The 115,343-nt window shown below is 71.9% G+C and carries 99 protein-coding genes and 1 riboswitch (3 of these 100 only partly in view); of the genes, 45 read left to right on the top strand and 54 right to left on the bottom strand.

The genetic code is table 11. From position 1 onward, the window contains the following. Nucleotide 1, bottom strand: a 1-nt sliver of a protein-coding gene (locus tag ACZ6WH_RS32670) for a hypothetical protein (RefSeq protein ID WP_469732998.1). 242 nt of this gene lie to the left of the window's left edge; a 1-nt sliver of its 243-nt coding sequence is all that appears in the window; the start codon is cut by the window's left edge — 1 of its three bases falls inside, at nt 1; the stop codon falls past the left edge of the window. After that, on the bottom strand, nt 1–1,506 hold the 5' portion of the coding sequence (gene gatA, locus ACZ6WH_RS32665) for an Asp-tRNA(Asn)/Glu-tRNA(Gln) amidotransferase subunit GatA (RefSeq protein WP_432859018.1). The gene continues 3 nt to the left of window position 1, outside the view; 1,506 of the gene's 1,509 nt are visible here — the first part of the coding sequence; the start codon lies at nt 1,504–1,506; its stop codon lies beyond the left edge, outside the window. Before gatA ends, ACZ6WH_RS32670 begins: the two co-directional genes overlap by 4 nt. Nucleotides 1,507–1,511: 5 nt before the next feature. Continuing rightward, nucleotides 1,512–1,808: an Asp-tRNA(Asn)/Glu-tRNA(Gln) amidotransferase subunit GatC gene (gatC, locus tag ACZ6WH_RS32660; RefSeq protein ID WP_016642027.1), complete on the bottom strand. Its 297-nt coding sequence runs from the start codon at nt 1,806–1,808 to the stop codon at nt 1,512–1,514. 108 nt (nt 1,809–1,916) lie between these two features. Then, nucleotides 1,917–4,022 (bottom strand): putative bifunctional diguanylate cyclase/phosphodiesterase, encoded by a 2,106-nt coding sequence (locus ACZ6WH_RS32655; protein WP_469732996.1) that lies wholly within the window; start codon nt 4,020–4,022, stop codon nt 1,917–1,919. Nucleotides 4,023–4,179: 157 nt separating this feature from the next. Further along, nucleotides 4,180–6,408, bottom strand: a complete 2,229-nt coding sequence (gene ligA, locus ACZ6WH_RS32650; protein ID WP_432864736.1) for an NAD-dependent DNA ligase LigA — start codon at nt 6,406–6,408, stop codon at nt 4,180–4,182. A 29-nt stretch (nt 6,409–6,437) separates the two neighbouring features. Further along, on the bottom strand, nt 6,438–7,466 hold the full coding sequence (locus tag ACZ6WH_RS32645) for a methionine synthase (RefSeq protein ID WP_469732994.1): 1,029 nt from the start codon (nt 7,464–7,466) through the stop codon (nt 6,438–6,440). A gap of 79 nt (nt 7,467–7,545) precedes the next feature. Then, on the bottom strand, nt 7,546–8,235 hold the full coding sequence (locus ACZ6WH_RS32640) for an SDR family oxidoreductase (RefSeq protein ID WP_432859013.1): 690 nt from the start codon (nt 8,233–8,235) through the stop codon (nt 7,546–7,548). A gap of 279 nt (nt 8,236–8,514) precedes the next feature. Further along, nucleotides 8,515–9,057 carry an LOG family protein gene (locus ACZ6WH_RS32635; RefSeq protein WP_432859011.1) on the bottom strand — a complete coding sequence of 181 codons (543 nt, stop codon included), beginning with the start codon at nt 9,055–9,057 and terminating at the stop codon, nt 8,515–8,517. Between the two features lie 99 nt (nt 9,058–9,156). Continuing rightward, on the bottom strand, nt 9,157–10,464 hold the full coding sequence (gdhA, locus tag ACZ6WH_RS32630; protein WP_432864733.1) for an NADP-specific glutamate dehydrogenase: 1,308 nt from the start codon (nt 10,462–10,464) through the stop codon (nt 9,157–9,159). A 307-nt stretch (nt 10,465–10,771) separates the two neighbouring features. On the opposite strand from gdhA, the gene ACZ6WH_RS32625 reads away from it, so the two are divergent. Next, entirely contained in the window at nt 10,772–11,065 is a 294-nt protein-coding gene (locus ACZ6WH_RS32625) for a hypothetical protein (RefSeq protein ID WP_469733220.1), read from the top strand. 7 nt (nt 11,066–11,072) lie between these two features. On the opposite strand, the gene ACZ6WH_RS32620 is transcribed toward ACZ6WH_RS32625, so the two are convergent. Next, on the bottom strand, nt 11,073–11,375 hold the full coding sequence (locus ACZ6WH_RS32620; protein ID WP_469732992.1) for a hypothetical protein: 303 nt from the start codon (nt 11,373–11,375) through the stop codon (nt 11,073–11,075). 120 nt (nt 11,376–11,495) lie between these two features. On the opposite strand from ACZ6WH_RS32620, the gene ACZ6WH_RS32615 reads away from it, so the two are divergent. Continuing rightward, nucleotides 11,496–12,311 (top strand): helix-turn-helix domain-containing protein, encoded by an 816-nt coding sequence (locus ACZ6WH_RS32615; protein ID WP_469732990.1) that lies wholly within the window; start codon nt 11,496–11,498, stop codon nt 12,309–12,311. Continuing rightward, nucleotides 12,308–12,508: a DUF397 domain-containing protein gene (locus ACZ6WH_RS32610; RefSeq protein WP_469732988.1), complete on the top strand. Its 201-nt coding sequence runs from the start codon at nt 12,308–12,310 to the stop codon at nt 12,506–12,508. The genes ACZ6WH_RS32615 and ACZ6WH_RS32610 overlap by 4 nt, the downstream gene beginning before the upstream one ends. Before the next feature lie 59 nt (nt 12,509–12,567). On the opposite strand, the gene ACZ6WH_RS32605 is transcribed toward ACZ6WH_RS32610, so the two are convergent. Beyond that, entirely contained in the window at nt 12,568–12,918 is a 351-nt protein-coding gene (locus tag ACZ6WH_RS32605) for a DUF4333 domain-containing protein (RefSeq protein ID WP_469732986.1), read from the bottom strand. A 254-nt stretch (nt 12,919–13,172) separates the two neighbouring features. Here ACZ6WH_RS32605 and ACZ6WH_RS32600 point away from each other — a divergent pair, with 254 nt between their 5' ends. Then, a complete protein-coding gene (locus tag ACZ6WH_RS32600; RefSeq protein WP_432859003.1) occupies nt 13,173–13,415 on the top strand; it encodes a hypothetical protein in 243 nt (80 codons plus the stop codon). 83 nt (nt 13,416–13,498) lie between these two features. Beyond that, nucleotides 13,499–13,738 carry a hypothetical protein gene (locus tag ACZ6WH_RS32595; RefSeq protein WP_432859001.1) on the top strand — a complete coding sequence of 80 codons (240 nt, stop codon included), beginning with the start codon at nt 13,499–13,501 and terminating at the stop codon, nt 13,736–13,738. 169 nt (nt 13,739–13,907) lie between these two features. Here the strand turns inward: ACZ6WH_RS32595 and mnmA are convergent, their stop codons facing one another. Continuing rightward, a complete protein-coding gene (gene mnmA, locus ACZ6WH_RS32590) occupies nt 13,908–15,032 on the bottom strand; it encodes a tRNA 2-thiouridine(34) synthase MnmA (RefSeq protein ID WP_361555937.1) in 1,125 nt (374 codons plus the stop codon). A 100-nt stretch (nt 15,033–15,132) separates the two neighbouring features. On the opposite strand from mnmA, the gene ACZ6WH_RS32585 reads away from it, so the two are divergent. Further along, entirely contained in the window at nt 15,133–15,825 is a 693-nt protein-coding gene (locus ACZ6WH_RS32585) for an N-acetylmuramoyl-L-alanine amidase (RefSeq protein ID WP_432858999.1), read from the top strand. A gap of 105 nt (nt 15,826–15,930) precedes the next feature. On the opposite strand, the gene ACZ6WH_RS32580 is transcribed toward ACZ6WH_RS32585, so the two are convergent. After that, nucleotides 15,931–16,548: a TetR/AcrR family transcriptional regulator gene (locus ACZ6WH_RS32580; protein WP_469732982.1), complete on the bottom strand. Its 618-nt coding sequence runs from the start codon at nt 16,546–16,548 to the stop codon at nt 15,931–15,933. A gap of 109 nt (nt 16,549–16,657) precedes the next feature. Here ACZ6WH_RS32580 and ACZ6WH_RS32575 point away from each other — a divergent pair, with 109 nt between their 5' ends. Continuing rightward, entirely contained in the window at nt 16,658–17,383 is a 726-nt protein-coding gene (locus ACZ6WH_RS32575; RefSeq protein ID WP_469732980.1) for a nitroreductase, read from the top strand. A 39-nt stretch (nt 17,384–17,422) separates the two neighbouring features. Here the strand turns inward: ACZ6WH_RS32575 and ACZ6WH_RS32570 are convergent, their stop codons facing one another. From ACZ6WH_RS32570 to ACZ6WH_RS32520, 11 genes are all read right to left on the bottom strand, one after another. After that, nucleotides 17,423–18,598 (bottom strand): cysteine desulfurase family protein, encoded by a 1,176-nt coding sequence (locus ACZ6WH_RS32570; protein WP_469733218.1) that lies wholly within the window; start codon nt 18,596–18,598, stop codon nt 17,423–17,425. Between the two features lie 103 nt (nt 18,599–18,701). Further along, nucleotides 18,702–19,547, bottom strand: a complete 846-nt coding sequence (locus ACZ6WH_RS32565; RefSeq protein ID WP_432858993.1) for a thioesterase family protein — start codon at nt 19,545–19,547, stop codon at nt 18,702–18,704. Nucleotides 19,548–19,653: 106 nt separating this feature from the next. Beyond that, the gene (locus tag ACZ6WH_RS32560; protein WP_469732978.1) at nt 19,654–21,075 is read right to left on the bottom strand and encodes a M1 family metallopeptidase; all 1,422 of its coding nucleotides are present in this window, start codon (nt 21,073–21,075) and stop codon (nt 19,654–19,656) included. 104 nt (nt 21,076–21,179) lie between these two features. Beyond that, on the bottom strand, nt 21,180–22,289 hold the full coding sequence (locus ACZ6WH_RS32555; RefSeq protein ID WP_469732976.1) for an ABC transporter ATP-binding protein: 1,110 nt from the start codon (nt 22,287–22,289) through the stop codon (nt 21,180–21,182). Then, nucleotides 22,286–23,449 (bottom strand): ABC transporter ATP-binding protein, encoded by a 1,164-nt coding sequence (locus tag ACZ6WH_RS32550; RefSeq protein ID WP_469732974.1) that lies wholly within the window; start codon nt 23,447–23,449, stop codon nt 22,286–22,288. Before ACZ6WH_RS32550 ends, ACZ6WH_RS32555 begins: the two co-directional genes overlap by 4 nt. After that, nucleotides 23,446–24,456, bottom strand: a complete 1,011-nt coding sequence (locus ACZ6WH_RS32545) for an ABC transporter permease (protein WP_432858987.1) — start codon at nt 24,454–24,456, stop codon at nt 23,446–23,448. Before ACZ6WH_RS32545 ends, ACZ6WH_RS32550 begins: the two co-directional genes overlap by 4 nt. Nucleotides 24,457–24,527: 71 nt before the next feature. After that, nucleotides 24,528–26,279: an ABC transporter substrate-binding protein gene (locus ACZ6WH_RS32540; protein WP_469732972.1), complete on the bottom strand. Its 1,752-nt coding sequence runs from the start codon at nt 26,277–26,279 to the stop codon at nt 24,528–24,530. A gap of 77 nt (nt 26,280–26,356) precedes the next feature. Beyond that, entirely contained in the window at nt 26,357–27,355 is a 999-nt protein-coding gene (locus ACZ6WH_RS32535; RefSeq protein ID WP_469732970.1) for an ABC transporter permease, read from the bottom strand. A gap of 407 nt (nt 27,356–27,762) precedes the next feature. Next, a complete protein-coding gene (locus ACZ6WH_RS32530; protein ID WP_469732968.1) occupies nt 27,763–28,551 on the bottom strand; it encodes an enhanced serine sensitivity protein SseB C-terminal domain-containing protein in 789 nt (262 codons plus the stop codon). Between the two features lie 138 nt (nt 28,552–28,689). Further along, on the bottom strand, nt 28,690–29,514 hold the full coding sequence (locus tag ACZ6WH_RS32525) for an enhanced serine sensitivity protein SseB (protein WP_432864721.1): 825 nt from the start codon (nt 29,512–29,514) through the stop codon (nt 28,690–28,692). A 118-nt stretch (nt 29,515–29,632) separates the two neighbouring features. Further along, the gene (locus ACZ6WH_RS32520) at nt 29,633–30,331 is read right to left on the bottom strand and encodes a P-loop nucleotide/nucleoside kinase family protein (RefSeq protein ID WP_469732966.1); all 699 of its coding nucleotides are present in this window, start codon (nt 30,329–30,331) and stop codon (nt 29,633–29,635) included. A gap of 215 nt (nt 30,332–30,546) precedes the next feature. Next, nucleotides 30,547–30,643: riboswitch (glycine riboswitch) on the top strand. Between the two features lie 153 nt (nt 30,644–30,796). On the opposite strand from ACZ6WH_RS32520, the gene gcvT reads away from it, so the two are divergent. From gcvT to ACZ6WH_RS32485, 7 genes are all read left to right on the top strand, one after another. Then, nucleotides 30,797–31,921 (top strand): glycine cleavage system aminomethyltransferase GcvT, encoded by a 1,125-nt coding sequence (gene gcvT, locus ACZ6WH_RS32515; RefSeq protein WP_469732964.1) that lies wholly within the window; start codon nt 30,797–30,799, stop codon nt 31,919–31,921. A gap of 130 nt (nt 31,922–32,051) precedes the next feature. Next, nucleotides 32,052–32,429, top strand: a complete 378-nt coding sequence (gene gcvH, locus ACZ6WH_RS32510) for a glycine cleavage system protein GcvH (protein WP_469732962.1) — start codon at nt 32,052–32,054, stop codon at nt 32,427–32,429. Nucleotides 32,430–32,489: 60 nt separating this feature from the next. Continuing rightward, the gene (gene glyA, locus ACZ6WH_RS32505; RefSeq protein WP_469732960.1) at nt 32,490–33,755 is read left to right on the top strand and encodes a serine hydroxymethyltransferase; all 1,266 of its coding nucleotides are present in this window, start codon (nt 32,490–32,492) and stop codon (nt 33,753–33,755) included. A 309-nt stretch (nt 33,756–34,064) separates the two neighbouring features. Beyond that, nucleotides 34,065–35,462, top strand: a complete 1,398-nt coding sequence (locus ACZ6WH_RS32500) for an L-serine ammonia-lyase (RefSeq protein WP_432858973.1) — start codon at nt 34,065–34,067, stop codon at nt 35,460–35,462. 485 nt (nt 35,463–35,947) lie between these two features. Next, nucleotides 35,948–36,505: a GH25 family lysozyme gene (locus ACZ6WH_RS32495; RefSeq protein ID WP_469732957.1), complete on the top strand. Its 558-nt coding sequence runs from the start codon at nt 35,948–35,950 to the stop codon at nt 36,503–36,505. 87 nt (nt 36,506–36,592) lie between these two features. Further along, the gene (gene nadE, locus ACZ6WH_RS32490) at nt 36,593–37,423 is read left to right on the top strand and encodes an ammonia-dependent NAD(+) synthetase (protein WP_469732955.1); all 831 of its coding nucleotides are present in this window, start codon (nt 36,593–36,595) and stop codon (nt 37,421–37,423) included. 264 nt (nt 37,424–37,687) lie between these two features. Next, a complete protein-coding gene (locus tag ACZ6WH_RS32485) occupies nt 37,688–38,020 on the top strand; it encodes a hypothetical protein (RefSeq protein ID WP_469732953.1) in 333 nt (110 codons plus the stop codon). 19 nt (nt 38,021–38,039) lie between these two features. Here ACZ6WH_RS32485 and ACZ6WH_RS32480 read toward each other — a convergent pair whose 3' ends face one another. From ACZ6WH_RS32480 to ACZ6WH_RS32440, 9 genes are all read right to left on the bottom strand, one after another. Continuing rightward, nucleotides 38,040–38,744 (bottom strand): disulfide bond formation protein B, encoded by a 705-nt coding sequence (locus tag ACZ6WH_RS32480; protein WP_469732951.1) that lies wholly within the window; start codon nt 38,742–38,744, stop codon nt 38,040–38,042. A 70-nt stretch (nt 38,745–38,814) separates the two neighbouring features. Further along, nucleotides 38,815–38,979 carry a DUF5993 family protein gene (locus tag ACZ6WH_RS32475; protein ID WP_432858963.1) on the bottom strand — a complete coding sequence of 55 codons (165 nt, stop codon included), beginning with the start codon at nt 38,977–38,979 and terminating at the stop codon, nt 38,815–38,817. A 111-nt stretch (nt 38,980–39,090) separates the two neighbouring features. Further along, nucleotides 39,091–39,921: a cytochrome c biogenesis CcdA family protein gene (locus tag ACZ6WH_RS32470; protein WP_469732949.1), complete on the bottom strand. Its 831-nt coding sequence runs from the start codon at nt 39,919–39,921 to the stop codon at nt 39,091–39,093. Further along, entirely contained in the window at nt 39,918–40,685 is a 768-nt protein-coding gene (locus ACZ6WH_RS32465; protein ID WP_469732948.1) for a DsbA family protein, read from the bottom strand. The genes ACZ6WH_RS32470 and ACZ6WH_RS32465 overlap by 4 nt, the downstream gene beginning before the upstream one ends. Nucleotides 40,686–40,790: 105 nt before the next feature. Further along, the gene (locus tag ACZ6WH_RS32460) at nt 40,791–41,264 is read right to left on the bottom strand and encodes a hypothetical protein (RefSeq protein ID WP_469732946.1); all 474 of its coding nucleotides are present in this window, start codon (nt 41,262–41,264) and stop codon (nt 40,791–40,793) included. 458 nt (nt 41,265–41,722) lie between these two features. Continuing rightward, a complete protein-coding gene (locus tag ACZ6WH_RS32455) occupies nt 41,723–42,271 on the bottom strand; it encodes an ATP-binding protein (RefSeq protein ID WP_432858955.1) in 549 nt (182 codons plus the stop codon). A gap of 275 nt (nt 42,272–42,546) precedes the next feature. Next, nucleotides 42,547–43,314, bottom strand: a complete 768-nt coding sequence (locus ACZ6WH_RS32450; RefSeq protein WP_361555874.1) for an enoyl-CoA hydratase/isomerase family protein — start codon at nt 43,312–43,314, stop codon at nt 42,547–42,549. 127 nt (nt 43,315–43,441) lie between these two features. Further along, nucleotides 43,442–44,683 (bottom strand): L,D-transpeptidase, encoded by a 1,242-nt coding sequence (locus ACZ6WH_RS32445; RefSeq protein ID WP_469732944.1) that lies wholly within the window; start codon nt 44,681–44,683, stop codon nt 43,442–43,444. A 224-nt stretch (nt 44,684–44,907) separates the two neighbouring features. Then, nucleotides 44,908–46,125, bottom strand: coding sequence for a L,D-transpeptidase (locus tag ACZ6WH_RS32440; RefSeq protein WP_469732943.1), 1,218 nt, complete (start codon nt 46,123–46,125; stop codon nt 44,908–44,910). A 165-nt stretch (nt 46,126–46,290) separates the two neighbouring features. On the opposite strand from ACZ6WH_RS32440, the gene glgX reads away from it, so the two are divergent. The 5 genes from glgX (at nt 46,291) to ACZ6WH_RS32415 (ending at nt 56,601) form a co-directional block, all read left to right on the top strand. Next, the gene (glgX, locus tag ACZ6WH_RS32435) at nt 46,291–48,510 is read left to right on the top strand and encodes a glycogen debranching protein GlgX (protein ID WP_469732941.1); all 2,220 of its coding nucleotides are present in this window, start codon (nt 46,291–46,293) and stop codon (nt 48,508–48,510) included. Nucleotides 48,511–48,617: 107 nt separating this feature from the next. Further along, the gene (locus ACZ6WH_RS32430) at nt 48,618–50,489 is read left to right on the top strand and encodes an ABC transporter ATP-binding protein (protein ID WP_469732939.1); all 1,872 of its coding nucleotides are present in this window, start codon (nt 48,618–48,620) and stop codon (nt 50,487–50,489) included. After that, entirely contained in the window at nt 50,489–52,405 is a 1,917-nt protein-coding gene (locus ACZ6WH_RS32425) for an ABC transporter ATP-binding protein (protein ID WP_469732937.1), read from the top strand. Before ACZ6WH_RS32430 ends, ACZ6WH_RS32425 begins: the two co-directional genes overlap by 1 nt. A 353-nt stretch (nt 52,406–52,758) precedes the next feature. Beyond that, nucleotides 52,759–54,750, top strand: a complete 1,992-nt coding sequence (locus tag ACZ6WH_RS32420) for a M4 family metallopeptidase (protein ID WP_469733216.1) — start codon at nt 52,759–52,761, stop codon at nt 54,748–54,750. 222 nt (nt 54,751–54,972) lie between these two features. Next, nucleotides 54,973–56,601: a M4 family metallopeptidase gene (locus tag ACZ6WH_RS32415; RefSeq protein ID WP_469732935.1), complete on the top strand. Its 1,629-nt coding sequence runs from the start codon at nt 54,973–54,975 to the stop codon at nt 56,599–56,601. A 218-nt stretch (nt 56,602–56,819) separates the two neighbouring features. Here ACZ6WH_RS32415 and ACZ6WH_RS32410 read toward each other — a convergent pair whose 3' ends face one another. Next, on the bottom strand, nt 56,820–57,248 hold the full coding sequence (locus ACZ6WH_RS32410; RefSeq protein ID WP_469732933.1) for an NUDIX hydrolase: 429 nt from the start codon (nt 57,246–57,248) through the stop codon (nt 56,820–56,822). A gap of 152 nt (nt 57,249–57,400) precedes the next feature. Next, nucleotides 57,401–60,040 (bottom strand): alpha-glucan family phosphorylase, encoded by a 2,640-nt coding sequence (gene glgP, locus ACZ6WH_RS32405; protein WP_469732931.1) that lies wholly within the window; start codon nt 60,038–60,040, stop codon nt 57,401–57,403. A 417-nt stretch (nt 60,041–60,457) separates the two neighbouring features. On the opposite strand from glgP, the gene ACZ6WH_RS32400 reads away from it, so the two are divergent. From ACZ6WH_RS32400 to glgB, 5 genes are all read left to right on the top strand, one after another. Next, nucleotides 60,458–61,747, top strand: coding sequence for a S8 family peptidase (locus tag ACZ6WH_RS32400; RefSeq protein ID WP_469732929.1), 1,290 nt, complete (start codon nt 60,458–60,460; stop codon nt 61,745–61,747). 330 nt (nt 61,748–62,077) lie between these two features. Continuing rightward, nucleotides 62,078–64,069, top strand: coding sequence for an alpha-1,4-glucan--maltose-1-phosphate maltosyltransferase (locus tag ACZ6WH_RS32395; protein WP_469732927.1), 1,992 nt, complete (start codon nt 62,078–62,080; stop codon nt 64,067–64,069). After that, complete coding sequence (treS, locus tag ACZ6WH_RS32390) at nt 64,066–65,769, top strand: maltose alpha-D-glucosyltransferase (RefSeq protein WP_469732925.1); 1,704 nt, start codon at nt 64,066–64,068, stop codon at nt 65,767–65,769. The genes ACZ6WH_RS32395 and treS overlap by 4 nt, the downstream gene beginning before the upstream one ends. A 377-nt stretch (nt 65,770–66,146) precedes the next feature. Next, entirely contained in the window at nt 66,147–67,751 is a 1,605-nt protein-coding gene (locus ACZ6WH_RS32385; RefSeq protein WP_469732923.1) for a maltokinase N-terminal cap-like domain-containing protein, read from the top strand. A gap of 61 nt (nt 67,752–67,812) precedes the next feature. Further along, nucleotides 67,813–70,674 (top strand): 1,4-alpha-glucan branching enzyme, encoded by a 2,862-nt coding sequence (gene glgB, locus ACZ6WH_RS32380; protein WP_469732921.1) that lies wholly within the window; start codon nt 67,813–67,815, stop codon nt 70,672–70,674. A 310-nt stretch (nt 70,675–70,984) separates the two neighbouring features. Here glgB and ACZ6WH_RS32375 read toward each other — a convergent pair whose 3' ends face one another. Then, entirely contained in the window at nt 70,985–72,397 is a 1,413-nt protein-coding gene (locus ACZ6WH_RS32375; RefSeq protein ID WP_469732919.1) for a cation:dicarboxylate symporter family transporter, read from the bottom strand. 152 nt (nt 72,398–72,549) lie between these two features. Here ACZ6WH_RS32375 and ACZ6WH_RS32370 point away from each other — a divergent pair, with 152 nt between their 5' ends. The 7 genes from ACZ6WH_RS32370 (at nt 72,550) to ACZ6WH_RS32340 (ending at nt 79,613) form a co-directional block, all read left to right on the top strand. Further along, on the top strand, nt 72,550–74,166 hold the full coding sequence (locus ACZ6WH_RS32370) for a sensor histidine kinase (protein ID WP_469732917.1): 1,617 nt from the start codon (nt 72,550–72,552) through the stop codon (nt 74,164–74,166). Further along, nucleotides 74,163–74,903 (top strand): response regulator, encoded by a 741-nt coding sequence (locus ACZ6WH_RS32365; RefSeq protein ID WP_469732915.1) that lies wholly within the window; start codon nt 74,163–74,165, stop codon nt 74,901–74,903. The genes ACZ6WH_RS32370 and ACZ6WH_RS32365 overlap by 4 nt, the downstream gene beginning before the upstream one ends. Before the next feature lie 174 nt (nt 74,904–75,077). Next, nucleotides 75,078–76,439: an ABC transporter substrate-binding protein gene (locus ACZ6WH_RS32360; protein ID WP_469732913.1), complete on the top strand. Its 1,362-nt coding sequence runs from the start codon at nt 75,078–75,080 to the stop codon at nt 76,437–76,439. Beyond that, complete coding sequence (locus ACZ6WH_RS32355) at nt 76,436–77,314, top strand: carbohydrate ABC transporter permease (RefSeq protein WP_469732911.1); 879 nt, start codon at nt 76,436–76,438, stop codon at nt 77,312–77,314. Before ACZ6WH_RS32360 ends, ACZ6WH_RS32355 begins: the two co-directional genes overlap by 4 nt. Nucleotides 77,315–77,326: 12 nt before the next feature. Further along, entirely contained in the window at nt 77,327–78,166 is an 840-nt protein-coding gene (locus ACZ6WH_RS32350; RefSeq protein ID WP_432864715.1) for a carbohydrate ABC transporter permease, read from the top strand. Between the two features lie 75 nt (nt 78,167–78,241). After that, a complete protein-coding gene (locus ACZ6WH_RS32345) occupies nt 78,242–78,715 on the top strand; it encodes an RICIN domain-containing protein (RefSeq protein ID WP_469732909.1) in 474 nt (157 codons plus the stop codon). Between the two features lie 199 nt (nt 78,716–78,914). Continuing rightward, a complete protein-coding gene (locus ACZ6WH_RS32340; RefSeq protein WP_469732907.1) occupies nt 78,915–79,613 on the top strand; it encodes a helix-turn-helix domain-containing protein in 699 nt (232 codons plus the stop codon). A gap of 44 nt (nt 79,614–79,657) precedes the next feature. On the opposite strand, the gene ACZ6WH_RS32335 is transcribed toward ACZ6WH_RS32340, so the two are convergent. After that, a complete protein-coding gene (locus tag ACZ6WH_RS32335; protein WP_361555814.1) occupies nt 79,658–80,683 on the bottom strand; it encodes an ATP-dependent 6-phosphofructokinase in 1,026 nt (341 codons plus the stop codon). A 278-nt stretch (nt 80,684–80,961) separates the two neighbouring features. Between ACZ6WH_RS32335 and pta the strand changes: the two genes are divergently transcribed. The 3 genes from pta (at nt 80,962) to pyk (ending at nt 85,838) form a co-directional block, all read left to right on the top strand. Beyond that, the gene (gene pta, locus ACZ6WH_RS32330; protein WP_469732904.1) at nt 80,962–83,052 is read left to right on the top strand and encodes a phosphate acetyltransferase; all 2,091 of its coding nucleotides are present in this window, start codon (nt 80,962–80,964) and stop codon (nt 83,050–83,052) included. A 55-nt stretch (nt 83,053–83,107) separates the two neighbouring features. After that, the gene (locus ACZ6WH_RS32325; RefSeq protein ID WP_469732902.1) at nt 83,108–84,349 is read left to right on the top strand and encodes an acetate kinase; all 1,242 of its coding nucleotides are present in this window, start codon (nt 83,108–83,110) and stop codon (nt 84,347–84,349) included. Nucleotides 84,350–84,410: 61 nt separating this feature from the next. After that, nucleotides 84,411–85,838, top strand: coding sequence for a pyruvate kinase (gene pyk, locus ACZ6WH_RS32320; protein ID WP_469732900.1), 1,428 nt, complete (start codon nt 84,411–84,413; stop codon nt 85,836–85,838). A gap of 114 nt (nt 85,839–85,952) precedes the next feature. Here pyk and ACZ6WH_RS32315 read toward each other — a convergent pair whose 3' ends face one another. From ACZ6WH_RS32315 to ACZ6WH_RS32300, 4 genes are all read right to left on the bottom strand, one after another. Then, complete coding sequence (locus ACZ6WH_RS32315) at nt 85,953–87,230, bottom strand: hypothetical protein (RefSeq protein ID WP_469732898.1); 1,278 nt, start codon at nt 87,228–87,230, stop codon at nt 85,953–85,955. Further along, nucleotides 87,220–87,810, bottom strand: a complete 591-nt coding sequence (locus ACZ6WH_RS32310) for a DUF6114 domain-containing protein (protein WP_469732896.1) — start codon at nt 87,808–87,810, stop codon at nt 87,220–87,222. The genes ACZ6WH_RS32315 and ACZ6WH_RS32310 overlap by 11 nt, the downstream gene beginning before the upstream one ends. 141 nt (nt 87,811–87,951) lie before the next feature. Next, complete coding sequence (locus ACZ6WH_RS32305) at nt 87,952–88,569, bottom strand: DUF6230 family protein (RefSeq protein ID WP_361555796.1); 618 nt, start codon at nt 88,567–88,569, stop codon at nt 87,952–87,954. Nucleotides 88,570–89,150: 581 nt separating this feature from the next. After that, nucleotides 89,151–90,119: a tetratricopeptide repeat protein gene (locus tag ACZ6WH_RS32300; protein WP_469732894.1), complete on the bottom strand. Its 969-nt coding sequence runs from the start codon at nt 90,117–90,119 to the stop codon at nt 89,151–89,153. A gap of 408 nt (nt 90,120–90,527) precedes the next feature. Here ACZ6WH_RS32300 and ACZ6WH_RS32295 point away from each other — a divergent pair, with 408 nt between their 5' ends. Further along, nucleotides 90,528–91,205, top strand: a complete 678-nt coding sequence (locus ACZ6WH_RS32295) for a TetR/AcrR family transcriptional regulator (protein ID WP_432858905.1) — start codon at nt 90,528–90,530, stop codon at nt 91,203–91,205. 55 nt (nt 91,206–91,260) lie between these two features. Here ACZ6WH_RS32295 and ACZ6WH_RS32290 read toward each other — a convergent pair whose 3' ends face one another. Both ACZ6WH_RS32290 and ACZ6WH_RS32285 read right to left on the bottom strand, forming a co-directional pair. Then, nucleotides 91,261–92,265, bottom strand: coding sequence for a GDP-mannose 4,6-dehydratase (locus ACZ6WH_RS32290; RefSeq protein WP_469732892.1), 1,005 nt, complete (start codon nt 92,263–92,265; stop codon nt 91,261–91,263). After that, entirely contained in the window at nt 92,262–93,428 is a 1,167-nt protein-coding gene (locus ACZ6WH_RS32285) for a UDP-N-acetylglucosamine--N-acetylmuramyl-(pentapeptide) pyrophosphoryl-undecaprenol N-acetylglucosamine transferase (RefSeq protein WP_469732890.1), read from the bottom strand. Before ACZ6WH_RS32285 ends, ACZ6WH_RS32290 begins: the two co-directional genes overlap by 4 nt. 63 nt (nt 93,429–93,491) lie before the next feature. Here ACZ6WH_RS32285 and ACZ6WH_RS32280 point away from each other — a divergent pair, with 63 nt between their 5' ends. Together ACZ6WH_RS32280 and ACZ6WH_RS32275 are read left to right on the top strand one after the other, a co-directional pair. After that, nucleotides 93,492–94,217, top strand: a complete 726-nt coding sequence (locus ACZ6WH_RS32280) for a response regulator transcription factor (protein WP_469732888.1) — start codon at nt 93,492–93,494, stop codon at nt 94,215–94,217. Continuing rightward, the gene (locus ACZ6WH_RS32275; protein WP_469732886.1) at nt 94,214–95,641 is read left to right on the top strand and encodes a sensor histidine kinase; all 1,428 of its coding nucleotides are present in this window, start codon (nt 94,214–94,216) and stop codon (nt 95,639–95,641) included. Before ACZ6WH_RS32280 ends, ACZ6WH_RS32275 begins: the two co-directional genes overlap by 4 nt. A 7-nt stretch (nt 95,642–95,648) precedes the next feature. On the opposite strand, the gene ACZ6WH_RS32270 is transcribed toward ACZ6WH_RS32275, so the two are convergent. The 7 genes from ACZ6WH_RS32270 to ACZ6WH_RS32240 all read right to left on the bottom strand — a co-directional run bounded on the left by ACZ6WH_RS32270 (nt 95,649) and on the right by ACZ6WH_RS32240 (nt 101,463). Further along, entirely contained in the window at nt 95,649–96,755 is a 1,107-nt protein-coding gene (locus tag ACZ6WH_RS32270) for an alpha/beta fold hydrolase (RefSeq protein ID WP_469732885.1), read from the bottom strand. A 112-nt stretch (nt 96,756–96,867) separates the two neighbouring features. After that, entirely contained in the window at nt 96,868–98,568 is a 1,701-nt protein-coding gene (locus ACZ6WH_RS32265; protein WP_432858893.1) for an acyl-CoA mutase large subunit family protein, read from the bottom strand. A gap of 75 nt (nt 98,569–98,643) precedes the next feature. Continuing rightward, nucleotides 98,644–99,708: an acyl-CoA dehydrogenase family protein gene (locus ACZ6WH_RS32260; protein WP_469732882.1), complete on the bottom strand. Its 1,065-nt coding sequence runs from the start codon at nt 99,706–99,708 to the stop codon at nt 98,644–98,646. A 10-nt stretch (nt 99,709–99,718) separates the two neighbouring features. After that, a complete protein-coding gene (locus ACZ6WH_RS32255; RefSeq protein WP_469732880.1) occupies nt 99,719–100,060 on the bottom strand; it encodes a DUF3817 domain-containing protein in 342 nt (113 codons plus the stop codon). A gap of 147 nt (nt 100,061–100,207) precedes the next feature. Next, entirely contained in the window at nt 100,208–100,717 is a 510-nt protein-coding gene (locus tag ACZ6WH_RS32250) for a MarR family winged helix-turn-helix transcriptional regulator (RefSeq protein WP_469732878.1), read from the bottom strand. Nucleotides 100,718–100,804: 87 nt separating this feature from the next. Beyond that, entirely contained in the window at nt 100,805–101,107 is a 303-nt protein-coding gene (locus ACZ6WH_RS32245) for an MTH1187 family thiamine-binding protein (protein WP_469732876.1), read from the bottom strand. Continuing rightward, nucleotides 101,104–101,463 carry a DUF3817 domain-containing protein gene (locus ACZ6WH_RS32240; protein ID WP_432858885.1) on the bottom strand — a complete coding sequence of 120 codons (360 nt, stop codon included), beginning with the start codon at nt 101,461–101,463 and terminating at the stop codon, nt 101,104–101,106. Before ACZ6WH_RS32240 ends, ACZ6WH_RS32245 begins: the two co-directional genes overlap by 4 nt. Nucleotides 101,464–101,633: 170 nt before the next feature. Here ACZ6WH_RS32240 and ACZ6WH_RS32235 point away from each other — a divergent pair, with 170 nt between their 5' ends. From ACZ6WH_RS32235 to ACZ6WH_RS32220, 4 genes are all read left to right on the top strand, one after another. Further along, nucleotides 101,634–102,272 (top strand): AIM24 family protein, encoded by a 639-nt coding sequence (locus tag ACZ6WH_RS32235; protein ID WP_469732874.1) that lies wholly within the window; start codon nt 101,634–101,636, stop codon nt 102,270–102,272. Then, nucleotides 102,272–102,955 carry an AIM24 family protein gene (locus ACZ6WH_RS32230; protein WP_469732872.1) on the top strand — a complete coding sequence of 228 codons (684 nt, stop codon included), beginning with the start codon at nt 102,272–102,274 and terminating at the stop codon, nt 102,953–102,955. Before ACZ6WH_RS32235 ends, ACZ6WH_RS32230 begins: the two co-directional genes overlap by 1 nt. Next, nucleotides 102,952–103,722: an AIM24 family protein gene (locus tag ACZ6WH_RS32225; protein ID WP_469732871.1), complete on the top strand. Its 771-nt coding sequence runs from the start codon at nt 102,952–102,954 to the stop codon at nt 103,720–103,722. Before ACZ6WH_RS32230 ends, ACZ6WH_RS32225 begins: the two co-directional genes overlap by 4 nt. Before the next feature lie 135 nt (nt 103,723–103,857). After that, nucleotides 103,858–104,334, top strand: a complete 477-nt coding sequence (locus ACZ6WH_RS32220) for a MarR family winged helix-turn-helix transcriptional regulator (protein WP_361555745.1) — start codon at nt 103,858–103,860, stop codon at nt 104,332–104,334. Nucleotides 104,335–104,421: 87 nt separating this feature from the next. On the opposite strand, the gene ACZ6WH_RS32215 is transcribed toward ACZ6WH_RS32220, so the two are convergent. Beyond that, the gene (locus ACZ6WH_RS32215) at nt 104,422–105,825 is read right to left on the bottom strand and encodes a sensor histidine kinase (protein WP_469733214.1); all 1,404 of its coding nucleotides are present in this window, start codon (nt 105,823–105,825) and stop codon (nt 104,422–104,424) included. A gap of 4 nt (nt 105,826–105,829) precedes the next feature. Continuing rightward, nucleotides 105,830–106,492, bottom strand: a complete 663-nt coding sequence (locus ACZ6WH_RS32210) for a response regulator transcription factor (protein WP_432858877.1) — start codon at nt 106,490–106,492, stop codon at nt 105,830–105,832. A gap of 200 nt (nt 106,493–106,692) precedes the next feature. Here ACZ6WH_RS32210 and ACZ6WH_RS32205 point away from each other — a divergent pair, with 200 nt between their 5' ends. Then, a complete protein-coding gene (locus ACZ6WH_RS32205) occupies nt 106,693–107,373 on the top strand; it encodes a PepSY domain-containing protein (protein WP_469732869.1) in 681 nt (226 codons plus the stop codon). Nucleotides 107,374–107,473: 100 nt separating this feature from the next. On the opposite strand, the gene meaB is transcribed toward ACZ6WH_RS32205, so the two are convergent. Then, nucleotides 107,474–108,433 (bottom strand): methylmalonyl Co-A mutase-associated GTPase MeaB, encoded by a 960-nt coding sequence (meaB, locus tag ACZ6WH_RS32200; protein WP_432858873.1) that lies wholly within the window; start codon nt 108,431–108,433, stop codon nt 107,474–107,476. 97 nt (nt 108,434–108,530) lie between these two features. Next, the gene (locus ACZ6WH_RS32195) at nt 108,531–109,736 is read right to left on the bottom strand and encodes an acetyl-CoA C-acetyltransferase (RefSeq protein ID WP_432858871.1); all 1,206 of its coding nucleotides are present in this window, start codon (nt 109,734–109,736) and stop codon (nt 108,531–108,533) included. A 138-nt stretch (nt 109,737–109,874) separates the two neighbouring features. Between ACZ6WH_RS32195 and mce the strand changes: the two genes are divergently transcribed. The 3 genes from mce to ACZ6WH_RS32180 all read left to right on the top strand — a co-directional run. Beyond that, nucleotides 109,875–110,303, top strand: a complete 429-nt coding sequence (gene mce, locus ACZ6WH_RS32190; protein ID WP_432858869.1) for a methylmalonyl-CoA epimerase — start codon at nt 109,875–109,877, stop codon at nt 110,301–110,303. 162 nt (nt 110,304–110,465) lie between these two features. Next, complete coding sequence (gene scy / locus ACZ6WH_RS32185; protein ID WP_469732865.1) at nt 110,466–114,896, top strand: polarized growth protein Scy; 4,431 nt, start codon at nt 110,466–110,468, stop codon at nt 114,894–114,896. Nucleotides 114,897–115,010: 114 nt separating this feature from the next. Further along, on the top strand, nt 115,011–115,343 hold the 5' end (the start) of the coding sequence (locus ACZ6WH_RS32180) for a coiled-coil domain-containing protein (RefSeq protein WP_361555727.1). The gene runs 603 nt beyond the window's last position; 333 of the gene's 936 nt are visible here — the first part of the coding sequence; it begins with the start codon at nt 115,011–115,013; its stop codon lies beyond the right edge, outside the window.

Here is a 115,343-nt window from a genome sequence, read left to right as displayed (position 1 = left end):
CAGTGACGGTGCCTCCTCCAGCAGCGGGTGGCCCCACTTTTCCACGAAGGCGGCCTCGACGGCGGCACCGACCTTGTACAGCCGGTCGTCCTTCATGGTGGGGGCGATGATCTGCAGGCCCACGGGCAGCCCGTCCTCGGGCGCGAGGCCGCAGGGCAGCGACATGGCCGCGTTGCCCGCGAGGTTCACGGGGAGCGTGCACACGTCGGCGAGGTACATCGCCATCGGGTCGTCGGCACGCTCGCCGATCGGGAAGGCGGTGGTGGGCGTGGTCGGCGAAACGATCACGTCGACCTGCTCGAAGGCCTGCTCGAACTCGCGGGTGATCAGCGTCCGCACCTTCTGCGCGGAGCCGTAGTACGCGTCGTAGTAGCCGGAGCTGAGCGCGTACGTGCCGAGGATGATCCGGCGCTTGACCTCGTCGCCGAAGCCGGCCTCGCGGGTCAGGGCCGTGACGTCCTCGGCCGACTTCGTGCCGTCGTCACCGACCCGGAGGCCGTAGCGCATGGCGTCGAAGCGGGCCAGGTTGGAGGAGCACTCCGAGGGCGCGATGAGGTAGTACGCCGCCAGCGCGAGGTCGAAGGACGGGCAGTCCAGCTCGACGATCTCCGCGCCCAGCTCACGCATGAGCGCGACGGACTCGTCGAACCGCTGGATGACACCGGCCTGGTAGCCCTCGCCGCGGAACTGCTTCACCACGCCGACGCGCATGCCCTGCACCGAGCCGTTGCGGGCGGCCTCGACGACCGGCGGGACCGGCGCGTCGATGGAGGTGGAGTCCATCGGGTCGTGGCCCGCGATCGCCTCGTGCAGCAGCGCCGCGTCCAGGACCGTACGGGCGCACGGCCCGCCCTGGTCCAGGGAGGAGGAGAACGCCACCATGCCGTACCGCGAGACGCCGCCGTAGGTGGGCTTCACGCCGACCGTGCCGGTCACGGAGGCGGGCTGGCGGATCGAACCGCCGGTGTCCGTGCCGATCGCCAGCGGGGCCTCGTACGAGGCGAGGGCCGCGGACGAGCCGCCGCCGGAGCCGCCGGGGATACGGGTGAGGTCCCACGGGTTGCCCGTCGGGCCGTACGCGCTGTTCTCGGTGGAGGACCCCATGGCGAACTCGTCCATGTTGGTCTTGCCGAGGATGACGACGTCGGCGGCCTTGAGCTTCGTGGTCAGCGTCGCGTCGTACGGCGGGATCCAGCCCTCCAGGATCTTCGAGCCGACGGTGGTGGGAATGCCCTCCGTCGTGAAGATGTCCTTCAGGGCCAGCGGCACGCCGGCCAGCGGGCCGAGCTTCTCGCCGCGCTCGCGCTTGGCGTCCACGGCGCGGGCCTGGGCGAGCGCGCCCTCCCGGTCGACGTGCAGGAAGGCGTGCACCTTCTCGTCCACGGCCTCGATCCGGGCCAGGTGGGCCTCGGTGACCTGGACGGCGGTGACGTCACCGGCCGCGATCCTCGCCGCGGTCTCGGCGGCGGTGAGCTTGATCAGTTCGTGTGCTGCGGTGTCGGCCATCTCGGTCAGTCCTCCCCCAGAATCTGCGGCACCTTGAATCGCTGCTGCTCCTGGGCGGGCGCGCCGGAGAGCGCCTGCTCGGGGGTGAGCGACGGGCGCACCTCGTCCGCCCGCATGACGTTCGTCAGGGGCAGCGGGTGGGAGGTCGGCGGAACGTCTTGGTCGGCGACCTCGGACACGCGGGCTACCGCGCCGATGATGTCGTCGAGCTGTCCGGCGAAGTGGTCGAGCTCTTCGTCCTTCAGCTCCAGACGTGCCAGCCGTGCGAGGTGGGCGACCTCCTCGCGCGTGATGCCAGGCATGCAGCGATCCTCTGCTGGTTTCCGGTGGAGTTTTCGCCCCAATCCTATGGCGCGCGGAGTCGTGACCGCGAAACGCTTTCCGCCGGGGCCCGCCGGAGACCGGGTGAGCTACTTCACGACCTGGCCGGAGGGCCGGTCGGCCTCCTCGGAGTCGGACGGCGAACCGTCCGACTCGCGGCGCCAGCCGTGGTGCTCGCGCGCCCGCAGCCACGCCGTCGTCTCGTCCGGCGGCATCGCGGCCGCCACCAGCCAGCCCTGTACCGCGTCGCAGCCCAGGTCCCGCAGCCGCTCCCAGGTCTCGTCGTCCTCGACGCCCTCGGCGACGACGAGCAGGCCGAGGGAGTGCGCGAGGTCGAGGGTGCAGCGGACGATCTCGGCGTCCTCGGTGTCCACCGCGAGCCGGGCCACGAACGAGCGGTCGATCTTCAGCTCGCTGACGGGCAGCCGCCGCAGGTGCACCAGCGAGCTGTACCCGGTGCCGAAGTCGTCCAGCGACATCTTCACGCCGTGCCCGGTCAGGCCGTTCAGGGTGTCGGCGGCCCGCTGCGGGTCCTCCAGCAGGACGTGCTCGGTGATCTCCAGTTGGAGGGAGCCGGGCGGTACGCCGTGCCGGGCCAGCCGCGCGGCGACCGCGCCGGCGAACCCGGGGGTGTGCACATCGCGCGGCGAGACGTTCACCGCGACCGGGACCTCCAGCCCGTCCGCGCGCCAGCGCGCCACCTGGCCGAGCGCGGTCTCCAGGACGTACTCGGTCAGCCGCGGCATCAGCCCGGAGGACTCGGCGATGGCGATGAACTCGTCGGGAGGGACTCTCCCGCGGTCCGGGTGCACCCAGCGCACCAGCGCTTCGAGACCGGCCACCTGGCCGTCGAAGCGCACCTTGGGCTGGTAGTGCAGCTCGACCTCGCCCGCGTCCAGCGCCCGGCGCAGATCGCCGAGGAGACCGAGCCGGTCGGGGGTGTTGCCGTCGCGCTTGGCCTCGTAGACCTCGACCCCGCTGCGGTCCCGCTTGGCCTGGTACATCGCGACGTCCGCGCGGCGCAGCAGGCCCTCGGCGTCCAGCGCGTGGTCCGGATAGACGGCGACGCCGGCGCTCGCCTCCAGCACCAGCGTCAGGCCGTCCAGGTCGAGGGGCGAGCCCAGCGCGGCCACAAGCGAACGGGCCACCCGCTGCGCGCTGGTGAGCGAGTCGGCGGTCGGCAGCAGCACCGCGAACTCGTCACCGCCCAGCCGCGCGGCCTCCGCTCCGCGGGGCAGGGCGTGCCGCAGCCGCTCGGCGATCTGCAGCAGCAGGCGGTCGCCCGCGAGGTGCCCGAGGGTGTCGTTGACCGACCGGAAACGGTCCAGGTCGATCAGGACCAGGGCGGCGCGGGAGCCGACCCGTTCGGCGTCGTCCAGCGCGCTCCAGGTCCGTTCCAGCAGCCACTGCCGGTTCGGCAGGCCCGTCAGCGGGTCGCGCAGCTGCTCCTCGGCGCGCGCCCTGGCTATCCACAGCGTGGAGTCCAGCGCGATGAGCGGTACGGCGAAGAGCGGCAGCAACAGCGGGGCATGCTCGGCGACCACCACGATCAGCGGGGCTATGCCCACCAGCGCGATGCCGACCAGGGCCTGCCGGGTCACCGCGCGGCGCGCGATGGACGGCAGCCGGCCGTTGCGCGAGCCCATCAGGAACCACATCAGGGCGCGGGTGACCGCGAGATACGCCAGCGCCGCGCCGAGGGCGGGCGGCAGGACCGAGAGGTCCCACTCGCCCGAGCCGCGGGGCTCCGGGACGCCGGCGGTGATGCCGAAGGCGGCGAGGCCCAGCGCCGCGGCGCCCAGGCCCAGTACGTCGATGGCGCCCTGCACCACCGCCTGCCGCCAGCGCTGCCGGCGCGCGGCGCCGACCAGGACGACGACGGACAGGCTGATGAGCGCGGCGGGCACCCAGCCGTACAGCAGCAGGACCGCGAGGGCCAGTGCGGCACCGGAGCCGGTGCCGCCGGACCAGCGGTCCCTGCCGATGGCGACGAGATGCCCGACGATGACTCCGGTCAGGACGGCCAGCGACCAGCCGATGGCGCCGCGCGGGAAGAGCGCGGCGCCGCCGCCGATCGTCATGATCACGCCCGTCGCGAGCACCAGGGCGGCCGTCAGGACCACGGCGGCGGGCAACGCGGGCATGACGAGCCGCCGGAGCCGCGACGCCGTAGCGGCGCTGTCGGTCGGTTCCATTCCGATCCCTCTCACAGCCGGCTGTGCCCGCGCCACGGCAGGCGCACCCCTCAACAGTAGGCCGCAGAAGGCCGCCACGGGCAGCGATCGGCAGCGGTTGCCCGAATGCGACCCGACCACCCGTAAGCGTCTGGTATGCACCGAAGGAGTGTCTTGCTCACTCCTCCTCCGGAGGTGTGACAGCTACCGCTCGCGCGGCATCGGGGCCCTGTTCGAGCAGCACCGCGAATCCGTCATCATCCAGCACGGGGACCTTCAACTGCATGGCCTTGTCATATTTCGACCCAGGATTGTCGCCTACGACGACGAAACCGGTCTTCTTCGAGACAGATCCGGTCACCTTCGCCCCAAGACGTTGCAGCGCTTCCTTCGCGCCGTCTCTGGTGTGTGATTGAAGTGTTCCCGTTACGACGACGGTGACGCCCTCCAGCGGCCTCGGGCCTTCATCGCCGGTGCTTTCCTCCGCCATCCGCACCCCGGCGGCCCGCCACTTCTCCACGATGTCGCGGTGCCACTCCTCCTCGAACCACTGCTTCAGCGAGGCGGCGATGGTGCCTCCGACGCCCTCCACCGCGGCCAGTTCCTCCTCGCTCGCCTCCCGGATGCGGTCCAGCGAACGGAACTCCATGGCCAGCGCCTGCGCCGCGACCGGGCCCACGTGCCGGATCGAAAGACCCGTCAGGATGCGGGCCAGCGGGCGCTCCTTGGCGGCCTGGATGTTCTCCAGCATCGCCAGGGCGTTCTTCTTCGGCTCGCCCTTCTGGTTGGCGAAGAAGGTGACGACCTTCTCCTCGCCGGTCTTCGGGTCCCGCTTGGGCAGCCCGCTGTCCGGGTCCAGGACGTAGGACTTGATGGGCAGCAACTGCTCGATGGAGAGCCCGAAGAGGTCGCCCTCGTCCCGCAGCGGCGGCTCGGACGGCTCCAGCGGCTGGGTCAGCGCGGTCGCCGCGACGTACCCGAAGTTCTCGATGTCCAGGCTCTTGCGGCCCGCGAGGTAGAACAGCCGCTCCCGCAGCTGCGCCGGGCAGGCCCGGGCGTTCGGGCAACGCAGGTCGATGTCGCCCTCCTTGGCCGGCTGCAGCTTCGTGCCGCACTCCGGGCACTCGGCGGGCATCACGAACTCCCGCTCGCTGCCGTCCCGCAGGTCCGCCACCGGCCCCAGGATCTCCGGGATCACGTCGCCCGCCTTGCGCAGCACGACCGTGTCCCCGATGAAGACGCCCTTGGCCTTGACCACGTCCTGGTTGTGCAGCGTGGCGAACTCGACCTCGGAGCCGGCCACCATGATGGGCTCCACGACGGCGTACGGCGTCACCCGGCCCGTCCGCCCGACACCGACCCGGATGTCCAGCAGCTTGGTGTTGACCTCCTCCGGGGGGTACTTCCACGCGATGGCCCAGCGCGGCGCGCGCGAGGTGGCGCCGAGGCGGCCCTGCAGCCGGATCTCGTCGAGCTTGACGACGACGCCGTCGATCTCGTGCTCGACGTCGTGCCGGTGGTCGCCGTAGTACGTGATGAACTTCCGCACCGCGGCGAGCGAGTCGACGACCTTGTTGTGCTTGGCCGTCGGCAGGCCCCACCCGCGCAGCAGGTCGTACGCCTGGGACTGGCTGTCGATGTCGAAGCCCTCGCGGGCGCCGATGCCGTGCACCACCATGTGCAGCGGGCGGGTCGCCGTGACCTTGGGGTCCTTCTGGCGCAGCGAACCGGCCGCGGCGTTGCGCGGGTTGGCGAAGGGGGGCTTGCCGTCCTCCACCAGACGGGCGTTCAGCTGCTCGAACTCCTCCATCGGGAAGAAGACCTCGCCGCGGATCTCCACCAGCTCCGGGATCCGGTCGCCCGCCAGCCGGTCCGGGATCTCCGCGATGGTCCGTACGTTCGGCGTGATGTCCTCGCCGGTGCGGCCGTCGCCGCGGGTGGCGGCGCGGGTCAGCCGGCCGTGCTCGTACGTCAGGTTGACCGCCAGGCCGTCGACCTTCAGCTCGCACAGGAAGTGGTACCCGGCGGACTTCGGGTCGCCGCCCAGCTCACCGGCCAGCCGCTCCGCCCAGGCCGCCAGTTCCTCGTCGTCGAAGGCGTTGTCCAGCGAGAGCATCCGCTCGCGGTGGGCGACCTCCGTGAACTCCGTCTCGTAGGCCCCCGCGACCTTCTGGGTGGGCGAGTCGGGCGTCCGCAGCGGCGGGTGCTCCTCCTCCAGCGCCTCCAGGGAACGCAGCAGCTTGTCGAACTCCGCGTCACTGACGATCGGCGCGTCCTTGACGTAATACCGGAAGCGGTGCTCCTCGATCTGCTCCGCGAGCCGCTGATGCCGCTCGCGCGCCTCCGAGGGCACGTCGGCTCCCGCCGCGCCGTCCCCCGCCTGTCCGGTCTGCTCTTCGCCGGCCACCGTCTGTCCTCCCGTGTCCTTGAGTGCGCTCACTCAGGGTTGTCCGCGAGCGATCCCGCCGCCCGGACGCAATGAGCGAGCACCTTACGGGCATAGTCGGGCGAAGCGCCCTCGAGCCCGCACGCGGGAGTGATCACCACGGACTCGCTGAGAGTCCCCGGATTCAGCCCCAGCCTGCGCCACAGCGTCCTGACACCCATGACGCTACCGGCAGGGTCTGACAATGGGCCGTCAGTGCCCGGCACGACCCCGGCGAAGAGTGTCGTGCCGCTCTCGACCGCCTCCCCGATCACCTCGTCGTCACGCTCGGTGAGCAACGAGAAGTCGCACGCGATGCCGGCGGCGCCGGCGCGGCGCAGCAGCACGAAGGGCACGTCCGGCGCGCAGGAGTGCACGACGACGGGGGTGCCGTCCTCCTGCGCGCTGCCCGCCGCGCCGATGATGTCGCGGAGCGCGCCCTCGACGACGGCGCGGTCCACGGCGCGGTGGGTCCGGTAGCCGCTCGCGGTCTTCACGCTGCCGCGCAGCACGGCGGTCAGCGACGGCTCGTCGAGCTGGAGCACGATCCGCGCGCCCGGCACCCGCCGCCGTACGTCCGCGAGGTGCCCGCGCAGCCCCTCCGCCAGCGAGGCGGTCAGGTCCCGGCAGGCGCCCGGGTCGCTCAGCGCGGCCTCGCCGTTGCGCAGCTCCAGTGCGGCGGCCAGCGTCCACGGCCCGACGGCCGAGACCTTCAGCGCGCCCTCGTACCCCTGCGTGAACTCCTCCAGGGCGTCGAGGTCCTCGCCGAGCCAGGAGCGGGCGCGGCGGGTGTCGCGGCCGGGCCGGTCGCTGATCCGCCAGCCGCTGGGCTCCACGTGCGCGTACACCTCGACGAGCAGTCCGGCGGTCCGGCCGATCATGTCGGCGCCGGGCCCGCGGGCGGGCAGCTCGGGCAGGTACGGCAGCCGTTCGAGGGAGCCGGTGACGGTTTTCGCGGCCTCCCGCGCGTCACCGCCGGGCATCGACCCGATACCGGTGGCCGCGCCGGCGCTCCAGGGGGTGGTGGTCTTGTCGCTCACGCGTCCGACCCTATGTGCCCGAAGGGCGTTGCCGTGTCCGTGCCCCGGGGCACGCGGTCGCGCGCCCCGGTGGCGGGGCTCAGCGGCCGGGGCGCACCGAGAGGTCGGTGATCTCCGCGTCCCGGGGGAGGTCGAGGGCGGTGAGGACCGTCGTCGCGATCGACTCCGGGTCGATCCAGCGGGACGGGTCGTACTCCTTGCCCTCCTGCTGGTGCACGCTGGCCTGCATGGCGGTCGCGGTGCGCCCGGGGTACACGGAGGTGACGCGGACGCCGTTCTCGTGCTCCTCGGCGCGCAGCGCGTCCGCGAGCGCCTTCAGACCGTGCTTGCTGGCCGCGTACGCGCCCCACTGCGGGTTCGCGCGCAGCCCGGCGCCGGAGTTGAGGAAGACCACGTGGCCCTCCGCGAGCCGCAGCTGCGGCAGGAAGAGGCGGGTCAGCTCGGCCGGCGCGACCAGGTTGGCGGTCAGCTGGCGCTGCCAGCTCTTGGCGGGCAGGTCGGCGACCGTGCCCAGCTCGACGACGCCGGCGATGTGCAGGACGGAGTCCAGCCGGTCCGGCAGCGTCTGGTGGCCGAGCGCCCAGCCGAGCTTCTCGGGGACGCCGAGGTCACCGACGACCGTGCGGGCCCCCGGGAACTGCGCGGCCAGCTCCTTGGCGCGGCCCGCGTCCCGGGCCAGCAGCCACAAGTCCTCGCCGCGGTCGGCCAGCCGCCGCGCGACCGCCGTCCCGATGCCCGATCCTGCGCCGGTGATCAAGTGCGTACCCATACCAGCGATCCTAAGCGCCGGACACCCCCGCGATGATCGGGGCACCCCCGGTTCCGGTTCCCCGGTTGTCCCCGCGCCCGCTTGGGTAACCCCCTGGTGGGGGCCTCCGGGGCTGCGCAATCGGGGCCAGCGGTGGTGGGGGTCTCCGGGGCTGCGCAATCGGGGCCAGCGGTGGTGGGGGCCTCCGGGTCTGCACAATCGGGGCCTGCGCGAAAGTCGTACGAACTTCGCCGCAGTCATGCGAACTCGCGGCAGTCATACGGGCTCGCGGCGCAGGAGTCAGCCCTGGATGCCCGCCTGCTCCTCCAGGTAGGCCAGCGCGCCCACGCCGTCCTCCGCGAAGAACGCCAGCTCGGTCAGCGGAACGGGGAGGAACTTCTCCGCCTCCATGCGCCGGAACTGCTCGCGGAGGCCGTCGTAGAAGCCGTTGGTGTTGAGCACGACGACGGGCTTGGCGTTCAGGCCGTGCTTCTTCAGCTCCAGGATCTCGGTGGCCTCGTCCAGGGTGCCGGTGCCGCCGACCATCACGACGATGGCGTCGGCGCGGGCCAGGAGCGCGGCCTTGCGCTCGGCGAGGTCCGCGGTGATCACCATCTCGTCCGCGCCCGCGCGCGCCTTGTGGGCCAGGAACTCCACGGAGATGCCGATGAGCCGGCCGCCGTTCTCCTGCACGCCGTCGGCCATGACCTTCATCAGGCCGGTGTCCGAGCCGCCCCAGACGAGGGCGTGGCCGCCCTTGCCGATCAGCTCGGCGAACTCACGGGCGGGGGTGGTGTAGCGCTCGTCGAGGTCGGCGGCGGAGCAGAAGACACAAATGTTCATACTGCAACCATAAGCGCGCGAGGGGCGTCGCAGGCGGGCGGGGACGGCGCGTACCGTCCCCGCCCCCAGCGGCATCGGGGGGCCGGGTACGGCCGCGTACTAGATCAGGCCCTGGGCCAGCATCGCGTCGGCGACCCGCTCGAAGCCGGCGATGTTCGCGCCCGCCACGTAGTCGCCCGGGTGCCCGAACCGCTCCGCCGTCTCGAAGCACGTGGCGTGGATGTCGCGCATGATGGCCGCGAGCTCGCCCTCGGCGCGCTCGAACGTCCACGTCTCGCGCGCGGCGTTCTGCCGCATCTCCAGCGCGCTCGTCGCGACGCCGCCCGCGTTGGCCGCCTTGCCGGGCCCGAAGGCCACTCCGGCCTCCCGGAACACGGCGATCGCGCCCGGCGTGGTGGGCATGTTCGCGCCCTCCGAGACCGCCTTGACGCCGTTGCGCACCAGCACCCGCGCGGCGTCCTCGCCCAGCTCGTTCTGGGTGGCCGAGGGCAGCGCCACGTCCACGGGGACGTCCCACACGGACCCACCGGGCACGTAGGTCGCCGAGGTGCCGCGCCGCTCCGCGTACTCGCTGATGCGCCCGCGCTCCACCTCCTTGATCTGCTTCAGCAGATCAAGGTCGATCCCCTTCTCGTCCACGACATATCCGCCGGAGTCCGAGCAGGTCAGCACGTTCGCACCGAGGGCCTGCGCCTTCTCGATGCTGTAGATCGCGACGTTGCCGGAACCGGAGACCGCGACCTGCAGGCCATCCAGGTCCTCGCCCCGCTGCTTCAGCATCTCCACGGTGAACAGCACGTTCCCGTAGCCGGTGGCCTCCGTACGGGCCCGCGAGCCGCCCCAGTCCAGGCCCTTGCCGGTGAGCACACCGGACTCCCAGCGGTTGGTGATCCGCCGGTACTGGCCGAAGAGGTAGCCGATCTCACGGCCGCCGACGCCGATGTCACCGGCCGGTACGTCGGTGTGCTCGCCGAGGTGGCGGTGCAGCTCGGTCATGAAGGACTGGCAGAAGCGCATGACCTCGGCGTCGGAACGGCCGTGCGGGTCGAAGTCGCTGCCGCCCTTGCCGCCGCCGATGTTCAGGCCGGTCAGCGCGTTCTTGAAGATCTGCTCGAAGCCGAGGAACTTCACGATGCCGAGGTTGACCGAGGAGTGGAAGCGCAGGCCGCCCTTGTACGGGCCGAGCGCGCTGTTGAATTCCACCCGGAAACCCCGGTTGACCTGCACCCGGCCCCGGTCGTCCAGCCACGGCACCCGGAACATGATCTGCCGCTCCGGCTCCACGAGCCGCTCCAGTACGCGGGCGTCGGCGAACTCGGGACGCGCCGTGAGCACCGGCTCCAGCGTCTCCAGGACCTCCAGGGCCGCCTGGTGGAACTCCGGTTCCCCGGGATTGCGCCGGACCAGCTCGGCATGGAGCGCGGCCGGCCCGGCCCCATGGACCCCGGCCTTGTCCTCCGTATGCACGGTCACGTTGACTCCCTTTCGATCAGCAGCCGTTGTCGTCCCGTCGCCCCCGCGACTCTACGTCCCCGTCCGCCACGGGCGGTATCCGGTCTCCGCAAACCCGGACGGAATTCCGGGTGGCGTGCCGGGGGCCCGCCACCGCGTTGCCGCCGTCCCAGGGCAGCGGGACGCTGGAGACAAGCGCGACCGGGCCCGTCCGGTACCCCTGAAGGAGCACCCGCCCGGCCGGAAAGGGGTTCCCGTGCGAATGATGCTGAAGGTCCAGTTGGACACACCGACGGCGAACGACGCCATCAGGAACGGCACGCTTCCGAAGACCATGGAGAACGCGCTGACGGCCCTCCGCCCCGAAGCGGCCTATTTCACCACCGAGAACGGCTGCCGGACGGCGTACATCTTCTTCGACATGCAGGACGCGTCGCAGATGCCGAAGACCGGGGAGCCGTTCTTCCTGGAACTCGGCGCCAAGGTCCAGTACTCGCCGGTCATGAACGCGGAGGATCTCCGCACCGGCCTCGCGGCCCTCGGGGCCGACAGCTAGCCCTCACTCACCGGCGGGCTGCCGCCGCCCGGCAGCCCGCGACGCGCAGGGCGTCCCCCAGCGCCTCCACCAGGCAGCGCGACAGGTACCGGAACTCGACGTCCGTCGCCTTCGGGTCGGCGAACGTCGCGCGGGCGTGGCACAGCAGCTCCTCCCCCATCCCGAGCTGGATCTCCTCGACGCTGTCGGCGAGCGCCGACACCGGCCCCGAACCGTCGGTGGAGAGATAGCAGGGACGGCCGTCGCCGGTCGTCCAAGGCAGCAATCGAAGGCCGGCCGCACGCACCTCACCAGGCATTTCTTCACTCATGGACCGATTGTCGGTGGCGGCGATTACTCTCTGTACTGGATCGGATCCGTTGTGCGGAGGCGTACGGCGAGTGTGCGATCCGTGCGGTGCGGTACGACCAGCGTCAGCGGAGGGTGCCCGATGACCCGGACCAACGAACCCCCGATCAGCCTGCTGATCTTCGGGAAGCAGTCCCGCTTCCTGCGCGAGAAACACGAGATGACGCGGCGCGAGCTGTCCGCGCTCATCCCGTACTCCGATTCCTTCATCGCGATGGTCGAACGCGGCGAGAGACCCCCGAAGGTGGGGTACGTGGACGCGGTGGACGCCGCCCTGGGCGCGAACGGCCTCCTGAGCGTGCTGGCGCCCGAGGTGGCCGGGAAACACCACCCGGCGTGGGCGGAGGAATACGTCAAACTCCAGGCGGAGGCGCTGGCGTTGCACGTGTACTCCACGCATTTCCTGCACGGACTGCTGCAGACGGAGGAGTACGCGCGGGCGGTGTTCCGATCGATGCGACCCAGCGTGGACGATGACGAAATCGAAAGGTCCGTCCAGGCCCGCCTATCGACTCAGCAGCTGCTCACTCGCAAGCCACCCTGCCGACTGACGTTCGTACTGGAAGAGCCCGCGCTGCTGCGCAAGCTGGGCGGACAGGCCGTCTGGGAGGGTGAGCTGCGTAACCTGCTCAAGATTTCCGACCTGCACAACGTCCAGCTCCAGGTCATGCCGCTCGCGCGAGAGACACATGCGGGGGTGGACGGCCCGATGACCCTGCTGGAGACTCCGGACCACCACACCGTCGTCTATGTGGAAGGGCAAAGGGGCAGTTACTTCGTCACCGAGCCCGACGACGTGAGCGTGCTGAGCCACCGGTACGGCACGATCCGTGCGCAGGCGCTCGACACCGAGGCGTCGCGGTCCTTCATTCAGCGTTTGCCGGCAGGAGAGGCATGAACATGAACGCCGAACTGGCATGGTTCAAGAGCAGCTACAGCGGCGGCGAAGGCGAAGCCTGCATCGAGATCGCCTCGTCCGCCGACGCGATACACGTCCGGGACTCCAAAGACACCGCGCTCCCCCACTTCAGCGTCTCCCCCGGCGCCTGGGCGGAGTTCGTCGCGTACGCGCGGGTCGCGAGGGAGGCCGGCTGACCGTACGGCGGTGGGGCGGTGGCAGGTTCCGCCCCACCGTGCAGCCGGGTCGTGTTCGGCTAAGCGCTCCGGTTCAGTACGGCGAAGTCGACCGTCACCTCGTCGCCCTCTACTCCGGTCACGGAGATCGTCATCGGCTTGCGCTGTCCGTCGAAGACGGCGGTGCACTCCACGCTCTCCGACTTCCGCGCGCGCAGCCCGCCCTCGCAGCTCACTGATTCCGGCCCCTCGTCGCGCAGCGGGCGGCCGTAGTCCTCCACCGCGCGCTTCTCCACCTCCGCGCGCGGCACCACGTGTGTGTCCCCGCTCGCGGTGAGGACTGCCCCGTCGGGGGCGGTGTTCAAGACCATCACCGTCGCGCCCAGCGCCACTGCGGCGATCGCGGCCAGGCCCATGACAATGCGCTTCATGCGTGGTTCCCCGCATCCCGTTCCGGCCGGTCCCTCCGGCCGTGATCAGCACGGACGACGCGGTGACGGATGCCGCGGGTTCCGTGCTCGACGGCCTTTCTCACACGTTAGTGAGGGGTTAGCCGAACGAAAGTGGATCATCAGCGATGACCGGAAGTGTTGCTTCCACGCCCGGGAGGTTCCGGGTACGCATCGTCTCCGGACGGCCGCGCGCCCTACCGGCGTGCGGGCCCCCCAACGAATGGGAGCGAAGTATGCGCAAGTCCCTCAGGAAAGCCGCCGTTGTCGGCGTCAGCGTTCTGGCGCTCTCCGGTGTCGCTGCCGGCGTGGCCCAGGCCGGGGAGCGGCAGGGAGCGGACATCGCGGGCAAGGGCAACCTGCAGGACTGCATCAACTGGGGCAAGGCGCTGAAGGCCCAGGGGAAGATCACGAACTACGCCTGCATGGTGGGCTCCAAGCCCGGCACGTTCGAGCTGACGCCCTACTACGCGACCTGATCCCCGCCGCAAGGGCCCTGGTGTCTCCGGGACACCAGGGTTCCTGCGTGTGTGGAACAGACGACTTATGTGAGGAGAGAAGTATGAAGTCGTGGCACAAGCGCATGACCTACGGACTCGCCGTGGCTGCTGCCGCGGTCGCCATTCCGCTGTCGGCCGCCGGCTCCGCCTCCGCCGCAAGCTGGCACGATGTCGCCGGCGGCCCCGAGATGTACCCCACCATGGCCGCGTGCCAGGCGGACATCCCTGAGGCGAAGAAGCACTACCAGGACGCCACCTGCGTCGACAACAAGGGCCGCATCTCCCTCTGGGCGCTGTACTGATCCGCAGCCGCCCGCACCGCGCGACATACGGATGACCTCCGGCAACAGGGCTCCGCACGGCGGCCCCGCCGCCCCCTCACCGGGGGCGGCGGGGCCGCTTTCGTGAGCCTGCACGGTCCGGCGGTCGGCGCGTCCCGAGCTGCGGGGACAGCCCTGCGGGGCAATACGGCTAGCGCGCGCTCGCGGCCGTCGCGCGGCGGGTCGTCGCGATCGTCGCCGAGCCGACCACCCGCGTCCCGTCGTACAGGACGATCGCCTGGCCGGGGGCCACGCCTCGGGCGGGGGTGGTGAAGGCGACGGTGAAGCCGTCCTCGGTGGGCTCGGCGCGGACCTCGGTCTCGTCGCCGTGGGCGCGGAGCTGGGCGGTGTACGTGCCGGGGCCGGACGGGGGCGTGCCGCACCAGCGGGGGCGGATGGCCGTGAGGGCCGTCACGTCCAGGGCCTCGGCGGGGCCGACGGTGACGGTGTTGTCCACCGGGGAGATGTCCAGGACGTACCGCGGCTTGCCGTCCGCCGCCGGGGTGCCGATGCGCAGGCCCTTGCGCTGGCCGATCGTGTAGCCGTACGCGCCCTCGTGCGTGCCCAGCTTCGTACCGGACTCGTCCACGATGTCGCCCTCGGCGCGGCCCAGCCGCTTGGCGAGGAAGCCCTGGGTGTCGCCGTCGGCGATGAAGCAGATGTCGTGGCTGTCGGGCTTCTTGGCGACGAACAGACCACGTCGCGCGGCCTCTTCGCGGATCTCGGCCTTGGTGGTGACCGTGTCGCCGAGCGGGAACATGGCGTGCGCGAGCTGGCGCTCGTCCAGGACGCCGAGGACGTAGGACTGGTCCTTGGCCATGTCGGAGGCGCGGTGCAGTTCGCGGCTGCCGTCCTCGCGGGTCACGACCGTGGCGTAGTGGCCGGTGCAGACGGCGTCGAAGCCGAGGGCCAGCGCCTTGTCGAGGAGCGCGGCGAACTTGATCTTCTCGTTGCAGCGGAGGCAGGGGTTGGGCGTACGGCCCGCCTCGTACTCCGCGACGAAGTCGTCGACGACGTCCTCGCGGAACCGCTCGGCGAGGTCCCAGACGTAGAAGGGGATGCCGATGACGTCGGCGGCCCGGCGGGCGTCGTGCGAGTCCTCGATCGTGCAGCAGCCGCGCGCGCCCGTACGGAAGGATTTGGGGTTCTCGGAAAGGGCGAGGTGCACACCGGTCACGTCGTGGCCCGCCTCGGCGGCGCGGGCGGCGGCGACGGCGGAGTCGACACCGCCGGACATGGCGGCGAGCACGCGGAGGCGGCGGGGAGCGTCAGTCATAGCCCTTCCAGAGTAGACGGAACCGCTGACACGAGTGGAAGGGGAAGGCGTCCGGCCGCCGGGCGGAACCGGGAACCGGGGGGTGAGCGTTGTTCAGCGCATGGGAGACGGTGATCACACGGGCCGCAGAGTCGTCGGCCGCCGAGCGGTGCTGATCGGCGGGACGGTCGCGGTGGCGGCCGCGGGGCTGGCCGCGCACGAGCGGCTGGAGCGCTGGTGGTGGCGGCTGCCCGGCCAGGAGAAACCGCGCAAGCCGGGCGAGGTCGACTACCGCGACGCGCAGTGGTCCGCCGCGTCCGGGGCGAACTGGCGGCGGGCCGACCGGCCGGACGACTACGTCATCGACCGGGTGGTGATCCACGTCGTGCAGGGGAGCTACGCGACGGCCCTGCGGGTCTTCCGCAATCCGGATCACGGCGCGGCCGCGCACTACGTCGTGCGGAAGGACGGACACGTCGCGCAGACCGTGCGGGAGCTGGACGTCGCCTTCCACGCGGGCAACCGGGAGTACAACGAGCGCAGCATCGGCATCGAGCACGAGGGCTTCGTCGACCGGCCGCAGGACTTCACGGCAACGATGTACGCGAGCTCGGCGCAGCTGACCGCGGACATCTGCGCGCGGTACGGCATCCCGGCCGACCGCACGCACATCATCGGCCACATCGAGGTGCCGGGCGCCGACCACACCGACCCGGGCCCGCACTGGGACTGGGACCGCTACATGGACCTGGTGAAGGAAGCGCTGTCGCGCAATCCGGGCAAGGGCAAGGACCCGGGGAAGTCCCCGGACTGAGCGCGCACCGGCCGGACGGGAGCAGGGGTCCTTTCTGTACGGACGGCCGGCTCCCCGTACGGAAGGGCCGACCGCGAGGCGGGGAACCCACCGGGCGCCGCTCGGTCAGCCCGCCTTCGCGCCGGTGGCGGTGGAGTTCCCGGTCAGGGCCCGATCGAGGAGGATCTCGGCGGCGGCGCGGGCGAACCGGCCGTAGTCCGGGTCGTTCAGGACCATGGCCCGGCCGGCCGCGCCGTCGGCGAGCGTCACCAGCTGCTCGGCGAGCGCGCCGGGCCCGGCGCAGCCCAGCTCCGTGACCAGCGCGGTGACCAGCCGTACCATCAGCAGCTTCTGTTCGCGCGCACAGACGTGGATCGGGTCTTCCGGGTCGGGGAACTCGGCCGCGGCGTCGAGGAACGGGCAGCCCCGCACCGCGCCCGCGTCCGCGACGGGCAGGTCGAACAGCCGCAGGATGCGCTCCCGGGGCGGCAGGTCCTCGCGGGTCAGCACGCCCTCCAGCGTGTTCCCCGATGAGGCGAGCGCCCGCAGGTGGGCGAGCACCAGCTCGCTCTTGGTCCGGAAGTGCGCGTAGAGCGTGCGCTTGGAGACCGGCGCCTCCTCCGCGACCTGCTCCATGCCGGTCGCGGTGATCCCCTGCCGCGCGAACAGCCGGTCGGCCGCGGCCAGGATCCGGTCCCGCGCGCCCTGCCCCCGTCGCTGCCCCGCCTTCGCCGCCGTAGCCATGCGGCAAGTATACGCCTGCGTTTACTTACGGGCCGGTGGGTGGCTAGAGTGCGGGGAAGTTGGTAAACGCCAGCGTTTACTTCGTTCATGTCTCACCGGGGAGCGCTCCATGCGTCCTGTCCATCACGCCGAGCCGAGCAGCCACAGCGCACCGAATGGCCGCGCCGGGCTGAGCGCCTGTGCCGAGAAGCTGATCCGCGGCCGGCGTGCCGTGCGCGCGTTCCGGCCCGACGCGGTGCCCGAGGGGACGATGCGGGCGGTCTTCTCGCTGGCCGGCGCGGCACCGTCCAACTCCAACACCCAGCCGTGGCGGGTGGAGGTGGTCAGCGGCGCGGTGCGCGACCGGCTCGCGGGCTCGCTCCGGGCCGCCCACGCGGCGCGGCGCACCTCCGTCGACTTCCCGTACGACGCGGACATGTACGCACCGGTGCATCGGCAACGGCAGGCCGCCTTCGGCAGGCAGCTCTACGGCGCACTGGGCATCGGCCGGGACGACCACGCCGCACGCGCGGCCTACGACGCCGAGAGCCTGGGCTTCTACGGCGCGCCGCACGTCGCGTTCCTCTTCGCCCCCGAGGGAGCCGGCGCACGGGCGGCCGCGGATGTCGGGGCGTACTTGCAGACGCTGCTCCTGGCGATGACCGCGTACGGCATCGCCAGCTGCCCGCAGGGGCTGCTGAGCTTCTACGCCGGCACCGTGCGCGACGAACTCGGCGTCACCGGGGGAAAGCTGCTGGTGGGGGTCTCCTTCGGGTACGCCGACGCGGCGGCACCGGTGAACCGGGTCACCGCCGGGCGCGCCGCGCTGGAGGCGACCACGACCTTCCACGGCTGACGGGCCGAACCGCCGACCTCACCCCGGCCCGCGGCCGCCTCAGCTCAGCCCCGCGCTCCGCGCTCGTTGCACCGCCGGGCCGATCGCGTCCGCCAGGGCCGCCACGTCCTCCTTCGTGGAGGTGTGGCCGAGGGAGAAGCGGAGCGTGCCGCGGGCCAGGTCCGGGGCCATGCCGGCGGCGAGCAGGACGTGGCTGGGCTGGGCGACGCCGGCGGTGCAGGCCGAGCCGGTGGAGCACTCGATGCCCTGCGCGTCCAGGAGGAGCAGCAGGGAGTCGCCCTCGCAGCCGGGGAAGGAAAAGTGCGCGTTGGCGGGCAGCCGGCCCGCCGGGTCGGGGTCGCCGCCGAGGACGGCGTCGGGCGCGGCCGCGCGGACGGCCGTGATCAGCTCGTCCCGCAGGGCGCCGATCTCGCGCGCGAACTCCTCGCGGTGCGCGACGGCGTACCGCGCGGCCGCGGCGAAGGCGGCGATCGCGGGCGTGTCGAGGGTGCCGGAGCGGACGTGGCGCTCCTGCCCGCCGCCGTGCAGCACGGGCACGGGGGCGTACTCGCGGCCCAGCAGCAGCGCCCCGATGCCGTACGGGCCACCGATCTTGTGGCCGGAGACGGTCATCGCGGCCAGGCCACTGGCGGCGAAGTCCACCTCCAGCTGGCCGACCGCCTGTACCGCGTCGGCGTGCAGCGGGATGCCGAACTCGTTCGCCACCGCGGCCAGTTCGGCGACCGGCTGGACCGTTCCGATCTCGTTGTTGGCCCACATGACGGTGGCGAGCGCGATGTCGTCGGGGCCGGCCCCGGACTCGACGGCGGCGCGGAACGCGTCGGGGTGCACCCGCCCGTACGAGTCCACCGGCAGCCATTCCACGTGGGCGCCCTCGTGCTCGGCGAGCCATTCGACCGCGTCCAGCACGGCGTGGTGCTCGACGGGGCTGGCCAGTACGCGGGTGCGGGACGGCTCGGCGTCCCGGCGGGCCCAGTACAGGCCCTTGACGGCGAGGTTGTCGGCCTCCGTGCCGCCCGCGGTGAAGACGACCTCACTGGGGCGTGCGCCGAGCGAGGCGGCGAGGGATTCCCGGGCCTCCTCGACGGTACGGCGAGCACGCCGGCCGGCGGCGTGCAGCGAAGAGGCGTTGCCGGTCACGGTCAGCTGGGCGGTCATCGCCTGCACCGCCTCCGGCAGCATCGGGGTGGTGGCGGCGTGGTCGAGGTAAACCATGGTGCGCACGATTCTACGAGCTTCCGAGGGGCGCACCGGGAGCGCACACCCCGCGCTCGGAGGCACCCTCCACAACCCCGGCCGGGCGCACCCCGGCTCCCGGTCAGTCCAGCAGCGCCCGCGCGAGCTGCCGGGACTGCGCGACCAGGCGGTCGTCGGCGTCCCAGACCTCGGCGTCCTCCTCCAGGAAGCCGCCGGCGAGGTTGCGCGTGGTGATGGAGACGCGGAGCGGGCCGGGCGCCGGGCGGCAGCGGATGTGGGTGGTCAGCTCCACGGTGGGGACCCAGCCCTTGAGGCCCATCTCGAAGGCGGTGGGCGGCAGCGCGTCGACCGTGAGGAGGAGGGAGAGCGGATCGGCGTCGCGGCCGTCGGCGAGGCCGAACCAGCCGCGCATCTCGCCGTTGCCGCTGGGCGCGCCGACGGCCCAGCCGCAGGTCGCGGGGTCCAGCCGGACGTCGAGCCGGGCGGTGATCGCCGAGCTGCCGGGAAGCGCGGGGCGGCCCCCGGGGGCGGCGTCGGCGCCGAAGCACTCCGCGTGCGCCGGCATGGCGGGCGGCTTGGCGGTGGTGCGCACGTCGTCCGGCAGCGCGTCGAGGTCGCCGTACGCGGCCAGCACGCGCAGCCGCTCGACCTCGGAACCGTCGTCCTCGAACTGGACGAGGGTCGCCGTGCCGGTGGACATGGTGCGGCCGGTGCGCACGACCTCGGTACGGATGACGGCCGGGCCCGGCCTGGACGCGGTGAGGTAGTGGGCGGTGACCGTCATCGGGTCCGGGTGCGGCAGCGCGTCACCCAGGGCGCGGCCCATCAGCGCGAGGAGGTAGCCCCCGTTGACCGCGTGGATGATCGTCCAGCCGGCCGAGAGCTCGGCGTCGTAGACGCCGGGAGAGCGGCGGACGATCGCCGTGTCGCGGTCGAACTCGCTGTTACCTATGGTCACCTGTGCCATGCGGTGCACGGTACATGGAATTATTACTGGCCGGTAGAGGCATCGGGATCCGTCCCGCCGCCCCCACCGGCCTCCGCCGCCGCCTCGCCCGCGGCTACGGCCCCCGCTACGGCAGCGCCGGCCTGCTGTCCGTGCGGAGCCAGGTGTCGAAGAGGTCGTCCAGCCGCTGCCCCGATATCCGTTCCGCCAGCGCGATGAACTGCGCGGTGGAGGCGTTGCCGTAGCGGTGCGCCCGCGTCCAGGCGGGCAGCAGCGCGAAGAACGCCTTGTCGCCGATGCGCTCGCGCAGCGCCTGCAGGGTCATGGCGCCGCGCTGGTACACCGCCGAGGCGAACATGGTGTCGCGCTGCGGGTCGCCGACCCGCACCTTCCAGAAGTCGGAGTCCGCGGGCCGCGCCGCGTACGCCTTCGCGAAGGACTCATGGGCGGTGGCCCCGCCCTTGTGCTCGTTCCACAGCCACTGCGCATACGTGGCGAAGCCCTCGTTGAACCAGATGTCCCGCCAGGAGGCCACCGACACCGAGTCGCCGAACCACTGGTGGGCCAGCTCGTGCACGATGGTGGACTCGTCGCGCACCGCGGAGTAGACGGGCTTGGACTGGGTCTCCAGGGAGAACTCCGCGTCCGGCATGTCGTCGACGATCGCGCCGGTCGTCTCGAAGGGGTACGGACCGAAGACCGTCGACCAGTAGTCGGTCGCCTCCGAGGTGACCTGGAAGAAGTCGACGCCGCCGGCGGGCAGCGTGGGGTCGCTGGCCACGTAGACGGGGATGCCGCCGGGCGTGGTGCCGGTCCGGACGTCGAACTTCCCGATGGTGGCGGTGGCGAGATAGGTGGCCATCGGCTTCGACTCGCGCCAGTGGGCGTAGGAGCGGCCGCGCTTCTCGTACGAGGCGACGAGCCTGCCGTTGGAGACACCGGTCAGGCCCTTCGGCGCGTCGATGCGGATGTCGTACGTCGCCTTGTCCCCCGGGTGGTCGCTGGAGGGGAACCAGGTGGACGCGCCGTTCGGCTCGCACGCGACGAACACGCCGTCCGGGGTCTTCATCCAGCCGTACGCCGAGCCGAAGACGATCGGGCCGCCGAGCGGTTCGGGGACACCGCCGTAGACGACGCGCACGGTGAAGCGCTCGCCCTTGTGGAGCGGGGACCGCGGGGTGACGGTCAGCTCGTCGCCGGAGCGCGTGAACCGGGCCCGTGCGCCGTCCACCCGGACCGACGTGACGTCGAGCTTCTGGAGGTCCAGGTCGAAGGAGCTGAGGGATTGCGTGGCCCGGGCGGTGAGCGTCGTCCGGCCGTCGAGCCGGTCGCTGTCCGGGGCGTAGCTGACGCCGAGGTCGTAGTGGAGGGCGTCGAAGCCGCCGTTGCCCAGGTGGGGGAAGTAGGGGTCACCCGCGCCGGGGGCGCCGGGCGAGGCGCCGGGCGCCGCGGCGACCGTGCACGCCGCCGCGACGGCGGTGGCCAGCGCGAGCAGGCGGGTTCTGTGGCGGCTGCGGCGGGTGCCACGTGCTGAACGGGAGAGTGCCATGGGTGAGCCGGTCCCTTCGAACGCACGGATGCTTCATGAACAACCGCGCCGACTCTGCACTCTTCCGTTCCGTCACACCCGTCACTTTGCCAACTCATCAGCCATTACTGGCTTGTTGACTCCTTACCGGTCGGCTTCGCCGGCTGCCCGGCGGCACCGTTGCCGGACACCCCGTCCGGGGCGTTCTCCGGGTGGTGGCACGCCACCCGGTGGCCCGTGCGCAGCGCCACCAGCGGCGGCTCCGTCGTGGTGCACACCTCCGTCGCCTTCCAGCAGCGCGTGCGGAAGCGACAGCCGGAGGGCGGGTTGATCGGCGAGGGCACGTCGCCCTTGAGCAGGATGCGGTCCCGCTCGGTGCGCCGCTTGGGGTCCGGTACGGGCACGGCGGAGAGCAGCGCCTTGGTGTACGGGTGCATCGGCGCGTCGTACAGGGAGTCGCGGTCCGCCAGCTCCACGATCTTGCCGAGGTACATCACCGCGATCCGGTCCGAGACGTGCCGGATGACCGAGAGGTCGTGCGCGATGATCACGTACGTCAGGCCCAGCTCGTCCTGGAGGTCGTCCATCAGGTTCACGACCTGGGCCTGGATGGAGACGTCCAGCGCGGAGACCGGCTCGTCGGCGACGACCAGCCTGGGCTTGAGGGCGAGCGCGCGGGCGATGCCGATGCGCTGGCGCTGGCCGCCGGAGAACTCGTGCGGGTACCGGTTGTAGTGCTCCGGGCTCAGGCCCACCAGCTCCAGCAGCCGCTGCACCTCCTTCTTCACCCCGCCCTCGGGCTCGACGTCCTGGAGCCGGAAGGGGGTGCCGATGATCCCGCCGATGGTGTGCCGCGGGTTCAGCGAGCCGTACGGGTCCTGGAAGATCATCTGGACGTCGCGGCGCATCGGGCGCATCCCGCCGGTCGACAGGTGCGTGATGTCCCGGCCCTCGAACTCGATGGTGCCGCCGGTCGGCTCGTCCAGCCGCGTGATCAGCCGGCCCATCGTCGACTTGCCGCAGCCGGACTCGCCGACCACGCCCAGCGTCTCGCCCGGGTACACGTCGAAGTCGATGCCGTCGACCGCCTGCACCGCGCCCACCTGGCGCTTCAGCAGCCCCTTGGTGATCGGGAAGTGGCGGACCAGGCCGCGCACCTTCAGCAGCGGTGCGGCCGCGGCCCCCTCGGAGGGTGCCGCCGCCGTCGTGTTCTTCGCGTCAGTCGTCTCGGTCACAGCTTCGGCGCAATCTCTTCGGTCCAGATCCGCTCCCGCTCCTCCGGCGCCATGTGGCAGGCGGAGAAGTGGCCTCCCCCGCCGGCTACGCCCTCATTGGCGGGGGTGCCCCCATTGCCGGCCTCGCGCAGCTCGGGGCGGACGGTACGGGTGAGGTTGTCCTTGGGCACGTCCGCGTACGGGCAGCGCGGGTTGAAGGCGCAGCCGGCCGGGACGTTGATCAGGCTGGGCGGGGATCCCTTGACCGGGATCAGGCGCTCGGTCTGCGCGCGGTCGATGCGCGGCATCGAGCCGAGCAGGCCCCAGGTGTAGGGGTGCTGCGGCTGGTAGAAGACCTTCTCGGCCGGGCCGCGCTCCACGCACCGCCCGCCGTACATCACCAGCAGGTCGTCCGCCAGCTCGGCGACCACGCCGAGGTCGTGGGTGATGATGACGACCGCCGAGCCGAACTCCTTCTGCAGGTCCCGGATCAGGTCCAGGATCTGCGCCTGGACGGTCACGTCCAGCGCGGTGGTGGGCTCGTCGGCGATCAGCAGCTCGGGGTTGTTGACCAGCGCCATCGCGATCATCGCGCGCTGCCGCATGCCGCCGGAGAACTGGTGCGGGTGGTCGTCCACCCGCTTGTCCGGCTGCGGGATGCCCACCCGGTCCAGCATCTCGACCGCCCGCTTGCGCGCGGTCTTCTTGTCCACGTCGTGGTGGACGCGGTACGCCTCCACGATCTGGTTGCCGACCGAGTAGTAGGGGTGCAGCGCGGACAGCGGATCCTGGAAGATCATCGCCATCTCCCTGCCGCGCAGCCGCCGTACGTCGTCGGGGTCGGCGCCGATCAGCTCCTTGCCGTCCAGCCAGATCTCGCCGGACATCCGGACCTTGCTGCGCTGCCGGCGCGAGGCCCGGTGCAGGCCCATCACGGCGAGCGAGGTGACGGACTTGCCGGAGCCGGACTCGCCGACGATGCCGAGGGTCTTGCCCTTCTCCAGCTTGAAGGAGAGGCCGTCGACGGACTTCACGACACCGTCGTCGGTCGGGAAGTGGACCTTCAGGTCGCGTACTTCGAGGAAGGCGGTGGGTTCCGCGCCGCCCTCCGCGACGGGCTCGGCGATCGCCGACGAGCCCGCGTCCGGGCCGGTCCTCGTCAGTTCTTCGGAGTCGGTCACGAGAGCCTCACCCGCGGGTCGACGGCGGCGTACAGGACGTCCACCACCAGGTTGCACAGGACGATGAAGAAGGCGGCGAGCAGGGTGACGCCGAGGATGTTGGGCAGGTCGTTGGCGGTGATCGCCTGGACGGCGAAGGCGCCGACGCCCTGGAGGGAGAAGACCTGCTCGGTGATGAGCGCGCCGCCCAGCAGCAGGCCGAGGTCCATGCCGAAGACGGTGATGATCGGCGTGAGCGCGGCGCGCAGGCCGTGCCGGACGACGACCTTGCGCTCGCGCAGGCCCTTGGCGCGCGCGGTGCGGATGAAGTCCTCGTTCAGCGTCTCCAGCATGCCCGCCCTGGTGAGCCGGGCGTACAGCGCCGAATAGAGGAACGCCAGGGTCACCCAGGGCAGGACCAGGGTGCGCGCCCACCCGAACGGATCCTCCAGCAGCGGTACGTAGTCACTGCGCTCGAAGATCGGCCACTGGTAGGTGAAGAGGGCCAGCGCCAGTGCGCCGGTGAAGAACATGGGGAGCGAGACACCGGCCAGTGCCACGCCCATCGCGGCGCGGTCGAAGAGCGAGCCGGGGCGCAGCGCGGAGAGCACGCCGGTGGCCACGCCGGAGACGACCCAGACCACCGCGGCACCGGCGGCCAGCGAGAGGGTCACCGGAAGCCGGGACTGGATCTCGGGCCAGACCTCGATGTGGGTCTTGAAGGAGTACCCGAAGCACGGCCGGTGGCAGTGCACCGCCTCGGGACCGAATTTGTAGTCGACGCCGACGAAGATGCCCTTGAGGAAGTCCCAGTACTGCTCGTACACCGGCTTGTCGAAGCCGAGGTTCTTCTTCACCGCGGCGATGTCCGCGGGCGTGGGTGCCTTGCCGATGTACTGCTGGGCGAGCTGGTCGCTGGTCTGCCCGGCCAGCTTCGGCAGCAGGAAGAAGATGCCGAAGGTGACCGCACTGACGATCAGCAGCAGGATCACTGCGCTGATCAGCCTGCGGATGATGTACGAGAACACGGGACTGCGGCGTCGGTGCCCGCCGGCCGCCGCCGGCGGGCACCAATGCCTTCACCTGCCTTCCGGGGCTGCTACTTCTTGACGCCGACGTTGAGGTAGTCGTACTGACCGCTGAAGGCCGAGGTGGACACCAGGTTCGTGGCCTCCGGCGAGCGGTACATCAGCACCTTGAAGTAGGTCAGCGGCACGATCACCGCCTGCTCCATCGTCTTCTTGTCGATCTCGGCGTACGCCTTCTCGCGCGCGGCCTGGTCGGTGTCGGCGATGGCGCTGTCGAGCAGCTTGTTGATCTCCGGGTCGTCCAGCTCGGAGAGGTTGGTGTTGCCGGACTGGCTGATCGCCTTGCCGTTCAGGATCTGCTGCAGATAGCCGTAGCCGGTCGGGAAGTCCGAGCCCCACTGCATCATGATCAGACCGACGTTGTTCTTCTTGTTGAACTTCGGCACACCGGCGTAGTCCGAGAAGTACTTGCTCGTCGGGTACTGCTGGATCTTGGCGTTGATGCCGATCTTCTTCAGCGAGTCGATGACCGTGGTGGCCGCGTCGACCTCGTCCTGGCGGTCGGAGCGGGCGAGGATGGTGGTGTCGGTCTTGCCGGCACCGCACTCCTTCCACTTCTTCTTCGCCTCGGTCAGGTCCAGCTTGTCCTTGGCGTCGTACTTCTGCGGGTACAGGTCGTACTTCTGGTACCCGGCGATGTCGGTCGGCAGGACGGTGGAGGCGATGTCACCGCGGATCGGGCCGCCGAGCGAGGTCTGCACGGCCTTCTTGTCGATCGCGTACTGGACGGCCTGGCGGCACTCCAGCTTGTCGAACGGCTTCACCTTGGAGTTGATCGCCGTGTAGACCAGCCGCTGGCCGAGCGCGTTGTCGGTGTTGGCCTTCTCCGAGCTGTTGGTCAGCAGCTGGGCCTGGGTCTGGCCGTCCACACCGCGGCCGGCGAGGTCGATGTGGGTGTTGCCGGACTTCAGGTCCTTGTCGATGGTCGACTGGGCGACCTTCATCTTCAGGACGATCTTGTCCGGGAGCTGCTTGCGCAGCGGGTCGGTCTTGGCGGACCACTGCGGGTTGCGCTCCAGGACGAGCTGCTTGCCCTCCTGGTAGCTCTTGAACTTGTAGCTGCCGGTGGAGACCACGGAGCGGGTGTACTCCGCGCCCTTGTCCTCGGCCTGCGGGACCGGGGCGGTCTGCGGCGCCGAGACCAGGTAGTCGAACTCCGCGAACGGCTTCTTCAGGTGGAAGACGACAGTGTGGTCGTCCGGCGTCTCGATGGACTTCAGCCCGGCCTTGGACTTGTCCTTGTACGGACCCTTGTACTTGTCGTCGTCCACCAGGAACTGCTGGAAGTAGTTCGGGCCGAGGGAGAGGGTGTCCCGCGCGAAGTTGGAGCGCTCGACCGCGTACTTGACGTCCTGCGAGGTGACTTCCTTGCCGTCCTCGTACTTCACGCCCTTGCGGATCTTGTACGTCCAGGTCTTGCCGCCGTCGGAGGGCTTGCCCATCGACTCGGCGAGGTCCGGCACCAGCTCGTTGCCCTTCTCGCCGGGGGCCGGCTTGAAGGTCGTCAGCGGACGCGCGTAGAGACGGCTGAAGTTGTAGATGAAGGCGTAGTACGTGTTGCCGGGGTCGAAGGACTCGGGGGCGTCACTGATCGCGTAGTTGAGCGTTCCGCCCTTCTCGTTCGAGGTGTTGACGATCCCCTTGGTGGCGGCGTTCGCCTCGGACGATCCGTTGGCGGAGTCCTTGCCGCCACTGCAGCCGGCCAGCAAAAGGCCCGCACTGGATATGGCCGCGATCGCCGCGACCGGGACTGACCTTCGCATGATGGTCGGTTTCCCCTTCGTTCGTCGGAAACTTCGGGTGGAACTGCCGGGACCGCCCGGGCGCCGCGGGAGCGGCGTCAGCGGCTGCGTGGGTCCAGCGCGTCCCGCAGACCGTCACCGAGGAGGTTGAACGCGAGTACGGTGACGAAGATCGCGAGGCCGGGGACGAGCATGTACTGCGGGTCGACCTCGTAGTACTTGACCGCCTGGTTGAGCATGCCGCCCCAGGAGGCCTGAGGGGGCTGGATACCGACACCGAGGAAGCTGAGGGCCGCCTCGAAGAGGATGTTGGAGGGGATCAGCAGCGTGGAGTAGACCACGATGGGCCCCACCAGGTTCGGCAGCAGCTCACGGAAGAGGATGAACGGTCCGCGCGCACCCATCCCCCGGGCCGCGTCGACGAATTCGCGCTCGCGCAGCGACAGGGTCTGCGCCCGCACGATGCGGCCCATGTAGGGCCAGTTGAAGAAGCCGATCACGAAGATCAGGACCGAGATGTGCAGCGGCAGGCCCTCCAGGCCGAAGGCGCCGCCCTGCAGCGAGGCGGAGATGGCGATGGCGAAGAGCAGCAGCGGGAACGCCAGGAAGACGTCCATCATCCGGCTGATCACGGCGTCCACCCGGCCGCGGTAGTAGCCCGCGACCACGCCGAGGACCGTGCCGATCGCCACCGACAGCAGGGTCGCGCCGAACGCGACGATCAGCGAGACCCAGGAGCCCTCCAGGACCCGGGCGAGCAGGTCGCGGCCGAACTTGGGGTCGACGCCGAGCGGGTGGTCCGCGCTCATGCCGCCGAAGTCGCCGAGCGGCAGGGTGGTGTTGGGGTCGATCAGCGACTGATTCGGCTCGTTCGGGTCCAGGCCGAGCAGCGACTGGAGGGGACGGGAGAGCGCGGCGATGACGATGAGGAGGATGACAACGATGGCACCCGCCACCGCGACCTTGTCGCGCTTGAAGCGCAGCCAGGCGATCTGGCCGAGCGAACGGCCTTCGATCCGCTTGCTCCCGACGCCTTCCAGCACCGCTTCCGGCTGCGCCTCAGCAGCCGCCCCGGTGGTCTCGATCGGTGCGGTCACAGTGCCTTTGACCCCTCTCGGCCCGCCCTGCGGCCGGCCACGCCCGCCGCGTCGGCGGCTCGGTTCACTCACTGGTGTGCACGCCGGCGGACGCCCGGAGGTCTTGCAGCTCATCGGTCTTCGGATGTCCGCGCGACAGCGGTCCAACTGCTCGTCGCACACGGGGTCTAGACCCCTGCTGCGGGAGTCTTCATCCGAGTCGCGATCAGTCACCAGTCCTGCCGAGGAAAGGATGCGCAACTGTGATGTGCTCCACGGCATACCGTTATACGGACATCACGGACGGCTGAGCGGTCCTGACAGCCGGTTCACGCCAGCCTCAACCGGGGTGCACACAGGGGCAATTCGGCACACTACGGCACACGGGAGGGCGGCTGGGGCCGCCGCGCTCCCGCCCGCGGGGGACGTCAGTGGGGGCCGGGGTAGCCGTAGCCGTACGAGGCGGCCGGAGCCGGAGCCGGGCCGTGCGCCCCACGGTCGAAGAAGGGGCGGGAGTAGGCCCGCATCCACATGGCCACGGGGTCGTACTCGTCCTCCATCGCCACCGTGGAGACCGGCAGTCCCTCCGGAACCGCGCCGATGGACTGCTGCATCATCAGCCGTACCGATTCCACCGCGGCCCGCCCCGTGTCGTACAGATCCAGGCCGACCGCGAGGTAGGGAACGCCGAGGGCGGGCTGCACCCAGGCCCGGCGCAGCGAGCGGACGGCGGGCGTGCGGTGCGCGTTCTGCCCGAGCAGGGCGTAGAACTGCGGGATCTCCACGACCGGCTCGGTGATCCGCAGGGGCCCCGCGGGCAGCCGGTCCAGGCCGCCGGCGATCCGGCGCAGGTCCAGCCAGGGGATGCCGACGCCGCCGCCGGGCGCGTGCGGGTTCAGCCAGAGGCCCCAGCGGTCGGGGTAGAGCGCGGCGGCGATCTCGGCGCCGGGCACGACCTCGTGGGCGCGGGTCCAGCCGCTGGCCGCCAGCTCGGCGGGGGAGGTCACGCACGGCGCGTAGCCGAGCCCGTCGACCTCCATGTTCCCGTACTGCGCATCGGGGGCCCCGGCCTGGCCCTGCCACAGCAGCATCCACACCTGGCCGCCGGACAGCGCCTGCAGCAGCGCCTCGTAGGCGTCGTACCGGCCGGGCGAGACCTGCTGCAGCACCTGCTCGACCTGGCCGGTCGCCGCTCCCTGATGCGCACCCGCGCTCACGTGTCCCCGTCCCTTCTCCCGTCGGGCACGTGGGGGTGCCCGCCCGTCATCCACCCAGCTTACGGGCCGGGTCCCGGCGTGGTCCGGGCGCGCACCGGCCGGTCCGGCACGGGCCGCGGCCGGCCCCGCCCGTCGGGGCTACCCGAGGTCCTGTGTGTAGAAGGGCCGCACGCGCTCCAGCATCCAGTCGACGACCGGGTCCTGTGCGATGTCCAGCATGACCAGCTGGACCGGCCAGGGCACCGCCACGGCGCCGAGCGCCCGGCCCAGCGCCCCGAGCGCGATGTCGCGCTGGGCCTGGTCCTGGAGGGCCGCCGCCGGGTCGGCGACCTGTACACCGACGAAGAGGGTGGGCGCGTCGCCCTCGATGTTGGCCAGGCAGCGGCGGGCGGTGGTGACGTGCGGTACGCCGGAGAACTCCAGGCCCGCCGCGGCCAGGAAGTCCACCGGCTCGTCCTGCCAGTCCGGCTCGTACAGCCGCACCCGGCCGCCGGACGGCAGCCCCTCGCGGGGCACGTCACCGCGGCACAGCTCGGCCACGGCGGGCGGCGGGAGCGGGACGCCGACCGTGCCGTCCGGGTTCACCGCGATACCGATCTTCGGCGGCAGGCCGCGGGCGAACTCGCGGGCCGGTGCCACCGTGAAGGACATGTGCGCGCCGACGACCCGCAGGAACTCCTGCTCGGAGCTGAAGACGGGCACGTACGCCAGGCCGTCGGGCAGCTCCACGGTGGGCAGGTCCAGGCCGGGCGCGCCGAAGCCGGCGCTCTCGGGGCCGCCGCCCTTGGGCAGCGGCACCCATATCCGGCTGCGGCCGAGCACCTCGACGATCCGGGCGCCGGCCCCGGGATGACCCACCGACGCCGCGAGCACTTCCTCCAGCTCGTTGGCCGGCCAGGCCAACTGCGGAATGCTCTGCTCGAAAACGCCCTGACCGGGGATGCTCTGCTCCGGAATGTCCATGGTCACCCACCCGCTTCGTACCGCACTGCCTGATCGAAAACCCTAGCGGCCCGCCGCGGGCGCTTCGCCCCCCGTCCCGAAGCCCGGACAGGAGACGCGGCAGTGTCTGCCCAGGCTCTCAGCCGAACGTCGTGCGTTCCAGTGCCTCGGCCGCCCGCCGGTCCAGCAGCACCGTGGCCGTGAACCCCTTCGGCAGCCGGGCCGCCCGGGCCCTGGCGAGCAGCCGGCGCACCGCGCGCCGGTGCCGCGCGAAGGCGTAGCCGGACACCCCGCGGCCCCTGGCCCGCTGTCCGGACAGCGCGACGCCGGCGGGCACGTCGAGCAGCAGCAGGTGCAGCTCGCGGCCGTCCCGCCGGGCGGTGCGCGCGATCCAGCGGCGCACCCAGGCGACCGTGCCGCAGTCGTGCACCACGACGCTGCCGCCGGAGCGCAGCGCCTGCCACAGGCCGTGGTAGTGCGCGATCCGCACCAGCGGTCGGAGCAGGCCGTACGGCAGCGCGCCGAGCCGGCCGGCCTCCCAGCGCTCCCGTACGTCCTGGGAGTCGATGCGGTGGACGGGCACCCCGGCCCGGTCCAGCGCCGGGACCACGCGCTGCATCAGCGTGCTCTTGCCGCCGCCGGGCAGGCCCGAGACGACCACCAGGCAGCGCGCGGGAAAGTCCAGCTCGCGGACGCGCGCTTCTCCCTCCGCGCCGCGCAGGTCCGTCACGCGGGCGCCGCGGCCCGGACGCACCACCGCCTTGGGTGTGCGGGCGCGGCGGGGCACCGCGCCGCGCGCGACCCCTGCCGACGTCGCATATACGGCTTGCCTCTGCACCGTGATCGCCCTCCCCGTTCCGTTCACTGCCGCCCCCCTACCCGCAGAGTGTCAAGAAAAGGTAATGAGCTTCAAGCGGAGGGCAGGTCGTGGCGGGTTGGCCCCCGGCCGTCGGGGCGGCGCGGGCCGGGGCTCCTGCATCCGGCGATCCCGTGCAATGATGTGCGCGCCGGACGCCGCACCCGACGCCGGCCGCCAACTGCATACCGGCCGCTTGAATCCGCGCGGGAGAGTTCCCGCCAGGCCACGGCGGGGCGCCGAAGGAGCAAGTCCTCCCTTGAATCTCTCAGGCCCCTGTACTGCGCGGACGAGGCAGATCTGAAAAGCGGGCCGCACGCCGGTGCGGCCCCACCCAAGGTGCAAGCCGAGGCCCCGATGGGGGCTGTCGGTGAACCTCTCAGGTTCCGATGACAGATGGGGAGACGTCCGATACGTCCCTGTCGTCTGTCCATCCCGGGAGCCCGCATGACCGACCCCCGCCACACCGCGCTCGATGCCACGCATCGCGCGCTCGGCGCGACCATGACCGACTTCGCCGGCTGGGACATGCCGCTGCGCTACGGCAGCGAGCGCGACGAGCACGTCGCCGTCCGCACCCGCGCCGGCCTCTTCGACCTCTCGCACATGGGCGAGATCACCGTCACCGGGCCGCAGGCCGCCGACCTCCTGGACCACGCGCTGGTCGGCAACATCGGCTCGGTCAAGCCCGGCCGCGCCCGGTACACGATGATCTGCCAGGAGGACGGCGGGATCCTGGACGACCTGATCGTCTACCGGCTGGGCGACCGGGAGTACATGGTCGTCGCCAATGCCTCCAACGCGCAGACCGTGCTGGACGCGCTGATCGCCCGGCAGGCCGGCTTCGACGCCGCCGTACGGGACGACCGCGACGCGTACGCGCTGCTCGCCGTCCAGGGCCCGGAGTCCGCCGGGATCCTGAAGAGCCTTACGGACGCCGACCTGGACGGGCTGAAGTACTACGCGGGCCTGCCCGGCACCGTCGCGGGCGTCTCCGCGCTGATCGCCCGGACCGGCTACACCGGCGAGGACGGCTTCGAGCTGTTCGTCCGGCCCGCCGACGCGGTCGCCCTCTGGGAGGCGCTGACCGAGGCCGGCAAGGACGCGGGCCTGGTCCCCTGCGGCCTGTCCTGCCGCGACACGCTGCGCCTGGAGGCGGGCATGCCGCTGTACGGGAACGAGCTGAGCACCTCCCTGACGCCGTTCGACGCGGGCCTCGGCCGAGTTGTGAAGTTCGAGAAGCCCGGGAACGACGGCCGCTTCGTGGGCCGGGACGCGCTGGCGGCCGCCGCCGAGCGGGCCGAGCAGAACCCGCCGCGCAAGCTCGTCGGGCTGATCGCCGAGGGCCGCCGGGTGCCGCGCGCCGGCTACCCCGTCGTGGACGCGGAGGGCACCGCCATCGGCACCGTCACCTCCGGTGCCCCCTCCCCCACGCTCGGTAAGCCGATCGCGATGGCGTACGTGGACGCGGCGCACGCCGAGCCCGGTACGAAGGGGGTGGCGGTCGACATCCGCGGCAAGCACGAGCCGTACGACGTCGTCGCGCTGCCCTTCTACAAGCGGGAGAAGTGACCGCACGGCACGCTCCGGCCAGGAGAAATGACCGCGGGACGGCCGTCCTGCCGGTAGAAGTGACGCAGTCGCGTCTCACCTGTCAAGACCCTCTGCACGATCATTCCCCCGCATCCAGGAGAATCGAACCATGAGCAACCCCCAGCAGCTCCGCTACAGCAAGGAGCACGAGTGGCTGTCGGCCGCCGCGGACGGCGTCTCGACGGTCGGCATCACCGAGCACGCGGCCAACGCGCTCGGCGATGTGGTCTTTGCCCAGCTCCCCGACGTCGGCGAGACCGTCACCGCGGGCGAGTCCTGCGGCGAGCTGGAGTCGACCAAGTCCGTCAGCGATCTCTACTCCCCGGTCGACGGTGAGGTCACGGAGATCAACGAGGACGTGGTGGCCGACCCGTCGCTGGTGAATTCCGCCCCGTTCGAGGGCGGCTGGCTGTTCAAGGTGAAGCTGAGCGGCGAGCCGGAGGACCTGCTCTCCGCCGACGAGTACACCGCTTTCACCGCCGGCTGACCTGCCCGCCGTACCGAGAGGGCCCGCCGCCCGCTCGGCAGCTCCCACCCAGGAAGACTCATGTCGCTTCTGAACAGCTCCCTCCATGAGCTCGACCCCGACGTCGCCGCCGCTGTCGACGCCGAACTCCACCGTCAGCAGTCCACCCTCGAAATGATCGCGTCGGAGAACTTCGCTCCCGCCGCCGTCATGGAGGCCCAGGGCTCGGTCCTCACCAACAAGTACGCCGAGGGCTACCCGGGCCGCCGCTACTACGGCGGCTGCGAGCACGTCGACGTCACCGAGCAGATCGCGATCGACCGGGTCAAGGAGCTGTTCGGCGCCGAGTACGCCAACGTGCAGCCGCACTCCGGTGCCTCCGCCAACCAGGCGGCCCTCTTCGCGATCGCCCAGCCCGGCGACACCATCCTCGGCCTGGACCTGGCGCACGGCGGGCACCTCACGCACGGCATGCGCCTGAACTTCTCCGGCAAGCAGTTCAACGTGGTCGCCTACCACGTGGACGAGGCCGGCCTGGTCGACATGGCCGAGGTCGAGCGCCTGGCCAAGGAGAACAGCCCCAAGGTGATCATCGCGGGCTGGTCCGCCTACCCGCGACAGCTGGACTTCGCCGAGTTCCGCCGGATCGCCGACGAGGTCGGCGCGAAGCTGTGGGTCGACATGGCGCACTTCGCCGGTCTCGTCGCCGCCGGGCTGCACCCGAACCCGGTGCCCTACGCGGACGTGGTCACCTCCACCACGCACAAGACGCTCGGCGGCCCGCGCGGCGGCATCATCCTGGCCCGCAACAAGGACTTCGCGAAGAAGCTGAACTCCGCGGTCTTCCCCGGTTTCCAGGGCGGCCCCCTGGAGCACGTGATCGCGGCCAAGGCGGTCTCCTTCAAGGTCGCCGCCTCGGAGGACTTCAAGGAGCGCCAGCAGCGCACCGTCGAGGGCGCCCGGCTCCTCGCCGAGCGCCTGACGTCCCCGGACGCGCGTGAGGCCGGCGTCAACGTGCTGTCAGGCGGCACCGACGTGCACCTGGTCCTGGTCGACCTGCGCGACAGCGAGCTGGACGGCCAGCAGGCCGAGGACCGCCTCCACGAGGTCGGCATCACGGTCAACCGCAACGCCGTCCCGAACGACCCGCGGCCCCCGATGGTCACCTCGGGTCTGCGGATCGGCACCCCGGCGCTGGCCACTCGCGGCTTCCGGGCCGAGGACTTCCGCGAGGTCGCCGACATCATCGCGCTGGCGCTGAAGCCGGAGTACGACGCGGCGGCGCTGAAGACCCGCGTCACCGCGCTGGCGGACAAGCACCCGCTGTACCCCGGCCTGGCCAAGTAAGGCAACCGGGCGGTCGCACGGGCTTCACGGGCCCGGGGCAGGATGTGTCCCGGGCCCGTGGTGTGCGCGCCCGCTCACGGGGAACCCGTGTCACGAGCCTCACGGGTGGCTTCGCCCGCACATGCACCGTCCGTCCCCCGGGCGCGTTACGCTCGACAACCGGTACCGATCCGACAACCGGCACATGCCGTCCGCCGGCGCAGAAACGTCACATCTCTTCGGCCGCCCGGCCCCCCTCGCCCACCGGCGCGTGCTGTCGCACGGCCGCGCACGACCGCCCACCACGAGCCGACAAAGGAGTCCGCCACCGTGGCCATCTCCGTCTTCGACCTTTTCTCCATCGGCATCGGCCCGTCCTCCTCCCATACGGTCGGCCCGATGCGCGCGGCGCGGATGTTCGTCGGCCGCCTCAAGAAGGACGGCCTCCTCGCGCAGACCACCTCCGTACGGGCCGAGCTGTTCGGCTCGCTCGGCGCCACCGGGCACGGCCACGGCACCCCCAAGGCCGTCCTGCTCGGCCTGGAGGGCCACTCCCCGCGCAGCGTGGACGTCGAGCGGGCCGACGACATGGTCGAGCGCATCCGCACCACCAAGCGGCTGCGGCTGCTGGACGCCGAGATAGGCGATGCGCATGAGATCGACTTCGACGAGTCGACCGAGCTGATCCTGCACCGCCGCCGCTCGCTGCCGTACCACGCCAACGGCATGACGCTCTTCGCGTACGACGAGCACGGCGCCCCGCTGCTGGAGAAGACGTACTACTCGGTCGGCGGCGGCTTCGTCGTCGACGAGGACGCGGTCGGCGCCGACCGGATCGTCCTCGACGACACCGTTCTGAAGTACCCCTTCCGCACCGGCGACGAGTTGCTGCGGCTCGCCCGGGAGACCGGCCTGTCGATCTCCGCGCTGATGCTGGAGAACGAGAAGGCCTGGCGGACCGAGGAGGAGATCCGCGCCGGGCTGCTGGAGATCTGGCACGTCATGCAGGCGTGCGTCGCCCGCGGCACCAGCCGCGAGGGCATCCTGCCCGGCGGCCTGAAGGTGCGCCGGCGCGCCGCGAACGCCGCCCGCGCGCTGCGCGCCGAGGGGGACCCGCAGGCGCACGCCATGGAGTGGATCACGCTCTACGCGATGGCCGTCAACGAGGAGAACGCGGCGGGCGGCCGGGTCGTGACCGCACCCACCAACGGCGCGGCCGGCATCATCCCCGCCGTTCTGCACTACTACATGAACTTCGTGCCCGGCGGATCCTCACAGGAGGAGAAGGACGAGGGCGTGGTCCGCTTCCTGCTGGCCGCGGGCGCCATCGGCATGCTCTTCAAGGAGAACGCCTCGATCTCCGGCGCCGAGGTCGGCTGCCAGGGCGAGGTCGGCTCGGCCTGCTCGATGGCGGCGGGCGGCCTCGCCGAGGTGCTGGGCGGCTCCCCGGAGCAGGTGGAGAACGCCGCGGAGATCGGCATGGAGCACAACCTCGGCCTGACCTGCGACCCGGTCGGCGGCCTGGTCCAGATCCCGTGCATCGAACGCAACGGCATGGCCTCGGTGAAGGCGGTCACGGCGGCCCGTATGGCGCTGCGCGGCGACGGCCGGCACCATGTCTCCCTCGACAAGGTCATCAAGACCATGAAGGACACCGGCGCCGACATGAGCGTCAAGTACAAGGAGACCGCGCGCGGCGGGCTCGCGGTCAACATCATCGAGTGCTGAACGGGCCGCCCGGCCACCGGCGTACGCGCCGCCACTCCCGCCCATTCCCCATGTGATCCAGATCACGGAATGGCCCCGGGAGTTCGGGGCAGGCGACGCTGGTGATTCTCGTAATGCTGATCATGATTGCCGCCCTGACCGCGCTGGTGGCGCGCTACGCGCCCCGCCCTCCGGCCTGACTGCTCATCCCCGACAGCGGGTCCGATCCCTTTCCGGGTCGGACCCGTTGCCGTTTTTTGCTTGCGCGCCCGGCCCGCACCCCGTATCCGTATTACCCACGGGAACTCCCGTACGCCGGGAGGCGTTTGGCCACCGACGGCACTTGTCGCACAGCGTGCACAGCCGTCGTGCACGGGGGACGTCGAGGGGAGCGACGAAGCACGACCAGAGGGCAAGAGCACCTTTGAGGCCCGGCGTCAGCGGGCATGCCCATGAAGGCGGACCGTAGTGACGCTTGGTAATCGCACGGTTGCGGGAGGAGTGCAATGCTGCACGGCGTCGATGTCAGCTCGTATCAGCCCACCTACTCCACGAAGGGCCTGGACTTCGTCTTCATCAAGGCGACGGAGGGCCGTTCCTACATCAATCCGCATCAGAGTTCGCAGGCTTCGCGGGCCCGCGAGGCCGGCTGCGTGGTCGGCTTCTACCACTTCCTGTGGCCGGGGAACATCGCGGCGCAGGCCCGGTACTTCGTCGAGAAGTGCGCGTCCAGACTGGGCGACGTCCTGATCGTCGACTGGGAGCGCACCAGCGCCGGGACCTACGCGAGCAACGCGCAGAAGGACCAGTTCATCCGCGAGGTGAAGGCCCTGCGCCCGGACCGCCATCAGGTGCTCCTGTACTGCAACCGCGACTTCTGGCTCAACCACGACACCACGTCCTACGCGGGCGACGGCCTGTGGATCGCCGACTACGTCAAGGCCGGACATCCGCGGATCAAGGCGAAGTGGCGCTTCCACCAGTACACCGACACCCCGCTCGACAAGAACGTCGGCCAGTTCTCCAGCAGGGCCGCGCTGAAGAAGTGGGCGAACGAAGAATAGAGTTTCCTCGTACGTATGCGCCTGTGCGCCGGTGCCGCCCGCCCCTCCGCACGCCCTGGCGCCACAGCGAGACCACGAGGAGCCACTGTGACCGACCCGGCGTCCATGAGCCTGCAGCAGGAGATCGCCCGGGATCTCCAGGTGTCCGCGTCCTTCGACGCCCAGGAGGAGATCGAGCGCCGGGTGGCCTTCCTCGCCGAGCGGCTGACGAGCACGGGGCTGCGCTCCCTGGTGCTCGGCATCAGCGGCGGCGTGGACTCCACCACCGCGGGCCGGCTCTGCCAGCTCGCGGTGGAGCGGGCCCGTGAGGCGGGCCACGACGCCACGTTCTACGCCATGCGGCTGCCCTACGGCGTGCAGGCCGACGAGCACGACGCGCAGCTCGCGCTCTCCTTCATCAAGGCGGACGAGGTGCTCACCGTCGACGTGAAGGCGGCCAGCGACGCGGCCCTGCAGGCCGTGCTGGACTCCGGCGTCCCCTTCCGCGACGAGCACCACCAGGACTTCGTCCAGGGCAACATCAAGGCCCGGCAGCGCATGATCGCGCAGTACGCGGTGGCCGGTGCCCGGGACGGCCTGGTCGTCGGCACCGACCACGCCGCCGAGGCGGTGACGGGCTTCTTCACCAAGTTCGGCGACGGCGCGGCGGACGTGGTGCCGCTGACCGGCCTGACCAAGCGGCGGGTGCGCGCGGTGGCCGACGCGCTGGGTGCCCCCGCCGAGCTGGTCTGGAAGGTCCCGACCGCCGACCTGGAGACGCTGTCCCCGGGCAAGGCCGACGAGGACGCGCTCGGCGTCACGTACGACGCGCTCGACGACTTCCTGGAGGGCAAGCCGGTCAGCGAGCAGACGTTCGACACGATCGTGCGCCGCTACCGCCTCACCGCCCACAAGCGCGAGCTGCCGATCGCGCCCTGAGCCGACGCGGACGCCGACGCGGGCGCCGGGGCCGGGACCGGGCGCGGGCACGGGCGTGCCCGGGCCGGCCCGGCGGCCGGGGGCGGGACGTCCGGCGCCCGTCGCCGGCGTCCCGCCCGTCACTCGGACGTCATGCCTCCGCAAGGGGGGCTTCGGCTCCGCGGTGGTGAATCGTGGCCGAGGGCGGGCATGCATCGGCGCATGGGATGCCACGAAGTGCGATCGGAAGATCAACTGTCAGTGGGTGCGCCTACGCTCCGGGGCATGAGTTACGCAGACCTGCGCGAACTCCAGACCGCGCTCACTCTCGCCGCCGACCTCGCCTCGGGCCTGCAGCAGGCCCCCAGCCGGCAGGACGCCGACCGGCTCGTCGACGTCCTGCGGCAGGCCCTGACCACCGCCGGATCGCTCGGCACCGAGACCGGACCCGCCGCCGGCCCGACCGGCTGCGCCGCCCATCCGCACGGCGCCGTCGACCCGCTGTACGGCGACCCCGAGGATCCACTGCCGCCCGGCTACGGCAAGTGCCTGCTGTGCAACGACCGCCGGCGCCGGGCGGACGCGCACCCGCATCCGCCGCTGCGCCGCAGCGCCTGACCCGGCCCGCCGCCCCGGCTCAGCGCACCAGCCCCAGGTCGTGGAAGAGCTGGTAGCGGCCGGGGGCGACCGGCAGGAAGGCGTGCAGCCCCGCCTCCAGGAAGACGGCCACCGCGCTCACCGCGACGACCGCCCCGGCGAGGAACAGCACGCCCACCCCGGCCGCGTGGTGCGCGCCCCGCACGGGGATCCGCCGGGCCGTGGTGAGGTGCGAGGTGACCAGCACGGCCCCGATCGCGAGCACCGACGCCTGGAAGAAGAACCACGCCCAGACATCGGACGGCACGCCCCGCACGATGCTGCCGTACGCCCCCGCCGGTGCGTCGGCGGCCGCCCCGGCGCCGTCACCGGCGAGCAGGTACAGCAGCGCCTGCCGCCCCACCACCAGCGCACCGGCCGTACAGCCGACGAGCGCGAGCCCCCACCCCATGAGGTAGTCCCGGCGTGGCACCGTGCCGCTCAGCCCCTGCCGGACGATGTGGGCGGCGCCCAGCAGCGCCAGCACCATGAACATCCGCTGGACGACGCAGAGCGGGCACGGGTGTTCGCCCCGGGCGAGCTGGAGGTAGAGCCCGCCGCCGAGGACGGCGGTCCAGCCGGCCGTGAAGAGGCAGGCGAACCAGTACTGCGCGCGGGCGATGACGCCCGGCGGACCGGTCTCCAGCGCGGGGATCGCCGGCGTGCTCAGCGGCGTGGTCATCCGCCCGGTCAGTAGTGCGCTCATGAGCGAGAAGATCTCCGGTCCAGTCGGTTCCGGCCCGCCGGTCGGCGCGGGCCGGCGGGCGCGGCACGCTTCACTGCGGCAGACCGGGCACGACTGCGCCCGTGAGGTGATGTGCCGCCAGCCAGACGGCGGCGGCGAACATCACCGACCACGCCGCGACCGCCGCCACTCGGCTCCGCCGGCCCACGACGCACAGGAAGGTGGCGAAGAGACCGGCGAAGAGGAGGGCTTCCATGCCACGGCAAGCTAGTGGCCGGCCGGCGACATCCCGCGCACGCCACGGAAGGTCACCGGCCGCCGCACCGGATATGAGCCGAATGGCCGCACGGCCGGCCCATGAGTGGGATCAGTCCTTCGTCTTCTTGTCCGGGCGGAGCGCGATGCGGCCGAGCACCGCGGCGACGGCCAGCGCGGCCACCGCGATCAGCACGGTGTCCGGCACGGCGTCCCCGGCCGCCGCCGCCCATTCCTCCAGCCGGAATTCCGCGTCCGTGCCGAGGATTCCGGGCAGCGCGCTCGTGCCGTTGAACGCCAGGAAGAGCACGCCGATGCCGATGAAGAACAGCCCGGAGACGAGCGAGGTGGTGTGCAGCCGCAGCGGCCCGAGGCCGAACTCCCGGCCGCGCAGCCAGCCGCGCCGGCCCAGCTGGAACCGGTCCCACAGCAGGGCCAGTACGAACAGCGGCAGCGCCATCCCCAGCGCGTACACGGCCAGCATCGAAGCGCCGTACACCGGCGAGCCGCTGACCGCCGTGACCGTCAGTACCGCGCCCAGGATCGGCCCGGCGCAGAAGCCCGCGAGGCCGTAGACGCAGCCCAGCAGGAAGGTGGAGACGGCCGAGCGCGGGGTGATCCGCGCGGCGGCGGACTGCGCCCGCCGGGACGCGAAGCCCAGGCCCAGGATCTGCAGCACGCCCATCGCGATCACGACCCAGCCGCCGACGGCGATGAGCAGGTCGCGGTGGCCGTTGAAGAGCCGGCTGGCGGCGGTGCTGGCCGCGCCGAGCGGCGTCAGCGTGACCGCCAGCCCCAGGTAGAAGACGCCGGTACGGGCCAGCAGCCGGCCGGGCGTGGCGAGCGAGTACGCGAAGAACGCCGGCAGCAGCAGCGCGCTGCACGGGCTGAGCAGGGCGAGGGCGCCGCCCAGGAAGGCGGCGAGGTAGCCGATGTCGCTCACTTGCCGCCCCCGTTCTCCTCCGCGCGGGCCGCGGCCTCGTCGATGGCCTGGGTGAAGGTGGCGGTCGGCTGGGCACCGGCGATCGGCTCACCGTTGACCAGGAACGACGGGGTGGACTGCACGCCGAGGTCGTAGCCCTCGCGCTGGTCGCGGCCGAGCGCGTCCGCCGCCGCCTCGCTCTTCATGTCGCGCCGGAAGCGGTCGATGTCCTCGATGCCGCTGTCGCGCGCCAGGCCGGTCAGCTTGTCCTCGGCGAGCGCCGGGCCCTTGCGGCTCTTGGCGTACAGCGCGTCGTGCAGCTCCCAGAACTTGCCCTGCCGCCCGGCGGCCCAGGACGCGCGCGCGGCCCGCTCGGAGTCCTCGCCGTAGATGGTGAAGTTGCGGAACTCGATCCGCAGAACGCCCTTGTCCACGTACTTCTTGATCAGTTCGGGCTGGGTCTCCCGCGCGAAGCGGCCGCAGAAGCCGCACTGGTAGTCGGCGTACTCGACCAGGACGACCGGCGCGTCGGTCCGGCCGACGGCCAGCGCGTCGCCCTTCTCCCGGCGCGAGGTCTTCTTCTCGATGTCGTCGTACATCTGCCGGCGGCCGCCGGGGTCCGACTCCGAGACGGAGGCGGCGGGGCCGGGCTCGGCGGAGGTGTGGTCGCCGCCGCCCTCGATGGCCGTGCCGACGGCTACGCCGATCGCGACGAGGCCGACGATGAGGGCGAGGATCGCGCCGACGGCCGCGAGACGGCGGCCCGGCGAAGCGGATGCGGACATGGGTGTGCTCCTGACGTGCGGATGCGGATACGGAGGGGCTGCGCCGGTACGCGCGTACGGCTGCCGGGGCACCGAGGTGTCCGGGCGCCGGCGCGCGGGGTGGCGCTATATCCGCAGTACGGTCAGGAGTCTGCCGGTGTCGGCGGCGGGCGCGGGGCCGGTCGGTGGCCGGGCGAGGGCGCAGCGCGCGGGGTCGTGGGAGAGGTACGGGGCGGGCACGGCCGCCGGGGCGGCGAAGGGCTCCCCGCGGTGCGTGGCGGGCGCGGGCGCGCTGTCGCCGGAGGCGGGCGCGTCGTGCGGCGCACACCTCTTGGGCGCGGACGCGGCCACGGGGACCGGATCCGCCGACTGCGGGGTGGCGACCGCGTGGGCCGGAACCGCGGTCCGGGCCATGTCGGACGGGGCCACGGTCCGCTGTGCGACGGAGGCCGCGTGGGCCGGGGTCACGGCCGCCGTCCGTGGCGCCGTCGCGGCCGGTGTGCCGCCGCCCGTCCGGCAGAGCAGCGGCGCGAAGACCACCGCGAGGAGGACCAGCAGCGTCCAGGCGGCCGAGCGGTGCGCACGCCCCGTCGCTCCCATGCGGCCGCTCCCTCCCCGGTGTCCGGCGCCGCCCGGCACCGGGCGGCTTCGGCGCCCCATCCTACGGACCGCCGCGGCCGGCTCCCAGGGGGGAACGCCGGTCTCGGCCGAGGCCCACCGCGCGGCCCGCATAACCATCGGGCGAATTCGGCAATTACTCAGCGATCGCCCAGGCGGGAGCGGTAATTGGAAGGTCGGTGGCGCAACTCACCTTGGATCGACCGAGGATTTCCACCGATACTTCCGCACATGACCGATATGCCCTTTTGGCAGCCGCCTGCCCTGCCTGCGATAGTCGGGGCAACGACCCCCCATTGACCCGGGCCAGGTCGTACCCGCGCCGTGGACACACCCCTTCCGTCCGCCGGCGCGCGACAACTGGGGCCCGTTCCGCCGACAGCGCGGAAGGGCCCCAGTCACGTTTCCGGGCACGAGCGGCACGGCTCACCGCGCCGCGCTCACGCGCGGTCCGTCACCCGCATCTCGAACCACGTCGTCTTGCCGCGCGGCAGCAGGTCGACGCCCCAGCGGTCGGAGAGCTTGTCCACGAGGAAGAGCCCGCGCCCGCTCACGTCCAGCTCATGCACCGGCATCAGACAGGGCAGGCCGCGCGACGGATCGCGCACCTCGATGCGGATCCAGCCACGGCGCCGCAGCATCCGCAGGCCGAACGTCCGGGCGCCGGTGTGCCGTACGGCGTTGCCGACCAGCTCCGACACGAGCAGTACGGCGTGCTCGGCGAGCGTGGGCGTCAGCGACCACTGTTTCAGCAGTACGGACTGCGTCAACCGGCGTGCGGTCGCCGCCGATTCGGGTCGAGAGGGGAGCCGCACCTCGTCAAGGGCGGGGTCACCGATGAGATCGAGCGCCCTCGACGCTCCGTCCCCCCGAGCGGCAGCCGTCACCCTGACACTCTCCCCCTCCACATCCTGGGCGGGCAGAACCCAGCGCGCGGCAGCCGTACCGGTTCGCGGCTGCGGCTGCTCCCTACCTTCGAGGCCCGCCATGCCACCATCATGGACGCAACCGACACGGCACGGGGGCGGAACCGCGGGAATCGGTCTCCCGGAATCCGCGGCTCCCGCACCCCCTCCGGTCATATGCCATGGGCAGTCAACCGGCCGGTACACCCCATCTGACCTGCACGGTAATCCGGCTCGCGGCGGAGCGTCGAGACCGCGCGCGGGGCACTCCATAAGGCTCCCTTGAGCCTCACATCATTCCCCCACAAGGGGCACGCGTGCGCGCCCGCTTCCCGCATGCCCCGCCAACACCTGCCCGGTCAGCGGAACTTGGCCTTGCCCGGGCCCTCCTCGACGAAGCTGCGCATACCCGTCTCGCGGTCCTCGGTAGCGAACAGACCTGCGAACCAGTTGCGTTCGATCGTCAGTCCGGTGTCGATGTCGGTCTCCAGACCGGCGTCCACCGACTCCTTCGCGGCCCGCAGCGCGATCGCCGGGCCCGCGGCCAGCCGGGCGGCCCAGGCGTGCGCCTGCGCGTACACCTCTTCGGCGGGAACCACACGGTCCACCAGCCCGAGCGTGAGCGCCTCGTCGGCCTTCACCTGACGACCGGTGAAGATGAGGTCCTTGGCCTTGGAAGGGCCGATGAGGCGGGCGAGGCGCTGGGTGCCGCCCGCACCGGGGATCAGGCCGAGCAGGATCTCGGGCTGGCCCAGCTTGGCGTTCTCCGCGGCGATGCGGAAGTCGGCGCAGAGGGCGAGCTCGCAGCCGCCACCGAGCGCGTACCCGGTCACCGCGGCGACCACGGGCTTGGGAATGCGGGCGACGGCGGTGAAGGAGTCCTGCAGGGCCCTGGACCGGGCGACCATCGCCGCGTGGTCCATCACCTGCATCTCCTTGATGTCCGCGCCGGCCGCGAACACCTTCTCACCGCCCCAGATGACCACGGCGCGGACGTCGTCGCGGCGGGTCGCCTCCGCGGCCAGCTCGCGGAGCCGGTCCTGGGTGGCGGTGTCCAGCGCGTTCATGGGCGGGCGGTCCAGGCGGATGGTGCCGACCCCGTCGGCGACCTCGAAGTTCACAGTCATGCAGGCAGGTTAATGGCCGTTCACGGGAACGTCGCCGGTGCCTCTCGTCACAGTGCGGCCGCGCCGTACGACCGCGGTCCCGTCGGCGCTCCCCCGCCGACGGGACCCCGCGTCACCGTCCCGGCCGCTACTTTGCGGCCTGAGCCGGCTGCGGCTTCTTCCAGTCCTCCCACGGCATGTTCCACACGTTCAGCCCGTTCTCGGGCTGGATGGTGCGGTCGTGCGAGTTCTTGACGACGACCAGGTCACCGATCAGGGAGTTCTCGTAGAACCAGCCGGCGGGCGTGGACGTGGAACCGCCCCGGTAGTCGAAGAGCCCCACGCAGCCGTGGCTGGCGTTGCGGTTGCCGAACGTCCACTGCCCCGACCAGTAATTGCCGTGGATGAACGTGCCGGAGTCGCTGAGCCGCATCGCGTGCGGCACGTCCTTGATGTCGTACTCCCCGCCGAAGCCGACGGTCTCGCCGTTCATCCGCGTCACCGGGTGCTTCTCGCTGATCACCATCTTGCCGTTGTACGTCTCGGTGCCCGGCGCGCCCGACGTGATCGGCAGGGTCTTGACCTTCTTGCCGTCGCGGACCACGGTCATCTGGTGCGACGCCGCGTCCACCGTGCTGACCTGGCTGCGGCCGACGGTGAAGGTGACCTTCTTGTTCTGCGTCCCGTACACCCCGGGGCGGCCCTCGACGCCGTTGAGGTTCATGGTGAACGTGACCTTCGTGCCCGGCTTCCAGTACTTCTCCGGGCGGAACTCCAGGCGGTCGTTGCCGAACCAGCGCCCCTCGACGGGCACCGACGGCTCGGCCGTCACCCTGATCGCCTTCTCGACCGCCTTCGGGTCGGTGATGCCGCGGGTGAAGCGCAGGTCGACCGGCATCCCGACGCCGACCGTCTGCCCGTCCTCCGGCACATAGCGCCCGACGAAGGTGTTCTTCGGGGTCAGGGTGGTGAAGTCGGCGTGCTCGGCGGCCTCACGGCCCTCGGAGTCCTTCGCCACCGCGTCGACGGTGTACTCCGTCGCGGTGCCCAGGTGGCCCACCGGCTGCCAGACGCTGCCGCCCCCGGACAGTTTGCCCTCGACCGCCCTGCCCTTGCGGTCCTTGACCGTGACGGACTGCAGCGTGCCCTTGTCGACCGTCACCTTCAGGGTCCCGTTCGTGGCGACGCCCTCGGCGCCGTCCTTCGGGGATATCTTCAGCGTCGCCTGCGACGGCGTGTCCTTGCCGCCCTTGTCCCCCTCGTCACCGCTGCCCCCGCACGCGGCCACCAGCACCATCAGCGCCCCGAGCACCGGAGCGAGCAGGACCTTTCCCCCCTGCCGCCGCCGAAGCCGCTCCCGCGGCGCCCCCCATATCGGCTGCACGTCCAAGACTGGCCTCTTTTCCCCTCGCACAACCCGCATCCGCAGCGCGCGGCACGGGCCACGCGCGCGCTGCCGCCAGATAACCACACTGCGGACGGGAGGGGACTCCCCGGACATGTCACCGTTTTGTACCGACTGGTGAGGGTGGTACGGGACGTACGGAAGGGGCTCCGGCGGGCGGTCGAATCGGCCGGATAACGGCCCGTCCCGGACCCGCCGGAGCGCCGCGTTCAGTCGGCCGCTGAGCCCCGCAGCCACGCGCGCCACGTCATGTTCCAGCCACCCAGACCGTTGTCCGGGGCCACCGTCGTGTCACGGGAGCGGATCACCTCCACGATGTCGCCGATGAGCGAGGTGCGGTAGAACCAGCCCGCCGGGGTGTCGGGGCTGCCGCCCTGCTCGTCCCGCAGGCCGACGCAGCCGTGGCTGGTGTTGGCGGCCCCGAACGTGGCCCTGGGCGCCCAGTAGTTCCCGTGCAGGAACGTGCCGGAGGTGGTCAGGCGCAGCGCGTGCGGCACGTCGGGGATGTCGTACTCCCCCCCGAAGCCGACGGTGCCCCCGTCCATCCGGGTCATCGGGTGCCGTTCGAGGATCACCATCCGGCCGTTGTACGTCGGGTTGTCCTGGTCGCCCGCGGTCACCGGCAGCGTGGCGAGCGGTTTCCCGGCGCTCCGTACGGTCATGGTGTGCGCGGCTGCGTCAACAACGCTGGTCCGATCCCGGCCGATCCTGAAGCGGACCGTCTTGTGCTGGATCCCGTACACCCCCGGCGCCGCACGGAGGTCCCGCAGCCGCAGCGCCATCGTGACCTCGGTGCCCGGCCGCCAGGGCTCACGGGGCCGGAAGTCCAGCCGCCGGTCGCCGAACCAGTGGGGCGCGACGGTCACCTCGGGGCGCGCGGTGACGGTGATGGCGCGCTCGACGGCGGCCCGGTCGCGCACGGGGCGGTTGAAGTCGAAGGAGACGATCATCCCGGTGCCGACGGTGGAGCGGTGCTCGGGGCGGAAGAAGCCGACGATGCGGTGCTCGGGCACGTACGTGGTGAAGGAGGTGTGCCGGGCGGTGCGCCGGCCGCGGCCGTCCAGCGCGACGGCCTCGACGGTGTACCGGGAGGCGAGCGCGAGCGGGGCGCCGGCCGAGCGCCAGCCGCGCCCGTCGGGGGTGAGCCGGCCGGGCACCGGTTCGCTGCCGGTGTCGCCCGCGCGGGTGACCTCGACCCGCTCCAGCCGGCCGTCCGGCACCCGCACCTCGACGCGGTGGTCGGCGGGCACGCCGCGCGCGCCGTCGTCCGGATGCACCCGTACGGCCTCCTTCGGTGAGGGCGGCTCGTCCGACGCCCAGCCGCCGGGTCCCTGGCAGCCGGCGAGCAACGCGGCGCCCGCGAGCAGCGGTACGGCGGCCGTCCAGGGACGCCGGAGCGTTCGGTACGTCAGGGATCGGTTGGTCACGGTGGTCTCAACGAGCGCTCCCTTCGTGGGGAAACGTGACGTCCCGACCGGTTCGGGGAAGGAGGAGTGCAGGGAAGGATTGCCGGGAGGGCACGTCCACACACGCGGCCGGGGCGCCGCGTACGGCACCGCCCGATCGAGTCGCGAGCCGCGGGAGGCTGCCACGTGTCGAGCGCGCTTGAGCAGGAGGCTCTGCCGGACGAGGGCAGGGCGAGACCGGCCGCTGCCCCGGTCACGGTGCGGCCGGGGTCCCCGCAGCCGCTCGGGGCGCGGTTCCGCTGCGGTCCGGACGGCGTCGCGGGCACGAACTTCGCGCTGTGGGCGGCGGGCGCCGAGTCGGTGGAGGTGTGCCTTTTTGACAAAGCGGGCGCCGAGACCCGCCATCCGCTGGCGGAGCTGACCCACGAGATCTGGCACGGCTTCGTCCCCGGCGTGCTGCCGGGGACGCGGTACGGCTACCGGGTGCACGGCCGCTGGGACCCGTGGACCGGCGCCCGCTGGAATCCGGCGAAGCTGCTGCTCGACCCGTACGCGCGCGCGGTCGACGGGGACTTCCTGCTGCCGCCGGAGGTGTACGGGCACGTGCGGGACTGGCCCGAGCAGCACATAGCGGACACGGTGCGCGACGACCGGGACTCCGCGCCGCACGTCCCGAAGGGCGTCGTCGTCCACGACGACGTGCCCGGCGACGACTGGGAGGACGACCGGCGGCCGAAGACGCCGTGGGCCGATTCGGTGATCTACGAGCTGCACGTGCGCGGCTTCACCAAGCGGCACCCGGACATCCCTGAGGAGCTGCGCGGCACGTACGCGGGACTCGCGCACCCGGCCGCGATCGGGCATCTGACCCGGCTCGGGGTCACGGCGGTCGAGCTGCTCCCCGTACACCAGTTCGCACACGAGGATCATCTGCTGCGGCGCGGGCTGCGCAACTACTGGGGCTACAACTCCATCGGCTACTTCGCGCCGCACGCCGCGTACGCCGCTTCGGGGACGCGCGGCCAGCAGGTCGGCGAGTTCCGCCGGATGGTGCGGGCGCTGCACGACGCGGGCATCGAGGTCATCCTCGACGTGGTCTACAACCACACGGCCGAGGCGAACGAGATGGGCCCGATGCTGTCCCTGCGCGGGATAGACAACCGCGGCTACTACCGCCTCCAGCAGGACCCGCGCCGGTACGCCGACTACACCGGCTGCGGCAACACCCTGCACGTCGTGCAGCCGAACGTGCTGCGCCTGATCACCGACTCGCTGCGCTACTGGGTCACCGAGATGGGCGTGGACGGCTTCCGCTTCGACCTGGCCGCCGCGCTGGCCCGCTCCATGCACGACGTGGACATGCTCTCGCCGTTCCTCGCGGTGATCGCGCAGGACCCGGTGCTGCGCCGGGTGAAGCTGATCGCCGAGCCGTGGGACGTGGGGATGGGCGGATACCAGGTCGGGGCCTTCCCGCCGCTGTGGACGGAGTGGAACGACCGGTACCGCGACACCGTGCGGGACTTCTGGCGCGGCGCCCAGCACGACGTACGCGACCTGGGCTACCGGCTGTCCGGCTCCAGCGACCTGTACGCCTGGGGCGGCCGCCGCCCGCAGGCCTCGGTCAACTTCGTCACGGCGCACGACGGCTTCACCCTGCGCGACCTGGTCTCCTACGAGCACAAGCACAACGAGGCCAACGGCGAGAACAACCGCGACGGCACGGACGACAACCGCTCCTGGAACTGCGGCGCCGAGGGCGAGACCGACGACGCGGACGTGCGGGCGCTCCGCCGTCGCCAGCTGCGCAACCTCCTCACCACGCTGCTGCTCTCCACGGGCGTGCCGATGCTGGTCGCGGGCGACGAGCTGGGCCGCACCCAGCAGGGCAACAACAACGGCTACTGCCAGGACAACGAGCTGGGCTGGCTGGACTGGTCGCTGACGGAGGACCCGGAGTGGCGGCCGCTGACCGAGCTGGTCTCCCGGCTGACCGCGCTGCGCCGGGCGCATCCGGTGCTGCGCCGCCGGGCCTTCTTCTCGGGGCGGCCGAACGGTCCGGACGGGCTGCGGGACCTGGCGTGGTTCACCCCGGCGGGGACGGAGATGGCGGAGGGCGACTGGTACGCGCCCGCCGCGACCCTGGGCATGTTCCTGTCCGGGACGGACATCCCGCAGCGGGACGAGCGGGGGCTGCCGGTGACCGACGACAGCTTCCTGGTCCTGCTGCACGCCGGGCACGCCCCGGGCCGCTTCACCCTGCCGGCAGCGCCGTGGGCCCGTACGTACGAACTCCTCGTGGACACCGCGCGCGAGGACCAGGAGGCGGAGCCGGGGACGGCGTACGAGGCGGGCACCGAGGTGGAGCTGCCGGGACGGGCGGTGTGGCTGCTGCGGGCCGGGCGGTGAGCCACTGACGGACGGCGCGCGGCGTCCCCCGCGGCGTCAACTGCCGCTCCCCCGGCGGGAAAAAACCGCATGAGGATTGTCAGTGGCGACTTCTACGCTCACTGCTGATGAGCGCTGCAGCGAACCGCCCCGAGCCCGCCGTCCCTCCGCCCCGCTCCGCCGTACGGTCACTGCTGCGGCTGTGGCCGTACGTCCGCCCCGTACGCGCCCGGCTGTCCGGCGCCGCGATCGTCGCCGTCCTCGCCTCCTGCATGGGCCTGCTGATCCCGCTGGTGCTGAAGTGGCTGGTCGACGGGCCGGTGGCGCGCCGGGACGCGGGCGGCATCTGGCTGGGCGGCGGGCTCCTGCTGCTCCTCGGACTGGCCGAGGCGGGGCTCTTCGGGCTGCGCCGGTGGCTGGTGGCGCGCCCCCTGGCGGGCGTCGAGGCCTCGATGCGGGACGCCCTCTACCACCATCTGCAGCGGCTGCCGGTGGCCTTCCACGACCGCTGGCCCTCGGGGCAGCTGCTCTCGCGCGGCACGACCGATCTTCAGCTGCTGCGCATGTTCCTGGCGTTCCCGCTGACGTTCCTGTTCGTCAACGGCGTCACCATCCTGGTCGGCTTCGCCATCCTGCTCGGCCAGCGCTGGACGCTGGGCCTGGTGCTGCTCGCGCCGCTCCTGCCGCTGATGGTGCTGTGCTACGCGTTCGAGGCGAAGTACTCGGTCGCGGCGCGCCGTTCGCAGGACCAGGTGGGCGACCTGACCACGCTGGTCGAGGAGTCCGTGCTCGGCATCCGCATCATCAAGGGCTTCGGCCGGCACCGCGCCCAGGCCCGCGCGTACGCCGCCCTCACCCACGAGCTGCGCGGCACCGAGCTGCACAAGGCGCGGCTGCTCGCGGCGATCTGGGGCGTGATCACGTTCCTGCCGGAGACCGCCATCGGCGCCGCGCTGGTACTCGGCACGGTCCAGGTCGCGGACGGGGACCTGTCGGCCGGCACGCTCGTGGCGTTCCTCTCCACCGCGCTGGCGCTGCGCTGGCCGGTGGAGTCCATCGGCTTCCTGCTGGCCATCAGCAACGAGTCGGCCACCGCGGCCGACCGGTACTTCGAAGTGCTGGACGCCCCGCCGGCGGACGCCGACGACGCGTCCGCGAGCGCCGCGGCCCGCGCCCTTGCGCCCGGCTCCCCGGCCCCCGACGGACTCGCCTTCACGGGGGTGGAGTTCCGCTACCCCGACGCGCCGCCGGGCGCCCCGCCCACGCTGCGCGGCGTCGACCTGCACATCCGGCCGGGCGAGACGATGGCTCTGGTGGGCGCGACGGGCAGCGGCAAGACCACGCTCACCGCGCTGGTACCGCGGCTGTACGACGCGACCGGCGGCCGGATCACCCTGGACGGCCGGGACATCATGACCCTGCCGCGCGACGAGCTGCGCTCCCTGGTCGCGGTGGCGTTCGAGGAGCCGACGCTCTTCTCCGCCACCGTGGTGGAGAACGTCCTGATGGGCGGCGAGGAGGCGGGCGAGGACGGCGTCGAGCGGGCGCTGCGGACCGCCCAGGCGCAGGAGTTCGTCGCCGCGCTCCCGCAGGCCGGGCACACCCAGGTCGGCGAGCAGGGCCTGAGCCTGTCCGGCGGCCAGCGGCAGCGGCTCGCGCTGGCCCGCGCGGTGGTCGGAGCGCCGCCCTTCCTGGTCCTGGACGATCCGCTCTCCGCGCTGGACGTGCACACCGAGGCGCGGGTCGAGACGGCGCTGCGGGAGGTCCTGGCCACCACCACCGCGCTGATCGTCGCGCACCGCCCGTCCACGGTGCTGCTCGCCGACCGGGTCGCGCTCCTCTCGGACGGCCGGATCACCGCCGTCGGCGGTCATCAGCAGCTGCTGCGCGAGAGCGCCGAGTACGCCCACCTGATGTCCGGCGCCGACCTGGCGGAGGACGGCCCGGCAAGCGCTCCCGCCGCCGCCGGACCGCAGCGCACCACGAAGGAGACGGAGTGATGACCACGACCACGACCGCGGCCGGCCGGCCTCCGGAGGACGGCGACGCGGACCCGGCCGCCGCCCCCGGTTCCGCGCCCGCCGAGGACCCCTTCGACCAGGACGTCCTGCCCACCCCCAAGGGCGCCTCGCTCACCCTGCTCCGCTCGCTGCTGCGCCCGTACCTCCGCCGCGGCCGGCTCACGGTCGTCCTGCTGCTGCTCCAGCAGGCCGCCGTGCAGGCGGGCCCGCTGCTGGTCGCGTACGCCATCGACCACGCCGTGCCCGCGCTGCGGGCGCACGACCACGGCCCGCTGCTGGCCGTCGGCGCGGGCTACCTGGCATGCGCGCTGGCCGCCGGCGCGCTCCAGTACGCCTTCACCCGCTCCTGCTCCCGGGTCAGCCAGGACGTCCTGCGCGACCTGCGCGGGCGGATCTTCCGGCACGCCCAGGCGCTCAGCCTGGACTTCCACGAGCGCTACACCTCGGGCCGGCTGATCTCCCGCTCCACCACCGACGTCGAGAGCCTGCGCGAACTCCTCAACGACGGCCTGCAGGAGCTGGTCGGGGTCGTGCTGTCGATGGTGTACGTGACGGCGATGCTGCTGTACCTGGACTGGGGCCTGGGTGCCGCCGCCCTGCTGTCGACGGGCCCCCTGCTGCTCCTGATCCGCTCCTTCCAGCGCCGCTCGCTGGCCGTCTACAAGCGCCGCTCGACGGCCATCGCGGCGGTCATCGTGAAGTTCGCCGAGACGCTCAACGGCATCCGCCCCGTGCAGGCCTTCCGCCGCGAGCGGCCCAACGACACCGAGTTCGCCCGCCTGAACCACGTCCACGAGCGGGCCAACGGCACCGCCATCCTGGAGATGGCCCGGTACGTCGTCCTCTCCCGCACGTGCGCCAACATCGCCCTCGCGGCCATCGTGCTGTGGGGCGCCTACCGGGTCGCCACCGGCTCGCTGGCCCTCGGCGTGCTCGCCGCCGGCGTCCTCTACCTGCGCCGGCTGTACGACCCGATCGACCGCCTGGGCATGTTCCTCAACGCCTACCAGTCGGCGGCCGCGTCCCTGGAGAAGATCGCCGGCCTGCTCGCCCAGCGCCCCGCCGTCCCCGAGCCGGCCAGGCCCGTCGCCCTGCCCCCGGCCGCCGGCGGCAGCCCCGGGCGCGAAGTGGTCTTCTCCGGCGTCCGGTTCGCGTACCGCACCGGCGGCGAGGTGCTGCCGCGCTTCGACCTCACGCTGGCCGCGGGGAGCACGGTCGCGGTAGTCGGCCGTACGGGAGCGGGCAAGTCCACGCTCGCCAAACTGCTGGCCCGCTTCTACGACCCCTCCCCGAGCTCTCCATCATGTTCGAGCAGTGGAGGCTCCCCTGCGGGCCGGGTCCTCCTGGACGGCGTGGACCTGCGCGACCTGTCCACCGCCGAACTGCGGCGCGGCGTCGTGATGGTCACCCAGGAGGCGTTCCTGTTCTCCGGCACGGTCGCCGAGAACATCGCCGTCGGCCGCCCGGACGCCACCCGCGCCGAGGTCGAGGCCGCGGCGCGGGCCATCGGCGCGCACGAGTTCATCAGCGCGCTTCCCGACGGCTACGACACGGATGTGCGCAAGCGCGGCGGCCGCATCTCCGCCGGCCAGCGCCAGCTGGTCTCCTTCGCCCGGGCGCTCCTCGCCGACCCGGCGGTCCTCGTCCTCGACGAGGCCACGTCCTCCCTCGACATCCCCGGCGAACGCGCCGTCCAGCGCGCCATGCACACCGTCCTCCGCGACCGCACCGCCGTGGTCATCGCCCACCGCCTGTCCACGGTCCGGATCGCCGACCGCGTCCTGGTCATGGACCACGGCCGGATCATCGAGGACGGCACCCCCGACCGGCTCGTCGCCGACCGGGGCCACTTCGCCGACCTGCACAGCGCCTGGAAGGAGAGCCTGGCGGGGTGACGGCCCCACGCCTCGCCGTACGGGTCCGGGCCGCCGGCCGTCCCGGGATGGTTGACCGCTATACGAACGCCAACCGCCGCTCTACGGACGTTTTCCGGCCATGTTCTTGAAGGGATCCTGACAACCGGCCGTGGCGGGTGGGAAGCTGCGCGGCAGTCGAAACGGGTCCCCACAGCACCACCGCCCGCACCGACCACGTATGCACCGCTCCCCCCACACGCACTTGTTCTGCCCGGACGGCCACCCAGCCGACCGGTCCCCTCGGCCGCGGCCCATCCCGTCGCGGCCTCGCAGAAGGAGCCAGCGTGACACGCACCCCCCATGGACGTTCCGGACCGGCCCGCAGACGTGCGATGGCCACCGGCACCCTCGTCGCCGTGACCGCCCTGCTCGCCGTCGGCGTACCGACCGGCGCGGGCAACGCGGCCCCCAACCCCGGCGTCACTCACGTCCAGCCCCGCGCGGGCGCACTGCCCGCCAAGCTCTCCCCCTCGCAGCGTGCGGAGCTGCTGAAGGAGGCGGCGGCCACCACCGCGCAGACGGCGAAGAAGCTCCAGCTCGGAGCCGAGGAGAAGCTGGTCGTCCGGGACGTCCAGCAGGACCGGGACGGCACCACCCACACCCGGTACGAGCGCACCTACAAGGGCCTGCCCGTGCTCGGCGGCGACCTCGTCGTGCACGAGACCCGCTCCGGCAAGGTCCAGCGGGTCACCAAGGGTGTCAAGGCCCGGATCGCCGTGCCGAGCACCAAGGCGGCCGTCGCGCCGGCGACCGCCGAGTCCAAGGCCCTGAAGGTCTCGAAGGCGGAGGGCGCCGAGAAGTCCGACGCCGAGGAGCCCCGCAAGGTCGTCTGGGCGGCGAACGGCACGCCGGTCCTCGCGTACGAGACCGTGGTCGGCGGCGTGCAGGAGGACGGCCAGACGCCCAACCGGCTGCACGTCGTCACCGACGCCACCACCGGCGAGAAGCTGTTCCAGTACCAGGAGATCGAGCAGGGCACCGGCAACAGCCAGTACAGCGGCAAGGTGACCATCGGCACCGCGCCGTCGTACACCATGACCGACACCGCGCGCGGCAACCACAAGACGTACAACCTCAACCACGGCTCGTCCGGCACCGGCACGCTCTTCTCCGACCCGGACGACGTGTGGGGCGACGGCACCCCGCAGAACGTCCAGACCGCGGGCGTGGACGCCGCGTACGGCGCCCAGCTCACCTGGGACTACTACAAGAACGTGCACGGCCGCAGCGGCATCAAGGGCGACGGCGTCGGCGCGTACAGCCGGGTCCACTACGGCAACAACTACGTCAACGCCTTCTGGGACGACAGCTGCTTCTGCATGACCTACGGCGACGGGTCGGGCAACACCCACCCGCTCACGTCCATCGACGTGGCCGCCCACGAGATGACGCACGGCGTCACCTCCGCCACCGCCGACCTCGTCTACAGCGGTGAGTCCGGCGGCCTGAACGAGGCGACCTCCGACATCTTCGCGGCGGCCGTCGAGTTCAACGCCAACAACCCCCAGGACCCGGGCGACTACTTCGTCGGCGAGAAGATCGACATCAACGGCGACGGCAGCCCGCTGCGCTACATGGACAAGCCCAGCAAGGACGGCGCGTCCAAGGACTTCTGGTACTCCGGCGTCGGCAACGTCGACGTGCACTACTCCTCCGGCATCGCCAACCACTTCTTCTACATGCTGTCCGAGGGCAGCGGTGCGAAGGACGTGAACGGCGTGCACTACGACAGCCCGACGTCCGACGGGCAGTCCGTGCCGGGCATCGGCCGGGCCAACGCCGAGAAGGTCTGGTTCAAGGCGCTCACCCAGTACATGAGCTCCAACACCAACTACGCGGCGGCCCGCACCGCCACCCTGAGCGCCGCCGCCGACCTCTTCGGCAAGGACACCCCGACCTACAACACGGTCGCCAACACCTGGGCCGCGGTGAACGTCGGCAGCCGCGTCGGGGACGGCGGCGACCCGGGCGAGCCCGGCGACAACGTCTACGAGAACAAGGACGGCCTGGCGATCCCGGACGCGGGCGCCGCGGTCACCTCGTCGATCGCCGTGAACCGGACCGGCAAGGCTCCGAGCACGCTCAAGGTCGGTGTGGACATCACCCACAGCTACCGCGGTGACCTCGTCCTCGACCTGGTCGCGCCGGACGGCACGGCGTACCGCCTGAAGAACTCCAGCTCCTGGGACTCGGCGGCGGACGTGAAGGCCACCTACACGGTCAACGCCTCCTCGGAGAACGCCACCGGCACCTGGAAGCTGCGGGTCCGTGACGTGTACTCCGGTGACACCGGCCGCGTGAACAGCTGGAAGCTGACCTTCTGACCCGGAACCCCGGCAGACGGATCAACAGGGAGGGCCACCCCCGCCGTTCGGCGGGGGTGGCCCTCCTCCGCTATGCGGACGACAGCTCGCTCTTTGCGAACAAATTGCAAACCGGGCCCAATTACCCGGTGACAGTCGCGCGTTGGAATGGCACGCTGACCCCGCACGTACCACCCGCATCGCTTTGCACCCCCACCACTTGGCAAAGTTGAAGGAGCACGCGTGACCCCCCACATATCGCGTACCACCCGTATCGCCGGTGCCTCCGTCGCCGCGGCAGCACTGCTCGCCGCCGGCATCGCCACCGGCACGGCGGGCGCGGCCCCCACCTCCCACGAGGCCGCCGGCGCGCCCGTGAAGATGACCGCCTCGCACCGCGCGGAGCTGCTGCGCGACGCGCAGGCCACCAAGGCGAAGACCGCCGAGGAGCTCGGGCTCGGCGCCAAGGAGAAGCTGGTCGTCAAGGACGTCATCAAGGACGCCGACGGCACCACGCACACCCGCTACGACCGCACCTACGACGGCCTGCCCGTCCTGGGCGGCGACCTGGTCGTGCACCAGGCCAAGGGCGGCGCCGTCAAGTCGACCTCCAAGGCCACGAAGGCCGCCGTCAAGGTCGCCTCCACCAGCGCGAAGATCGCCCCGAAGAAGGCCGCGGCCTCCGCCCAGTCGGTGTCCGGCAGGACGGAGGGCATCAAGAAGTCCGACGCGGCCACCCCGAACAAGGTGATCTGGGCCGCCTCCGGCAAGCCGGTGCTGGCGTACGAGACCGTGGTCAAGGGCGTCCAGAAGGACGGCACGCCCAGCGAGCTGCACGTCATCACCGACGCGAACACCGGCAAGAAGCTGTTCCAGCGCCAGGCGATCGAGACCGGCGCCGGCACCAGCATGTACAGCGGCAAGGTCGAGCTGGCCACCAAGAAGGGCAGCAGCGGCTACGAGCTGACCGACGACAGCCGCGGCGGCCACTCCACCCTCGACCTGGGCGGCAAGGAGAGCGGCGAGGGCAAGCTGCTCACGGACGACGACGACAAGTGGGGCACCGGCAAGGGTGACGACCCGCAGACCGCCGCCGTCGACGCCGCGTACGGCGCCCAGGCCACCTGGGACTACTACAAGAGCGTGCACGGCCGCAGCGGCATCAACGGCGACGGCAAGGGCGCGACCTCCCGCGTGCACTACGGCCAGAACTACGTGAACGCGTTCTGGGACGACAGCTGCTTCTGCATGACGTACGGCGACGGCGAGGGCAACACCCACCCGCTGACCGCGCTGGACGTGGCGGCGCACGAGATGTCGCACGGCGTCACCTCGGCCACCGCGAACCTGGAGTACAGCGGCGAGTCGGGCGGCCTGAACGAGGCCACCTCCGACATCTTCGGCACCTCGACGGAGTTCAGCGCCAAGAACGCCGAGGACCCGGGCGACTACCTCATCGGCGAGAAGATCGACATCAACGGTGACGGCAGCCCGCTGCGCTACATGGACAAGCCCAGCAAGGACGGCCAGTCGCTGGACTTCTGGAAGGAGGGTGCCGGCGACGTCGACGTGCACTACTCCTCGGGCATCGCCAACCACTTCTTCTACCTGCTGTCCGAGGGCAGCGGCGCCAAGGAGATCGACGGCGTGAAGTACGACAGCCCGACCGCCGACGGTTCCAAGGTCGAGGGCATCGGCCGGGACAAGGCCGAGAAGATCTGGTACAAGGCGCTGACCGCGTACATGACCTCGACGACCGACTACAAGGCGGCCCGCGAGGCGACCGTGAAGGCGGCCACCGACCTGTACGGCGCGGACGGCGCCGAGGTCAAGGGCGTCGAGGCGGCCTGGACGGGCGTCAACGTGAAGTAACGCTTCGCCACATGGCTCCCCTTACAGTCCGGGGAGTTTAGGGGGGCGGGTCGGCCGGTGGGCGTTGTCCACAGGGTGATCCGCTTCCCCGCACCGCACACAGGCCGAGCGGTGTCCGGAGGCTCCCGATATCCCTCCGGGCACCGCTCCTCCATGTCGCGGGGCCGGTCGTTCGGCCGTCGGTTGCCGGTCATCGATTACCGGGCGTCGGGCGCCGGTCAGGACAGGGCGCCGGCTCTTCGCAGGCCGTCGGTGGCGGCCGGGGACAGGGGCGTGTGCGGGAGATCGGTGAGCGGGATCCAGGCCACGGCGTCGGTGGAGCCGCCGGCTTCGGTGACCGCCGTCGGGCCGTCCTCCAGCGCGACGGCGTAGAACAGGCCGGTGAGCTGCCAGTCCACCCCGAGCCGCCGGACCTCGTAGGTCCGCGCGTCCAGCAGCCCGGCCTCCCGGACCTCCCGCCCGGTCTCCTCGCGCAGTTCACGTACCAGCGCGTCGACGGGCTGCTCGCCGGGGTCGATGCCGCCGCCCGGAAGATGCCACTGGCCGGGCGTGAACACCGGCGAGGCGTCGGACAGCCGGGTCAGCAGCGCCCGGTCATCCACCACCACGATCGCGTACGCCGAGACCCGTGTCCGTACCTGGCTCATCGATCCGCCCCCGTGAAACCGCCCGGCCGCTCCCGTGCGGCCGGCTGTGGGCAGCAGCCTACGGGGACGGCGCGGGCGGGGCGTGCCGGGAAGGGCGGGGCTTCGCGGTACGGCGCCGTGCCGGGTCGTCCGTGGCACGGCGCCGTACCGGGTCAGCGGAGCAGCACCCCGGCCGCTTCGCCCGTGGCCTCCGAGGGGGTCGCGATCAGCCCCATTTCGGCGCCGGTGGCGAGGAGCGGGTGGGCGGGGAGGATGCGGACGGTGTAGCCGAAGGGCCCCGTCCGGTCCAGCACCAGCGGTCCCTCGTAGAGCCAGCGGCCCTCCAGGTCGGGCCCGCCGGCCGGCTTCAGCGCCGCGGTGAGCGGGTCGGCGATCCGGTCGGACTCGTCGACCCGGCCGGAGACCAGCTGCACCTCGACGTCCTCGGGGGCCAGCTCGTCCAGCGCGACCCGGACGCGGAGCGCCAGGGTGCCGCCCAGTTCGGCCTGCCCGTTGGCGGGCGCGGCCGCGCTGCCGGTCTCCACGTGGTCGACGGCGACCCGCGGCCAGGCCTCGCGCACCCGGGCCTTCCACCGCGCGAGGTCGCGCGCGGCGTCCGGGGTGAGGGCGCGGTGCGCGTGCGCGGCGGGGGCGTAGAGCCGCTCGACGTACTCGCGGACCATCCGCCCGGCCAGCACCTTCGGGCCGAGGGTGACCAGGGTGCGGCGGACCATCTCGACCCAGCGGTGCGGTACGCCCGCCTCGTCGCGCTCGTAGTAGCGGGGCGCGACGCGCTGTTCGAGGAGTTCGTAGAGGGCCGCGGCTTCGAGGTCGTCGCGGCGTTCCTCGTCGGTGGCGGTGCCGTCGGCGGTCGGGATGGACCAGCCGAAGTCCGGCTCGTACCACTCGTCCCACCAGCCGTCGAGGACGGAGAGGTTCAGTGCGCCGTTGAGGGCGGCCTTCATGCCGGAGGTGCCGCAGGCCTCCAGGGGGCGCAGCGGGTTGTTCAGCCAGATGTCGCAGCCCGGGTAGAGCTTCTGCGCCATCGCCATGCCGTAGTCGGGCAGGAAGACGATGCGGTGCCGGACGCGCGGGTCGTCGGCGAAGCGGACCAGTTCCTGGACGAGGCGCTTGCCGCTGTCGTCGGCGGGGTGGGCCTTGCCGGCGACCACGATCTGGATCGGGCGCTCCGGGTGGAGCAGCAGCTCCATGAGGCGGTCGCGGTCCCGGAGCATGAGGGTGAGCCGCTTGTAGGACGGCACGCGGCGGGCGAAGCCGATGGTGAGGACGTCGGGGTCGAGGACCTGGTCGATCCAGCCCAGTTCGGCGGTGGCGGCGCCGCGCTGCCGCCAGGAGGCGCGCAGCCGCATCCGTACCTCGGTGACCAGCTGTTCGCGCAGGGTGCGGCGGAGGTCCCAGATGGCGGGGTCGGAGATGTCGGCCACCGCCGACCAGCGTTCGGAGCCGCCGACGGTGAGGGCGTCCTCGGTGCGGGTGGCGCCGATCTGTTTGGCGCCGAGGCGGAAGACCTCGGGGGCGACCCAGGTGGGCGCGTGCACGCCGTTGGTGACGGAGGTGATCGGTACCTCGTCGGCGTCGAAGCCGGGCCAGAGTCCGGCGAACATCTCCCGGCTGACCCCGCCGTGCAGCGTGGAGACGCCGTTGGCGCGCTGGGCGAGCCGGAGGCCCATGACGGCCATGTTGAAGACGTTGGGTTCGCCGCCGGGGTAGCTCTCCATGCCGAGGCCGAGGATCCGGGCGGCGTCGATGCCGGGGAGCTCGCCGTCGGGGCCGAAGTGCCGGGCGACCAGTTCGCGGTCGAAGCGGTCGATGCCGGCGGGTACCGGGGTGTGGGTGGTGAAGACGGTGCCGGACCGGACGGCTTCCAGGGCACTGTCGAAATCGAGCCCGCCGGCGTCCTCTTCGGACAGTTCGCGGATGCGTTCCAGGCCGAGGAAGCCGGCGTGGCCCTCATTGGTGTGGAAGACCTCGGGGGCGGGGTGGTCGGTGAGCCGGCAGTACGTACGGACCGCCCGTACGCCGCCGATGCCGAGCAGCATCTCCTGGAGGAGCCGGTGCTCGCTGCCGCCGCCGTAGAGGCGGTCGGTGACCTGGCGCTCGCCGGGGCCGTTCTCCTCGACGTCGGAGTCGAGGAGGAGCAGGGGGACGCGGCCGACGCGGGCCTGCCAGATGTACGAGCGCAGGCGCCGGCCGCCGGGGAGGGCGAGGGAGACCTGTGCGGGGCTGCCGTCGGCCTCGCGGAGCAGCTCCAGTGGCAGCTCGTTGGGGTCGAGGACCGGGTAGTGCTCCTGCTGCCAGCCCTCGCGGGAGAGGGTCTGGCGGAAGTAGCCGTGGCGGTAGAGCAGCCCGACGCCGATCAGCGGGACGCCGAGGTCGGAGGCGGCCTTGAGGTGGTCGCCGGCGAGGATGCCGAGGCCGCCGGAGTACTGCGGCAGTGCGGCGGTGATGCCGAATTCGGGTGAGAAGTAGGCGACGGCTTCGGGCAGGGCGCCGTCGACGGACTGGTACCAGCGGCGGCCGGCGAGGTAGTCCTGCAGCTCGTCGGCGCAGGCGGTGAGGCGGCGCAGGAAGCGGCGGTCGGCGGCGAGCTCGGCGAGGCGCTCGGCGGTGACGGTGCCGAGGAGCTGGACCGGGTCGGAGCCGGGCCGCTGCCGGCCCTCGGGGTCCAGGGCATGGAAGAGTTCGCGGGTTTCGGTGTGCCAGGACCAGCGCAGGTTCCGCGCCAGTTCGCTGAGCGGTCGCAGGGACGGGGGAAGGACGGGGCGCACGGTGAATCGACGAATGGCCTTCACGCTCCGACCGTAGCGGCGGCTCGGCCGCGGCAACCACAGCGCGCGGCCCGTGCCGCGGACAACCGCTCGAAAGGCCCGCCCCTCGCGCCAGGTGTGCTCCCGTACGCCTCTTGCCGGTCGGGGTGTACGCCGCTTGGCCGAGGTGCCTGCCGTGGAGCGCGGCTTCGGGCGGGCCGGGGGCGCCCCGCCGGGCGCGGGGAACGGGCGGGACGCGGGAATCCGGCCAGAAATCACCGCAACCTTCGCCACGCATCGCTCACCCGATATGGCCGATTCCGCCCCCTCGTCCTCTCTTGTACGGACTCCGGGCCCACGGAAGGCTGCAGGATGGCGTCGGTGGAGCGCGGCGCGGCAGCCGGCGCCACGGAACGGCAACACCCTTGCCCGCCTGTCGAGTTGAAGAGGGGAACTCCGTACATGGCCTGGACACGAATAGCCCGGCGACGGCTGGCGGCGGGGGGTACGGCCGCCACCTCGGCGGCCCTGCTCTGTGCCGCCGCGCTGCCCGCCCACGCCGCGCCGCCCGAGGGCCGGATCCTGGGAGCGGGGGCGGCCGGCGCGGTGCGCAGCAGCTACATCGTCACCCTCAAGGCGGGCGCCCGGGGTGTCGAGGCACGCTCGGCGGCGGGCAAGGGCCTGGCGGCCAAGTACGGGGTGTCGATCCGCCGGACGTACCACAAGGCCATCAACGGCTATGCCATCCGGGCGAACGAGGCCCAGGCCCGGCGTCTCGCGGCCGACCCGGCCGTGGCGGCGGTGAGCCAGAACCGCACGGTACGGCTGACGGACACGGTGGCGGCCCCGGACGGCGGCGCGGCGACGGCGGGCGGCACGGCGGCGGGCAGCGCGGCGACGGCTGCGGGCGGCACCCGCAAGAACCCGCCGTCCTGGGGGCTGGACCGGATCGACCAGGAGAGCCTGCCGCTGGACAAGTCCTACACCGCACCCGCCGCGGGCGGCGCAGGGGTACGGGTGTACGTGCTGGACACCGGCGTGCGCACCGCCCACGCGGACTTCGGCGGCCGCGCCAGAAGCGGGTGGGACTTCGTCGGCGACGACGCGGACGCGAGCGACGAGAACGGCCACGGCACCCATGTGGCCGCCACCATCGCGGGCAGGACGTTCGGCGTCGCCGACAAGGCCCGCGTCGTGTCGGTACGGGTGCTGGACGCCAAGGGGGCGGGCACCACCGAAAACGTCATCGCCGGCATCGACTGGGTGGCGAAGAACGCCCAGAAGCCCGCCGTGGCCAACCTGAGCCTGGGCAGCATGGCCTCGCCGCAGCTCGACCAGGCGGTGCGCAACGCCGTCAGGGCCGGGGTGACGTTCACCGTCGCGGCCGGGAACGACGGCCTGCCGGCCGACCTGTTCTCGCCCGGCCGGGTGCGGGAGGCCCTCACCGTCGGCGCCACCAGCAGCAAGGACGTCCGCGCGGACTTCTCCAACTGGGGCCCGAGCGTGGACCTGTTCGCACCCGGTGTAGGGATCACGTCGGCGTGGCACTCGGACAATGCGGCCTCGAAGACGCTCTCCGGCACTTCGATGGCCGCGCCGCACGCAGCGGGTGCCGCCGCCCTGTACCTGGCGGACCACCCGGGGGCGACCCCGCAGAAGGTGGGGGAAGCGCTGGTCGGCCGGGCTTCGGCGGGCCAGGTGAAGAGCGCCCTGGGCTCACCGAACCGACTGCTCCGGGTCGAGGGCTCCTGACGGAGGTCCCTTCCGGACCGGCACCACGGCCGGCTCCGCCCGAGGGCGGGGCCGGTCCGTTGCTGTCCGCATGCCGCGCGGCCGGTACGTCCGTCTTGATCGACGTGCACTGTTACGTACGAGTAGTTCATCCGCGGGCGGATTGCCCGGCCGCGGCGCGTGGGAAGGCTCAGTCGGAACCCTCGCTGCGTGCCCCCCTCGCGTGTCCCGCCCTGCGCACCTCCAACAGAGTGAAAGGCGACAGGACCGTTCATGCCCGCAACCCGTAAGCCCGCCGCGGAGATACAAAGGACAACACCCCGCAAAGTGTCCCAAGTCTCAGGTGATCCCATGATCGGTCGCATTCCCGTCCTGGACGTCCGTCCCCAGATCGACTGCGGGCGCCGCCCGGCCAAGGCGGTGACCGGCGAAACCTTCGAAGTGTCCGCCACCGTCTTCCGCGAAGGGCATGACGCGGTCGCCGCCAACGTGGTGCTGCGCGACCCGAACGGCAGGAGCGGGCCGTGGACACCGATGCGGGAGCTGGCGCCGGGCACGGACCGGTGGGGCGCGCGGATCACCCCGGACGCCGAGGGCCGCTGGACGTACACCGTGGAGGCCTGGTCGGACCCGGTGACCACCTGGCGGCGCACCGCGCAGGTCAAGATCCCGGCCGGCCAGGACACCGATCTGGTGCTCGCCGAGGGCGCCTCGCTGCACGAGCGGGCGGCGGGCGGGGTGCCGAAGGCCGCGGGGCGTGAGTCGATCCTCCGGGTGGCCGACTCGCTGCGGGACGAGAACCTGCCGGCCGCCACCCGGCTGGCCGCCGCGCTCACCCCCGAGGTGCTGGACACCCTCGGCCGGTATCCGCTGCGCGAACTGGTCAGCGCCTCCCGGCCGATGCCGCTGCTGGTGGAGCGGCGCCGGGCGCTGTACGGCTCGTGGTACGAGCTGTTCCCGCGCTCGGAGGGGGCGTACGAGGCGCCCGACGGGACCATGGTCAGCGGCACGTTCCGGACCGCGGCCGAGCGGCTGCCGGACATCGCCGCGATGGGCTTCGACGTGGTGTACCTGCCACCGGTCCACCCGATCGGCACGACGCACCGCAAGGGCCCGAACAACACGCTCTCCGCCGGCCCGCACGACGTCGGCTCGCCGTGGGCCATCGGTTCGGCCGAGGGCGGCCACGACGCGCTCCACCCGGACCTGGGCACCTTCGAGGACTTCGCGCACTTCGTGCAGACCGCGCGGGACCTGCGGATGGAGGTCGCGCTGGACTTCGCCCTGCAGTGTTCCCCGGACCATCCATGGCTGGACAAGCATCCGGAGTGGTTCCACCACCGCGCCGACGGGACCGTCGCGTACGCCGAGAACCCGCCGAAGAAGTACCAGGACATCCACCCGATCGCCTTCGACGCCGACTTCCGCGGCCTGGTGAAGGAGACCGAGCGGCTGCTGCGCTTCTGGATGGAGAAGGGCGTCCGCATCTTCCGGGTGGACAACCCGCACACCAAGCCGGTGGTGTTCTGGGAGAAGGTGATCTCGGACATCAACCGCACCGACCCCGACGTGATCTTCCTGGCCGAGGCGTTCACCCGCCCCGCCATGATGCGCACCCTCGCGCAGGTCGGCTTCCAGCAGTCCTACACCTACTTCACCTGGCGCAACTCCAAGCACGAGCTGACCGAGTACCTCACCGAGCTCTCCCGGGACTCGGCCTCCTGCATGCGGCCGAACCTGTTCGTGAACACCCCGGACATCCTGCACGCGTACCTCCAGCACGGCGGCCGGGCGGCCTTCGAGGTACGCGCGGTGCTCGCGGCGACGCTCTCCCCGACGTGGGGGGTGTACGCCGGATACGAGCTCTGCGAGGGGACTCCGGTACGAAACGGGAGCGAGGAGTACCTGGATTCGGAGAAGTATCAGCTGCGTCCCCGGGATTGGCAGACAGCGGCACGTGAGGGCCGTAGCATCGCTCCCCTCATCACGGCACTCAACCGGCTGCGCCGCCGCCACCCGGCACTCCAGCAGTTGCGTGATCTGCACTTCCATCATGTCGACAACGACGCGATCCTCGCCTACTCCAAGCGCGAGGGCGCCGACGTGGTGCTCACGGTCGTGAACCTGGACCCGCACCACACCCACGAGGCGACGGTGTCGTTGGACATGCCGGAGCTCGGCCTCGACCGGCACGAGTCCGTACCGGTGCGCGACGAGCTCACCGGCGAGACCTACCACTGGGGCAGGGACAACTATGTGCGCCTGGAGCCGGGCAGTGGCATTGCGCCCGCGCACGTGCTGTCCCTGCGACCGTCCTCACCGATCGGAGGGTCACCCAATTGATCGTCAATGAGCCCGTCCCCGACACGTTCGAGGACACTCCGGCCAAGGACCGCGATCCCGACTGGTTCAAGCGGGCCGTCTTCTACGAAGTCCTGGTGCGGTCGTTCCAGGACAGCAACGGGGACGGCATCGGCGACCTGAAGGGCCTGACGGCCAAGCTGGATCATCTGCAGTGGCTGGGCGTCGACTGCCTCTGGCTGCCGCCGTTCTTCAAGTCCCCCCTGCGGGACGGCGGTTACGACGTCAGCGACTACACCTCGGTGCTGCCGGAGTTCGGTGATCTCGCCGACTTCGTGGAGTTCGTGGACGCCGCGCACCAGCGCGGCATGCGGGTGATCATCGACATGGTGATGAACCACACCAGCGACCAGCACCCGTGGTTCCAGGAGTCCCGCACCGACCCCGAAGGGCCGTACGGCGACTACTACGTCTGGGCGGACGACGACAAGCAGTACCAGGACGCCCGGATCATCTTCGTCGACACCGAGGCGTCCAACTGGACCTTCGACCCGGTGCGCAAGCAGTACTACTGGCACCGCTTCTTCTCCCACCAGCCGGATCTCAACTACGAGAACCCGGCGGTCCAGGAAGAGATGATCTCGGCGCTGCGCTTCTGGCTGGACCTGGGCATCGACGGCTTCCGGCTGGACGCCGTGCCCTACCTCTACGCCGAGGAGGGCACCAACTGCGAGAACCTCCCGCAGTCGCACGCCTTCCTCAAGCGGGTGCGCGCCATGGTCGACGCGCACTACCCGGACACGGTGCTGCTGGCCGAGGCCAACCAGTGGCCGGAGGACGTGGTCGACTACTTCGGCGACGCGGAGTCCGGCGGCGACGAGTGCCACATGGCGTTCCACTTCCCGGTGATGCCGCGGATCTTCATGGCGGTGCGCCGCGAGTCCCGCTACCCGGTCTCGGAGATCCTCGCCAAGACCCCGGAGATCCCGTCCGGCTGCCAGTGGGGCATCTTCCTCCGCAACCACGACGAGCTGACCCTCGAAATGGTCACGGACGAAGAGCGCGACTACATGTACGCGGAGTACGCCAAGGACCCGCGGATGCGCGCCAACATCGGCATCCGCCGCCGGCTCGCGCCCCTGCTGGACAACGACCGCAACCAGATCGAGCTGTTCACCGCCCTGCTGCTCTCCCTGCCCGGCACGCCGATCCTGTACTACGGCGACGAGATCGGCATGGGCGACAACATCTGGCTCGGCGACCGGGACGCGGTGCGCACCCCCATGCAGTGGACGCCGGACCGCAACGCCGGCTTCTCCTCCTGCGACCCCGGACGGCTCTTCCTGCCGACCATCATGGACCCGGTCCACGGCTACCAGGTGACCAACGTCGAGGCCGCGATGTCCTCGCCGGCGTCCCTGCTGCACTGGACCCGGCGCATGATCGAGATCCGTAAGCAGAACCCGGCCTTCGGCCTGGGCACGTACACCGAACTGCCGTCGTCCAACCCGGCGGTCCTGGCGTTCCTCCGCGAATACGAGGACGACCTGGTCATGTGCGTGCACAACTTCTCGCGCTTCGCCCAGCCCACCGAGCTGGACCTGCAGTCGTTCGACGGCCGCCATCCGGTCGAACTGATCGGCGGCGTGCGCTTCCCCGCGATCGGCCAGCTGCCTTATCTGCTGACCCTCGCGGGGCACGGCTTCTACTGGTTCCGGCTGCGCAAGGACGCGGTGGCCTAGCCGGAAAGATGTTCGAGTGCCGGCCGGGATCGCGGGCCGGTGCCATGCGGGCGCCCCGCAAGGAGCGCCCGCTCACCGCCGCGTACGGGCCCGTCGCGCCGGCCGCCCGGCCGCGTCGGGGGCGTGAATTACCCGCCCGTACATGCACGCAAGGCGTGTTCGGGTGTTTTTCGACCTTTCGCCCGGGCAGTCTCCCTACTGCCGCACGGGCCGGACGATCCTCGCGCCGAGCCTGCGGGCGTGGGGACACCTGCCGCAGATTCCGCTGCCGTACGGACGATCCTCGCCCGACACGTCCCGCACCGCCCCACAGTAAAGGCCGTATTCCGGGACACTTTGCCGTAGCTGTCGTGTGCCCGGGGAAAGGACGCGACGTCATGTCGGAAACCGCCTCGACCCGTGCTCTGCAAGGCCGGCACCACCGGCCGCCCGTCACCGCCGCGCCCGGGCTGCTGCCCTCGCTCGTCCCCCTGCTGCGCGAATGGGTGCCACGGCAGCGGTGGTTCGCGGGAAAGGGCCGCCCGGTCACCGGTTTCGACCTGGTCTCCGCCGCCGAACTGCTGCCCGTCGAGGGGTCGGCGGCGCCCGGAATACTGCACCTCCTCGTCCGCGCCCGGCAGCCCGGCCCGCCGGCCCGCACCCCGGAGGACGACGACTGCTACCAGCTGCTGCTCGGCGTGCACGGCACCCTGCCGCCGCGGCTCGCCCACGCCCTGATCGGCCGCCCGGACAAAGGACCGCTGGCCGGACGGACGGTCTACGACGCGCTGCTGGACCCCCGGCTGTGCGCACTCCTGCTGGAACGGCTCCGGGTGCCGGGGCAGCTGGGCGCGCTCCGCTTCACCGTGGCGCCGGACACCGCGGTCGCCTCCGGGCTCACCGCGCGGCCGCTGACCACCGAGCAGTCCAACACCTCGGTGGTGTTCGGCGACGCCTACATCCTGAAGGTCTTCCGCCGGGCCTCCCCCGGCCTCAACCCCGACCTGGAACTTCCGCTGGCGCTGGCCCGCGCCAAGTGCTCCCGGGTGCCGCCGCCGGTGGCCTGGTTCGAGTCATCGGCGGCGGGCCCGGTGAAGCCGGCCGACGGCCCCCGCCATCACGCCGCAGAACCGATCACTCTCGGCGTGCTCACCCCGTTCCTGAACGGCTCGGCAGACGGCTGGCAGCTCGCCCTCAACGCCCTCTCGGTACGGGCCGACTTCACCGGCTCGGCGCGGGCGCTGGGCCACGCCACCGCCGAGGTGCACACCGCGCTCGCCGAGACGCTCCCCACCACCGAGCTGCGCCGCACCCACCTGGAGCTGATCGCCGCCGGTATGACCGGGCGGCTGGACGCGGCGGCCCGTGCCGTCCCGGCGCTGCGCCCGTACCGCAACCGGCTGCGCGCCGCCTTCCAGGCGCTGACCACCCTCGGCGAGGACGGCCGCGCCTTCGACGCCCAGCGCATCCACGGCGACCTGCACCTGGGCCAGACCCTGCGCACCGCAGGCGAGGGCCGCTGGTCGGTCATCGACTTCGAGGGCGAGCCGGCCCGGCCGCTGGCGGAAAGGCGCGATGTCCAGCCCGCGGTACGCGACGTCGCCGCTATGCTCCGGTCCTTCGACTACGCGGCGCGCAGCGGCCCCGGCGGCGGCGACGCCTGGTCGCTGGAGTGGGCGCGGCGCGCACGGGCCGCGTTCTGCCGCGGTTACGCCGAGGCCGGCGGCCTGGATCCGGACTCCGTTCCGGAGCTGATGCGCGCGTACGAGACCGACAAGGCCGTGTACGAGGTGCTCTACGAGGCCCGGCACCGGCCGGACTGGCTGCCGATCCCGATGGCCGCCGTCCGCCGGCTCGCCGGTGCCGACCCGCACCTCGGCACCGACCCGCACCTGACGACCGACCCCCATGTGGGCGCGGGGCCCGACCCCTACGCCGACACGGAACCGGAGGAGGGCGACCCGTCGTTCACCGCCTCCGCCCCGCCCGAGGACCGCAGCTGACCACCGTGCACAGCGCTTCGATCCCCCGACCGCCCGACCGCCCCGCCAGGAGGCTCCTCCCGTGACCCCCCGTCCGCCGTCCCGCCCCTCGTCCGACCCCGCCGCAGCGCCCGACGCCGACGTACCGCACACCTTCCTGCCGGCCCCCGCCCGGCCGGAGGGGGAGCAGGAGGCGCCGCCGGACCGGCGCACCGGGCCCGGCCCGGAGGCGGAGGCGGCCGCCGAAGCCCCCGCGCAGCCGGCGCGGAAGAAGACCTCACGTGCGAAGCCGGCCCGCGGCGGTGCCGAGCCGCCCGACGCGCCGGCCACCGAGGTGAAGCCGGCCGGTACCTCGGTGACCGAAGCCCCGGCGGTCGGGGAACCGGCCACCGGGGCCGCCGCCGAGAAGCCCGCCACCCGGAAGAAGACCGCCGCGAAGAAGACCACGGCCAGGAAGGCCACGGCGAAGAAGACCACGGCCGAAGCGGCCGGGAAGGCCGCCACGAAGAAGACCGCCGCGAAGAAGACGGATGCCGGGAAGACCGGCGCCGGGAAGACGGCGGCGGGCAGGGCGAAGGTCACCGCCGCGCGGACCCCGGCCACGAAGGCCGCCGCCGCGCGGATCCCGGCGGCGCAGGGCGCCCCCGCCGATCCGGCCGCCGCCCGGACGGCCGGGACCGCCCGGCCGGCGGGCTCCGGGCCCGAGGGCGCCACGTCGCCCGGCGGCCGGGGCGGTGTGCTGCCAGCGGATCCGCTGGGCGACACCGACCGCGGCCGGCTGCTGTCCGGTACGCACCACGAGCCGCACGCGGTGCTCGGCGCGCACCCGGTGGGCGGCGGGGTCCTCTTCCGCGCGCTGCGTCCGTACGCCACCTCGGTGGCCGTGCTCGCCGAGGGGCTGCGGGCCGAGCTGCCGCACGAGGGCGACGGGATCTTCGCCGGGGTGCTGCCGCTGCCGGAGATCCCCGACTACCGGCTGGTGGTCACCTACGGCGAGGGCCCGGACGGCCACGAGGTGACCGTCCACGACCCGTACCGCTTCCTGCCCGCCATCGGCGAGCTGGACCTGCACCTGATCGGCGAGGGCCGGCACGAGGAGCTGTGGCAGGCGCTCGGTGCCCGGGTCATGGAGCACGAGGGCGTGCCCGGCACCCGCTTCACGGTGTGGGCGCCGAACGCGCAGGGCGTCCGCGTCGCCGGGAACATGAACTACTGGGACGGCACGGTCTACCCGATGCGCTCCCTCGGCTCCACCGGCGTGTGGGAGCTGTTCGTGCCGGGGCTGGGCGAGGGCGAGCTGTACAAGTTCGACATCGCCCGCCCGGACGGCAGCCACACGCTGCGCATCGACCCGATGGCCCGGCGGACCGAGTGCCCGCCCGCCAACGCCTCGGTCGTCGACGTCTCGCGCCACGAGTGGAGCGATGCGGAGTGGATGGCGCGCCGGGCCGAACGCCCGGTGCACACCGCGCCGTTGTCCGTCTACGAGGTCCATCTGCCGTCCTGGCGGCCGGGCCTGACCTACCGCGAACTCGCCGAGCAGCTGCCCGCGTACGTCAAGGATCTCGGCTTCACCCATGTGGAGCTGATGCCGGTCGCGGAGCACCCCTTCGGCGGGTCGTGGGGGTACCAGGTCACCGGCTTCTACGCGCCGACCGCCCGGCTCGGCTCGCCGGACGACTTCAAGTACCTGGTCGACGCGCTGCACCGGGCCGGCATCGGCGTGATCATGGACTGGGTGCCGGCGCACTTCCCGCGCGACGACTGGGCGCTCGCGGAGTTCGACGGGCGGACGCTGTACGAGCACGAGGACCCGGCGCGCGCGGCGCACCCCGACTGGGGCACCCTCGAATTCGACTACGGCCGCACGGAGGTGCGTAACTTCCTGGTCGCCAACGCCGTCTACTGGTGCTCCGAGTTCCACATCGACGGGCTGCGCGTGGACGCCGTCGCCTCGATGCTCTACCTGGACTACTCCCGGGAGCACGGCGAGTGGACGCCCAATCAGTACGGCGGCCGGGAGAACCTGGACGCGGTCGCCTTCCTCCAGGAGATGAACGCCACGGTCTACCGGCGCTGCCCGGGCGTGGTGACCATCGCCGAGGAGTCCACCGCCTGGGACGGCGTCACCCGCGCCACGCACCACGTCGGGCCCGGCAGCTTCGGCGGTCTGGGCTTCGGCCTGAAGTGGAACATGGGCTGGATGCACGACTCGCTGGTCTACATGTCCAAGGAGCCGGTGCACCGCAAGTACCACCACAACGAGATGACCTTCTCGATGGTGTACGCCTACTCCGAGAACTACGTGCTGCCCATCTCGCACGACGAGGTCGTGCACGGCAAGCGGGCGCTGGTCTCGAAGATGCCCGGCGACTGGTGGCAGCAGCGCGCCAACCACCGCGCGTACCTGGGCTTCATGTGGTCCCACCCGGGCAAGCAGCTGCTCTTCATGGGCCAGGAGTTCGCCCAGGGCGCCGAGTGGTCCGAGGAACAGGGCCCCGACTGGTGGCTGCTGGACCCGGCGTACGACGCGGCGCCCGACCACCGGGGGGTACGTGACCTGGTCCGTGAACTGAACCGCCAGTACGCGGCCACCCCGGCGCTGTGGGAGCGGGACACCGATCCGGGCGGCTTCGCCTGGATCGACGGCGGCGCGTGGGAGGACAACGTCCTCTCGTTCGTGCGCTACGACGCCGCCGGCGACCCGCTGCTCGCGGTCGCCAACTTCTCGCCGGTGGTGCGGCACGAGTACCGCCTCGGCGTGCCGGAGAACGTCCCGTCCTGGCGGGAGGTGCTCAACACCGACGAGGAGCGGTTCGGCGGCAGCGGCGTGACCAACACCGGGGAGCTGAAGTCCGAGCCGGTGCCGTACCACGGCCGCTCCGCCTCGATCGCGCCGGTGCTGCCGCCGCTCGCCACGATCTGGCTGCGCCCCGAGGGCTGACGGCCGTACCGACGTGCTTGCGGGCCGGTGTCGCACCCCCTGCTCGTACGCACAAGAAAGGGGCCCGCCGGCGTCTGCCGCCGGCGGGCCCCGTTCCCCCGTGATCCCCCGTACCCCCGTTCACCGGCGGCTTCCCGCCGGCCCTGCCGACTCTGCCGCTTCACAGCGTCCGGCGACAGTCCCGCCACGGGTTCGTTTCCCGCCCGCGACGCCTTGAGACGCAATCGAGAAATTCCGTACAAGATCGCGAACTTCGAAGGCCCCTGCCGCGTGATGCGGCGGGGGCCTTCGTGGCGGGGCGCGGAACGCGTCAGACGGCGGCCTTGTCGCCCTCGGGGCGCGGCTGCGGGACGTCGGCGTCGTCCTCGGCTGCCGGGCCGTGGCCGTCGTCGACGAGGGTCGTCTCGTCGAACGGGCGGTTGCCCGCCAGGACCTCGCTCACCCGGGACTTGTCGATCTCCTTGGTCCAGGTGCCGATGAGGACCGTGGCGACCGCGTTGCCGGCGAAGTTGGTCAGCGCGCGGGCCTCGCTCATGAAGCGGTCGATGCCGACGATCAGGCCGACGCCGTCGACCAGGTCGGGGCGGTGCGACTGGAGGCCGCCGGCCAGGGTGGCCAGGCCGGCGCCGGTGACACCGGCGGCACCCTTGGAGGCGATGATCATGAAGACGAGGAGCGAGATCTGCTGGCCGATGGAGAGCGGGCTGCCCATCGCCTCGGCGACGAACAGCGAGGACATCGTCAGGTAGATCGCGGTGCCGTCGAGGTTGAAGGAGTAGCCGGTCGGGACGGTGATGCCGACCACCGGCTTGCTGACGCCCAGGTGCTCCATCTTCGCGATCAGCCGCGGCAGCGCCGACTCCGAGGAGGAGGTGGAGAGGATCAGCAGGAACTCGCGGCCCAGGTACTTCAGCAGCGAGAAGATGTTCACGCCGGCGATCAGCCGCAGCAGCGACCCCAGGACGACGATCACGAAGAGCAGGCAGGTGACGTAGAAGCCGACCATGATGACGGCGAGGGACTTCAGGGCGTCCAGGCCGGTCTCGCCGACCACCGCGGCGATGGCGCCGAAGGCACCCACGGGCGCGGCCCACATGATCATGGACAGGACGCGGAACACCAGCTTCTGGAGGTGGCCGATGCCGCGCAGGATCGGCTCGCCCGAGCGGCCCATCGCCTGGAGCCCGAAGCCCACCAGCAGCGCGACCAGCAGGGTCTGGAGCACCTCACCGGTGGTGAAGGCGGAGACCAGGGTGGTCGGGATGATGCCGAGCACGAACTCCGAGCTGGACTCGCCGCCGCCCTCGGACTGCGCCTGGCCCGCGTGCCGGACCGTCTCGGTCAGGTGCATGCCGGAGCCGGGCTCCAGGATGTTGCCGACGACCAGGCCGATGGCGAGGGCCACGGTGGACATCAGCATGAAGTAGCCGAGCGCCAGGCCGCCGACCGCGCCGACCTTGGCGGCCTTCCGTACGGAGCCGACGCCGAGGACGATCGTGCAGAAGATGACCGGCGAGATCATCATCTTGATGAGGTTCACGAAGCCCGTGCCGAGCGGCTTCAGCTCCACGGCGACGCCCGGCGCGATGAAGCCGACCGCGATGCCGAGCACTACGGCGCCGATGACGGCGATGTAGAGGTAATGGGTGCGGTCACGCTTCTTCGGCGCGGGCGTGGCGGGCTCGCCGGGGGTCCCGCCACCCGGCAGGGTCGTTGCGGCCACGACTGCCTCCTGTCCTCGATTGTCCGGTTCTGCGTGCGACCTGCGGCTCTTGAACGCAAAACAAAGTCCCGGCGACTATGCACCCCCCTCCTGATCACGTCACCCTTACGTACATTTCGTTCATGTAAACGTGACCGGGCAAACTTATGCACATGCGCCTTCCCCGTCCCCGCAGCCTGGCCGGCCAGCTCTTCGCCCTGCAGGCCGTGCTCCTGGCGGTCGTCGTCGCGGGCTGCGCCGTCTTCGCCTACCTCAACGCCAGCGAGCAGGCCGAGGAGACCGCGCGCCGCCGGACCACTGCCGTCGCGACCTCCGTGGCCAACGCCCCCGAGGTCGCGCGGGCGGTCCGCTCCGAGGACCCCACGAAGCTGCTCCAGCCGTACACCGAGCGGGTGCGCAAGGCCGCGGGCGTGGCCTTCGTCGTGGTGATGGACACCGACAAGACCCGGTATACCCATACACGGCCGTCCGCCATCGGCGAGAAGTACCTCGGCCACATCGGCCCCGCGCTGCGCGGCGACGTCTACCACGAGACCCATCGGGGGACGCTGGGGCCGTCCGTGCGGGTGGTGGCGCCCGTACGGTCCGGCGGCAAGGTCGTCGCGCTGGTCAGCTCCGGCATCACGGTCGAGACGATCAGTGACGGGCTGCGCCGCCAGATGCTCTCGCTGATCCTGGTCGCGGCCGCCGCGCTGGCCCTGGGCGGCGTCGGCACGTACGTCGCCAACGCCCGGCTGCGGCGCCATACGCACGGGATGAACGCCGCCGAGCTGAGCCGGCTGCACGACTACCACCAGGCCGTGCTGCACGCCGTACGCGAAGGGCTGCTGCTGCTCGACGGGCGGCGCGCGGTCGCCCTGATCAACGACGGGGCGCGCGAGCTGCTGGGCCTGGACGGGAACGCGGTGGGCCGGCCGGTCGCCGGGCTGGGGCTGCCCGCGCCGCTCACCGAGGCGCTGCTCTCCCCCGGCCCGCGCGTCGACGAGCTGCACCTGTCCGCCGACCGGGTGCTCGTCGTGAACACCTCGCCGGTCGACGGGGGCGAGCGGCGCGGCACGCTGGTCACCCTGCGCGACCACACCGAGCTGCAGGCGCTCTCCGGCGAGCTGGACTCGGTACGCGGCTTCGCCGAGGCGCTGCGCTCACAGGCGCACGAGGCCGCCAACCGGCTGCACACCGTCGTGTCGCTGATCGAGCTGGGCCGCGCCGAGGAGGCGGTGGAGTTCGCCACCGCCGAGCTGGAGCTGGCACAGGCCCTGACCGACCGGGTGACGGGCGCGGTCGCCGAGCCGGTGCTCGCCGCGCTGCTGCTGGGCAAGGCCGCGCAGGCGAACGAGTACGGCGTGGAGCTGACGCTGACCGAGGACAGCGGGATCGACGACGGGCTGCTGCCCGACCGGCTGCCCGCCCGCGACCTGGTGACCGTCCTGGGCAACCTCGTCGACAACGCGATCGACGCCGCGTCGGGCACGCACCCGGCGGGCGGGGCGGGCCGCGTCGTGGTCACCGCGCGTGCCACGGACGGCGAGCTGCTGCTGCGGGTCGCCGACTCCGGGCCCGGCGTGGACCCGGGACACGCCGAGGAGATCTTCCGGCGCGGCTGGACGTCGAAGGAGAGCGGCTCTACGGTGCACGGCCGGGGCCTGGGACTGGCCATCGTGCGGCAGACTGTGCGCCGCCACGGCGGCACGGTCACCCTCGACCGGGCACCCGAGGGCGGTGCGGCGTTCGCCGTCCGCCTGCCACTGCGGACGGAGCGGCGGGAATGACCCCACAGGACGGCACGGGCGGCACCCCGCCGACCGACACCACCGGCGGCACTCCGAAGGCCCCGGAGTCCCCCATCCGGGTGCTGGTCGTCGAGGACGACCCCGTCGCGGCCGACGCGCACGCGCTGTACGTCGGCCGGGTCGCGGGCTTCACCGTGTCCGGCACCGTGCACACCGCCGCAGCGGCCCGCCGCCACCTCGACCAGCACCCCGTCGACCTGCTCCTGCTGGACCTGTTCCTGCCCGACGGACACGGGCTCCAGCTGGTACGGACGCTGCGCGCTGCCGGGCACACCGCGGACATCTTCGCGGTGACCTCGGCCCGCGACCTGACCGTCGTACGGGAGGGCGTCTCGCTGGGCATCGTGCAGTACGTCCTGAAGCCGTTCACCTTCTCCACGCTGCGCGACCGGCTCACCCGCTACGCCGTCTTCCGCTCGTCGGCCGGCGAGGCCGCCGGCCAGGACGAGGTGGACCGGGCCATCGGCGCGCTGCGGGCGCCGCAGCCGGCCACCCTGCCCAAGGGGCTGACCCGGGCGACGCTGCGGGCGGTGACCGACGCGCTGCGGGCGGCACCGGAGGGGCTGTCGGCGGGCGCGGCGGCCGAGACGGTGGGCATCTCCCGGATCACGGCCCGCCGCTATCTGGAGCACCTGGCCACCACGGGCCGCGCGGCCCGCAGCCCGCAGTACGGGCACGTGGGCCGCCCCGAGCTGCGGTACACCTGGCTGCACTGAGCCCGGCCCGTGACCGGACGCGCGCCCGGCCAATAACAACGTTGTCACGGAACAACGCCCGCCCGGCGCACGGGCATTGACCAGCCACGGAACGCCGCCTTACGTTCACCGGGCAGCCAACGAGGGCGGCCGGCCGGAGCCGCCAGTGCCGGATGGCTCGTAGGAGGTCGTGCCGTGCCCCGCCCCAGCACTCCCCTGCTGCTCACCGCAGCCGCCCTGCTCGCCGCTTCCACCCTGACCGCCTGCGGAGGCGGCTCCGGGAGCGACCCGGACGTCGTGAAGGTCTCGTTCAAACAGTCCACGGACAACAAGATCCGCCAGATGGACACGTACCTGGCGGGGATCAAGAAGGAGTTCGAGCAGGCGCACCCGGGCAAGAAGGTGAAGCTGGTGCCGATCAAGGCACCGGACTCCGAGTACTACACGAAGCTGCAGCAGATGCTGCGTTCGCCCAGGACGGCGCCCGACCTGGTCTACGAGGACACCTTCCTCATCAACTCCGACATCACCAGCGGCTATCTGAAGCCCCTCGACCCCTACCTCGACAAGTGGCGGGACTGGGGGCAGTTCATCGACACCGCGAAGACCGCGGCCAAGGGCGAGGACGGCAAGACGTACGGCGTGCCGGACGGCACCGACACCCGCGGCCTGTGGTTCAGCAAGGACATCTTCAAGAAGGCGGGCCTGCCGGCGGACTGGCAGCCCGAGAACTGGGACGACGTCCTCGAAACCGCCCGCACCATCAAGAAGAAGGTGCCCGGCGTCATCCCGCTGAACGTCTACACCGGCAAGCCCGCCGGCGAGATGTCCGCGATGCAGGGCTTCGAGATGCTGCTCTACGGCACGGGCGAGGACCCGCTGTACGACCCGGGCGAGAAGAAGTGGGTCACCGGCAGCGAGGGCTTCAAGGACGCCCTGAAGTTCGTGGAGACCGTCTACAAGGAGAAGCTCGGCCCGGACGTCTCCGACGCGCTCGACCCGAACATCGGCACCCGCACCCGCGGCGAGCTGCTGCCCGAGGGCAAGCTCGCCATCAACCTCGACGGCTCCTGGCTGCCGCAGGACTGGATCAAGGGCTCGGGCCACGAATGGCCGGAGTGGGCACAGGAGTTGGGCCTGGCGCACATGCCCACGCAGAACGGCGGGGCGCCCGGGAAGGTGAGCATGTCCGGCGGCTGGACATGGGCCGTCCCGGCCAAGGCGGCCAACCCCGACCTGGCTTTTGAGTTCATCAAGACGATGCAGACCAAGCAGAACGCGCGGAAGTGGTACATCGCCAACTCCGGCATCGCGGTCCGCAAGGACGTCGCCGAGGACCCCGCGTACGTGAAGGCGCAGCCCGGCATCAAGTTCTTCACGGACCTGGTCGCGCACACCCACTACCGGCCCGCCTATCCCGCGTACCCGAAGGTCTCCACCGCGATCCAGGAGGCCATGGAAGGCGTCACGACGGGCGACGCCTCGGTGGCGGAGGCGGCGAGGACCTACGACGAGGAGCTGGACTCGATCACGAACGGCGCAGTGATCAAGAAGTGAGCACCCTTGGTACGCGCCCGCGCCGCACCCTGGCCCGGGCGCTGCCGGTGACCCCCGGCGTCGCCCTGCTGCTGCTCTTCCTCGCGGGACCGATCGGCTACTGCGGCTACCTCGCCTTCACCGACCTGCAGTTGACCGGCCAGGCGGAGTCGTCCTTCGTCGGCCTGGACAACTTCGCCGAGGCCTTCGGCGACAAGGACTTCCTCAACGCCGTCTGGCTGACGCTGGTCTTCACGGTCGTCTCGTCCCTGATCGGCCAGAACACCCTGGGCCTGACGCTCGCGGCCCTGATGCAGCGCGCCTCCGGGCCGGTGCGCACGCTCACCGGTGGCATCGTGGTGACGGCCTGGGTGCTCCCGGAGGTCGTGGCGGGCTTTCTGCTCTACGCCTTCTTCCGCCGCGAGGGCACCCTGAACGCGGTGCTCGACTGGCTGCACCTGCCGGCCCAGAACTGGCTCTACACGCTGCCGATCCTGGCAGTGTCCTTCGCCAACGTCTGGCGCGGCACGGCCTTCTCGATGCTGGTCTACTCGGCGGCCCTGAACGAGATCCCCAAGGAGATCACCGAGGCCGCGCAGGTCGACGGCGCGAGCGGCCGGCGCCGGATGTGGCACATCACGCTCCCGATGATCCGCCGCTCCATCGGCACCAACCTGATGCTCAACACCCTCCAGACCCTCTCGGTCTTCGGCCTGATCTGGGTGATGACCCGCGGCGGCCCCGGCAACCGCAGCCAGACGCTCCCCCTGTACATGTACGAGCAGGCCTTCCAGAACAGCATGATCGGCTACGCGACGGCGGTGGCCCTGCTCCTGCTCCTGGTCGGCTCCCTCTTCTCCCTCGTCTACATGCGCCTGCTGCGCACGGAGGTCTGAGTGCCCCGCTCCGTGACCCGCACCCCGGCCTTCCGCCGCGCCACCCGCCGGCTGTCGGCGGACGCCGCGCTGCTGGTGGTCGCGGCGGCCTTCGTCCTGCCCCTGGCCTGGGTGGTCCTCTCGTCCGTCGACGCGCGGGCCGACCTGCGGGCGAAGATCCCCGACGAGTTCACCTTCGGCAACTTCGACGCGGTGCTCGTCCCCGACGTGACCTTCACCCCGCTCCTCAACAGCCTGATCCTGTGCGGCGGAGCGACCCTCCTGACGATCGTCTGCGCGGCCCTGGCGGCCTACCCGCTGTCCCGCTACCGCTCCCGTACGGGCAGTGCTTTCCTGGCCACGATCCTCTTCGCCACCTGCCTGCCGATCACGGCGATCATGGTTCCGGTGTACGCGCTGTTCGTCCAGGTCGAGCTGATCGACACCATGCACGGCACGATCCTGTTCTTCGCGGCATCCCAACTCCCGTTCGCCGTATGGCTCATGAAGAACTTCATGGACGGCGTGCCGAAGGAGCTGGAGGAGGCGGCCTGGACCGACGGCGCCTCGCCCATGCAGTCCCTGCTCCGCGTCGTCCTGCCCCTGATGGGTCCGGGCATCGCGGTCGTGACCGTCTACTCCTTCGTCATGATGTGGGGCAACTTCTTCGTCCCCTTCATGCTGCTGCTCGACCCCGGACAGATGCCCGCCTCGGTGAGCATCAACGACTTCTTCGGCAACCGCGGGACCGTGGTCTACGGCCAGCTCGCGGCCTTCTCCCTCATCTACTCCACGCCGGTCCTGGTCCTGTACGTCCTCATCGCCCGCCGACTCGGCGCCGGCTTCGCGCTGGGCGGGGCGGTGAAGGGGTAGCCGAAAGGTCTCTGGCCGGTGCGCGGCGCGCGGCCTACCGTGCGCGGTAGCCATGACGCCGCAAGGAGGTCCGCCATGTCCAGCGCTCCCTCCGCACCGTCCGCAGCCCTGCCGTCCCGCGCCCGCGTCGTCGCCGTGCACAGCGGCAAGGTCGTGTGCGTGAGCGAGGCGTCCACCGCCGACGGTGCCCACGTGATCCAGTTCTCGCGCGGCGCGCACGACAACGACAAGTTCTCCCTCGAACCCGTCGGCGACGGCTCCCACCGGCTCGTGGCCAAGCACAGCGGCAAGGTGCTGAGCATCGCGGACGCCTCGCCGAAGGAGGGCGCGGGCCTGGTCCAGTGGCGGGCGGTCGGCTCCCCGAACGAGAAGTTCCGGTTCGAGCCCCGGCCCGGCGGCGTCCACCGCATCGCCGTGGAACACAGCGGCCTGTACCTCGGCGTCGAGGGCGGCGCCACGGGCAACGGCGCCCGCCTCATCCAGTGGCCGCGCGAGGAGGTGGACCACCAGCTGTTCCGGCTGGAGCCGCTCGTCGACGCCGACTGGTGACGGGCGCGGCCCCGGCTGAGCGAGCGCTCAGTCAATCGCCATGTTTGGCTGAGAATCCTCTCGCATATCGCTCACGGTCCGTGAGAAAATCACCCACCGTTACAAGATCACTCTCTGCAATCCGTATATTGCTACGAGTTTTCGAAGCAAAGAGCAGAACTACCCGCGTAGACATATCCCGGTCATTTACGGTGTGGCCGTGCACACGCCAGACAGGGGCGAGCGCCGCCCACCCTTCGACGCCCAGGCAGCCAAGCGCATGCGCGAGGCTCTCGGCATGACGCCCGCGCACGTTGCGTACGGAATCAACGCCGCCTACGGAAAACCGATTCAGCCACGGATGATCGCCGCGTGGGAGCGGGGCGAGGGCTCGCCGACGGAGAGCGAGCTGAACGCGCTCGCCGGCGCCCTGTGGTGCGCGCCCGGCGATCTGCTCGGCACCCCCGACACCCTGCGCGAGTACCGCATCGCCCGGGGCATCGCCGCCGACGACCTCGCGCTGCGCATCGGGATGGAGATTCCGGCGTACGAGCGGATGGAGGCCACCGGCCAGTGGCAGGGCAACGACCGGCAGGCCGCGGCCCTCAGGACCGAGCTGGACCTCCCGCTGCCCGCACTGGTCCGGCTGACCGGCCGCGACCGGCAGCTGGCGGAGATGCTGCGCAACGCGGCGACCACGCGCTGGCAGGCGTACACCCGGCCGGTGTGCAAGCTGCTGGGACTGCCGAAGCCGGCGGTGCAGAAGGCGCTGGAGTTCCTGTTCGAGGAGTACCACCGCCGGATGGCCGGGACCCTGGGCTGGGGCGGCGGCGTGGAGTCCGCCGCGGAGTCCAGCGACGCGGGCCGGGGCTTCCTGGCCGACGTCCTCGCCCACTTCTGGGAACAGGTCGGGGAGTGACGGCCAACGCCCGGGCCGTACGGCCCGGGCGTTGGCCGGTGGGATCAGAAGACCGACTCGGCCTCGTGCATGCGGTCGGCCGGGACGGTCTTGAGGTGGGTGACCGCCTCGGCGAGCGGCACCATCGTGATGTCTGTGCCGCGCAGCGCCGTCATCCGGCCGAAGTCGCCGCGGTGCGCGGCCTCGACGGCGTGCCAGCCGAAGCGGGTGGCGAGCACGCGGTCGTACGCGGTGGGGGTGCCGCCGCGCTGGACGTGGCCGAGGATGACCGGGCGGGCCTCCTTGCCGAGCCGGTTCTCCAGCTCGACGGCGAGCTTGGTGCCGATGCCCTGGAAGCGCTCGTGACCGAACTGGTCGATCTCGCCCTTGGCGTAGTCCATCGTGCCCTCGGCGGGGTGCGCGCCCTCGGCGACGCAGACGACGGCGAACTTCTTGCCCCGGGCGAAGCGCTCCTCGACCATCTTGACCAGGTCGTTCACGTCGAAGGGGCGCTCGGGCAGGCAGATGCCGTGGGCGCCGCCGGCCATGCCGGACTCCAGGGCGATCCAGCCCGCGTGGCGGCCCATGACCTCCACGACCATGACGCGCTGGTGCGACTCGGCGGTGGTCTTCAGGCGGTCGATGGCCTCGGTCGCGACGCCGACGGCCGTGTCGAAGCCGAAGGTGCGGTCGGTGGAGGAGATGTCGTTGTCGATGGTCTTCGGCACACCGACCACCGGCAGCCCCGCGTCGGCGAGCATCCGGGCCGCGGTGAGCGTGCCCTCGCCGCCGATCGGGATGAGCACGTCGATGCCGTACTCCTTCGACATGTCCTTGGCGTCCTCGCAGGCCTGGCGCAGCCGCGCGCGCTCCAGGCGGGAGGAGCCGAGGATGGTGCCGCCGCGGGCGAGGATGCCGCCGACGGCGTCGAGGTCGAGCTTGCGGTAACGGCCGTCGAGCAGACCCTTGAAGCCGTCCTCGAAGCCGATGACCTCGTCGTCGTGGCCCGTGACGGCGCGGTGCACCACAGAGCGGATCACGGCGTTGAGGCCGGGGCAGTCGCCGCCCGCGGTCAGGACTCCGATACGCATCGTGCTGAGTCTCCTGTGCTCGATGTTGGTTCTGGTGAGCCGGTGCGATTGTTTCACGGGCCGGTGACCGGTGACCTCACGCGCCTCGGGTACTCCGTCCTCGGGTACCCGGCACAGGAGCCCTCACCCGCCTCGCGCACCCGCCTTCGCCCACCGGCGCCGACCATGGACACTGGAGAAGGCGGCTTATCCACTGGCGCAGGTATTGTCAAGGGGGGCAAGGCCACCATAACGGGTAATTTTTCCCGGTGAGCAACGGAAAAGGACGGAGATCGCGCGTGACGCGGAGCGTGTACGTGACCGGCATCGGTCGCGGCGACGGACGCCAGGTGATCGAGCTGGGGGTCATGGAACTGCTGACCCGCCATGTGGACCGGGTCGGCGTCTTCCGGCCGCTCGTGCACGACGACGGCCCCGACCGGCTCTTCGACCTGCTGCGGTCGCGGTACCGCCTCACCCAGCCGGCCGACACGGTCTACGGCATCGGCTACGAGGAGGCGAGCGCCCTCCAGGCCGAGCGGGGCACCGACGAGCTGGTCTCCCGGCTGGTGGAACGCTTCCACGAGGTGGCCAGGGAGTACGACTACGTCCTGGTGCTGGGCACGGACTACGCCGACACCAGCCTGCCGGACGAGCTGAGCCTGAACGCGCGGCTGGCGAACGAGTTCGGCGCCTCGGTGCTGCCGGTCGTCGCGGGCCGCGACCAGGAGCCGGAGTCGGTGCGGGACGAGGCGCGCAACGCCTACCGCGCCTTCGAGTCCATGAGCTGCGACGTGGTCGCCGTCGTCGTGAACCGGGTCGCCCCCGACGACCGCGCCGCGGTCGTGGAGCAGCTGGCCGGGCACCTGCCGGTCCCCTGCTACGCGCTCCCCGAGGACGGCTCGCTCTCCGCGCCGACCGTCTCCCAGATCGTGCACACGCTCGACGGCGAGGTGCTGCTCGGCGACGACTCCGGGATGGCCAGGGACGCGAAGGACTTCGTCTTCGGCGGCGCCATGCTGCCGACGTTCCTCAAGGCGCTGACCGACGGCGCCCTCGTGGTCGCGCCCGGCGACCGCGCCGACCTGATCATCGGGGCGCTCGCGGCGCACAGCGCGAGCGCCCCGCCCATCGCGGGCGTGCTGCTCACCCTGGGCGAGCGCCCGGGCCCGGACATCATGGCGCTGGCCGCCCGGCTGGCGCCCGGTACGCCGGTGATATCCGTGCCGGGCGGGTCCTTCCCGACGGCCGGCGAGCTGTTCGAGATCGAGGGCAAGCTGAGCGCCGCCTCGCCGCGCAAGGCCGAGACCGCGCTGGGCCTCTTCGAGCGGCATGTGGACACCGTCGAGCTGACCAAGCGCATCTCGGTCCTGAAGTCCGACCGGGTCACGCCGATGATGTTCGAGCACGAGCTGATCGAGCGGTCCCGCTCCGGGCGCCGCCGGGTCGTGCTGCCGGAGGGCACCGAGGAGCGCGTGCTGCGCGCCGCCGACGTGCTGATCCGCCGGGACGTGTGCGACCTGACGCTGCTGGGCGAGGAGGACGCCATCCGCAAGCGGGCGGCCGACCTCTCCATCGAGCTGGGCGACGCGCAGATCATCGACCCGCAGACCGCGCCGGTGCGCGAACGCTTCGCCGAGCGGTACGCGGAGCTGCGCGCCCACAAGGGCGTGACGTACGAGCTGGCGTACGACGTGGTCGCGGACGTCTCCTACTTCGGCACGCTGATGGTGCAGGAGGGCCTGGCCGACGGCATGGTGTCCGGCGCCGTGCACTCCACCGCCGCCACCATCCGCCCCGCCTTCGAGGTCATCAAGACCAAGCCGGACGCGCAGATCGTCTCGTCCGTCTTCTTCATGTGCCTGGCCGACCGGGTGCTGGTCTACGGCGACTGCGCGGTCAACCCGGACCCGAACGCCGAGCAGCTGGCCGACATCGCCATCCAGTCCGCCGCCACCGCCGCCCAGTTCGGCGTCGAGCCGCGGATCGCGATGCTGTCGTACTCCACCGGCACCTCCGGCTCCGGCGCGGACGTGGACAAGGTACGCAAGGCCACCGAGCTGGTCCGCGAGCGCCGCCCCGACCTGCTGGTCGAGGGCCCGATCCAGTACGACGCGGCCGTCGACGCCGACGTCGCCCGCACCAAGCTGCCGGACTCCGAGGTCGCGGGCCGGGCCACCGTGCTGGTCTTCCCGGACCTGAACACCGGCAACAACACCTACAAGGCCGTGCAGCGGTCGGCCGGCGCGGTCGCCGTCGGCCCGGTGCTGCAGGGCCTGCGCAAGCCGGTCAACGACCTCTCGCGCGGCGCCCTGGTCCAGGACATCGTCAACACCGTCGCCATCACGGCGATCCAGGCCCAGGGCGGCGCCTCCGCCACCGACCGCTGAGCCGCCCGCCCCCACCCCATCGCCCCTCCCGCATCCCGACCCGAAAGCTTTCTCCATGACTGCCGATGCCACCCGAGTCCTCGTCCTGAACTCCGGATCCTCCTCGCTGAAGTACCAGCTGCTGGACATGAACGGGGGCACCCGGCTGGCGGTGGGGCTGGTCGAGCGGATCGGCGAGCCGGCCTCGCGGCTGGTGCACACCCCGCTGGCCACCGGTGGGGATGGGCCCCTCCTCGCCGAAGGCGGGCGAGGAGGGCGCGAGCGCCGGGAGCGGATGGCCGATCACGACGCCGCGCTGAAGGCCGTCGCCGACGAGCTGGCCGCCGACGGGCTGGGCCTGGACTCCCCCGAGCTGGCCGCGATCGGCCACCGGGTGGTGCACGGCGGGCTGAAGCTCACCGAGCCGACCGTGATCGACGACGCGGTGCTCCAGGAGATCGAACGGCTGGTGCCGGTGGCCCCGCTGCACAACCCGGCGAACCTCACCGGCATCCGAACGGCCCAGCGGCTCCGCCCGGACCTGCCGCAGGTGGCCGTGTTCGACACCGCCTTCCACTCGACGATGCCGGAGTACGCGGCCCGGTACGCCCTGGACGTGGAGACCGCCGACGCGCACCGCGTGCGCCGGTACGGCTTCCACGGCACCTCGCACGCGTACGTCTCCCGCGAGACCGCCAAGCTGCTGGGCAAGGACCCGTCCGAGGTCAACGTCATCGTGCTGCACCTGGGCAACGGCGCCTCCGCCTCGGCGGTGGCCGGCGGCCGGTGCGTGGACACCTCCATGGGCCTGACGCCGCTGGAGGGCCTGGTCATGGGCACCCGCTCCGGCGACATCGACCCGGCGGTCATCTTCCACCTGGAGCGCAACGCCGGGCTGTCCAGCGACGAGATCGACGAGCTGCTCAACAAGAAGAGCGGCCTGCTGGGGCTCTGCGGCGACAACGACATGCGGGAGATCCGGCGGCGGATCGACGAGGGGGACAAGCAGGCGGCCCTCGCGTTCGACGTGTACATACACCGGCTGCGGAAGTACATCGGCGCCTACACCGCGGTGCTGGGCCGGGTCGACGCGGTGGCCTTCACCGCGGGCGTCGGCGAGAACTCCGCTCCGGTGCGCGAGGCCGCGGTGCTCGGCCTGGAGGGGATGGGGCTCGCGGTGGACGCGCGGCTGAACGCCGAGCGGTCCGGCGAGGCACGCGTCATCTCGCCCGAGTACGCCCGGGTCGCGGTGGCCGTGGTGCCGACCGATGAGGAGCTGGAGATCGCCAACCAGACATACGCACTGGTCAGCGCCTAATTTTCGGCGCTTCCGCCAGGTGGAATATTCCGCTCTGAAACAAACCGATAGGATTCAGCCCATGCGCCGTTCGAAAATCGTCTGCACCCTGGGCCCTGCCGTTGACTCCTTCGACCAGCTGAAGACGCTGATCGAAGCCGGCATGAACGTGGCCCGTTTCAACATGAGCCATGGCACCCACGCGGAGCACGAGGAGCGGTACCACCGCCTCCGCAAGGCCGCCGAGGAGACCGGCCGGGCCATCGGCGTCCTCGCCGACCTCCAGGGCCCGAAGATCCGCCTGGAGACCTTCGCCGACGGACCGGTGGAGCTGGTGCGCGGTGACGAGTTCGTCATCACCACCGAGGACGTCCCCGGCGACCGCACCATCTGCGGCACCACCTACAAGGGCCTGCCCGGCGACGTCTCCAAGGGCGACCCGGTCCTGATCAACGACGGCAACGTCGCCCTCCAGGTCGTCGAGGTCGACGGCCCGCGAGTGCGCTGCATCGTCATCGAGGGCGGGGTCATCTCCGACCACAAGGGCATCAACCTGCCCGGCGCCGCGGTCAACGTCCCGGCACTGTCCGAGAAGGACATCGAGGACCTGAAGTTCGCGCTGAACATGGGCTGCGACATGGTGGCCCTGTCCTTCGTGCGGGACGCCAAGGACGTCCAGGACGTACACCGCGTCATGGACGAGGTCGGCCGCCGGGTGCCGGTCATCGCCAAGGTGGAGAAGCCGCAGGCGGTCGCCAACATGGAAGAGGTCGTCGCGTCCTTCGACGGCGTCATGGTGGCCCGCGGTGACCTGGCGGTGGAGTACCCGCTGGAGAAGGTCCCGATGGTGCAGAAGCGCCTGGTGGAGATGTGCCGGCGGAACGCCAAGCCGGTGATCGTGGCGACCCAGATGATGGAGTCGATGATCACCAACTCCCGGCCGACCCGCGCCGAGGCGTCCGACGTCGCCAACGCGATCCTGGACGGCGCGGACGCGGTCATGCTCTCCGCCGAGTCCTCGGTCGGCCAGTACCCGATCCAGACCGTCAAGACGATGTCGAAGATCGTCGAGGCGGCCGAGGAGGAGCTGCTCTCCAAGGGCCTGCAGCCGCTGGTCCCGGGCAAGAAACCGCGTACGCAGGGCGGCGCCGTGGCCCGCGCCGCCGCCGAGATGGCCGACTTCCTCAACGGCAAGGCGCTGGTGGCCTTCACCAAGTCCGGTGACACCGCCCGCCGCCTGTCCCGCTATCGCGCGGTGCAGCCGATCCTGGCCTTCACCACCGACGAGTCCACCCGCAACCAGCTCTCGCTGAGCTGGGGCGTGGAGACCTTCGTCGTGGAGCACGTCAACACCACGGACGCCATGGTCGACCTGGTCGACTCCGAGCTGCTGAAGCTCAAGCGGTACAACGCCGGCGACACCATGATCATCACGGCCGGTTCGCCCCCCGGCGTCCCCGGCACCACCAACATGGTCCGGGTGCACGGCCTGGGCGGCGAGCGCGGCTGACGCTCCCCGTACGTACGCGAAGGCCCCGCTCCTCCGAGGAGGAGCGGGGCCTTCGCGGTGCGGCTCCCGGACGGGACTGCGGCGGGCCGGGCGGGCCCGGACGGCGGCGGTGCCTCAGGTCATGTACTGGTGCAGGCCCGGGACGTGCAGGTTGCCGCCGAACTGGCCCGCCTGGTCGAGCTCCACCTTGGTGAAGTAGGCGAACGGGGTGTTGATCGGCGGCGGGTGCTCCGCGTCGAACACGATCGGGATCAGCCCGAAGAGGTTGCCCTGCAGGCGCTCGGTGTACATCGTCACCTTGCCGCCGCGGAAGGTGGACGTGGAGCCCTTGCGCGCCTCGACGTGGTACTTCTTCCCCGACGTCGGGTCGTCCACCGTCTGGTGCAGATCGCCGATGTCCACGCTGTCCGCGGTGAACTTCAGGACCTGCTTGGTGTTGCCGTTCTGGGTGGTGACGTTGACGACGCCCTCGTAGTCCAGGCCGCGCAGGGTGAGCGCGGAGGACGTCAGATGCCAGGGCTTGTCGGGCAGGGTGACGGGGGTCTGCTCGTCCTTGCCCTTCTGCTTGTTCTCGGTGACGCAGGGGTAGCCCTTCTTGCCGTTGGCGTCCTTGCCGTCCAGACCGCCGCCGGGCAGGGCGTTGTCCGCCATGCCCACGGCGCCGTGGACGGTGTCGCCGACGGTCTTCGAGCCGCCCTTGAGGGAGTCACCGGCCTTGCCGAGACCGTCGGTGACGCCCTTGACGGTGTCCTCGACGGGCTTGGTGGCCTTCTCGGTGCCCGCGTCCCCGGTGTCCTTCGTGGACTCCTCGGGCGCGGTGTCCTCGGAGGCCGACGGGGTCGGGCTCGGCGACTCGGTGGACTTCTCGTCGGACTTGTCGCCGCCCAGCAGGCCGCCGAGCGCGTCACCGACGCCGCCCAGCAGGCCGCCGTCCTTCTCCTCCTCGGGGGAGGCGGACGGCGAGGGCGTCGCGGAGTCCGACGACTCGTCGCCGTCCGGGGTGGCGGACGGCTCGGGCTTCTTGTCCTCGTCCGTGCCGGAGGGCGAGGCGGAGGGCTTCGCGGACGGCTCGGCGGTGTCCTTGCCGTCCTTCTTGTCCTTGTCCTTCGCCTTGGCGTCGTCCTCGGCCTTGGCGTCCTGCTCCTCCACCTTGTCCGGGGCGGTCACGCACGGACCGTCCCGGAAAGGGCTCTCCGGGGGCTTGGGCTTGGCCATGGCCAGCTGGGGCGTGAGCCCCATGCCCATGAGCACGGCGGAGGGCATGGCGGCAATGGCGATCGCCTTGCCGGCCGGCACGTGCAACCGCGTCAGCAGCGGCTTCCTCGGCGCCGCATGCCGCCCGGATCTCGCCCCGGCGGCTGCGCCCTCGTCGTGCAGCTCATCACCCGGCACGGTGCCTCCCGTTCGTCCCGTTGGTCGGGCTCTTACCTGACAGGTCGTCCAGTACGCCGCGCGAACCGCCCGCTCCGGCCGCCGCGGGCCGCCCGCCGCCGAACGCGTCGAACCCGTCGCCGGCGCCGTCGTCCGCACGCCCGCGGGGACCGTCGGTGTCCTCGGCGGCCTCGGCCCTGCCCGGCTTGCCGGGGGCCCAGGAGACCGCCAGCGCACCGCCGATCAGCCCCAGCAGGAAGCCGACCAGGAAGGCGCCGAAGTTGGAGACGACCAGGGACACCAGCGACAGCAGGATCGCCGCGACACCGGCGAAGACCCGTGAAGCGGGCTGGAACCACATGGTCAGACCGAGTACGACCAGCAGCACGCCGATGATCAGCGAGCCGGCGCCCGCCGTCGTCGCCATGCGCACGGTCAGGGAACCGATCGTGAGGTTCGCGTAAGGGATGTACATGATCGGGATGCCGGCCAGCAGGGTCAGCAGCCCCGCCCAGTACGGGCGTTGTCCTCGCCAAGCCCGGAAGGAACGGCGCTGCCGGCCGATTGTCTCGCTCAGCCGTGGTCGCGTGTCGGCGCTCATCTCGTACAGCTCCTCGGGACTGGCAATTCGGTGGTACGTGAGCTGGTGGTGCTGGGTGCTGTCCGAAGGACCGGCGCACGGGCACAGGGATACGGCTCAGGAGCCCGGTATCGGCTCCCCCGTGCCCGCACGCTCAGTGCGTCAGTAGCACTCGTTCTTGCCCTTGGAGACCTTCATCTTCAGGCCGCTGAGCTTGAACGTGCCGGCCGTGGTCGCCCAGGCCGTCTGCTTGACACCGGTCAGGGTGGCCGTGTCGGCCTCCTGGGCGAACGAACCGGGGTCCGTCTTGTCGCCCTTCTTGATACCGGGGCCCTTGGTCGACGAACCCGCGGCAACACCAATGTTGATGTTGTTGAAGGTCGCGTCCGCCTCGAGCTGGTCCAGGTCGATGTAGAGGTTCTTCGCCTCGACCGGCGTGTCACCGCCGCCCGCCTGGAGCTTCATCGACACGTCACCGAAGACCGGGACGGGCACGACGACGGACTGGCACAGGTTCTTGATCTTGGCGTTGGAGAACGCCGAGACCGCCACCGGGATCTGCTTGCCGCCCTTCTGGGCGTCAACGGCTCCGTACTGAACGAAGCCTTGGCCGTCCAGGCGGTCGGTGGCCACCTTGAACTGCTGGCCGGACACGCTGAACGACGCCGCCAGCGCACCCTGCGAAAGGGCCACGCCGATCGCTGCCGTCGCAGCGACGCTCGGCACCATGACGACGGCGAACCGCTTCCATCTGGTCCCGCCACGAGCCAGGGACTCCATGACTTTCCTCCTTCTCGGACGTACATCTCCGGCGCCGGCCGCCCGGTCATGGATACGGCCGCACCTGGGATGGGAGAAGTGCTACGTCCTCGGGAAGGAGAGCGCCGCTTCGGAGGACTTGCGTTTCCGAACCACCGGCGATCACCCCCGAGCGACAACCACTGGCCACGCTCTCGCGCAACCTCTCTGGACAGGCTCCGCCGGGACGGCGAAGACCCCCCTGCCCTCGACCGGCGCCACTGCCGCCGGCCCACTCGGTGGGGACCCACCTCCCGCGTGCCTCCCGGCCGGCTGCCGGACTGCTGGGTGATGGACCGAGCTTGGCTGATCGTGGTGCATTCTCAGCCGCCGCACAAGGGGCTCGTTACCTACCAGTAACAGAGAAATGATCCACCGCGTACCGAGCGAGATCATCCAGGTACACAGGGTCGCCCTTGACGCGGAAGAAACATCCGCAAATTACGCCCAAAACACGCCAAGCCATCCCAGCGCTCTTACTCCAAGTAACAGCGGCCACGTTTACCAAGTTTTGGTAAAACGTGGCCGCTGTTCCGTTTGAGGAGGGAGTACTTGGCGAGCCGTCAGAACAGGACGCGGGCCAGCGCGGTGCGCGCGCTCACGACGCGCGGATCCTCGCCGCCGATGACCTCGAAGAGCTCCAGCAGCCGCAGCCGTGCGGCCTCGCGGTCGTCGCCCGCGGTGCGCTTCACGACGTCGACCAGCCGCCCGAAGGCGTCCTCGACGTGCCCGCCGACCAGGTCGAGGTCGGCGGCCCGGATCTGGGCCCGCACATCGGCGGGGCTGTCGGCCGCCTCCTTGCGCACGGCCTGCGGGTCGAGGTCCTGCACCCGGTTCAGCAGCTCGGCCTGCGCGAGACCCAGCTTGGCCTCCTCGTTGGCCGGCTCGTCGGAGAGCACGTTCTTGTACGCCTGGATGGCACCGGCCAGGTCGCCGGAGTCCAGCGCCCGGGTCGCGGCCTCCAGCAGGGCGTCGTACGGACCGGCCGGCACGGGCGCCTCGACGGGCTCCTCGTCGCCCTGCGCCGCCGGGTCGACGGGCGCGCCGACGATGCCGAACTGCTGCTCGGCGGCCTGGACCAGCTGGTCCAGCACCTGCCGGATCTGCGCCTCCGGGGCCGCGCCCTGGAACAGCGGGATCGGCTGGCCGGCGACGACGGCGAACACCGCCGGGATGCCCTGCACACCGAACTGCTGGAAGAGGGCCTGGTTGCTGTCTACGTCGATCTTGGCGAGCACGAACTTGCCGGCGTACTCCCCCGCCAGGCGCTCCAGCAGCGGACCCAGCTGCTTGCACGGCTCGCACCACTCGGCCCAGAAGTCGATGACGACCGGCACTTCATTGGAGCGCTGCAGGATCTCCTGCTGGAACCCCGCCTCGTCGACATCGACCACGAGCCGGCCGGCCGCCGGAGCGCGACCGGTGCGCGCGGCCTCGGCGCGCGCCTGTTCCGCCTTCTGCTTCGCTTCCCCGGCCGCCTTCACCGCGGCGAGGTCGACCACTCCACTCATGGACATATTGCGTGGCTGCATGGTCCCATCCTCCCCCCTGAGCGGGCCGTTCCGGAAAGCGGTGCGGAAAATCCAGGGCCCCCATGGCCCTGGACCCCGCGGTGCGAGCTCCGCACCCGGCCGCGCGTCCCGCCGGATTGCCTGAAGCGGGCCGGGAACAGAGCTCTGTGGTGGTCCCGAGGAGGACCGGTCTGTGGGCACGGCCCCCGTGGAGGGCCCTGCATGTGCGGCCCCTGCCGGAGCCGGTCACGGCCCCGAGGAAGGGCCGTCCTGCGGCGGCCGGGGTCCCCACCCGCGGCCAGTGTGGCGTCGCTCTTTCGCTACGAGTCGTAGCGTAACTCTCCGGTCCCCCGCCGCCGCAAGCGCGCGGGCCCGCCGCGTCCGTGATCTGCCTCACCCGCCGCACGGTGCGCGCGCCTACCGGCCGGTATGGTCAGCCGCATGCAGTGCTCTTCCCCCGGCCCCCGCAAGGGGCGCGCCCGCCCCACCGGCCGCACGGGACGCCCGCGCAGCGCCGAGGCCGACGCCGCGATCCTGGACGCCACCCGCGCCGCGCTCGTCGAGCTGGGCTGGGGGAAGCTGACGATGGGCGACGTGGCGGCGCGCGCCGGGGTCGCCAAGACGACCCTGTACCGCCGCTGGGCGAGCAAGAACGAACTGGTCGTCGACGCCGTCGCGGTCCTCTTCGACGAGCTCGAACTGCCCGACCGGGGCTGTCTGAAGAACGACATCGAGGGCGTGGTGCTGCAGTTCGCCGCGCTGCTCGCCCGCCCCGAGACCAAGACGGCCCTGATGGCGGTGGTCGCCGAGTCCACCACGGACGACGCGCTGCGCAACCGCATCCGCTCGGCCGTCGTGGACCGCCAGAAGCGGCTGGTGGTGCAGGGCCGGGAGCGCGCCCAGCGGCGCGGTGAGCTGCCGAAGGACGCCGGCGGCCCCGAGGGCGCGGCGGCCGCGGCGCGCAGCGTGGACATGATCTTCGACGTGATCGCGGGCGCCGTGGTGCACCGCGCCCTGGTCAGCGGCGAACCGGTCGACGCGGCCTGGGCCGCCCGCTTCACCACCCTGCTGCTCGGTGGCCTGGGCGGCCTGGAGAGCGAGGACTGACCGCGCACCGCCCGCCGGCCTCCGGTGCCGCGGCCCGGCACCGGAGCGGGCGTGCTCAGACCTGGTACCGGTCCGCCGCGAACCGGTGCAGATGCCCGCCCACCCAGTCCGACGTACGCCGCAGCCCGACCTTCAGCGGCACCCGCGGCTGCCAGCCGGACAGCTCCCGGGCCCGCGCGTTGTCCGACAGCAGCCGCTCCACCTCACTGCCGGCGGGCCGCAGCCGCGCCCGGTCCACGACGACCTCCGCCTCCCGGCCCGAGGCCGCCATCAGCTCCTCCACGAGCTGCCCGATGGAGATCTCCTGCCCGGTGCCGAGGTTGACCACCTCGCCCACCGCCCGGTCGCACTCCGCCATCGCGAGGAACCCCTCGGCGGTGTCCGTGACATAGGTGAAGTCCCGGGTCGGGGTCAGCGAGCCCAGCTTGATCCGCCGGGCGCCGGAGTGCAGCTGCGCGAGGATCGCCGGGATCACCGCGCGCGCCGACTGCCGCGGCCCGTAGGTGTTGAACGGGCGCACCACGGTCACCGGCAGCTCGAAGGCGTGCCAGTGGGAGAGCGCCAGCATGTCGGCGCCGATCTTGGAGGCGGAGTACGGGGACTGCGGCTGCAGCGGGTGGTTCTCGCCGATGGGTACGGTGCGCGCCGTGCCGTACACCTCGCTGGTGGAGGTGTGCACCAGCCGCCGCACGCCGTGCAGCCGGGCGGCCTCGCACACGTTCTCCGTACCGACCACGTTGGTCTGCACGTAGGCGCCCGGCGAGTCGTAGCTGTACGGGATGCCGATCAGCGCGGCGAGGTGGAAGACCGTGTCGCAGCCGGCCACCGCGTCCCGCACCCGGCCCGCGTCCCGCACGTCCCCCGCCATCATCTCCACGGGGCCGTCCGGCCGCAGGTACCGGGCCAGATGGCCCTTCTCCGCGTACGGCTTGTAGTGGACGAGCGCCCGGACCCGGGCGCCCCGCTCGACGAGCAGGTCGACGAGCGTGGAGCCGATGAATCCCTCGGCTCCGGTGACGAGGACCCGGCGGCCCTCCCAGGGGTTGTGCTGCGTGCTCATGCGTACTCCTTCGAAGAGGCGGGACACGTGGTGGCGGTGGTGCGGCCGGCCAGCCGGAGGACCTTCGCGGCCAGCAGGTCGGCGGCGCGGGCGTGGTCGCCCGGACCGGCGGCGGCGCCCATCGCCGCCAGCCGCGCCGGGTCGTCCAGCAGCGGGCCGACGACGGCGTCGAGCCGCTCGGCGGTGGTCTCGGCGTCCGGCAGCAGCAGCCCGGCCCCGGCGTCGGACAGCACCCGCGCGTTGTGCGTCTGGTGGTCGCCCGGGGCGTGCGGATACGGGACGAGGACGGCCGGCATGCCGATCGTGGCCAGCTCCGCGACGGTCGCCGAGCCGGCCCGGCACACCACCAGGTCGGCGGCGGCGTACGCGAGATCCATCCGGTCCAGGTACGGGACCGCTTCGGCGACCGCGGCCCCGCCCTCGGCGGCCAGCCGCTCCCGCGCCGCGTCCAGCGCCGCCGGCCCCGTCTTGATCAGCAGCCGCAGGTCCGCGCGGTGGCGGTACCGGGCGGCCAGCCCGAGGGCCGCCTCGGTGAGCCGGGCCGCGCCCAGGCTGCCGCCGTTGACCAGCAGCAGCCGGGCCCCGTCCGGGACGCCCAGCGCCCGGCGGGCCGGGCCGCGCAGCGCCGCCCTGTCCAGCCCCGCCAGCGGCCCGGAGAGCGGCATGCCGACCGTCTCGGCCCGCTCCCCGCCCGGCAGAAGCGCCCGGCTGCGGTCGAAGGCGAGGGCGATGTGCGGGGTGAGCCGGGCGGCGAACCTGTTGGCCCGGCCCGGTACCGCGTTGGACTCGTGGATGAGGCTCGGCAGCCCCGCCAGCCGGGCGCCGACGACCACCGGCGCGCTGGGATAGCCGCCCATGCCGACCGCGACCTGCGCGCCCTGCGCCCGCAGGATCGCCCGGCACTGGGCGCCGGACTTCAGCAGGTCGGCGGGGAGCAGAAAGCGGCGGGCGCCCAGCGCCGGATCGAAGGGGATCATGTCGACGGTGTGCAGCCGGTGGCCGGCCCGCGGGATCAGCCGCGTCTCCAGCCCGCGCTCCGTCCCGACGAAGGAGATCACCGCGTCCGGCACGGCGCGGCGCAGCGCGTCGGCGAGGGCGAGTCCGGGATAGATGTGGCCGCCGGTGCCGCCGGCCCCGATGACAACGGAGAGTGGTGTGCGCATGGCCGCCACGCTCGGCGCGCGCCCTAAGAACGTTCTAAGAGCGGCGTTTGGCAGCCTTGGCCCATGCCGCCGACCGGATCACCCCCGCCGCCCCCGCACACAGACCCGCCCGCGCCCCGCGTCCTGGTCGTCGACGACGACGCCGAGGTGCGCGCCGCCGTCGAGGACGGCCTGACCGTGGAGGGCTACCGGGTCCGCGGCGCGGCCGACGGGCTGGCCGCGCTCAGCGCCGTCGCGGAGTGGCAGCCGGACGCGCTCGTGCTGGACGTGATGATGCCCGTCCTGGACGGCCTCGCCGTCTGCCGGCGGCTGCGGGCGCTGGACGACCGTACGCCCATCCTGGTGCTGACCGCCCTGGACTCGGTCAGCGAGCGGGTGGACGGCCTGGACGCCGGTGCCGACGACTACCTCGTCAAGCCCTTCGCGCTGGACGAACTGACCGCCCGGCTGCGGGCCCTGCTCCGCCGCGTCACCCCGGCGGACGCCGGCGCGGCACCGGCCGTCGCCGACCTGGTGCTCGACCCGGCCACCCGGACCGGCCGCCGGGCCGGCCGGCGGCTGGAGTTCAGCCGCACCGAGTGGGCCCTGCTCGACCTGCTCGCGCGCAACCCCGGACAGGTCGTACCGCGCGAGGTGATCCTGGAGCGGGTCTGGGGCCGCGACTTCGGGCCGGACTCCAACTCCCTCGCGGTGTACGTCGGCTACCTGCGCCGCAAGCTGGAGGCGGGCGGCGAACCGCGGCTGCTGCACACCGTGCACGGCATCGGCTACCGGCTGGGCGAGGGATGACCGGCCGGCGCGGCGCGGGCGCACACTGGCGGCGCCGGCGGCCGCTGCGGACCCGGCTGGCGCTGGCCGCCTCCGCGGCCGTCGCGCTGGTCGCGGTCGGCGTGTGCAGCGCCGCCTTCGTCATCATCCGGTACGCAATGGGCCACCAGCTGGAGCTGAACCTCACCCAGTCGGCGACGCTGGTCATGCAGCAGAACCGGGACACCGGGCCGGGCACCGTGGCCGCCGAGTGCCGCTACCTGTCGGCCCCCGCCTGCTCCCAGATCGTCCCCGCCGACCCCGCGGCCGACCCGTCCGGGACGTACGCGCTGCCGGTCACCGACGCCGCCCGCGAGGTCGCGGCCGGGCGGCGCGCCCCGTACTTCAGCGCCGTCACCGTGCACGGCCACCCCGCCCGGATGCTCGTACAGCACTTCAAGGACGGCACGGCGGTGCAGGTGACGCTGCGCGCGGACACCGTGGAGAAGGGGGTGCGGCAGGCCGCCGGGATGCTCGCGGCGGTGGGCGGCGCGGGCGTGCTGCTGGCCGCCGCGCTCGGCTACTGGGTCTCCCGCACGGGCCTGTCGCCCGTCGCCCGGCTGACCGCGGCGGCCGAACGGATCGCCGCCACCCGCGACGCCGCCCACCGCATCGAACTGCCCGCCGGGCCGCCCGGCCGCGAGGACGAGCTGACCCGGCTCGCGGCCAGTTTCAACACCATGCTCGGCGAGCTGGAGCAGTCGGTCGCCGCCCAGCGCCGGCTGGTCGCCGACGCCTCCCACGAGCTGCGCACACCGCTGACGGCGCTCCGGACCAACGCCGAACTCCTCGCCCGCGCCGACCGGCTGACCGACGCCCAGCGCGACCGCGCCTCGGCCGCCCTGGGCCGCCAGCTCCGCGAGGTGACCACGCTGGTCAACGACCTGATCGAGCTGGCGCGCGACGAGGAGCCGCAGCCGCTGGTCGAGCAGGTGCGCGCCGCGGCGCTGCTGGAGCACGCGGTGGCCGCGGCCCGCGGTCACTGGCCGGAGACCGGCTTCACCGTACGGACCGCGCCGGGCACGGAGGCGCTGACGGTGCCGGGCGTCCCCGCCCGGCTCGCCCGCCTGCTGTCGAACCTGCTCGACAACGCCGCCAAGTTCTCACCGCCCGGCGGCCCGGTCGAGGCGGAGCTGACCGCCCCGCCGGGCGCCCTGGAGATCACCATTCGGGACCACGGCCCCGGCATCGCCGACGAGGACCTGCCGCACGTCTTCGACCGCTTCTACCGCGCGCAGGCCGCGCGTACCCTGCCCGGCTCCGGGCTGGGCCTGGCGATGGCCCGGCAGATCGCCCGCGCCCACCACGCCGCGCTCGCCGCGGAACGGGCCCCGGGCGGCGGGGCGCTGTTCCGGCTGCGCTTCCCGCGCGACCGGACGGGGCTCCCGCCGGCCGGGACGGAGTGACGGCCGGTCAGTCGCTCTTCTGCCAGGCACAGCTGCCCAGCGTGGCCCGCCCGCCGGCCACCAGCTTCTCCGCCGTACGGGCCGGCAGCATGCCGCTGTGCCCGTCCCGGCAGACGACCGTGCGGTCGGTGAACCCGGCCAGGTCGACCAGGATCTGGTCCCAGTGCCGGTACTGCACGTCGTGCCCGGAGTCGGCGTACGAGCGGACCAGCGGCTCGCCCGGCAGCTGCCGCTGCCACGTCTTGACGGTGCTGGGCGGCACGGTGGTGTCCTTCTTGCCGCTGTAGAGGACGACCGGAGCCGTCAGCTTCGACAGGTCCGGGCCCGGCCGCTCGCAGTACAGCTTCTGCTCGTGCACCTGCGGTGCCGGGTCCGCCTTCTGGCCGCGCTGGTTGTAGGTCCGCGCGCCCTCCTCGTACGCGGTGTCGGCGAAGCCCGGGATCTTCTTCGTCGGGCTGTCGTCGGGGAACGCCCACCACTTCCGGGGGTCGGCGATCGTCGGGGCCAGCTGCTTGCCCAGCTCCGCGTCGGACAGGCCGCAGTAGTCGGGCTGCTTGCCGTACGGGGGCAGCGCGGCGGCCAGGTGCAGCGCGTCGATGCGCTGCGGGGCGCGGCTCGCGAGCTCCGCGGCGTACGGCCCGCCGCCCGAGATCGCCACCACGGCGGTCTTCCCGACGCCGATCCGGTCCAGGACCTCCAGCGCGTCCTTCGCGAAGTCGGCCTTGCCCAGGTCCTTGTCGTACGCGGTGTCACCGAACCCGTTGCGCTCGACCGAGATCAGCCGCAACCGGAGCGACTCCCGGGTGGAGCGGAAGAAGTCGGTCATGTGCGCCGCCCGCGCGCTGGTGCCCGTACCGCCGATGAACAGCACCGGCCGGCCGTCCCGCGGCCCTTCGTCGATGTAGTGCGCGGTGCGGCCGGTGGACAGCTTCGTGGCCCGCACCTCCGGGCCGAGGGAGTCGAAGTCGTCCTGGATGCGGGCCTCGTGCGCCCGTGCCGCGTGCGGCTCCGGCGCGGGATCGGCGCCGGCGGGGGCGCCGACGACCGCGAAGCCGGCCAGCAGGACGGTGGCGAGGGCTGCGGTGCCGGCAGCGGCGAGAGCGGGTCTCTTCACGTACGTCTCCGGGGGAGGTAGATGGATGCAGACCGCACCCACCTACCCGGACCGCCCGGAAGAACGCCACGGATTCCGTCGTCCGCGCACCGACCGCGCCCGCCGTGCGTGCTCAGAAGCCGGCCGGCTCCGTGTAGACGCCCCATTCGTCCCGCAGCGCGTCGCAGATCTCGCCGAGCGTGGCCTCCGCCCGGACCGCGTCCAGCATCGGCTCGATCATGTTCCCGCCGTCGCGGGCCGCGGCCAGCATGGCGTCCAGGGCCGTGCGCACCGCCGCGTCGTCCCGGGCCGCCTTGCGGTCGGCGAGTACGCGCACCTGCTCGCGCTCCACCTCGTGGCTGACCCGCAGGATCTCCAGGTCGCCGGTGACCGAGCCATGGGCGCAGTTGACGCCGACGACCTTCTTGTCGCCCTTCTCCAGCGCCTGCTGGTACTGGAAGGCGGACTCGGCGATCTCCCCGGTGAACCAGCCGTCCTCGATACCGCGCAGGATGCCGGAGGTGATGGGGCCGATGGGGTGGCGCCCGTCCGGGACCGCCCGCGCGCCCCGCTGCTTGATCTGTTCGAAGATCTTCTCGGCGTCCGCCTCGATCCGGTCCGTCAGCTGCTCGACGTACCAGGAACCGCCCAGCGGGTCGGCGACGTTGGCGACGCCGGTCTCCTCCATCAGCACCTGCTGCGTGCGCAGCGCGATCTCGGCGGCCTGCTCGCTGGGCAGGGCGAGGGTCTCGTCCAGCGCGTTGGTGTGCAGCGAGTTGGTGCCGCCGAGGACGGCGGCGAGGGCCTCCACCGCGGTCCGTACGACGTTGTTGTACGGCTGCTGCGCGGTCAGCGAGACGCCGGCGGTCTGCGTGTGGAACCGCAGCCACTGCGCCTTCTCGCTGGTCGCGCCGTACACATCACGCATCCAGCGGGCCCAGATCCGGCGCGCGGCGCGGAACTTGGCGATCTCCTCGAAGAAGTCCACATGCGCGTCGAAGAAGAAGGACAGACCGGGCGCGAAGGTGTTCACGTCCAGGCCGCGGGAGAGGCCCAGCTCGACGTAGCCGAAGCCGTCGGCGAGGGTGTACGCCAGCTCCTGCGCGGCCGTCGAACCCGCCTCGCGGATGTGGTACCCGGAGACCGAGAGCGGCTTGTACGCGGGGATGTCGCGCGCGCAGTGCTCCATCAGGTCGCCGATCAGCCGCAGGTGCGGCTCGGGCTGGAAGAGCCACTCCTTCTGGGCGATGTACTCCTTGAAGATGTCGGTCTGCAGCGTGCCGTTCAGGACGCCGGGGTCGACGCCCTGCCGCTCGGCCGCGACCAGGTACATGCAGAAGACCGGGACGGCCGGGCCGCTGATCGTCATCGAGGTGGTGACGTCGCCGAGCGGGATGTCCTTGAAGAGGACCTCCATGTCGGCGGCGGAGTCGATGGCGACGCCGCAGTGGCCGACCTCGCCGAGCGACCGCGGGTCGTCGGAGTCGCGCCCCATGAGGGTCGGCATGTCGAAGGCCACGGACAGGCCGCCGCCACCCGCCTTGAGGATCATCTTGTACCGCTCGTTCGTCTGCTCGGCGTTGCCGAAGCCCGCGAACTGGCGGATGGTCCACGTCCGGCCGCGGTAGCCGGTCGGGTACAGGCCGCGCGTGAAGGGGTATTCGCCGGGCCAGCCGATCCGGTCGAAGCCCTCGTAGGCGTCGCCGGGCCGGGGACCGTACACCGGGTCGACGGGGTCGCCCGAGAGCGTGCTGAAGTCCGCGTCGCGCTTGCGTGCGGAGTCGTACCGGGCCTGCCAGCGGCGGCGGCCCTCTTCGATCGCGTCAGCGTCCATGCTTCCAAATTTACTTGGACGTCCTACTAATTGTCGATGGCGAACGGCCGCCGAGCGCCCCACCGGGGCCCGGAATCAGCCGCGCAGTGCCGCCAGGTGCGCTTCCCTGACATCCGCTGTCTGGCCCTGGACCAGCAGGAACATGCCCTCACGAGCGAGCCGCTGGGCCGGCCGGTCCAGGCCGACCGCCCGGCCTCCGCCCGCCACGACAGCGGCCGTGGTCGCCGCCCGCAGCACGTCGTACGCTCGCATCTTCGCGGCCAGCCGGTCGGCGATCCGCTCGGCCGCCGGCACCTCGTCCAGCAGCGCGTACGCATCCTTGCGCACGGCCACCAGCCGCTCGCGCAGCACGCCCGCGGTCCGCACGGCGGCCTCGTCGCCCGAGGCGTCCAGAAGATCCAGCGCGGCCCGGGTGACACCCAGCACCGCCGGATTGACGTTGGTGTTCTTCGGCCGGTCGGCCGCCGCCCACTCCTCGTACGGCTGCCGCAGCGCCACCGCGCCGTCCGGCAGCACCAGACCGTCCAGCTCCAGGCCGACCGTACGGGTACCGAAGAGCGCGGCCAGCTCCAGCGGACCCGTCGCCCGCAGGCCGGGCTGCTCCCGGGCCTCGGTGACGGCGAAGACCACCTCGCCGTCCTCGGTCGCGCCGCCGAGCATCAGGACGTCGTTCAGCCCCCAGCCGGTGTACCAGGGCACCCGGCCGTCGAAGCGCCACCCCGCGTGCTCCCGGGTGACGCGCACCGGCAGCCGCGGGAAGGCGCGCAGGTGGGAGAAGGCGATGCCGGACAGCAGCGTGCCGTCGCACAGCGGGCGCAGCAGCTGCTCGCGGACGGGGGTGCCCCCGGCCGCGGCGACCAAGGTGCCGACCGGCGTGTGGTGCTGGGCCTGGACGAAGAAGGTGGAGCAGCAGGCCCCGGCGAGGATCTCGGCGATCTCCCGGACGACGGGGGCCGGTGCGGCAGCGCCGCCGTACGCGGCCGGCCCTGCGGCACCGAGCACGCCGGAGGCCTTGACCGCGGCGATCGTGGCGGGATCGACACCCTCGCGGTCGGCGCGCTCGGCGGCGGGCGCGAGGGTGTCGGCGGCGAGCCGCCGGGCGGCGGCGACCAGCGGGTGGCCGTCGAGGGGCGTGCTCACGAAGCCGGGCTCAGACCTTGGCGGTCTGCGGGGTCGCGGTGCCGGAGACGAGCGGCTCCAGCTCGCGCGAGACCTTGCGCTCGACGAAGAAGGCGGCGGTGGGGATCGTGCCGGCGATCAGCACCCACAGCAGCCTGCCGACCGGCATCTTGGCCTTGGAGCCCAGGTCGAAGGCGAATACGAGGTACACGACGTACAGCCAGCCGTGGGCGATGCCCACGACGCTGGTGAAGCCGGCCGCACCGTCGATGTGCAGCAGGTACTTGGCGATCACGCCGAGGGTCAGGAGGACCAGCAGCACGCCCGTCACGTACGCCATCGTCCGGTAGCGGGTCAGCACGCTTCGTTTCATACCTACGAGCCTAACGGGCCACAAATCCCCCGCGGCGGCGGGGACGACTGCCATCGTTCGGCAGCAGGTGAGCACCCTCTTCGGGCCACCCCCGCTTGCGCGGGGAGCATGCGTGCTGACCCTCAGCGACCGTACCGCCCACGGCGGCTAGTCGTCCTTGAAATCCGCCGCCGCCACCCGGAGCGGCCGCAGCAGGGCGAAGATCTCCTGGCACTCCTCGGCGTCGTAAGCGCCGAGTCCGAAGTCCATGGCCATCAGGTCGCGGGTGGCCGCGTCGCACACCTCGCGGCCCTTGTCCGTGATGGAGGCGAGCGTGCCGCGCCCGTCGTTCGGGTTCGGGCGCTTGGCCACCAGGCCCGACTTCACCAGCCGGTCGACGGTGTTGGTGACCGAGGTGGGGTGCACCATCAGACGTTCGCCGATCTTGGACATCGGCAACTCACCGGCCTGCGAGAAGGTCAGCAGCACCAGCGCTTCGTAGCGCGCGAAGGTGAGGCCGTACGGCTTGACCACGGCGTCCACCTCGCCGAGCAGGATCTGCTGGGCCCGCATGATCGAGGTGATCGCCGCCATCGCCGGGACGGCCCCCCACCGGCGCTGCCACAGTTCATCGGCGCGGGCGATGGGATCGAAGGGGAGACTGAGCGGCTTCGGCACGTCTTCGACCTTACCGGTCGCCCATATGGTGGTCAGCCCCGTCTCAGGGGACGGGCGAAGAAGGGGCCGGGACCCCCTCCGTTCCGGTCAGTCCCGGCCCTCCGCGAGGTGCCGCTCCACCGTCTCGACCTTCGAGGTGAGCCCGTCGGTGACGCCCGGCCGGATGTCGGCCTTGAGGACCAGCGAGACCCGGCCCGCGCGTTCCTCGACGGCCGCGACGGCGCGCTTGACGACGTCCATGACCTCGTCCCACTCGCCCTCGATCGAGGTGAACATGGCGTCCGTGCGGTTCGGCAGCCCGGACTCGCGGACCACCCGTACCGCGTCGGCGACGTACTCCCCGACGTCCTCGCCGACGCCGAGCGGGCTGACCGAGAATGCGACGATCATGCGCCGGCCCCTCCCACGACGCCTTCCTTCTCCTTGCGGGCACGCGCGGCGATCACGGTGGCCTCGGCCTCGCGCTTCAGCCGGCGCTCGGCGAAGAAGCCGCCGGTGGGCAGGACGGAGAGGATGAAGTAGAGCGCGGCGGTGCCCAGCGACCACTTCGTACGGTTCCAGGCGTCCGCCCAGAAGATCACGTAGAGCACGAAGAGGAGGCCGTGGACGGCGCCCATCACCGGTACCGCGTTGAACTCCGTGGTCCGCTTCAGGACGGAGCAGATCAGCAGCAGCAGGAAGGAGACCGCCTCGGGGGCGGAGACCAGGCGGAGCCGGCGCAGGGCGGATGCGGTCTTGATGTCCACGGGAACCTCGTTCGGGTGGGAGGGGTGCAGCCTTTAGCTTGTGCTTACATTCACAAGCACCGCTCCATTGTGACAGCAGTACGACGGCCCCCCGTCGCCGGGCCCGTTCCCGGCCGGTCCCCGCGGGGCCCTCTGCCCGTGGGCGCCGCGGCGGACTACGGTCTGGTGCCGTGGCTCAGTTTCGGCTCCAGGGGAGCAAAGTGCTCGCCGTCGACATGACCGGCGATGCCGTGAAGGCGAAGAACGGCGCGATGGTCGCCTACGACGGCCGGATGGCGTTCAAGAAGATGAGCGGCGGGGGCGAGGGCCTGCGCGGCATGGTGACCCGGCGGCTGACCGGGGAGCAGATGGAAGTCATGGAGGTGAAGGGCGAGGGCACCTGCTATTTCGCGGACCGCGCGAGCGAGATCAACCTCGTGAACCTGCACGGCGAGAAGCTCTACGTGGAGGCCAGCAACCTGCTCTGCACGGACGCGGCACTGCGCACGGGGACCACGTTCACCGGGCTGCGCGGTACCTCGCAGGGCAACGGGCTGTTCACCACGACCGTGGAGGGCACGGGCCAGGCAGCGCTCACCTCGGACGGCCCGGCGGTGGTGCTGCGGGTGACGCGGGACGCCCCGCTCCAGGTCGATCCGGGCGCGTATGTCGCCCATACCGGTGATCTCCGGCAGCACTTCCAGTCCGGTGTGAACTTCCGCACGTTCATAGGAGAGGGCTCGGGCGAGGCCTTCCAGATCCGCTTCGAGGGCGAGGGCCTGGTGTACGTGCAGCCCAGCGAGCGCAACACGATCGGCGGTGAGGTCTGATGCCGTTCACGGTGCTCAACTCGCGCATGGTCCGGGCGGAGATCGGGCCGGGGCAGCGGCTGTTCAGCCAGCGCGGCGCGATGCTCGCGTACCAGGGCGAGGTGGCCTTCACCCCCAACGTGCAGGGCGGCCAGGGCGGTCTGGGGTCGATGATCGGCCGCCGGATCGCGAACGAGGCCACCCCGCTGATGACCGTGGAAGTCCCCCAAGGTCTTAATGACCAGGGAGGTGCCCCCACTGCCTCCGTGATGTTCGGGCACGGCGGCCACCACGTCCACGTCGTCGACCTCACCGGCGACACCCTCTACGTGGAGGCCGACCGGCTGCTGGCGTTCGACGGGACGCTGCGCCAGGGCACGATGTTCATGGGCGCGCAGGGCGGCGTGATGGGCATGGTGCGCGGCCAGGTGACCGGCCAGGGTCTGTTCACCACCACCCTCGAAGGGCACGGCTCGGTGGCGGTGATGGCGCACGGCGGCGTGATCGAACTGCCCATCCGCCAGGACCGCGCGGTGCACGTGGACCCGCAGGCGTACGTGGCGCACCGCGGCAACGTCCGCAACAAGCTTTCGACGGCGCTGGGCTGGCGGGACATGGTCGGCCGCGGCTCGGGCGAGGCGTTCCAGCTGGAGCTGTCGGGCCAGGGCACCGTCTACGTACAGGCGTCGGAGGAGAAGCTGTGAGCGGTCCCGTCATTCACGATGTGCACTCGCTGCCGGTGGACGACAACGTCAATCCGTACGCCTTCAGCGTGGATCTGAACGGCCAGTGGTTCCTGCAGAAGGGAAAGATGGTCGCCTATTACGGGCAGATCGAATTCCAGGGAATCGGGCACGGCGCGCTGGACCGGCTGATCGCGGGCAGTTTCCATTCCCCGTTGCACGCGGCGGACTGGGTGGTCGCGCAGGGTCGCGGGAAAATGGTGCTGGCGGACCGCGCTTTCGACGTGAATTCCTACGACCTGGCGGAAGGCAATCTCACCATCCGGTCCGGGAATCTGCTCGCTTTTCAGCCGTCCCTGTCGCTGAAGCAGTCGATCGTGCCGGGCTTTTCGACCCTCATCGGCACCGGGAAATTCGTCGCCGCGTCCAACGGTCCGGTGGTCTTCGCCGAGCCGCCGATCCGGGTCGACCCGCAGGCGCTGGTGGGCTGGGCGGACTGCCCCTCGCCGTGCCATCACTACGATCACCAGTACCTGCGCGGCTTCCTCGGCGGGCTGCGGGCGCACACCGGGATCGGCGGAGTCTCCGGCGAGGAGCACCAGTTCGAGTTCGTCGGGGCCGGCACCGTTCTGCTGCAGTCGACCGAGCAGCTGATGCCGGAGGTGCCGACGGGGACAGTGGCGGCGGAACCCGGCGTACCGGGCGGTTCCGCCGGTCACGGCGGTGGCTCACAAATGCCTCAGCTGCCGGGTTCCCTCGGGGGGCTCCAGCGCCGCTTCGGGCTGTGAGCGGTAGTCTGCGGAGGGTGACCTCGAACGTCTGAGCCCTCCCGGCGGTCTGACCCCCGGCGGGAGGGAGCGGTGAGGGCACCATTACGGGGCATGATTAATTTACTATTCAACTTTCACGGGTAGAATTCATTCATGACGACCGACAGCGACACTCCCTGGCTGACCGACCAGGAACAGCGTGCCTGGCGCACCCACCTCGACGTCAGCAGGCTGCTGACGCACCAGCTGGAGCGGGACCTCCAGCCGTTCGGGCTGACCTACAACGACTACGAGATCCTGGTGAATCTCTCGGAGGCCGAGGAGCGCAGGATGCGCATGAGTGACCTCGCGGCCTCCACACTGCAGTCCAAGAGCCGGCTCTCGCACCAGATCACCCGGATGGAGAACGCCGGGCTGGTACGCCGCGAGAGCTGCGAGTCCGACCGGCGCGGGCTGTACGCGGTGCTCACCGACGAGGGCTGGGAGACCATGCGGCGGGTCGCCCCGCACCATGTGGCCTCCGTGCGCAAGCACTTCATCGACCTCTTCTCGGCGGACGACCTGGCCGCGCTGCGCGCCTCGCTGACGCCGGTCGCCGATCATCTGCGGGGGCACCGCGGCAAGTACTGACCGGCCGGGCGCCGTGCGGGACGCGGGTGGGGGAACACCGTCGCACCCGCGCGGCGCAGCGGCCGGCCGGCCCGGCCGCGTACGGCCTCAGTCCCGTTCGTGTGCGGCCAGCGGCAGCCGCAGTTCGAAGGCCGCGCCCTCGCGCACCTCCAGCGTGCCGCCGTGCCGTTCGGCGATGTCCCGGGCGATGGCGAGGCCCAGCCCCGCGCCGCCCTCGTCACGGCTGCGCGCGTCGTCCAGCCGTACGAAGCGCTCGAAGATCCGCTCCCGGTCGGCCGCCGCCACCCCGGGCCCGTCGTCGTCCACCCGCAGCACGGCCCAGCCGCCGTTCCGGCGGACGTCCACCGAGACCTGCGTACGGGCGTGCCGCTGCGCGTTGTCGACGAGGTTGCCCAGGATGCGGCTCAGCTGGCTCCGCGAGCCCGACACCGCCACGCTCGGCAGCTCGCCGGAGCGCACCGGCAGCCGGTCGGCGACCCGTTGCGACAGCTCCTCCCGGGCCAGCGCGCCCAGGTCCACCTGGGTGTCCTTGGGCCGCTCCCCCGCGTCCAGCCGGGCCAGCAGCAGCAGGTCGGCGGCGAGGTGCTGGAGCCGTACGGTGTCCTCCACCGCGCCCGGCAGGTCCAGCAGCTCGGGATGGGCCTCGGCCACCTCCAGCTGGGTGCGGAGGCTGGCGATGGGGCTGCGCAGCTCGTGCGAGGCGTCGGCGATGAAGGCGCGCTGGCGCTCGACGGACGACTCCAGCGCGGCCAGCGTCTCGTTGGTGGTCCGGGCCAGCCGGGCGATCTCGTCGCGCGTCGCGGGCTCCGGCACCCGCCGGGACAGGTCCGTACTGGCGGTGATCGCGGCCATCTCCGCGCGGATGCCCTCGACGGGGCGGAGCGCCCGGCGGGTGACCAGCCAGGTGACGCCGCCGACGACCAGGAGCAGCAGCGGCAGGCCGACGAGCATGGCGTTCCGCACCGAGCCGATGGTCTTCTCCTCGGCGCCGAGCGGGGTGCCGGCCATGACGGTCACGGTGCGGTCGCGGGTGTCGGTGGCGTCGACCTCGGCCCAGCGGTAGTCGGCGCGCTTGCCGTCGACGACGGCCGTGCCGTCGGAGCTGTCGACGTCGTCGTCCACCTCGCCGGGGCGGGGAGCCTCGCTGTCGTCGTCATCGTCGTCGGTGTGGCGGCCGGAGCCGGGCGGCGTGCCCCGGGTGACCTTGTAGCCGTCGACTTCCTGGAGGTCCTCGCCGGCCGCCAGCACGCGGCCCCGCTCGTCGTCGACCAGGACGGGGTGCTCGTCGGCGTCGGGGAGGTCCAGGTCCTTGTAGGCGGTGCCGGTGGCGATCTCGGAGGCGACCTCGCGCGCGGTGACCTCGGCGTGCAGGTCGGCCTGGGAGACCAGGTTCCCGCGCAGCACGATGAGGACCGCTATGCCGACCCCGACGAGGGCGAGGGCCACCACGGCCGTGGCACCCGCTGTCGCTCTGGCCCGCACGGAGCCCAGCGCCCTAAACACCGGGCACCATCCGGTACCCCGCGCCGCGCACGGTCTGGATCGAGGCGGCGCCGAGCTTGCGGCGCAGCGCGCTGACGTACACCTCGACGATGTTCGGGTCGCCCTCGTAGGCGAAGTCCCAGACGTGCTCCAGGATGTCGGACTTGGAGACCACCTCGCCGGCGCGCAGCGCGAGCTGTTCCAGGACGGCGAACTCCTTGGTGGTCAGCGGCACGTCCGCGTCCCCGCGCCGTACCGTGCGGGCGCCCTGGTCGATGGTGAGGACGCCGACGGTGAGCACGGGCAGCGCGGTGCGGCCGCGGCGGCGCAGCAGCGCCTTCACGCGGGCGACCAGCACGACGTAGCTGAAGGGCTTGGTCAGGTAGTCGTCGGCGCCGGTGTCCAGGCCCTCGGCCTCGTCGTACTCGCCGTCCTTGGCGGTGAGCATGAGGATGGGCACGTCGTTGCCCGCGGCGCGCAGGGCGCCGCAGACCCGGTAGCCGTTCATGCCGGGCAGCATGATGTCCAGGACGAGCAGGTCGTAGGCGCCCTCGCTCGCCATGTGCAGGCCCTCCAGGCCGTCGTGCACGACGTCCACGGCGTATCCCTCGGCGGTCAGGCCGGCGGCGAGGGAACGGGCCAGCCGCTTCTCGTCCTCCACGATCAACAGGCGCATGCGACAAGAGTGCCACCGGCTTGCTGAAGACCGCTTCAGGCTGGGTTCCTGAAGACCGCTTCAGGCTCCTTCAGGGTGGCTTCAGGAACGGGGCGGCAGTGTGTGGGCATCACCTCGGGGGCCAGTCCCGGCCCCCTCCGGGCGACCCCCGGCCCCCCAGGTGATCCTGCCGAACAGCAATCCGTTTTGGAGGCTTCACCATGAAGCGCAATGTCGTCATCGCCACCGTCGCCGCGGCCGCTCTGATCGCCGGCGGCACCGCGACCGCTGTCGCGATCGGTAACGAGGACGGGACGGCAGCCGCGTCGAACCCGGCGCAGTCTCAGCAGGCCGGCGGCGTGGCGTCGTACGACGGGCAGGGGACCGGCGACGACAGCGACGGCGACGACGCCCGGGAGGCGCGGTCCGCCACGGTCACCGCGCAGCAGGCCGCGGCCGCCGCGCTGAAGGCCGTGCCGGGGACGGTCACCGAGGTCGACCTGGACGACGACGAGTCCGGTGTCGCCTGGGACGTGAACGTGCTGGGCAAGGACGGCAAGTGGCACGACATCACCGTCGGCGCCGACAAGGCCGAGGTGCGCGGTCAGCACATCGACCAGGACGACGACGGCGACGAGGGCAAGGACCGGGTCCGCTCCGCGCTGAACGACGCCTCCGTCGACATCGCGCAGGCCGCCGGCAGGGCCGCCGCGCACGGCACGGTCGTGTCGGTGGAGCTGGACGGCCCGGGCCACGGCAAGAAGCTCGTCTGGGAGGCCGAGACGGTCACCAAGGACGGCGCCGAGCACCACGTGAACGTCGACCCCAAGGGCGGCGCCGTGACCCAGGCGCAGTCGGACGACGACGACCACGACAACGGCGACAACGGCGACGACGACTGATCCCGTACGCCGCACACCCCGAACCGGCGGCGCCCCCCGCCGCCCGCCCGGCCGGCCGGCTCCTCGCCCCCCGAGGAGCGGGCCGGCCGGCCATTTTCGTTCAGGACTGTTCCGTCAGGCCCGCCACCAGCTCGTCGGCCGCGGTGTACGGGTCGAGCGTGCCGTCCGTGATCCGCCCGGCGAGCGCGCCGAGCCGGCGGTCGCCGTGCAGGTCGCCGATGCGCTCGCGGAGGGTCGTGACGGCGATCGTCTCGACCTCGCGGGCGGCCCTGGCGGCCCGGCGCTCGGCGAGCACGCCGTGCTCGTCCATCCAGGCGCGGTGCTTCTCCAGCGCCTCCACGACCTCGTCGACGCCCTCGCCGCGAGCCGCGACGGTCTTCACGATGGGCGGCCGCCAGTCGCCCGGCGCCCGGGACTCCCCCAGGCCCAGCATGTGATTCAGCTCGCGGGCCGTGGCGTCGGCGCCGTCCCGGTCGGCCTTGTTGACCACGTAGACGTCGCCGATCTCCAGGATGCCCGCCTTGGCGGCCTGGATGCCGTCGCCCATGCCCGGCGCCAGCAGCACCATGCTGGTGTCGGCCTGCGAGGCGATCTCCACCTCGGACTGGCCCACGCCGACGGTCTCCACGAGGATCACGTCGCAGCCCGCCGCGTCCAGCACCCGGATGGCCTGCGGCGCCGCCCAGGCCAGGCCGCCGAGGTGACCGCGGGTGGCCATGGAGCGAATGTAGACGCCGGGGTCGGAGGCGTGCTCGCTCATCCGGATCCGGTCGCCGAGCAGGGCGCCGCCGGAGAACGGCGAGGACGGGTCGACCGCGAGGACGCCGACCCGCTTGCCCGTCTTCCGGTACGCGCTGACCAGCGCCGACGTGGACGTGGACTTGCCCACGCCCGGCGAGCCGGTGATCCCCACGACGTACGCCCGGCCGGTCAGCGGGGCCAGCGCCGCCATCACCTCGCGCAGCTGCGGCGAGGCACCCTCCACCAGCGAGATCAGCCGGGCCACCGCACGCGGCCGGCCCTCCCGGGCCTGGGCGACCAGGGTGGGGACATCTGCCATTGCTCAGCGCTCCGTTCTCGGTCCCTGCGGGATGTACGTACGGGCCTGCCGTACGGGTGCCCCGGTGGACACCCGTACGGTCACCTGCCCGGTCGGGTCACTTGCCGGGCACCCGCACGATCAGGGCGTCGCCCTGGCCGCCACCGCCGCACAGCGCCGCGGCGCCCACGCCGCCGCCGCGCCGCCGCAGTTCCAGCGCCAGGTGCAGGACGATACGGGCGCCGGACATGCCGATCGGGTGGCCGAGCGCGATGGCTCCGCCGTTGACGTTCACCTTTTCCGGGGAAACACCGAGGTCCTTCATGGACTGCACGGCGACCGCGGCGAACGCCTCGTTGATCTCGATGAGGTCGAGGTCGGCGACCTCCAGGCCCTCCTTGCCGAGGGCGTGCTCGATCGCGTTGCTGGGCTGGGACTGCAGGGAGTTGTCCGGGCCCGCGACGTTGCCGTGCGCGCCGATCTCCGCGATCCACTCCAGGCCCAGCTGCTCGGCCCTGGCCTTGCTCATCACGACCACGGCGGCGGCGCCGTCGGAGATCTGCGAGGCGCTGCCGGCGGTGATGGTGCCGTCCTTGGCGAACGCGGGGCGCAGCTTGCCGAGGGACTCGGCGGTGGTCTCGCCGCGGATGCCCTCGTCCTGGCTGAAGACGACCGGCTCGCCCTTGCGCTGCGGGATCTCCACGGGGGTGATCTCGGCCTCGAAGAGGCCGTTCTTCTGGGCGGCGGCGGCGCGCTGGTGGGAGCGGGCGGCGATCTCGTCCTGCTCGGGGCGCCGGATGCCCAGCCGGGTGTTGTGCTTCTCGGTGGACTCGCCCATCGCGACGTTCTCGAAGGAGTCGGTGAGCCCGTCGTGCGCCATGGAGTCCAGCATCTCCACGGCGCCGTACTTGTAGCCGCCGCGGGACTTCGGGAGGAGGTGCGGGGCGTTGGTCATCGACTCCTGGCCGCCGGCCACGACGACGTCGAACTCGCCCGCGCGGATGAGCTGGTCGGCCAGCGCGATGGCGTCCAGGCCGGAGAGACAGACCTTGTTGACGGTCAGGGCCGGGACGTTCATGGGGATGCCGGCCTTCACGGCCGCCTGGCGCGCGGGGATCTGGCCCGCGCCGGCCTGGAGGACCTGGCCCATGATCACGTACTGCACCTGGTCGCCGCCGATGCCGGCCCGGTCCAGTGCGGCCTTGATGGCGAAACCGCCGAGGTCCGCGCCGGAGAAGGACTTCAGGGAGCCCAGCAGGCGTCCCATGGGGGTGCGGGCCCCCGCGACGATCACGGAGGTGGTGCTGCCGTTCGATGAGGACATCAGCGCGGCCCTTCCTGTGCAGGGAAGTTAACGAGGGTTTTCATCAATGTACTGAGCGGTACCGCACCGGGTCACCGGGCTGTGGATGTGATCGCGCGCACGTTGCGTAATCATGCGTGCGAGCGGTGCACTGGAGAAATGCTGACGCGAATCGACCACATCGGAATCGCCTGTCATGACCTCGACGCGACCGTCGAGTTCTACCGGGCGACGTACGGGTTCGAGGTCTTCCACGAGGAGATCAACGAGGAGCAGGGCGTGCGTGAGGCCATGCTCAAGATCAACGATACGTCGGACGGCGGTGCTTCGTACCTCCAGCTGCTGGAACCGACCCGTGAGGATTCAGCCGTGGGCAAGTGGCTGACGAAGAACGGTGAGGGGGTGCACCACATCGCCTTCGGCACCGCGGATGTGGACCGTGATGCTGCTGACATCCGGGAGAAGGGCGTACGGGTGCTCTACGACGAGCCGCGGATCGGTTCGATGGGCTCCCGGATCACCTTCCTGCACCCCAAGGACTGCCACGGCGTGCTGACCGAACTGGTCACGGCCTCCCAAGAGCACTGACCTTCGCGTTCCCCGGCCGGTAGAGTGCTGCTTCGGCCGGGGTCCGGATCGGGGCTCGGTCCAATCTCCGCCGATGATCTGACACCATTTCTTCGGAAGGGTCAGCTCCACGCACGACGGAGCCGGCCGCCACCATGACCAGGGGACGGATGGGACCGCGCAGTGCGGGGCAACGACCGCTACGAGGCTGACGATCACCTCTCGCAGTTCGAGGCCGAGATGGAGCGGCTGAAGACGGAGCGGGACAAGGCCGTCCAGCATGCCGACGACCTCGGGTATCAGGTCGAAGTTCTGCGTGCCAAGCTGCACGAGGCACGCCGTACCCTCATGACGCGTCCGGCGTACGACAACGTCAGCGCCCAGGCCGAGCAACTGCTGCGCAATGCGCAGATCCAGGCCGATCAGCTGCGTGCGGACGCCGAGCGCGAGCTGCGCGAGGCACGGGCCCAGACGCAGCGCCTCCTCCAGGAGCAGGCCGAGCGCCAGTCACAGCTGGAAGCCGAGCTGCACACCGAGGCGGTGGAGCGCCGCCGCCGGCTGGACGAGGAGCTGAACGAGCGCCGGGCCACCGTCGAGAGCCACGTCAACGAGAACGTCGCCTGGGCCGAGCAGCTGCGCGCCCGTACGGAGTCGCAGGCCCGCCGGCTCATGGACGAGTCCAGAGCCGAGGCCGAGCAGTCGCTCTCGCACGCCCGCGCCGAGGCCCAGCGGCTGGCCGAGCAGGCCCGCGAGCGGCTGGGCGCCGAGGCCGAGCAGGCCCGCGCGGAGGCCGACGCGATCCTGCGCCGCGCCCGCACGGACGCCGAGCGTCTCCTGAACGCCGCCTCCACCCAGGCCCAGGAGGCCACCGACCAGGCCGAACAGCTGCGTACCTCCACGGCGGGCGAGTCCGAGGAGGCCCGCCGCCGCAGCGCCGAGCTGACCCGCACCGCCGAGGAGCGGATGCAGGAGGCCGACACGGCGCTGCGCGAGGCGCGCGCCCGGGCCGAGAAGCTCGTCGAGGAGGCCGAGGCCGAGGCCGCCAAGCGGCTGACCGCGTCGGAGTCGGAGAACGAGCAGCGCACCCGTACGGCCAAGCAGGAGATCGCCCGGCTGGTCGGCGAGGCCACCAAGGAGACCGAGGCCCTCAAGGCCGAGGCCGAGCAGCTGCGCGCCGACGCCAAGGCGGAGGCCGAGCGGCTGGTCTCGGAGGCCCAGGAGGCCGCCCGCGCCAAGGCCGCCGAGGACTCCGCGGCGCAGCTGGCGAAGGCCGCGCGGAGCGCCGAGGAGATGGTCAGCAAGGCGTCGGAGGATGCCAAGGCCACCACCAGGGCCGCCTCCGAGGAGGCCGAGCGGATCCGCAAGGAGGCCGAGACCGAGGCGGACCGGCTGCGCGAGGAGGCGCACGAGACCGCCCAGCAGCTCAAGGGCGCCGCCAAGGACGACACCAAGGAGTACCGCGCCAAGACCGTCGAGCTGCAGGAGGAGGCGCGCCGGCTGCGCGGCGAGGCCGAGCAGCTGCGGGCCGAGGCGGTCGACGAGGGCGAGCGGATCCGCGGCGAGGCGCGCCGCGAGGCCGTGCAGCAGATCGAGGAGGCCGCGGCCACCGCCGAGGAGCTGCTGGCCAAGGCCAAGTCGGACGCCGAGGAGACCCGTTCGGGCGCCACGGCGGACAGCGAGCGGCTGCGCGCCGAGACCGCCGAGCGCACCGCACAGCTGCGTACGCAGGCCGAAGAAGCCCTGGACCAGGCCCGCCAGGAGGCCGAGGACCTGCACGCCGCGGCCGAGGAGGCCGCGGCCGCCACCCGTACCGAGGCCGAGGAGGCCGCCGCCGAACTGCGGGCCGAGGCCGAGCGCAGCGCGGACGAGCGCCGCGAGCTGGCCCAGGCCGAGCTGGACCGGCTGCACTCCGAGGCGGAGGAGCGGGTCGCCGCGGCCGAGACGGCGCTGCGCGAGGCCCGCGAGGAGGCCGAGGGGCTCCGCAAGGAGGCCCAGGAGGAGACCGCGCGGCTGAAGGCGGAGTCCGCCGAGCGCCGCCGGGAGAAGGAGCAGCAGGCCGAGGAGGAGGCCGAGCGGCTGCGCGCCGAGGCAGCCTCGGACGCCGCCGAGGCGCGCGCCGAGGCCGAGGCCACCGCGGCCCGGCTGCACAGCGAGGCCGCCACCGAGGCCGAGCGGCTGAAGGCGGAGGCGCAGGAGACCGCCGACCGGGTGCGCGCGGAGGCCGCGGCGGCCGCCGAGCGTACGGGCACGGAGGCCGCCGAGGCGCTGGCCGCCGCGCAGGAGGAGGCGGCCCGCCGCCGCCGGGAGGCCGAGCAGCAGCTGGGCGAGGCCCGCGAGGAGGCCCACCAGGAGCGCACGGCGGCCCGCGAGCAGAGCGAGGAGCTGCTGGCCACGGCCCGCGCGCGGGTCTCCGAGGCGCAGACCGAGGCCGAGCGGCTGGTGGAGGAGGCGGACCGGCGCGCCGAGGAGCTGGTCGCCACCGCCGAGCAGACCGCGCAGCAGGTGCGGGACGCGGTCGCCGGGCTGCACGAGCAGGCCGAGGAGGAGATCGCCGGACTGCGGTCGGCCGCCGAGCACGCGGCGGCGCGCACGAAGGAGGAGGCGCAGCAGGAGGCGGACCGGGTCCGCTCCGACGCCTACGACGAGCGCGAGCGCGCCTCGCAGGACGCCGGCCGGGTACGGCAGGACGCCCAGGTCGAGGCCGAGGCCGCCAAGTCCCTTGCCGAGCGTACGGTTGCGGAGGCCATCGCCGAGGCGGAGCGGCTGCGCGCGGAGGCCAACGGCGCGCTGGACGAGGCGCGCGAGGCCGCGAACCAGCGCCGCGCCGAGGCCGCCGAACAGGCCGACGAACTGCTGGGCGAGGCCCAGCGGGAGGCCGAGCGGACGGTCACCGAGGCGGGTGCCGAGGCCGAGCGGCTGCGCGCGGAGGCGAACGGCGCGCTGGACGAGGCGCGCGAGGAGGCCAACCGGCGCCGCAGCGAGGCCGCGCAGCAGGCGGACGAGCTGCTGAACGAGGCCACCGCGCAGGCCGAGAAGCTGGTCGCGGACGCCACCGAGAAGGCGCAGCAGCTGCGGACGAACGCCTCGGACGCGCTGGCCGCCGCCGAGCAGGACGCGGCGCGCGCCCGTGCCGAGGCCCGCGAGGACGCCAACCGGATGCGGTCGGAGGCCGCGGAGCAGGCGGACCGGCTGATCGCCGAGGCCCGTACGGAGGCCGAGCGGATCGTCAACGAGGCCACCGAGCTGACCTCGTCGGCCCAGGCGGACGCCGACCGTTCGGTGCGCGAGGGCCAGGAGACGGCCGACCGGCTGCGGGCCGAGGCCGGCGAGCAGGCCGAGCGGCTCGTCGCGGACGCCACGGCGCAGGCCGAGCGGCTGCGTTCGGAGGCCGCCGAGACGCTGGAGAACGCCCGCACGGAGGCCGAGCGGACGGCGGACGAGGCACGCCAGGACGCGGCCAAGCGCCGTGCCGACGCGGCCGAGCAGGCGGACAACCTGATCTCGGAGGCCGGTACCGAGGCCGAACGGCTGCGCACGGAGGCGGCGGAGGCCACCGCGACGGCGGAGCGGGAGGCGGACCGGGCCCGGGCCGACGCCCGCGAGCAGGCCGACCGGATGCTCGCCGAGGCTTCGGCCGACGCGGACCGGATGCGGGCCGAGGCCGCGGAAACGGTCAGCTCGGCGCAGCAGCACGCGCAGCGCACGCGGACCGAGGCGGACCAGGTCAAGGCGGAGGCGGAGGCCGAGGCCGAGCGGTTCCGCAACGACGCGCTGGAGGAGGCCGAGCGCACTCTGGACGAGGCGCGCAAGGACGCGGCCAAGCGCCGTGCGGACGCCGCCGAGCAGGCGGACCAGCTGGTCGCCAAGGCGCAGGAGGAGGCGCTGAAGGCGGCCACCGCGGCCGAGGAGCAGGCCGACACGATGGTCGGCGTGGCCCGCAAGGAGGCCGAGCGGCTCGTCGCGGAGGCCACGGCGGACGGCAACGCCCGGGTGGAGAAGTCCCGTACGGACGCCGACACGCTGCTCAGCGAGGCGCGCGGGGACGCGACCGCGATCCGGGAGCGCGCCGAGGAGCTGCGGGCCCGTATCGAGGCCGAGGTCGAGGAGCTGCACGAGCGGGCCCGCCGGGAGTCGGCCGAGGCGATGAAGTCGGCGGGCGAGCGCGTCGACAAGCTCATCGCGCAGGCCGAGGCGCAGCGCGTGGAGGCCGAGGAGCAGGCCAAGGAGACGCTGTCGGACGCGAGCAGCGAGGCCAGCAAGGTCCGCATCGCGGCGGTGAAGAAGGCCGAGGGCCTGATCAAGGAGGCCGAGCAGAAGAAGGCGCAGGCCGTACGGGAGGCCGAGGCGCTGCGTACCGAGGCCGAGCAGGAGGCCCAGCGGATCGTGGACGACGGGAAGCGCGAGCTGGAGGTGCTGGTCCGCCGCCGGGAGGACATCAACACCGAGATCTCGCGGGTCCAGGATGTCCTGGAAGCGCTGGAGTCGTTCGAGACGCCGGGTGGCGCCGGCGGCGGCGGTAAGGGAGGCTCGTCGCAGGGTTCCGGTTCGGGGGGCGTCAAGGCGGCGGCGGGCGCGGGGGCAACTCGTTCGGGTGGCAAGCAGTCTGATGGTTAGCCACTCAAATGAGGGGTCATTCTCCACTTCAAACGGTCAATGACTCGATGACACGCCGCTCGGGCCCCTAGGATTCCCCTTATCACCTCACCGGTCTCTTTCGACAGGAACCCCATGAGCGACACTTCCTCCCCCTTCGGTTTCGAGCTCGTGCGGCGTGGGTACGACCGCGGTCAGGTCGACGACCGCATTACGAAGCTCGTCGCCGACCGCGACAGCGCGCTGGCCCGTATCACCTCGCTGGAAAAGCGCATCGAGGAGCTCCATCTCGAAACGCAGAACGCCCAGGCCCAGGTAAACGACGCCGAGCCGTCCTACGCGGGCCTCGGTGCCCGGGTCGAGAAGATCCTCCGTCTCGCCGAGGAGGAGGCCAAGGACCTGCGCGAGGAAGCGCGCCGGGCCGCCGAGCAGCACCGCGAGCTGGCCGAGTCGGCCGCCCAGCAGGTC

Source organism: Streptomyces sp. NPDC050806 (assembly GCF_055586425.1).
This window is presented reverse-complemented; position numbering and strand designations above follow the sequence as displayed.

Excerpts from the sequence above, each read along its gene's own strand:
- gatC (WP_016642027.1), bottom strand. The coding sequence starts at position 1,808 with ATGCCTGGCATCACGCGCGAGGAGGTCGCCCACCTCGCACGGCTGGCA.
- ACZ6WH_RS32655 (WP_469732996.1), bottom strand. The coding sequence starts at position 4,022 with ATGGAACCGACCGACAGCGCCGCTACGGCGTCGCGGCTCCGGCGGCTC.
- ACZ6WH_RS32640 (WP_432859013.1), bottom strand. The coding sequence starts at position 8,235 with ATGGGTACGCACTTGATCACCGGCGCAGGATCGGGCATCGGGACGGCG.
- ACZ6WH_RS32635 (WP_432859011.1), bottom strand. The coding sequence starts at position 9,057 with ATGAACATTTGTGTCTTCTGCTCCGCCGCCGACCTCGACGAGCGCTAC.
- ACZ6WH_RS32625 (WP_469733220.1), top strand. The coding sequence starts at position 10,772 with ATGATGCTGAAGGTCCAGTTGGACACACCGACGGCGAACGACGCCATC.
- ACZ6WH_RS32620 (WP_469732992.1), bottom strand. The coding sequence starts at position 11,375 with ATGAGTGAAGAAATGCCTGGTGAGGTGCGTGCGGCCGGCCTTCGATTG.
- ACZ6WH_RS32615 (WP_469732990.1), top strand. The coding sequence starts at position 11,496 with ATGACCCGGACCAACGAACCCCCGATCAGCCTGCTGATCTTCGGGAAG.
- ACZ6WH_RS32610 (WP_469732988.1), top strand. The coding sequence starts at position 12,308 with ATGAACATGAACGCCGAACTGGCATGGTTCAAGAGCAGCTACAGCGGC.
- ACZ6WH_RS32605 (WP_469732986.1), bottom strand. The coding sequence starts at position 12,918 with ATGAAGCGCATTGTCATGGGCCTGGCCGCGATCGCCGCAGTGGCGCTG.
- ACZ6WH_RS32600 (WP_432859003.1), top strand. The coding sequence starts at position 13,173 with ATGCGCAAGTCCCTCAGGAAAGCCGCCGTTGTCGGCGTCAGCGTTCTG.
- ACZ6WH_RS32595 (WP_432859001.1), top strand. The coding sequence starts at position 13,499 with ATGAAGTCGTGGCACAAGCGCATGACCTACGGACTCGCCGTGGCTGCT.
- mnmA (WP_361555937.1), bottom strand. The coding sequence starts at position 15,032 with ATGACTGACGCTCCCCGCCGCCTCCGCGTGCTCGCCGCCATGTCCGGC.
- ACZ6WH_RS32585 (WP_432858999.1), top strand. The coding sequence starts at position 15,133 with ATGGGAGACGGTGATCACACGGGCCGCAGAGTCGTCGGCCGCCGAGCG.
- ACZ6WH_RS32580 (WP_469732982.1), bottom strand. The coding sequence starts at position 16,548 with ATGGCTACGGCGGCGAAGGCGGGGCAGCGACGGGGGCAGGGCGCGCGG.
- ACZ6WH_RS32575 (WP_469732980.1), top strand. The coding sequence starts at position 16,658 with ATGCGTCCTGTCCATCACGCCGAGCCGAGCAGCCACAGCGCACCGAAT.
- ACZ6WH_RS32570 (WP_469733218.1), bottom strand. The coding sequence starts at position 18,598 with ATGGTTTACCTCGACCACGCCGCCACCACCCCGATGCTGCCGGAGGCG.
- ACZ6WH_RS32565 (WP_432858993.1), bottom strand. The coding sequence starts at position 19,547 with ATGGCACAGGTGACCATAGGTAACAGCGAGTTCGACCGCGACACGGCG.
- ACZ6WH_RS32560 (WP_469732978.1), bottom strand. The coding sequence starts at position 21,075 with ATGGCACTCTCCCGTTCAGCACGTGGCACCCGCCGCAGCCGCCACAGA.
- ACZ6WH_RS32540 (WP_469732972.1), bottom strand. The coding sequence starts at position 26,279 with ATGCGAAGGTCAGTCCCGGTCGCGGCGATCGCGGCCATATCCAGTGCG.
- ACZ6WH_RS32525 (WP_432864721.1), bottom strand. The coding sequence starts at position 29,514 with ATGGACATTCCGGAGCAGAGCATCCCCGGTCAGGGCGTTTTCGAGCAG.
- gcvT (WP_469732964.1), top strand. The coding sequence starts at position 30,797 with ATGACCGACCCCCGCCACACCGCGCTCGATGCCACGCATCGCGCGCTC.
- gcvH (WP_469732962.1), top strand. The coding sequence starts at position 32,052 with ATGAGCAACCCCCAGCAGCTCCGCTACAGCAAGGAGCACGAGTGGCTG.
- glyA (WP_469732960.1), top strand. The coding sequence starts at position 32,490 with ATGTCGCTTCTGAACAGCTCCCTCCATGAGCTCGACCCCGACGTCGCC.
- ACZ6WH_RS32495 (WP_469732957.1), top strand. The coding sequence starts at position 35,948 with ATGCTGCACGGCGTCGATGTCAGCTCGTATCAGCCCACCTACTCCACG.
- ACZ6WH_RS32485 (WP_469732953.1), top strand. The coding sequence starts at position 37,688 with ATGAGTTACGCAGACCTGCGCGAACTCCAGACCGCGCTCACTCTCGCC.
- ACZ6WH_RS32480 (WP_469732951.1), bottom strand. The coding sequence starts at position 38,744 with ATGAGCGCACTACTGACCGGGCGGATGACCACGCCGCTGAGCACGCCG.
- ACZ6WH_RS32475 (WP_432858963.1), bottom strand. The coding sequence starts at position 38,979 with ATGGAAGCCCTCCTCTTCGCCGGTCTCTTCGCCACCTTCCTGTGCGTC.
- ACZ6WH_RS32465 (WP_469732948.1), bottom strand. The coding sequence starts at position 40,685 with ATGTCCGCATCCGCTTCGCCGGGCCGCCGTCTCGCGGCCGTCGGCGCG.
- ACZ6WH_RS32460 (WP_469732946.1), bottom strand. The coding sequence starts at position 41,264 with ATGGGAGCGACGGGGCGTGCGCACCGCTCGGCCGCCTGGACGCTGCTG.
- ACZ6WH_RS32455 (WP_432858955.1), bottom strand. The coding sequence starts at position 42,271 with ATGGCGGGCCTCGAAGGTAGGGAGCAGCCGCAGCCGCGAACCGGTACG.
- ACZ6WH_RS32450 (WP_361555874.1), bottom strand. The coding sequence starts at position 43,314 with ATGACTGTGAACTTCGAGGTCGCCGACGGGGTCGGCACCATCCGCCTG.
- ACZ6WH_RS32430 (WP_469732939.1), top strand. The coding sequence starts at position 48,618 with ATGAGCGCTGCAGCGAACCGCCCCGAGCCCGCCGTCCCTCCGCCCCGC.
- ACZ6WH_RS32425 (WP_469732937.1), top strand. The coding sequence starts at position 50,489 with ATGACCACGACCACGACCGCGGCCGGCCGGCCTCCGGAGGACGGCGAC.
- ACZ6WH_RS32420 (WP_469733216.1), top strand. The coding sequence starts at position 52,759 with ATGGCCACCGGCACCCTCGTCGCCGTGACCGCCCTGCTCGCCGTCGGC.
- ACZ6WH_RS32410 (WP_469732933.1), bottom strand. The coding sequence starts at position 57,248 with ATGAGCCAGGTACGGACACGGGTCTCGGCGTACGCGATCGTGGTGGTG.
- ACZ6WH_RS32400 (WP_469732929.1), top strand. The coding sequence starts at position 60,458 with ATGGCCTGGACACGAATAGCCCGGCGACGGCTGGCGGCGGGGGGTACG.
- ACZ6WH_RS32395 (WP_469732927.1), top strand. The coding sequence starts at position 62,078 with ATGATCGGTCGCATTCCCGTCCTGGACGTCCGTCCCCAGATCGACTGC.
- ACZ6WH_RS32385 (WP_469732923.1), top strand. The coding sequence starts at position 66,147 with ATGTCGGAAACCGCCTCGACCCGTGCTCTGCAAGGCCGGCACCACCGG.
- ACZ6WH_RS32370 (WP_469732917.1), top strand. The coding sequence starts at position 72,550 with ATGCGCCTTCCCCGTCCCCGCAGCCTGGCCGGCCAGCTCTTCGCCCTG.
- ACZ6WH_RS32365 (WP_469732915.1), top strand. The coding sequence starts at position 74,163 with ATGACCCCACAGGACGGCACGGGCGGCACCCCGCCGACCGACACCACC.
- ACZ6WH_RS32345 (WP_469732909.1), top strand. The coding sequence starts at position 78,242 with ATGTCCAGCGCTCCCTCCGCACCGTCCGCAGCCCTGCCGTCCCGCGCC.
- ACZ6WH_RS32335 (WP_361555814.1), bottom strand. The coding sequence starts at position 80,683 with ATGCGTATCGGAGTCCTGACCGCGGGCGGCGACTGCCCCGGCCTCAAC.
- ACZ6WH_RS32325 (WP_469732902.1), top strand. The coding sequence starts at position 83,108 with ATGACTGCCGATGCCACCCGAGTCCTCGTCCTGAACTCCGGATCCTCC.
- pyk (WP_469732900.1), top strand. The coding sequence starts at position 84,411 with ATGCGCCGTTCGAAAATCGTCTGCACCCTGGGCCCTGCCGTTGACTCC.
- ACZ6WH_RS32310 (WP_469732896.1), bottom strand. The coding sequence starts at position 87,810 with ATGAGCGCCGACACGCGACCACGGCTGAGCGAGACAATCGGCCGGCAG.
- ACZ6WH_RS32305 (WP_361555796.1), bottom strand. The coding sequence starts at position 88,569 with ATGGAGTCCCTGGCTCGTGGCGGGACCAGATGGAAGCGGTTCGCCGTC.
- ACZ6WH_RS32300 (WP_469732894.1), bottom strand. The coding sequence starts at position 90,119 with ATGCAGCCACGCAATATGTCCATGAGTGGAGTGGTCGACCTCGCCGCG.
- ACZ6WH_RS32295 (WP_432858905.1), top strand. The coding sequence starts at position 90,528 with ATGGTCAGCCGCATGCAGTGCTCTTCCCCCGGCCCCCGCAAGGGGCGC.
- ACZ6WH_RS32290 (WP_469732892.1), bottom strand. The coding sequence starts at position 92,265 with ATGAGCACGCAGCACAACCCCTGGGAGGGCCGCCGGGTCCTCGTCACC.
- ACZ6WH_RS32285 (WP_469732890.1), bottom strand. The coding sequence starts at position 93,428 with ATGCGCACACCACTCTCCGTTGTCATCGGGGCCGGCGGCACCGGCGGC.
- ACZ6WH_RS32280 (WP_469732888.1), top strand. The coding sequence starts at position 93,492 with ATGCCGCCGACCGGATCACCCCCGCCGCCCCCGCACACAGACCCGCCC.
- ACZ6WH_RS32275 (WP_469732886.1), top strand. The coding sequence starts at position 94,214 with ATGACCGGCCGGCGCGGCGCGGGCGCACACTGGCGGCGCCGGCGGCCG.
- ACZ6WH_RS32265 (WP_432858893.1), bottom strand. The coding sequence starts at position 98,568 with ATGGACGCTGACGCGATCGAAGAGGGCCGCCGCCGCTGGCAGGCCCGG.
- ACZ6WH_RS32255 (WP_469732880.1), bottom strand. The coding sequence starts at position 100,060 with ATGAAACGAAGCGTGCTGACCCGCTACCGGACGATGGCGTACGTGACG.
- ACZ6WH_RS32245 (WP_469732876.1), bottom strand. The coding sequence starts at position 101,107 with ATGATCGTCGCATTCTCGGTCAGCCCGCTCGGCGTCGGCGAGGACGTC.
- ACZ6WH_RS32230 (WP_469732872.1), top strand. The coding sequence starts at position 102,272 with ATGCCGTTCACGGTGCTCAACTCGCGCATGGTCCGGGCGGAGATCGGG.
- ACZ6WH_RS32220 (WP_361555745.1), top strand. The coding sequence starts at position 103,858 with ATGACGACCGACAGCGACACTCCCTGGCTGACCGACCAGGAACAGCGT.
- ACZ6WH_RS32210 (WP_432858877.1), bottom strand. The coding sequence starts at position 106,492 with ATGCGCCTGTTGATCGTGGAGGACGAGAAGCGGCTGGCCCGTTCCCTC.
- ACZ6WH_RS32205 (WP_469732869.1), top strand. The coding sequence starts at position 106,693 with ATGAAGCGCAATGTCGTCATCGCCACCGTCGCCGCGGCCGCTCTGATC.
- meaB (WP_432858873.1), bottom strand. The coding sequence starts at position 108,433 with ATGGCAGATGTCCCCACCCTGGTCGCCCAGGCCCGGGAGGGCCGGCCG.
- ACZ6WH_RS32195 (WP_432858871.1), bottom strand. The coding sequence starts at position 109,736 with ATGTCCTCATCGAACGGCAGCACCACCTCCGTGATCGTCGCGGGGGCC.
- mce (WP_432858869.1), top strand. The coding sequence starts at position 109,875 with ATGCTGACGCGAATCGACCACATCGGAATCGCCTGTCATGACCTCGAC.